General features: G+C 70.8%; 66 protein-coding genes and 1 riboswitch (2 of these 67 running past the window's edge). Of the genes, 31 read left to right on the plus strand and 35 right to left on the minus strand.

Going from position 1 to position 115,343, the window contains the following annotated elements:
* From VZQ01_RS42230 to VZQ01_RS42255, 6 genes are all read left to right on the plus strand, one after another.
* A protein-coding gene (locus tag VZQ01_RS42230) for a Hint domain-containing protein (RefSeq protein WP_426746483.1) crosses the window boundary here: on the plus strand, window positions 1-704 show its final stretch. 1,018 nt of this gene lie to the left of the window's left edge; 704 of the gene's 1,722 nt are visible here — the last part of the coding sequence; its start codon lies beyond the left edge, outside the window; its stop codon occupies window positions 702-704.
* A 118-nt stretch (window positions 705-822) separates the two neighbouring features.
* A complete protein-coding gene (locus VZQ01_RS42235) occupies window positions 823-1,272 on the plus strand; it encodes a GNAT family N-acetyltransferase (protein WP_223748784.1) in 450 nt (149 codons plus the stop codon).
* Window positions 1,273-1,509: 237 nt separating this feature from the next.
* A complete protein-coding gene (locus tag VZQ01_RS42240) occupies window positions 1,510-2,175 on the plus strand; it encodes a hypothetical protein (RefSeq protein WP_223748767.1) in 666 nt (221 codons plus the stop codon).
* A 121-nt stretch (window positions 2,176-2,296) separates the two neighbouring features.
* Window positions 2,297-2,788, plus strand: coding sequence for an NfeD family protein (locus tag VZQ01_RS42245; protein WP_426746484.1), 492 nt, complete (start codon window positions 2,297-2,299; stop codon window positions 2,786-2,788).
* On the plus strand, window positions 2,788-3,903 hold the full coding sequence (locus tag VZQ01_RS42250) for an SPFH domain-containing protein (RefSeq protein WP_223748769.1): 1,116 nt from the start codon (window positions 2,788-2,790) through the stop codon (window positions 3,901-3,903). The genes VZQ01_RS42245 and VZQ01_RS42250 overlap by 1 nt, the downstream gene beginning before the upstream one ends.
* 246 nt (window positions 3,904-4,149) lie before the next feature.
* Entirely contained in the window at window positions 4,150-5,652 is a 1,503-nt protein-coding gene (locus VZQ01_RS42255; protein WP_426746485.1) for an ATP-binding cassette domain-containing protein, read from the plus strand.
* A gap of 3 nt (window positions 5,653-5,655) precedes the next feature.
* On the opposite strand, the gene VZQ01_RS42260 is transcribed toward VZQ01_RS42255, so the two are convergent.
* The gene (locus VZQ01_RS42260; protein WP_426746486.1) at window positions 5,656-7,077 is read right to left on the minus strand and encodes a hypothetical protein; all 1,422 of its coding nucleotides are present in this window, start codon (window positions 7,075-7,077) and stop codon (window positions 5,656-5,658) included.
* A gap of 85 nt (window positions 7,078-7,162) precedes the next feature.
* Window positions 7,163-8,137, minus strand: a complete 975-nt coding sequence (locus VZQ01_RS42265) for an NAD-dependent epimerase/dehydratase family protein (protein ID WP_426749035.1) — start codon at window positions 8,135-8,137, stop codon at window positions 7,163-7,165.
* Window positions 8,138-8,258: 121 nt separating this feature from the next.
* Here VZQ01_RS42265 and VZQ01_RS42270 point away from each other — a divergent pair, with 121 nt between their 5' ends.
* Entirely contained in the window at window positions 8,259-8,792 is a 534-nt protein-coding gene (locus tag VZQ01_RS42270) for an FHA domain-containing protein (protein ID WP_046713622.1), read from the plus strand.
* A gap of 6 nt (window positions 8,793-8,798) precedes the next feature.
* On the opposite strand, the gene VZQ01_RS42275 is transcribed toward VZQ01_RS42270, so the two are convergent.
* Entirely contained in the window at window positions 8,799-9,323 is a 525-nt protein-coding gene (locus VZQ01_RS42275) for a hypothetical protein (RefSeq protein WP_141332672.1), read from the minus strand.
* A 106-nt stretch (window positions 9,324-9,429) separates the two neighbouring features.
* On the opposite strand from VZQ01_RS42275, the gene sitA6 reads away from it, so the two are divergent.
* Window positions 9,430-10,086: a SitA6 family polymorphic toxin lipoprotein gene (gene sitA6, locus VZQ01_RS42280; protein ID WP_141332673.1), complete on the plus strand. Its 657-nt coding sequence runs from the start codon at window positions 9,430-9,432 to the stop codon at window positions 10,084-10,086.
* Between the two features lie 6 nt (window positions 10,087-10,092).
* A complete protein-coding gene (sitI6, locus tag VZQ01_RS42285) occupies window positions 10,093-10,815 on the plus strand; it encodes a SitI6 family double-CXXCG motif immunity protein (RefSeq protein ID WP_426746488.1) in 723 nt (240 codons plus the stop codon).
* Between the two features lie 7 nt (window positions 10,816-10,822).
* Here sitI6 and VZQ01_RS42290 read toward each other — a convergent pair whose 3' ends face one another.
* The 3 genes from VZQ01_RS42290 to VZQ01_RS42300 all read right to left on the minus strand — a co-directional run bounded on the left by VZQ01_RS42290 (window position 10,823) and on the right by VZQ01_RS42300 (window position 14,594).
* Entirely contained in the window at window positions 10,823-12,322 is a 1,500-nt protein-coding gene (locus VZQ01_RS42290) for a Y-family DNA polymerase (RefSeq protein ID WP_223748772.1), read from the minus strand.
* Window positions 12,323-12,329: 7 nt separating this feature from the next.
* Complete coding sequence (locus tag VZQ01_RS42295) at window positions 12,330-13,193, minus strand: ImuA family protein (protein WP_223748773.1); 864 nt, start codon at window positions 13,191-13,193, stop codon at window positions 12,330-12,332.
* Window positions 13,194-13,379: 186 nt separating this feature from the next.
* Entirely contained in the window at window positions 13,380-14,594 is a 1,215-nt protein-coding gene (locus VZQ01_RS42300) for a vWA domain-containing protein (RefSeq protein WP_426746489.1), read from the minus strand.
* 262 nt (window positions 14,595-14,856) lie between these two features.
* Between VZQ01_RS42300 and lon the strand changes: the two genes are divergently transcribed.
* Window positions 14,857-17,349 carry an endopeptidase La gene (gene lon / locus VZQ01_RS42305; RefSeq protein ID WP_141332086.1) on the plus strand — a complete coding sequence of 831 codons (2,493 nt, stop codon included), beginning with the start codon at window positions 14,857-14,859 and terminating at the stop codon, window positions 17,347-17,349.
* Between the two features lie 91 nt (window positions 17,350-17,440).
* On the opposite strand, the gene VZQ01_RS42310 is transcribed toward lon, so the two are convergent.
* On the minus strand, window positions 17,441-21,010 hold the full coding sequence (locus VZQ01_RS42310; protein ID WP_426746490.1) for a DEAD/DEAH box helicase: 3,570 nt from the start codon (window positions 21,008-21,010) through the stop codon (window positions 17,441-17,443).
* A 149-nt stretch (window positions 21,011-21,159) separates the two neighbouring features.
* On the opposite strand from VZQ01_RS42310, the gene VZQ01_RS42315 reads away from it, so the two are divergent.
* From VZQ01_RS42315 to VZQ01_RS42325, 3 genes are all read left to right on the plus strand, one after another.
* A complete protein-coding gene (locus tag VZQ01_RS42315) occupies window positions 21,160-22,164 on the plus strand; it encodes an N-acetylmuramoyl-L-alanine amidase family protein (protein WP_426746491.1) in 1,005 nt (334 codons plus the stop codon).
* A gap of 82 nt (window positions 22,165-22,246) precedes the next feature.
* Window positions 22,247-22,636, plus strand: a complete 390-nt coding sequence (locus tag VZQ01_RS42320; RefSeq protein ID WP_223748777.1) for an ArsR/SmtB family transcription factor — start codon at window positions 22,247-22,249, stop codon at window positions 22,634-22,636.
* Complete coding sequence (locus VZQ01_RS42325; RefSeq protein ID WP_046713612.1) at window positions 22,633-23,100, plus strand: SRPBCC family protein; 468 nt, start codon at window positions 22,633-22,635, stop codon at window positions 23,098-23,100. Before VZQ01_RS42320 ends, VZQ01_RS42325 begins: the two co-directional genes overlap by 4 nt.
* A 47-nt stretch (window positions 23,101-23,147) precedes the next feature.
* Here the strand turns inward: VZQ01_RS42325 and VZQ01_RS42330 are convergent, their stop codons facing one another.
* From VZQ01_RS42330 to VZQ01_RS42340, 3 genes are read right to left on the minus strand one after another with little or no spacing between them, the layout of a single operon-like run.
* Entirely contained in the window at window positions 23,148-41,408 is an 18,261-nt protein-coding gene (locus VZQ01_RS42330) for a non-ribosomal peptide synthase/polyketide synthase (protein WP_426746492.1), read from the minus strand.
* On the minus strand, window positions 41,405-52,762 hold the full coding sequence (locus tag VZQ01_RS42335) for a type I polyketide synthase (protein WP_426746493.1): 11,358 nt from the start codon (window positions 52,760-52,762) through the stop codon (window positions 41,405-41,407). The genes VZQ01_RS42330 and VZQ01_RS42335 overlap by 4 nt, the downstream gene beginning before the upstream one ends.
* The gene (locus tag VZQ01_RS42340; protein WP_426746494.1) at window positions 52,755-58,103 is read right to left on the minus strand and encodes a non-ribosomal peptide synthetase; all 5,349 of its coding nucleotides are present in this window, start codon (window positions 58,101-58,103) and stop codon (window positions 52,755-52,757) included. Before VZQ01_RS42340 ends, VZQ01_RS42335 begins: the two co-directional genes overlap by 8 nt.
* Window positions 58,104-58,341: 238 nt before the next feature.
* Here VZQ01_RS42340 and VZQ01_RS42345 point away from each other — a divergent pair, with 238 nt between their 5' ends.
* Window positions 58,342-59,322, plus strand: a complete 981-nt coding sequence (locus VZQ01_RS42345) for an aldo/keto reductase (protein WP_426746495.1) — start codon at window positions 58,342-58,344, stop codon at window positions 59,320-59,322.
* Between the two features lie 16 nt (window positions 59,323-59,338).
* Here the strand turns inward: VZQ01_RS42345 and VZQ01_RS42350 are convergent, their stop codons facing one another.
* The 4 genes from VZQ01_RS42350 to VZQ01_RS42365 all read right to left on the minus strand — a co-directional run bounded on the left by VZQ01_RS42350 (window position 59,339) and on the right by VZQ01_RS42365 (window position 63,788).
* Window positions 59,339-60,145: a hypothetical protein gene (locus tag VZQ01_RS42350; RefSeq protein WP_426746496.1), complete on the minus strand. Its 807-nt coding sequence runs from the start codon at window positions 60,143-60,145 to the stop codon at window positions 59,339-59,341.
* Window positions 60,146-60,299: 154 nt separating this feature from the next.
* Entirely contained in the window at window positions 60,300-61,403 is a 1,104-nt protein-coding gene (locus tag VZQ01_RS42355; protein ID WP_223749895.1) for a DUF4130 domain-containing protein, read from the minus strand.
* An 88-nt stretch (window positions 61,404-61,491) separates the two neighbouring features.
* Window positions 61,492-62,460 (minus strand): FHA domain-containing protein, encoded by a 969-nt coding sequence (locus tag VZQ01_RS42360; protein ID WP_223784453.1) that lies wholly within the window; start codon window positions 62,458-62,460, stop codon window positions 61,492-61,494.
* Window positions 62,448-63,788: a S1C family serine protease gene (locus VZQ01_RS42365; protein ID WP_223784452.1), complete on the minus strand. Its 1,341-nt coding sequence runs from the start codon at window positions 63,786-63,788 to the stop codon at window positions 62,448-62,450. Before VZQ01_RS42365 ends, VZQ01_RS42360 begins: the two co-directional genes overlap by 13 nt.
* Before the next feature lie 118 nt (window positions 63,789-63,906).
* Window positions 63,907-64,144: riboswitch (cobalamin riboswitch) on the plus strand.
* Window positions 64,145-64,270: 126 nt separating this feature from the next.
* Between VZQ01_RS42365 and VZQ01_RS42370 the strand changes: the two genes are divergently transcribed.
* Window positions 64,271-64,690, plus strand: a complete 420-nt coding sequence (locus tag VZQ01_RS42370; protein WP_223749898.1) for an acyl-CoA thioesterase — start codon at window positions 64,271-64,273, stop codon at window positions 64,688-64,690.
* A gap of 165 nt (window positions 64,691-64,855) precedes the next feature.
* On the opposite strand, the gene VZQ01_RS42375 is transcribed toward VZQ01_RS42370, so the two are convergent.
* Window positions 64,856-65,539 carry a hypothetical protein gene (locus VZQ01_RS42375; RefSeq protein WP_255653529.1) on the minus strand — a complete coding sequence of 228 codons (684 nt, stop codon included), beginning with the start codon at window positions 65,537-65,539 and terminating at the stop codon, window positions 64,856-64,858.
* A 173-nt stretch (window positions 65,540-65,712) separates the two neighbouring features.
* On the opposite strand from VZQ01_RS42375, the gene VZQ01_RS42380 reads away from it, so the two are divergent.
* The 7 genes from VZQ01_RS42380 to VZQ01_RS42410 all read left to right on the plus strand — a co-directional run bounded on the left by VZQ01_RS42380 (window position 65,713) and on the right by VZQ01_RS42410 (window position 74,675).
* Window positions 65,713-66,195 carry a hypothetical protein gene (locus VZQ01_RS42380; protein WP_141330997.1) on the plus strand — a complete coding sequence of 161 codons (483 nt, stop codon included), beginning with the start codon at window positions 65,713-65,715 and terminating at the stop codon, window positions 66,193-66,195.
* A 141-nt stretch (window positions 66,196-66,336) separates the two neighbouring features.
* Window positions 66,337-67,434 (plus strand): 6-phosphofructokinase, encoded by a 1,098-nt coding sequence (locus tag VZQ01_RS42385; protein WP_223749899.1) that lies wholly within the window; start codon window positions 66,337-66,339, stop codon window positions 67,432-67,434.
* A 32-nt stretch (window positions 67,435-67,466) separates the two neighbouring features.
* Window positions 67,467-69,500 carry a serine/threonine-protein kinase gene (locus VZQ01_RS42390; RefSeq protein ID WP_223784451.1) on the plus strand — a complete coding sequence of 678 codons (2,034 nt, stop codon included), beginning with the start codon at window positions 67,467-67,469 and terminating at the stop codon, window positions 69,498-69,500.
* On the plus strand, window positions 69,497-70,510 hold the full coding sequence (locus VZQ01_RS42395; protein ID WP_408890516.1) for a tetratricopeptide repeat protein: 1,014 nt from the start codon (window positions 69,497-69,499) through the stop codon (window positions 70,508-70,510). Before VZQ01_RS42390 ends, VZQ01_RS42395 begins: the two co-directional genes overlap by 4 nt.
* Before the next feature lie 30 nt (window positions 70,511-70,540).
* Window positions 70,541-72,436: a sigma 54-interacting transcriptional regulator gene (locus VZQ01_RS42400; protein WP_223749902.1), complete on the plus strand. Its 1,896-nt coding sequence runs from the start codon at window positions 70,541-70,543 to the stop codon at window positions 72,434-72,436.
* 80 nt (window positions 72,437-72,516) lie between these two features.
* Entirely contained in the window at window positions 72,517-73,050 is a 534-nt protein-coding gene (locus VZQ01_RS42405; RefSeq protein WP_248545680.1) for a hypothetical protein, read from the plus strand.
* On the plus strand, window positions 73,047-74,675 hold the full coding sequence (locus VZQ01_RS42410) for a carboxypeptidase-like regulatory domain-containing protein (protein ID WP_223749903.1): 1,629 nt from the start codon (window positions 73,047-73,049) through the stop codon (window positions 74,673-74,675). The genes VZQ01_RS42405 and VZQ01_RS42410 overlap by 4 nt, the downstream gene beginning before the upstream one ends.
* 7 nt (window positions 74,676-74,682) lie before the next feature.
* On the opposite strand, the gene VZQ01_RS42415 is transcribed toward VZQ01_RS42410, so the two are convergent.
* From VZQ01_RS42415 to mutL, 5 genes are all read right to left on the minus strand, one after another.
* Complete coding sequence (locus tag VZQ01_RS42415) at window positions 74,683-75,198, minus strand: hypothetical protein (protein ID WP_408890517.1); 516 nt, start codon at window positions 75,196-75,198, stop codon at window positions 74,683-74,685.
* 88 nt (window positions 75,199-75,286) lie between these two features.
* Complete coding sequence (locus VZQ01_RS42420; RefSeq protein ID WP_408890519.1) at window positions 75,287-76,255, minus strand: tetratricopeptide repeat protein; 969 nt, start codon at window positions 76,253-76,255, stop codon at window positions 75,287-75,289.
* A 154-nt stretch (window positions 76,256-76,409) separates the two neighbouring features.
* Window positions 76,410-77,138, minus strand: a complete 729-nt coding sequence (locus VZQ01_RS42425; RefSeq protein ID WP_426746498.1) for an outer membrane protein — start codon at window positions 77,136-77,138, stop codon at window positions 76,410-76,412.
* An 18-nt stretch (window positions 77,139-77,156) separates the two neighbouring features.
* Window positions 77,157-77,315: a hypothetical protein gene (locus VZQ01_RS42430; protein ID WP_170300476.1), complete on the minus strand. Its 159-nt coding sequence runs from the start codon at window positions 77,313-77,315 to the stop codon at window positions 77,157-77,159.
* 128 nt (window positions 77,316-77,443) lie between these two features.
* Window positions 77,444-79,309 carry a DNA mismatch repair endonuclease MutL gene (mutL, locus tag VZQ01_RS42435; RefSeq protein WP_223784447.1) on the minus strand — a complete coding sequence of 622 codons (1,866 nt, stop codon included), beginning with the start codon at window positions 79,307-79,309 and terminating at the stop codon, window positions 77,444-77,446.
* Between the two features lie 101 nt (window positions 79,310-79,410).
* On the opposite strand from mutL, the gene VZQ01_RS42440 reads away from it, so the two are divergent.
* Together VZQ01_RS42440 and VZQ01_RS42445 are read left to right on the plus strand one after the other, a co-directional pair.
* On the plus strand, window positions 79,411-80,376 hold the full coding sequence (locus VZQ01_RS42440) for an SDR family oxidoreductase (protein ID WP_223749908.1): 966 nt from the start codon (window positions 79,411-79,413) through the stop codon (window positions 80,374-80,376).
* Between the two features lie 791 nt (window positions 80,377-81,167).
* The gene (locus tag VZQ01_RS42445) at window positions 81,168-82,826 is read left to right on the plus strand and encodes a lysophospholipid acyltransferase family protein (RefSeq protein WP_408890520.1); all 1,659 of its coding nucleotides are present in this window, start codon (window positions 81,168-81,170) and stop codon (window positions 82,824-82,826) included.
* Window positions 82,827-82,871: 45 nt separating this feature from the next.
* On the opposite strand, the gene VZQ01_RS42450 is transcribed toward VZQ01_RS42445, so the two are convergent.
* Both VZQ01_RS42450 and VZQ01_RS42455 read right to left on the minus strand, forming a co-directional pair.
* Complete coding sequence (locus VZQ01_RS42450) at window positions 82,872-83,747, minus strand: GGDEF domain-containing protein (RefSeq protein WP_046717966.1); 876 nt, start codon at window positions 83,745-83,747, stop codon at window positions 82,872-82,874.
* A 96-nt stretch (window positions 83,748-83,843) separates the two neighbouring features.
* Window positions 83,844-86,462, minus strand: a complete 2,619-nt coding sequence (locus VZQ01_RS42455) for a carboxypeptidase regulatory-like domain-containing protein (protein ID WP_426746501.1) — start codon at window positions 86,460-86,462, stop codon at window positions 83,844-83,846.
* A gap of 179 nt (window positions 86,463-86,641) precedes the next feature.
* On the opposite strand from VZQ01_RS42455, the gene VZQ01_RS42460 reads away from it, so the two are divergent.
* Together VZQ01_RS42460 and VZQ01_RS42465 are read left to right on the plus strand one after the other, a co-directional pair.
* Window positions 86,642-86,941: a DciA family protein gene (locus VZQ01_RS42460; protein WP_426746503.1), complete on the plus strand. Its 300-nt coding sequence runs from the start codon at window positions 86,642-86,644 to the stop codon at window positions 86,939-86,941.
* The gene (locus tag VZQ01_RS42465) at window positions 86,938-88,521 is read left to right on the plus strand and encodes a CAP domain-containing protein (RefSeq protein ID WP_223749912.1); all 1,584 of its coding nucleotides are present in this window, start codon (window positions 86,938-86,940) and stop codon (window positions 88,519-88,521) included. The genes VZQ01_RS42460 and VZQ01_RS42465 overlap by 4 nt, the downstream gene beginning before the upstream one ends.
* An 81-nt stretch (window positions 88,522-88,602) precedes the next feature.
* Here VZQ01_RS42465 and VZQ01_RS42470 read toward each other — a convergent pair whose 3' ends face one another.
* Window positions 88,603-88,836 carry a hypothetical protein gene (locus VZQ01_RS42470; RefSeq protein WP_046713590.1) on the minus strand — a complete coding sequence of 78 codons (234 nt, stop codon included), beginning with the start codon at window positions 88,834-88,836 and terminating at the stop codon, window positions 88,603-88,605.
* A gap of 352 nt (window positions 88,837-89,188) precedes the next feature.
* On the opposite strand from VZQ01_RS42470, the gene VZQ01_RS42475 reads away from it, so the two are divergent.
* Entirely contained in the window at window positions 89,189-91,327 is a 2,139-nt protein-coding gene (locus VZQ01_RS42475) for a lytic transglycosylase domain-containing protein (protein ID WP_426746504.1), read from the plus strand.
* 40 nt (window positions 91,328-91,367) lie between these two features.
* On the opposite strand, the gene cmk is transcribed toward VZQ01_RS42475, so the two are convergent.
* The 3 genes from cmk to VZQ01_RS42490 are packed head-to-tail and all read right to left on the minus strand — an operon-like array spanning window position 91,368 to window position 94,167.
* Window positions 91,368-92,063 (minus strand): (d)CMP kinase, encoded by a 696-nt coding sequence (cmk, locus tag VZQ01_RS42480; protein ID WP_223784443.1) that lies wholly within the window; start codon window positions 92,061-92,063, stop codon window positions 91,368-91,370.
* Window positions 92,060-93,151, minus strand: a complete 1,092-nt coding sequence (gene hisC / locus VZQ01_RS42485) for a histidinol-phosphate transaminase (protein WP_223749914.1) — start codon at window positions 93,149-93,151, stop codon at window positions 92,060-92,062. Before hisC ends, cmk begins: the two co-directional genes overlap by 4 nt.
* Before the next feature lie 47 nt (window positions 93,152-93,198).
* Window positions 93,199-94,167 carry an acetyl-CoA carboxylase carboxyltransferase subunit alpha gene (locus VZQ01_RS42490; protein WP_141323911.1) on the minus strand — a complete coding sequence of 323 codons (969 nt, stop codon included), beginning with the start codon at window positions 94,165-94,167 and terminating at the stop codon, window positions 93,199-93,201.
* Between the two features lie 100 nt (window positions 94,168-94,267).
* On the opposite strand from VZQ01_RS42490, the gene VZQ01_RS42495 reads away from it, so the two are divergent.
* Window positions 94,268-94,954, plus strand: a complete 687-nt coding sequence (locus tag VZQ01_RS42495; RefSeq protein WP_370640405.1) for a tetratricopeptide repeat protein — start codon at window positions 94,268-94,270, stop codon at window positions 94,952-94,954.
* A gap of 27 nt (window positions 94,955-94,981) precedes the next feature.
* Here the strand turns inward: VZQ01_RS42495 and VZQ01_RS42500 are convergent, their stop codons facing one another.
* The 6 genes from VZQ01_RS42500 to VZQ01_RS42525 form a co-directional block, all read right to left on the minus strand.
* Entirely contained in the window at window positions 94,982-96,949 is a 1,968-nt protein-coding gene (locus VZQ01_RS42500; protein ID WP_426746505.1) for an ArsA family ATPase, read from the minus strand.
* Between the two features lie 288 nt (window positions 96,950-97,237).
* Window positions 97,238-98,674, minus strand: a complete 1,437-nt coding sequence (gene nla6 / locus VZQ01_RS42505) for an enhancer binding protein Nla6 (RefSeq protein WP_267696325.1) — start codon at window positions 98,672-98,674, stop codon at window positions 97,238-97,240.
* Between the two features lie 78 nt (window positions 98,675-98,752).
* On the minus strand, window positions 98,753-99,403 hold the full coding sequence (locus VZQ01_RS42510; protein ID WP_083560397.1) for a sensor histidine kinase: 651 nt from the start codon (window positions 99,401-99,403) through the stop codon (window positions 98,753-98,755).
* A 246-nt stretch (window positions 99,404-99,649) separates the two neighbouring features.
* Complete coding sequence (locus VZQ01_RS42515; RefSeq protein ID WP_046713582.1) at window positions 99,650-100,102, minus strand: deoxycytidylate deaminase; 453 nt, start codon at window positions 100,100-100,102, stop codon at window positions 99,650-99,652.
* Between the two features lie 77 nt (window positions 100,103-100,179).
* A complete protein-coding gene (locus tag VZQ01_RS42520) occupies window positions 100,180-101,055 on the minus strand; it encodes a S1 family peptidase (protein WP_223749918.1) in 876 nt (291 codons plus the stop codon).
* A gap of 126 nt (window positions 101,056-101,181) precedes the next feature.
* Entirely contained in the window at window positions 101,182-103,431 is a 2,250-nt protein-coding gene (locus VZQ01_RS42525) for a PrkA family serine protein kinase (protein WP_223750033.1), read from the minus strand.
* A 316-nt stretch (window positions 103,432-103,747) separates the two neighbouring features.
* On the opposite strand from VZQ01_RS42525, the gene VZQ01_RS42530 reads away from it, so the two are divergent.
* Window positions 103,748-105,271 (plus strand): Hsp70 family protein, encoded by a 1,524-nt coding sequence (locus VZQ01_RS42530; RefSeq protein ID WP_141323915.1) that lies wholly within the window; start codon window positions 103,748-103,750, stop codon window positions 105,269-105,271.
* Between the two features lie 21 nt (window positions 105,272-105,292).
* On the opposite strand, the gene VZQ01_RS42535 is transcribed toward VZQ01_RS42530, so the two are convergent.
* Window positions 105,293-107,314: a protein kinase domain-containing protein gene (locus VZQ01_RS42535; RefSeq protein ID WP_223749919.1), complete on the minus strand. Its 2,022-nt coding sequence runs from the start codon at window positions 107,312-107,314 to the stop codon at window positions 105,293-105,295.
* Window positions 107,315-107,531: 217 nt separating this feature from the next.
* Here VZQ01_RS42535 and VZQ01_RS42540 point away from each other — a divergent pair, with 217 nt between their 5' ends.
* The gene (locus VZQ01_RS42540) at window positions 107,532-109,721 is read left to right on the plus strand and encodes a carotenoid oxygenase family protein (RefSeq protein ID WP_426746506.1); all 2,190 of its coding nucleotides are present in this window, start codon (window positions 107,532-107,534) and stop codon (window positions 109,719-109,721) included.
* Window positions 109,722-109,784: 63 nt separating this feature from the next.
* Here VZQ01_RS42540 and VZQ01_RS42545 read toward each other — a convergent pair whose 3' ends face one another.
* On the minus strand, window positions 109,785-110,591 hold the full coding sequence (locus VZQ01_RS42545; RefSeq protein ID WP_426746507.1) for a hypothetical protein: 807 nt from the start codon (window positions 110,589-110,591) through the stop codon (window positions 109,785-109,787).
* 148 nt (window positions 110,592-110,739) lie between these two features.
* Window positions 110,740-112,236, minus strand: a complete 1,497-nt coding sequence (gene crtI / locus VZQ01_RS42550) for a phytoene desaturase family protein (RefSeq protein WP_426746508.1) — start codon at window positions 112,234-112,236, stop codon at window positions 110,740-110,742.
* A gap of 180 nt (window positions 112,237-112,416) precedes the next feature.
* Here crtI and VZQ01_RS42555 point away from each other — a divergent pair, with 180 nt between their 5' ends.
* Window positions 112,417-115,343 carry the 5' portion of a trifunctional serine/threonine-protein kinase/ATP-binding protein/sensor histidine kinase gene (locus VZQ01_RS42555; protein ID WP_426746509.1) on the plus strand. Its footprint extends 2,389 nt past the window's final position, so 2,927 of the gene's 5,316 nt are visible here — the first part of the coding sequence; the start codon lies at window positions 112,417-112,419; its stop codon lies off the right edge, out of view.

A 115,343-nucleotide genomic window follows, 5' to 3' on the forward strand; every position in this document is an offset into this window, starting at 1 on the left:
TCCAGCCCTACGAGGACGTGGACCTGTTCATGAGCATCGACGTGACCATGAACCGCCTGGGGAGGCCCACGCAGGTCACCAAGCAGTTCTCCTCGTCGCCCACCTTCACGCCGAGCATGGTGTGCATGCCGAAGATCCAGATCTCCTACAGCTGTCTGGCGGCGGGCACCCAGGTGAAGCTCGCGGGAGGAAAGAGCGCCCCCATCGAGCGCATCGCCCAGGGAGCCCGCGTGGTGACGGACGGCTCGGGCCAGGCGCTGCGTGTGGCGGACACGACGGTGGGCACCGAGAGCATCGAGATGGTCCGCCTCCGCGACGACGTGGGCCATGACCTGCTCTTGACGGGCACCCACCCGGTGATGACGCCGGACCGCGGGGTGGTGTGGGCGGAGGAGCTGAAGGTCGGCAACCGCGTCCTCACCGACTCGGGCATCTCCACCCTGGTGAAGGCGGACCGCGAGATGTTCGCGGGTGCCGTGCACAACCTGAAGCTCGACCGGAGCTCGCTCCAGGAGAAGCGCGAGGCCAAGGGCAGCACGCTGTACGCCAACGGCTTCCTGGTCGGCGACGTCACCATGCAGCGCGCCTACGAGTTCAAGGACCGGGCGGCGCTGACGGCGGAGCTGCTCGCGCGGCTCCCCGCGCGGTGGCAGGTGGACTACCAGAGCAGCCTGAAGGCGGGGACGCTCCCCTCGGGCCGATGAGGACGTGAGGGCGGTCGCGATCGGGCCGCCCTCCCCCACCTTGCATTCCAGTCATCGCGAGCGGGGCCGCGAGCTACACTCGCCGCGACACCCGACTCGTGGAGGCTGGACCCTCTTGATGCACCTGCGCAACGTCACGGACGAAGACCTCCCCCTCTTCTTCGAGCACCAACGCGACCCGGTCGCGCTGCACATGGCCGCCTTCCCGTCCCGGGAGCGCGAGGCCTTCATGACGCACTGGCGCACGAAGGTCCTCCGCCCCGAGAACGTCACCCGCACCATCGTCGTCGACGGACAGGTCGCCGGGTACATCAGCAGCTGGGAGCAGAACGGCGAGCGGCTCATCGCCTATTGGATTGGCAGGGAGCACTGGGGCCGGGGCATCGCGACCCGCGCGCTCTCGGAGTTCCTGACGGTGGAGCCGACACGTCCGCTGCACGCGTGCGTCGCCGTCCACAACGTCGGCTCCGTCCGCGTCCTAAAGAAGTGTGGCTTCCGCGCGGAGCCCCAGGACCACCCGCAGGTCGTGGACGGCGTCGCCGAGCTCTTCATGACCCTGAGCCCGTAGCCACGACGTTTCCAGACAGCCCTTCGTCCGAGGTCCTCGTTCGACCTCGGACACGCGCGCGCCACACCCCGCGAGGCTGTCCGCGCAGCAACGCTCGACTCCTGAGAATCCCTGTCACGCCCGTGCGCGGTGCCTACCGTCGTCGTCCGCTCGGCTCTCGCCCCATTCCTGGCGCGAGTCGCTCCGGAGGGCGGCATCGGCCCATGTCGCCCCGTCATCTCCCGACGAGGAGGACCCATGTCGTCGCACGGCCTCAACCGCTTCGCCCTTCCCTTCCTGTTCATCCTCGCGTCCGCCCTGCTGTTCCCGTCGCCGGGCCAGGGCGCGGAAACGCGCTACGCCTCCCGCAAGCCCGCCCCCTGTGGCGTCAACCGCGAGCTGTACCTGGGCACCTACAAGGGGCGCGTGTTCAAGGAATGGCAGACACCCCTCACCGACGCGCAGCTCAAGGACCCGCTGGTCCGCATGGCCAATGACGCCCTGCTCAAGAACAACTACACGCTCACCGTGCGCTTCCACCGCGATGAGCGGGGCGCCTACTGGGCGGACACCCACGTGCAGTTCGACAGCCTGACCCCGGACACCGCGGGCCCCAGCCACAGGGACACCAGCGACTACGTGCTCGACCTGGAGCGCTCCCCCGCCAAGGTGGAGTTCATCGTCACCCGCCGCCCCGCCAAGTCCTACCCCGTCCGCCCCCAGGAGCCACCCCGCACCGTCGGAATCGAGAAGACCACCTCCCACTCCAAACCCCTCCAGCACACGCTCGTCTTCAAGGAGACACTCGCCCTGGAGGCCCTGGACTGCGACAGCACGGGCGTCCCCCAGCGACTGCTCTTCACCCGGACCGTCGGCGGCTATCAGCCCATCGTCGAGACGCGGGAGCTGTTCCGGGTGAAATAGCCTGGAAAGGTCCGGCGTTGAGGGGACGCGGCGCCTTTGGCCCTCTCAGTCCTGAAGGACGCTTTCGTCCCGGCCGACCCCCGTTTGACAGGGAGGGGAATCGACTGACAAAGAGACCTTCATGGACCTGTTCCCCTCCGCATGGCAGCTCTGGGTCGCCGCCGCCCTCGTCTTCGGGGTGCTGGAGCTGAAGCTGACCGGCTTCGGGCTCGTGTGGTTCTCGGCCGGGGCGCTCGTCGCCTCGCTCGCCGCGGGCCTGGGGCTGACCTTCATCGTCCAGTTCGGGCTCTTCAGCGCCGTGGCCATCGGGTTGATCACCGCCTCGCGCACCCTGTTCAAGAACGTTTTCATGCGGGATGCCTCGCACTTGAAGACGGGCATCGAGGCCATGGTCGGTCAGGAGGCCGTGGTGACGGAGGCCATCGACGCGCCCCACGGGGGCACGGTGCGCATCAACGGCGAGCTGTGGATGGCCCGCTCGCTGACGGGCGCCATCCTCGCGGGCGAGCTGGTCACCGTGGAGCAGGTCGAAGGACTCAAGCTTTGGGTGCGCCGCCCCTCGGCGACGCTGTCATCGGTTCCCCCCGGGGAACAGAACCAGGAGAAGCGCTGATGGACGCAGGGACGGTCGTACTTCTACTCGCCGTGGTGGGCGCGCTGGGCTTCCTGCTCTACACCTGCGTGCGCATCGTTCCCCAGGCCAAGGTCATGGTGGTGGAGCGTCTGGGCAAGTTCCACGACGTGGCCACCAGCGGGCTGAACATCCTCATCCCGTTCATCGACAGCCCCCGCCCCATCGAGATGCGCACGGGCAACCGCTACATGCGCAGCACCATGGTGGACCTGCGCGAGCAGGTCATGGGCTTCGAGACGGTGCAGGTCATCACCCACGACAACGTCAACATGGAGGTCGGCTCGGTCATCTACTACCAGATCGTCGACCCCGCGAAGGCGCTGTACCAGGTGGAGAACCTGGCGCTGGCGATCGAGCAGCTCACCATGACGAACCTGCGCAACGTCATGGGCGGCCTGACGCTGGACCAGACGCTGACCAGCCGCGAGACGGTGAACACGCGCCTGCGCATGGTGCTGGACGAGGCCACGGAGAAGTGGGGCGTGAAGGTGACGCGCGTGGAGCTGCGTGAGATCGAGCCGCCCCAGGCCATCAAGTCCGCCATGGCCAAGCAGATGACCGCCGAGCGCGAGCGCCGCGCCGAGGTGACCAAGGCCGAGGGCGACAAGGCCGCCGCCATCCTCCAGGCCGAGGGCGAGAAGATCTCCCGAATCCTGCGCGCGGAGGCCGAGCGCGACGCGGAGATCGCCCGCGCCGAGGGCCACAAGCGCGCCACCATGCTGGAGGCCGAGGGCAAGGCGGAGGCCACGCGCCTCACCTTCGAGGCCATCCACAACGGCCGCGCCACCCCCGAGGTGCTCGCGCTGCGCTACATGGAGACCCTCCAGGAGATGAGCAAGGGGGACAACAAGATGTTCATCCCCTACGAGGCCACCGCCACGCTCGGCGCCGTCTCCGCGCTCAAGGAGGTCTTCTTCAAGGACGAGGAGGCCGCCAAGGCGAAGGTCCCCGCGCAGCGGCAGGTGCCCACCGCCGCGGCCCTCAGCGCGCAGGCGATTGCCCGGGGCAACGTGCTCTCCGAGTCCGCCACGCTCGCCGGCGTCCCCGCCGTGCCGCCTCGGCGCCCTCGCCCGCCCACCGAGCAGGACGAGTAGCCGCCGCTGTCTGGAAGGCTTCACGCCCGCCGTCGGAGCTGGACGGCGGGCACGTCGGGGTTGCAATCCACCCCGGCGAGCGTCATAGATTGAAGGCACGCATCCACCGGAGGGCCTGACAACCCCTCCCTACGCGAGGTCGATTCACCCTTGAGGCAGAACCGCTGAGTCCCAGGTCGTTCGAGTCGTCATCGCGCTGAGCCGCCTCGTGCGTGCTCGCGCCCTGGATTCAGGAGTTCGCCTCATATGTCATCCCTCCGCGCGCATCGCGTGTCGTACGCCTATTCCGACGCTGTCACCGTCCTCGCCGAAGTCGACTTCCACCTGCCCGCGGGCTGGACGGGCCTGGTGGGCGCCAATGGCGCGGGCAAGTCCACGCTCCTCCGCCTGCTGGCCGGAGAGCTGACGCCCACCGAGGGGCATCTCCAGTTCGAGCCGCCCTCCCCCACCCTGCGGCTGTGCCGTCAGGAGGTCGAGGCGCTCACGCCCGACATCACCGAGTTCGCCGAGTCGTGGGACTCGCTCGCGCGGCGGCTGCATGGACAGCTGGGCCTGGACGTCTCCGCGCTGGAGCGCTGGTCCACGCTGTCACCGGGAGAGCGCAAGCGCTGGCAGGTGGGCGCGGCGCTCGCGGCCGAGCCGCACGTGCTGCTGCTCGACGAGCCCACCAACCACCTGGACGCCGAGGCCCGGGCCTGGCTCGTCTCCGCGCTCAAGCGCTTCAAGGGCGTGGGCGTGGTGGTGTCACATGACCGGCCGCTGCTCGAGTCACTCACCACGAACACCTTGCGCGTGCACGGCGGCGACGCGCGGCTGTGGCCCGGGGCCTACCTGGCGGCGAAGCAGCACTGGGAGGCCGAGCGTGAAGCCGAGCTGGGCGCCTATCAGCAGGCCAGAGCGGAGCAGAAGCGCACGGCCCGGATGCTGGACCAGGCCCGGCGCGAGCAGGCCTCCGCGGACGCGGCGCGCAGCACCCGCAAGCGGCTCAAGGACAAGAACGACAACGACGCGCGCTCCATGGGCGCGTCCGTCGTCGCGGGCTGGGCAGAGAACCATGCGGGCCGCCGCGTGGGCATCCTCCGCCGGGAGCTGGAGCGGGTCAGCGACGCGGTGGGCGAGTTCCACGCGGACAAGACGATGGGCCGCTCCGTCTTCGTCGACTACGTGCGCTCGCCCAACCCGTGGCTCATCACGCTGGACGTGCCGGAGCTGCGCGTGGGGGACGTGCCGCTGCTGGGTCCGGTGAAGCTGTCGGTGGGCCGCGAGGCGCGCGTGCGAATCGAGGGTCCCAATGGCGCGGGCAAGAGCACCCTGGTGCGCGCGCTGCTGGAGAACACCCGCGTGCCGCGCGAGCGCATCCTGTACCTGCCGCAGGACGTGGGCGCCGAGGAGGCCCGGGCCACCCTGGACGCGGTGCGCGCGCTGCCTCCCGAGGAGAAGGGCCGCGTGCTGTCCCTCGTCGCCGCGCTCGGCGTGGACCCGGAGCGGCTGCTCGGCTCGGAGCAGCCGTCCCCGGGTGAGGTGCGCAAGCTGCTCATCGCGCGGGGCCTGGGTCAGCACGCCTGGGCGCTGGTGCTCGACGAGCCCACCAACCACCTGGACCTGCCCTCCATCGAGCGACTGGAGGCGGCCCTGCGCGAGTACCCCGGCGCGCTGCTGCTGGTGAGCCACGACTCCACCTTCGCGCGCGCCTGCACCAGCGAGTGCTGGCGCGTGGAGCACGGACAGGTGGAGGTGACGAGCGGGTGAGCCTCAGGGCGGCGAGAGGATGCCGACCCACGTCTCGTTGGACTTCGCGCGGCTCCCGGGCCCCCCCGTGGTCCGGGAGCCGTCGATGCCGAACGCGAACACCACCGAGTCCCCCACGCCTTGTCTGGCGATGAGGACGTGCACGGCCTCTTCTCGCCGAAGCTGGAACAGGCCCTGCTGCTGGCCGCTCGCGTCCACCGTGAGCAGGAAGCCCTTGCTCTTGCGCTGCTCGGGGTCCGTGGAGTCCTGCGCGAAGCCCGTGTCGCCCGCGAAGCAGTAACGCGCCTGACCGCAGGCGACGAAGGACACGGGCATGTCGTCGCGCTCGACGTCGAGGGCGCGCACGAGGTCGTCCTCCGCGGCGCCGTCGAGGCGTCCGGAGGCGAAGTACAGGTCCGGGGAGAGGGTCCTGCCGCCCACCAGCGCCCGCTCGCTGGCGCCGAGCGCGAAGGTGCCGGCCCGCACCACCAGGCCGACGATCTCCTGGGGCTCGGGCGCGGACACGGCGCGCGCGGAGACGAACGCGCCCGTGGGCGAGAAGGAGGACAGGAGGAAGGCGCGTCCCGTCGCGCCCCTGGGCTCGCGCTCGAAGGACTCCTCGTAGGCGCGCCGCTGGAGGTCCATCAGCGGCGTGGCGACGTGGACCTGGTGCTGCTCGTCCACGTCCAGGCCCCAGCCGACCCAGGGGGCGCCCACGGCCTCCATCTGCTCCCAGGTGGAGAAGTCCTTCAGGGCCACCGAGGGCGCCACGGGGCTGAGCCACAGGGTCTCCAGGCGCGCGTCGAGCCGCCCCACACGGATGCCGTCGAGCGCCAGGAGGAGGACGGCCTCCTCTCCATCCGCCCGCGCCAGCATGATGGCGGCGTTGCGCTCGGAGTCCGGGAGCTGCGCCCGTCCCAGGGCGCCGTTCGGCAGGGCGATGAAGTCCATGCGCGCCTCCGGAGGAATCGCGTGGGTGAAGCGCCGCTGCGCGACGACGGTTCCATCCGGTCGGATGCGGCGCACCTGGATGGCGAGCGGGTCCTCCTCGCGCTCCCAGCCGAAGACGGTGAGCTCTCCGCTGGGATGAACCACATGGTGGTGGACGAAGTCCGGCAGCGACAGCTCGCTCCGCCACCCTCCCTCCGCGTCCACCTGCGACAGGCGCTTGACGGGCGGGAAGAAGAAGGTGTCCTCGCCCCGGTCCTCGTACTCGCCGCGGCGGAGCCAGGTGGTGCCATCCGCCCCCACGGCCAGATCGCTCACGCTGCTCTGGAAACCGCAGTCGACGCGCCGCGCCCGGAGGTGCTCATCGAGAAAGTCCACGGGGGCGAAGGCCGCCTGGGAGTCCCGGACGCAAGGCTCGCGGGAGTCCGAGCAGGCGCCGAGCAGAGGCAGCAGCGCGAAGAAGGTGAGACGCAAGCGCACGCGATGATTGCGGGACATGACGACACTCCTCCTGGAGGACCAGGAGCCTCGAGCGGGAAGCAGGCCACCTGCCGGCCCGGGTGACGAAGGCACGGACGCTAGCTCAGGGGACGGAGTGCTCGCGCGCCCAGGTCACGAGCGCCGCGAGCCCTTCGTCCACGGACACGCGGGGGCGAAAGCCCGTCTCGCGCTCCAGGGCCGCGGGGTCCGCCCAGGTCGAGTCCATCTCCCCGGCCTGCGCGGGCAGGAGCCGCAGCACGGCCCGGGTCTCCAGGAGCCGCTCCAGCACGGCGACGAAGTCCCGCACGGAGACGGGCTCCCCGCGTCCCACGTTGAGCAGTCGATACGGAGGGCTCCCCACGGGAGGACGGTCCAGGACGCGCAGCACCGCCTCCGCCACGTCCTCCACGAAGGTGAAGTCGCGCAGCATGCGTCCCTCGCCGTACAGGTCGATGGGGCGCCCTGCTCTCAAGGCGCGCAGGAAGCGCAGCGGCGCCATGTCCGGGCGTCCCCAGGGTCCGTACACGGTGAAGAAGCGCAGACCCGTGGTGGGCAGGCCGTGGAGGTGGCTGTACGTGTGGGCCAGCAGCTCTCCGGCGCGCTTGGTCGCGGAGTAGACATTGAGGGGATGGTCGGCGGAGGCGCTCTCGTGGAAGGGCGGCGGCGTGTCCGCGCCGTACACGGAGCTGGAGGACGCGTAGACCAGGTGCGAGACGCCCGCGGCGCGGCCCTGATCCAGGAGCTGGAGCCAGCCCACGATGTTCGCGTCCACGTAGGACGAAGCGGAGGCTCCGGCCTCTCGCACGCCGACCCGCGCGGCCAGATGGACGATTCGCTCGGGGTGCTCCCGTTGGAAGATTCTCGCGAGCGCGGGAGCGTCGGTGATGTCCGCCTCGTGACAGGTGAAGCGCTCCGCGCCGGGAAGCGAGCGGAGTCGGGCCAGTCGGGCGCGCTTGAGGGCGACGTCTCCGGACGGGTCCAGGTTGTCCACGCCGATGACGGTGTCACCTCGGGCGAGCAGCTTCGCGCTGACGTGGTGACCGATGAAGCCCGCTGCGCCCGTGACGAGGACCCGCATGAAGCGTGAGGGTTTCATGCCCTCGGGTCGGAAGCCATGCTGGTGATGTGGCGATGAGGGGGCCTGGCGGGCACTGTCACACGACTTCCCGTGGCCCCCGCTTGGACGTAGGGTGGGAGGCATGGTGTCCGTGAACCAGCTCCGTCCCTTCGCCTCGGCCTCGCTGGAGGCCTTCCGCGCCGCGTCCGGTCCGGTGGCGCTCATCCAGCAGCCCGTGGATCCCGTCTTCCGGAACGTCGCCCAGCAGCTGACGGGCGCTCGCACGGTGGGCATGGCGCACCGCTCGCGCATGACGGAGCGGCTGCTCGCGATGCTCCGCGACTTCGACAACCTGGAGGTGCACTTCCTGAACCCCAAGGTGGATGGGGAGGAGCTCACCGTGGGGCGCTCGGACTGCGACCTGGTGGTGCCGGACCCGTCCGTGTCGCAGCACCACGCGACGCTGCGCTGGAACGCGACCACGGGTGGCTTCCAGGTGCGGGACGCGCAGTCGATGAACGGCACGTGGATCAACGGCGCGCCGCTGGGCTTCCGCGCGCAGGTGACGCTCAACGACGGGGACACGCTGGCGTTCGGCGACGCGCAGTTCCTCTACCTCCGCGCGGAGACGGTGCACGAGCACCTTCGGCTGGCGAGCCCCCAGCCGAAGCCCTGAGGGGGCTCAGGGCACTTCCTTGACGGCGTCGATGACGGCCTTGCGCAGGTAGGAGCTGTAGTCCGTCTGCGACTGGTACATGCTGATGGACGAGACGGTGCGGGAGTCCTTGCGCCACAGCAGGTCGCCGTTCGGCGACACGAGGCCCGCCTCCAGGAAGACCTCGGCGCGGCCCATGGCGCGGATGGAGGACACGTCCACCCAGTTGAGCACGACGATGACGGCGGCCTCGGCCTTGTTCTCGCGGATGAGGGCGACGACCTCGCCGGTGGAGGGGGATGGTGCGTCGGAGATGCGCGAGCCGACCACCTCGAAGCCGCGCTCACGCAGCACCGCTTGCGTCTGGCCGATGAGGACGGATCGTGGATTGCCTTCCCCCAGCATGTCCTCGCGATAGGTCGCCACGGGCAGCGAGTCCACGCGCGTGCCGATCACGACGACCACCTTGCGGATGGCCCCCGGAGGCCGGACCTGCGGCGCGGAACACGCGGTGGCGAGCAGCGACAGCAGGAGGAGTGAGAGGGCGCGCATGGCGAGGCCTGGGAGGCAAGGAGGTGGTCTCCTTGCATAACTAGGAGGGGCCAGGCGGGGCAAACGGGGATGAAGTGGCCCACCAGGGTCGTGCTATCCACGGGGTATGCGCGCGTTCCTCGTTTTACAGCTCATACTGCTCGGTGTGGCGTGGCTCGGTTGTGCAACGACAGGGGCGGGCACATCACCTGCCTGGAGCGAAGCCGAGGAAGCATGCTCCGAGCACGAAGACGACGTCTGCCTCGCTCCGCGCTGTGATGACGACCGTTGCTATTTCTTTCGCTGCGACGACCTGCCCTCCGAGACGGAGCTGGCGCGATTTCCTCCTGCCCGTCCACCCGCGGCATCCGCGGCTCCAGGACGAGGCCCTCGAAGAAACTGGGGCGGAAGCACGGCCGCGACAGGGGGGCACGAGCCCGTCTTCGTCATCCCTTGGTATGGGAGCGAGCCTCCTCGCCTCCAACTTCCACCGGGCCGCTTCGAGAAGCATCACATCTTCCCGCAGGCCGAAGACCTGGCGTTATGGTTTCGAGGCAGGGGCCTCAACATCCACGACTACACGCTCTCCATTCCACGTGACCTCCATCAACGAATCCATCGAGGCGGCGATCGCGGTGGAGCCTGGAACAATGCATGGCGTGACTACCGGAGGCAGAATCCCGCTCCTTCGAAGGAAGAGATCTTCAAGCATGCGGGAGAGCTCATCTACCGCTTCCAGCTCCTCGGCGGTCCCATCCGGCCTTACTACTCCCATCGAGAGTGACCAGGGATGACCCGCTTCTTCGAGCTGCGCGAGGATCGAGCAGCGACGTCTCGCTACCGAGGCGACTTCAATGCCACGCACCCGTGGTCTCTTCCTGGCGTCGAGTGCACGGACTGTGGCGCGACCTGGAGCAGCTCCGGACACGACTACCCCTGCGTGGACCTCTCGTCGCTGGAGGAGCGCCAGCGTCTCCATGCCCCCTGGCCCACGTCCGTCTCCGAATATCGTCGACTGCGTGAGCGCATCCGCCCCTTGGCGCCCCAGGGGGCGGAGCTGCCTCCTGGCTCGAGCTTCGGACCCATGGTCGGTACAGCACGTGGAGAGCTGGGACCGCTGACCTGGCAGGGCGACTATCTGTTGATGTTGCGCCACGACACGTTGGAACAACTCCAGGCACGAGGCCTTCGTGGACTCCTCGGATGTCGGACAGCGCTGAGCTGGAGGCAGAAGTCCCCCCCTGAGTTCCTGGAGCTGCAAATCGAGCCCAGGGGACGGCTGCATCCTGACTGCCTCCCTCCAGATCTGCCTCCGCCCTGCCCTTCCTGTGGAAGACTTCCGCTTCATCTACCCGACGCGCCCATCCTCGACGCGAACTCACTCCCCACTGAGCAGGACCTGTTCCGAGTGGGAAACTTCGCCACGATGATCATCGGTACGGAGCGATTCGTAGAGGCCCTGCGACACCTGGGACTCCCGGGCATCATCGTCCGCGAGCTGCCTTCCCGCTGAGCACACTTCAGTCGAACAACCCCTGCAGGTAGAAGCGGCCGTCGCGCATGTCCTGGAACACCCAGGCGGGCCCCAGTCCCTCGAAGTGCACCCGGTAGTAATCGCGCTGGAAGGGCGTCTCGGCCCACCACTCGCCGCCCAGGCGCTCGGGGCCCGTCACCGCCGTCACCCGGTGACGCCGTCCGCCGACTCGCGCGGCGAGCAACCGACCGGTATCCCCCAGTTCCGCGTCCAGCCACGCGGGCTCCGCCAACAAACGTGACGGCCGCTCCCGCAGCCCACCGTCCCTCCGCTCCACCGGCGTCAGCGCCTCCCCCCACCCCTTGCGAGCCTCGGGGGGGCGGAACGCCCGTGTCCCCTGCGCGCCCTCCGGCCGATGCACCGGCTCCAACCCCGCCGAGCACAGCGACTCCTCTCCCAACGTCGTCGCCAGCCGCGACAACACCACCTCCAGCGCCGCGTCCCCCTCCGGCGCGTCCCCCAACGAGAGCTGCTGCCCCCGGTCCTCGGAGAACTCGTCCACCCGCGCGGACACCTCCGCCACCGGGTTCTCCAACCGCAGCTCCTCCAGCCGGTGCCGCGCCAGGTCCAACAACAACTTCGCCGCCGCCGTGGGCCTCGCCAGCGACAACGTCACCCGCTGCTGCCCCGTGGGGTCCAGCTTCAACGTGAAGGTGATGCGCACCGCCGCCCGCCCCCTCCCCACCAGCCGCGCCCCCAACCGGTCCAACAACGTCTTCAGCGCGAAGCCCAACGGCTCGAACGACTCCGCCGGCCACTCCAACACCCGCCGCTCCTCCAGCACCTCGTCCAGCACCTCCGCCACGAAGGGCGTCTCATCCCTCCCGCCACACCACGCATGCGCCCGAGCCCCCATCACCCCACCCCGCGCCGCCACCGCCCCCGGCGGCAGCTGGGCCACCTCTCCCAACGTGCTCAGCCCCAACGCGGAGAACGGCGCGGACTCCCGCCCCTCCAGCGCCGCCAACGGCAACGGCGCCAGCGCCTGGGCCGACGCCCCCGGCGCCACCACCTCCACCCGCCGCGCTCCGAAGCGCGCCAGCGCTCGCGAGGTGAACGCCTCCGACGCCACCACCACGTGCGCCCGGTACCCCAGCCCCTCGCACAACGCCAACGCCCGAGAGCACAGCCCCGCTTCACCTCCCGACAGGTGCGCGGCCCCCGCGTCGAGCCACAGTCCATCTGGGGCGGAGAGCTGGAAGCCCGGCCCCAGGCTCAGCAGCGCCTCCCCCAGCGCCACCAGTGCCCGCTTCTCCTCCTCCAACCGGTAGGGGAAGTGCCGCAGCCCCGGCTCCAGCGCCGTCGCCGCGGTGAGCGTCACCCCGGGCCGCACGCCCGCCTTCAGCGCGGACGTGGACGCCGCCACCACCCGTCGCTGGCCGCGAGCCTCCTCCACCAGCACGAAGGGCCGGCCTGCCAGCTCCGGACACTCGATGACCTTGCGCTGCACCGGGAAGCGCGTGAAATGCAGATAGGCCCTGCGCATGGCTCCCTCAGTTGTGCGCCGCCGAGGCCACGTCCGACGCCACCCGCAGCGAGGGCATCACCCCATCCCGCCCGGACCGCTGCCCCTGGTGCCCCAGCCCGTTGCGCGCCACCCACGGCGTCTCCCGCAGGAAGTCCGGCGTCGCGTCCGCGTCCACCGGCCCCACGTCCAGCACCCGCCCCCCCTCCTCGAGCCCCAGCTCCGGGTACAGCGCGCTCCACGGCAGCACCGCCCGCGTCCCCGTGCCGCCGCGCCTGCTGCGCACCACCTCCACCGCCCAGCCCTCCGCGCCCTGGGACTCCGTGCGCAGCCGCGTCACCCCATCCGCCGGAGCCTCCGGCGAGGTCAGCAGCAGCAGCAGCCCGCCGCCACGCTCCGCCGCGTCCGCCAGCTTGCGTGCCTCGGCCAGCCCCACCCGCGGCGGCCTCCCCGTCGCGCCCACCCCTCGCGTCAGGTCGAGCACCACGCACGCGAAGGCCCCACTCCGGGCCAGCTGAACCGCCGCCCACACCCGCTGCTCGGGCGCCTTGGGCCGCACGAGCAGCAGCCGCTCCAGGTCCACGCCCTGCGCCGCCGCCGCCGGGGCATACAGCTCGCGCGGTCCATCCACCCACGCGCACAGCCGCGCCTCCCTATGCGCGGACGCCACCGCGCTCAGCGCCAGGCTCGTCCTGCCGGTGGCCGCCTCACCACACAGCTCCACCGCCTGCCCCAGCGGGAAGCCGCCCGAGGGCAGCAGCGCGTCCACCGCCTCCATCCCCGTGCGCAACACCGCCAGGTAGCTGCGCGGCGCCGCCTGCAACTGGCGGATGCGCTCGCGAAGCTGCTCGACCACCGCACCGCCACTGCGCTGCTCCGCCACCGCGCTCATCTCGCCTCCTCGCCAGGACCCGACACACCGAACGCACGCCTGCACGACGGTTCAGTATGCTCAAGGGTCTGACGTGCGCCCGCACAGGACGCACGGCGACGGGCCCGGCGACACGACGTGATGGCTTGGATCCACCGGGGCGACGCCAGGGTTTTCGAGCCCCTGGGCGTCACCCCTCCGGCGGACCTAACCGGCGCAGATGACCTTCACCTCGACCTTCTGATCATCCGCGCGGCGCAGGCAGCTGCCGCCGAAGTAGATCCGCGCGGGGCGGTCCTCCCCGGACGGCTCGTAGCTCAGGTCCCCCGCCGCCACCGAGCAGCGCTCCACCGTGCCCCCGGCGCGGGTGATCTCCACCTGCGCCAGGCGCGGATCCGGCAGGTTCACCACGTCCAGGCTCTGCGCCACCGCCGCCAGCTCCGCGATGTGCAGCAGCGTGTCGCGGTAGCTCTCCCGACAGATGGAGTCCAGGTTGTCGAGCGCCGAGTCAAACTTCTCCGACATCGCCCGGTGCCGGTAGCCCGGCCCGTAGGACGTGGGGCAGTCCGCGTTGCGCACGAACGTGCCCTGCGGCGTCACGTCCTCGATCAGCTCCGCCCGCTTGTCGCTCAGCGCCACCGGGCCCACCGTGGCCCACAGCACCTCCCGACGTCCGCCCTTGGAGTCGCGCAGGCTCTTGAAGGCCTCGGCGTACTCCTCCACCGACGTCAGCAGCGCCGCGCCCTTATGGCAATTGTCCACCGACGTGTCGTCCGTGACGATGACCGGCGGCGGCCGCGCGGTGGAGCTGCAGTCCTCCTCGTCCGTCACCACCACGACGAGCAGCCGCGCCCCGTCCCGCAGGAAGCCTCCGTTCCCACCCTCGGCGATGGAGGTGGTGGTCAGGGGCTCGGAGACCGCCAGTCGGGCGGCCTCGAAGGGGGACTCCTGCCCGCTGCCACTTGTCCCCTGCTTCACCAGCAAGCGGAAGCGCTCCAGCAGGTCCGGATCCGAGCTCTCGACGAAGCGGTCCTCCGACGCGCTCCCGTTCGCCCTCGGCACCGGCTGCAGGAGGCCGGATTCCCTCGGATACTCCGAGTAGAACTCCCGGCCCTGGGTGAAGACGCGGCGGTACACGGAGGTGGTGATCACCCCCACGCGGAAGTCCTGGGTGACGCCGCCGCCCTCCCGCAGGCCCTGGATGAAGGCGGGCAGCTCGGTGGCGATTCCGGCCTGCTCCTCGGCCATGGAGCCGGAGTTGTCGATGACGAAGAGGATGTCCGTCTTCTGCGGGGCCACCACCGGGGATTCGCTCTGACACTTGCCCGGCAGGGTGGATCCGGCCTCGTCGACGGGCGACGTACAGGACGCCACCCAGAGGGCCGGCAACAGGAGCAGGGGGGCTCGGGTTCTGGATTTCATGGCGTCCTCCTGAGGGGGAAGGCGGCGCACCCGGGCGGTGCGTCGCAGCGAGGCTGGGGGGGCGAGCATGCCCCACCCCCGGCCCGGACGCGAGACAAGGACGCAGCGTCTGGCATCCGACTTGAGCGTGGAAAATCGCACACGGCGTTTGCCACGGGCGTTTTGGTTGTTACGTTGGTTCATCTGCCGCAGAAAACCGACAGATGTTCACCGGTCCGGTCGCAGGGAGGGCCGGGCTTGAAGAAGGAAGAGGCCGAACTTCATGTCCGATGAGAAGAAGAAGGGCACCGCCGCGAGCGCAATGCCCACCGCGATGGCCCCTCCGGGGCTCATCAACAAGGAAGACATTCCCCAGGTGCTGCCGATCCTGCCCCTGCGGAACAGCGTCTTCTTTCCCGGCGGCGTGCTCCCGCTGGCCGTCGGCCGTCAGAAGACCATTGCCCTGATCAAGGACGCGGTGCGCGACGACCAGGTCATCGGTGTCGTCACGCAGCGCCGCGCCGAGGAAGAGGATCCGGGCGCCGCCGACCTCTACACCATGGGGACGGTGGCCCGTATCGTGAAGCTTCTGAAGATGGGCGAGGACAACTACTCGCTCGTCGTCCAGGGACTCGCCCGCTTCCGTGTCGTGGAGCTGGTGCAGGAGGCCCCGTACCTCAAGGCCCGCGTCGACGCGGTGGAGGACAAGACCTCCGCGGAGAACGTCGAGGTGGAGGCCCTGGGCATCAACCTCAAGAAGCTGGCGCGCGAGGTCATCGAGCTGATGCCCGAGCTGCCGGCCGCCGCCACGGAGCTGGTGGAGAGCATCACCCACCCCGGTCACCTGGCCGACCTCATCGCCGCCAACGTGGACGTGCCGATCGAGGAGAAGCAGGCCGTCCTGGAGACGGTGGACCTCAAGGCGCGGATGAAGCTCGTGCTCGAGCTGCTCAACCGCAAGCGTGAGATCCTCAAGCTCTCCAACAAGATCGACTCCGCCGTGAAGGGCGAGATGTCGAAGACCCAGCGCGAGTACTACCTGCGCCAGCAGCTCAAGGCGATCAAGGAAGAGCTCGGCGAGATGGGCGAGGAGGAGGAGGAGCTCGACGAGCTCCAGGAGCGCCTGAAGAAGGCCGCCCTGCCTCCCGAGGTGGAGAAGGTCGCGAACAAGGAGCTCAACCGCCTGAAGACGATTCCGGCGGCGTCGAGCGAGTACACCGTCGCGCGCACCTACCTGGATTGGATCGCCGACCTGCCGTGGTCGAAGCTGTCCGAGGACAACCTCGACATCGAGAACGCGCGCCAGCAGCTCGACAAGGATCACTTCGGCATCAAGAAGGTGAAGAAGCGCATCCTGGAGTACCTGGCCGTCCGCAAGCTGAAGAACGACATGCGCGGGCCCATCCTGTGCCTCGTCGGTCCTCCGGGCGTCGGCAAGACGTCGCTGGGTCAGAGCGTGGCCAAGGCCACGGGCCGCAAGTTCGTGCGCCTGTCGCTGGGCGGCGTGCGTGACGAGGCGGAGATCCGCGGCCACCGGCGCACCTACGTCGGCGCGCTGCCCGGCCGCTTCATCCAGAGCATGAAGAAGGCCGGCACGAAGAACCCGGTCATGATGCTCGACGAGATCGACAAGCTCGGCGCCGACTTCCGTGGCGACCCGAGCGCGGCGCTCCTCGAGGTGCTGGACCCGGAGCAGAACAACACGTTCAGCGACCACTACCTCGACGTGCCGTTCGACCTGTCGAAGGTGATGTTCGTCGCCACGGCGAACCAGCTGGATCCCATCCCCGGGCCGCTCCGCGACCGCATGGAGATCATCGAGCTGTCGGGCTACACTTTCGAGGAGAAGCAGAGCATCGCGCGCATCCACCTGGTGCCCAAGCAGCTCAAGGAGCACGGGCTCAACCCGGACCACATCGAGATCACCGATGAGGCGCTGCTGACGCTGACCACCTCGTACACCCGCGAGGCGGGCGTGCGTAACCTGGAGCGGCGCATCGCGGACATCTGCCGCGCGGTGGCGGTGGAGGTCGCGGGTGGGAAGCTGGAGAAGCAGACCATCAACGCCGAGCGCGTGAAGGAGATCCTCGGGCCCGAGATGTTCTACTCGGAGGTCGCGGAGCGCACGGAGGTTCCGGGCGTGGCCACGGGTCTGGCCTGGACGGCGGCCGGCGGCGATCTGCTCTTCATCGAGGCGACGAAGATGGCAGGCAAGGGCGGCATGACGCTCACCGGCCAGCTCGGCGACGTGATGAAGGAGAGCGCGACGGCGGCGCTGAGCTACCTGCGCAGCAAGTCCGAGCAGTTGGGCATCAGCTCCAACTTCCTGGAGAAGACGGACATCCACCTGCACTTCCCGGCGGGCTCCATCCCCAAGGATGGTCCTTCCGCGGGCGTCACCATCCTGACGGCGCTCACCAGCCTGCTCACGGGCATCCGGGTGCGGCACGACACGGCGATGACGGGCGAGGCCACGCTGCGTGGCCTGGTGCTGCCGGTTGGCGGCATCAAGGAGAAGGTGCTGGCGGCCCACCGCGCGGGCATCAAGCGGGTCATCCTGCCCGAGCGTTGCCGCAAGGACCTGGTGGACGTGCCGGACCAGGCGAAGAACGAGCTGGAGTTCATCTTCGTCAGCCAGATGGACGAGGTCCTGAAGGCCGCGCTGGAGACGTCGCCGTTCAAGTCGTCGGCGGGGACTCCGGGTGGCGAGCCGGGCAAGGAGGCCTCGCTGCCTCCTGCGTCCACCGAGCCCGGGTCGCCCGAGGTCCGCGCGTAAAGCGCGGGCTTCAGCGACTCGAAGCCTGACGCGGGCAGGTTCCTCACCGAGGGACCTGCCCGTTGTCTTTGCGGGGCTCCCCTGCCCCGCTTCAGTGCCGCGTCCGGGGGACTTCCTCCTCGTCGGGGCCCCCAAGGCGCTGGGACAAGAGGCCAAGCAGCTCCTTCGTGGAGAGCCGCCCGGCGCCGTCCTTGCCCTCGAGCACGTCCGCGACGAGCGCGCGCTTGTGCTCGTGGAGCGACAGCATCTGCTCCTCGATGGTGCCTCGCGCCACCAGCCGGTAGACGGTGACGGGGCGCTCCTGGCCGATGCGATGCGCGCGGTCCGACGCCTGATCCTCCACGGCGGGGTTCCACCACGGGTCCAGGTGGATGACGGTGTTGGCGGCGGTGAGGTTGAGGCCGAAGCCGCCGGCCTTGAGCGAGATGAGGAACAGGGGCGCGCTGCCCTCCTGGAAGGAGCGCACGGCCTGCTCTCGGGCCTTGGGTGTGGAGGAGCCGTCCAGGTAGTCGTAGCGGATGCCCCGCGCGTCCAGCACCTCGCGCACCAGGGCCAGGTGCGAGGTGAACTGGCTGAAGACGAGCGCGCGGTGGCCCTCGGCGCGAAGCTCCTCGACCAGCTCCATGAAGCGCTCCAGCTTGGAGGACTCCACGCGGGACTCGGCGTCATAGAGGCGCGGGTGCGAGGCCAACAGGCGCAGCCGGGTGAGCGCTGCGAGCACCTCGAAGCGGCGCTCCAGCTCACGTGACTGCCGCTCGCGCATCACCTCCGGCGCGGACTCCAGCGCGGAGAGGGCCGCCAGCCGCGCGTCCTCGTACATGGTCCACTCCTGGGTGGAGAGGACGACGGGCACGCGGATGTCCATGCGCGGCGGCAGCTGCGCCTCCACCTGGGCCTTGGTGCGGCGCAGGAGGAAGGGTTGCAGCACCCTGGCCAGGGCGGGCGCCGCGGTGGGGTCCACCCTGCGCTCGATGGGAATCGCGAAGCGGGTGCGGAAGGCGTCGTGGCTGCCGAGCAGCCCGGGGAAGACGAGCGAGAAGACGCTCCACAGCTCTCCCAGGTGGTTCTCCAATGGAGTGCCGGAGAGGGCGAACTTGAAGTCCGCCTGCAGCGCCCGCGCGGCGCGGAAGCGGTGGGTGCCCGCGTTCTTCAGGGCCTGGGCCTCGTCGAAGACGAGCGTGGCGAAGCGCAGCTCGGACAGCCGGCCGATGTCGCGCGTCAAGAGGCCATAGCTCAGCACGAGCACGTCGCGGGGACCCAGCCGTTCGAGCAGCCCGCCCCGGTCCGCGGCCTCGGAGAACAGCCGCATCTTCAGCGACGGCGCGAAGCGCTTCGCCTCGTCCATCCAGTTGAAGGCCACGGAGGTGGGCGCGAGCACCAGCGCGGGCCCCAGCTTCGAGCGCTCCAGCAACACGGCCAGCGCCTGCACCGTCTTGCCCAGCCCCATGTCGTCCGCGAGCACCGCGCCCGCGCCCCACGAGGCCAGCCGGGTGAGCCAGCGGAAGCCCTCGACCTGGTAGTCACGCAGGTCCGTCTTCAGCGTGGCGGGGACCTTCGGCTTCAGCTCCCGTGCGGCGAAGATGCGCTCGACGAGCCCCCTCCACGTCGCGTCCGCGTCCAGCGTCGCGCCCGCGCTGCCCAGGGCGGACAGCGACTCCGCCGCGGCCGGACCCACCTCCAAGCCGTGGCGCGAAAGGTGGGCGTGGTCCGCCAGTCGCTCCAGGTGCTGGCGCAGCGCCTCCTCGACCTCCACGTAGGTCTGGTCCTTCACCTGGACGAAGCGCTCCTTGCGACGCGCGGCGTCCAACAGCCGCGCCATCTCCACGCGCTCGCCCTGCACCGCCAGCCCTCCGAGCACGCCGAACCAGTCGCGCTTGCGCTCCACCGTGATTCGCAGCGCGCTCGCCCCGCGAGAGCCCACGAGGCGAAGTGGAGAGCCACCCCACTCCAGCTCCGGCGGCGACTCCAGCGACTGACACGCGGACAAGAGCCCGAGCGCGCCCTGGACGTTGGGGAACGAGAAGCTGAACGGCAGCGCCTGCGCCTCCGCGGTGGCCAGGGGCAGGCTCGCCTGGAGCGCGTGGACCACGGCGAGCTCCTTCACGAAGTCGCGCACCGTGTGCACGGGCTCCAGGCCCCGGCGCAGGTACACGTCCCGAGGCCCCTCGCCCGGGATGAAGCTGATGCTGTCCGGGAGCGCCCGCACGCGCAGCTCCACGCGCACCGCGCTGCCGGGCTCCAGCTCGAAGCGCAGCACCGGCAGCTGGAGCGAAGGCAGCTTCTCGCCCATGACACCGCGAGGCATGGCCACGGGCAGCCGCACCGAGAGCTTCGCCAGCTTCTCCAGCAGCACGCCGTGGCTCTCGGGAGGGAAGACGTTGCCGTGGCGCTGGAGGACGGACACGAGCGCGCGGACCTCCGGGCCCGCGTCCAGCACGGTGAGCCTGCGCGAGCCCTCGTCCCAGAGGAAGAGGGCCTCCTCCGGCTTCGCGCGGCGCACGCGGTCCACCATGGACGCGGGCAGGCTCGCGCCGTCCACGCCCGCGGAGACGACGACAGCGCCGCCCCGCTCAGAGGCGACGATGCCCACCTTGGCGCGGTCCACCTGGACCAGCAGGTCCTGCGTCCCCTCCTGATAGAGCCGGGGATGGTCCACCAGCTCCAGCAGCAGCGCGCGCGAGGCGGGTGCGTCGCCATCCGGCAGCAGCGACGCGAGGCGCGCGTCGAGCGAGGAGAGCTGCGAGCCATGCTCCTGGAGCAGCTTGCGGCGACTCACCTTGGCTCCCGTGGAGCGCTGGCCCTTCTTGTTGCGCCGGTGCACGTACGGGTGGACCTCCACGCCGTAGCCCTCGATGACGTCGACGCGCCAGGAGACCTCCACCGCCGCGCCGCTGCCCGTGCCCTCATCGAGCGCGCGCTCCAGCGCCCTCAACGTGCGGTCCCACCCCGGTCGCACCAGCTCGTCGAGCGTCTCGCCGAAGCGCTCCGTCCACGGCTGGTTCAGCCACAACAGCACCGTGTCGATGGCGGCGACCAGGTGGACACACGGCGGCGCGCCACAGGTGCAGTCGCCCTGCACCACGGAGGGCGTGAAGGTCAGCCGGGCCTCGGGGAGGATGAAGCCCATCTGCGCGCCGTAGGGCAGCTCCGAGCAGCGCGTCTCGCGGAAGCGGAAGCCAGGGAGCTCGGCGTCGTGCTGGAGCGACTCCAGCTGCAGCGCGTGCAAGGGCCGCGTGGCCACGGTGGCGGGCGCGCGGGAGCGCAGGTCCAGCAACAGGCCATGGACACGGTGCGTGCGCGGGTCCTCGGGCGGCGCCAGTCGCGCGGCGAGCGAGGCGCGGGTCTCCTCCGCCTGCTTGCGCTCCTCCTCGACGAAGCGCCACGCGAGCCGGGGCAGGAGGTCCTTCATCTTCGGCGACGGCAGGGACTCCTGCGTCCAGCGCGTACGGCCCTCCTCGCTGAGCATCTCCACCAGCCTGCGGCGGGCCATCGCGGGGCGGGACTGAGGCAGCAGCGCGGGGTCCACGAAGGGCGACAACACCGTGAGGCTCAGGCGGGACAGGTGCTCGACGCCGTGCTCGCGCAGCCAGGAGCGCAGGGCTCCTTCCGTGGCGAAGTGTGGGACAGCGGAGGAATCGGGCTGCGGGCGCTCCACGGACATGGCTCCCCGCTTCTTCGCGATGCGCGACGGAAACGCAAGCGCGACGACAGGGCGTCCGGGCAGGCGGGCTCCCCGGGCCGGCTTCCGCTTCCCCGTCATTCCGGGCCACACTGCGGAACGACGCCCGCTCGCCAGGCGTCGAACCTGACATGCCGACATCCGCCGCTGGAGTGTGGGGACTGGGAGTCTTGCTGCTCACGGGCACCGCCTGCGTGCGCGCCTCGAGCGAGGTGTCTCCTGATGCCTCGACGCACCTGTCCCAGGCGGCGCGGCCGGGCTCGCTCCCCGTCGACCCGAGCGCCGTCCGTGGGTCCGTGGAAGGCACACGGGGCGCCCTTCCCCACAGGCCGATGCGCGCGGCGGAGACGGTCGTCGAGCCGCCTGTCGTGGCCAGGTGGCCCGCGCCGGGAGCCACGCTGACGCTCGTCCCCGCGAACGTGCCCGAGGGCTTCGCGCGACGTCGGGTGTACCTGGACGCGGGACACGGCGCCGAGGGGAACACGGGCAACCGCTCCGTCACGTGCGAGGACGAGGAGGTCTTCACGTTGCGCGTGGCGCAGGACCTGGCGCGGCGGTTGGTGGCCACGGGGCACTTCGAGGTGCGCATCAGCCGTGAGCCGGGACAGCGGGTGCCGTATACGAGTCGGCTCGCCGATGCGGAGCGCTGGGGCGCGCACGTGTTCGTGAGCCTGCACTCGGACTCGCGAGGCACGTCGCAGCCGTGGGCGCCCGCGGAGGGACAGTCGTGCAACCGCCAGGACACGACGCCCGGCTTCAGCGTGCTCTGGTCCGAGGATGCGCCCGCCCCCCTCCAGGGTCGCCGCGCGGAGCTGGCGCGAGCGCTGGCGCGGAACCTGTCGCGCGGCGGGTTCCTCCACTACGACGGCGTGGACTACGTGGGCCTCTACGCCACCGACACCGCGCAGCCCGGCGTCTTCGTGTCCCGCGAGCCGTCACACCGGCAGATCTTCGTCCTGCGCAAGCCGACGATGCCCTCGGTCATCGTGGAGACGCACCACGCGCTCGACTTCGAGGAGGCCGCGCGCTGGCGCGAGGAGCGCACGCTGGAGGTCTTCGCCACCGCGATGACCCAGGGACTCGTGGAGGCCTTCGCGCCGCCTCCGCCCCCGCGCGTTTCGACGCAGCAGCCCTGAACCGCACAGCGAACGCTCGACGCGATTCGCGCTTGCCTTTCATTTAACCAGTTGGTTATTTTAACAGAAGGTTAATCAAGCCATGCCGAGCGACCCACTCAGCGCCACCTTTGCCGCACTCGCCGACCCGACCCGGCGCGCGATCCTCGCGCGGCTCTCGAAGGGGGAGACCTCCGTCACGGAGCTCGCCCAACCCTTCGACATGAGCCTCCCCGCCGTGACGAAGCACCTCAAGGTGCTCGAGCGCGCGGGGCTGATCACGCGGAGCCGCGAAGCCCAGTGGCGCCCCTGCAGACTCGCGCCGGAGCCGCTGAAGGACGCGACCGACTGGCTCGAGGACTATCGCGAGTTCTGGGAGGCCAGCCTCGACCGGCTCGAGGACTATCTCGCCGACGTCCAGGGGCAGAAGCGCCCGGCGCGCGGCCGCAAGATTCCAACCCCGAAGAAGAAGGACCGAGGAGCCCCCCCATGAACGCAGCGCTCGACCTCAACGAACTCGCGAAGCGTCAGCTGGAACTGTCGCGGCTCATCAGCGCCCCACGCGCGCTGGTCTTCCAGGCGTTCACCGACGCGGAGATGATCTCCCACTGGTGGGGGCCGAACGGCTTCCGCACGACCACGGTGAGCAAGGACGTGCGGCCGGGGGGCGCGTGGAAGTTCACCATGCACGGGCCCGATGGCACCGACTACGCGAACCACATCGTCTACACGAAGGTCGTCCCCAACGAGCGGCTCGAGTGGGATCACGGCACGAAGGAAGGCGAGGTGCTGTTCAAGGCCGTCGTCACCTTCCAGGACGAGGCGGGAAAGACGCGCGTCACGATGCAGCACACGCTGCCCACCGTCGAAGCGCGCGAGCAGGCGGCGAAGTACGCCATCGAAGGTGGCCAGCAGACGCTCGCGCGGCTCGACCAGCACCTCGCGACGCGGCAGTAGGCACTCGTCGCGCGAGTGCCCACGTCGGGCGAGGCGCAGGGGAGTCCTCAGGCGCCCTCGTTCCGTTCGTCGTCCTGCCGCAGGAAGGGCTCGGAGACGTGCTTCACGATTCGCGCGGCCAGGGCTTGGACGTGCGGAGCGTGCAGCAGGGTGTAGTGGGTGCCCGGGACGTCCTCGACCTCGAGCTGCTCCGGGGCCACGTAGCGAGACCATCCGTGGGTCGGCTCCACGGAGCGCTCCCGCTTCGCGTCCTTCGCGCGCAGCAGCAACACGGGGCCTCCGTAGGCGCCTGGACGGAACGTGGACAGGACCCGCAGGTTCGCGCGGGTCACGTCACGCCAGGCCCGGAGGTCCGAGTCCTGGACCTCGGGGGGAAGCCACCCGGACTCCCGTGCATACGCGATGACCCGAGCGAGCTGCTCATCTTCGGAGAGCCCCGCGAGAGACTCGGGCCGGAGCGTCGACTCGACTCCCGCGGTCCGCGCGAGGTCCATCGCCATCCCCGCGAGGAGCAGCGCGTCGTCGGGTCCTTGCGTGAGCAGCTCGTCCGTGGACGCGAAGCTGTCGAGGAGGATGAGCTGTTCGACGCGCTGTCCCTGACGCTCCAGCTCGCGAGCCATCTCGAAGGCCACGACGCCGCCCATGGACCAGCCCCCGAGCACATACGGGCCTTCCGGACGCACGGTTCGCAGCGCGGCCACGTAACGCCGCACGAGCGCGTCCATGTGTTCGAGTGGAGGCTCCGCGCCGTCGAGCCCTGGCGACTGGAAGGCGTAGACCGGTCGGTCCGCTCCCATCCACCGTGAGAGCAGCCGATAGGGTCCCACCGCTCCGCCAACCGCGTGAACGAAGAACACCGGCGTGCCCATGCCCTCGGACTGCAACGTCACGCAGACTTGATCGGGACTGTCACCACGGGACACCTCGAGCCACGACGCGAGCTGTTCGACCGAGGGGGCCTCGAAGAGGGCGCGCAGCGGGAGGTCGATGCCAGTGAGTGCACGCACTCGCGCCACCACCTGCGTCGCCAGCAGCGAGTGCCCTCCCAACTCGAAGAAGTCGTCCTTCCTCCCGACTCGCTTCGCTCCCAGCACTTCGCTGAACACCTCCGCCAGCTTCGCTTCCAACCCCTCTCGCGGTGCTTCGTAGGCGTCTTCCGGTGACGTCACCGCCTCCGGCGCCGGCAGCGCCCTGCGGTCCACCTTCCCGTTCGCCGTCAGCGGCAGCGCCTCCAGCACCACCACCGTCGGCACCAGGTACTCCGGCAGCCTCCTCCTCATCCCCTCCTTCACCGCCGCCCCCTCCACCTCGCCCACCACGTACCCCACCAGCCTCTTGTCTCCTCTCTCCTCCCTCACTACCGCCACCGCTTCTCGCACCCCCGCCACCGCCTTCAGCCCCTCCTCCACCTCCCCCAGCTCAATCCGGTACCCCCTCACCTTCACCTGCCCGTCTCGCCTCCCCAAAAACTCCAGCGCTCCGTCGTCCCTCCAGCGGACCACGTCCCCTGTCCGGTACAGCCTCTCGCCCTCTCCAAACGGACTCGGCACGAAGCGCTCCGCCGTCAGCTCCGGCCTCCCCACGTACCCTCGCGCCAGCCCCTCGCCCCCCGCGTACAACTCTCCCGGCACTCCCACCGCCACAGGACGCAGTCCCTCGTCCAGCACGTACACTTCCGTGCCTTCCACCGGACGCCCAATCGGCGCTCCTCTCTCTCCGACGTCCGACTCCTTCTGCATCCTCCACGTCGTCGTGAACGTCGTGTTCTCCGTCGGGCCGTACCCGTTGATGAGCGTGCCTCCCGCGCGCAGCCGCTCCTTCACCCGCTGCACCGGCAGCACGTCTCCTCCCGCCAGCACCTGCTTCACTCCCGCCAGTGCCTCCGGCTGGTACGCCTGCATCTGCTCGAAGAGCGCCGCTGTCAGCCACAGCGACGTCACCTGGTGCGCCTTCAGCGTCGCAGCCACTTCCTCCAGCGCAAGCTCCTTCGCCGGGTACACCACCAGCTTCGCTCCGTTCAGCAGCGCGCCCCATACCTCCAGCGTCGACGCGTCGAAGCCCACCGGCGCCAACTGCAACCACACCTCCTCCGCGCTGAAGCTCGCGTACGTGGCTCCCTTCACCAGCCTCGCCACTGCCTTCTGCGGCACCCCCACGCCCTTCGGCGTCCCCGTGCTTCCCGACGTGTACATGACGTACGCCAGACTGCTTCCATCTCCTCGGAGCGGCGGGTTGCTCTTTGGCTGACGTCCAATCAACGCCGCGTCCGCGTCGAGGCTCACCACCACGTCCGTGCTCTCCGCCACCTCCTCCACCAACTCCTCGCGGCCCACCACCACCGCCACCCCCGCCTCCCTCTTCATCCACCTCATTCGCTCCGCCGGGTTGCTCCCCTCCAGCGGCACGTACGCTCCTCCCGCCTTCACCACCCCCAGCACCGCCACCACCCACTCCAACGAGCGCTCCACGCTCAGCCCCACCCGCACTTCGGGGCCCACTCCCACGCTCCTCAAGTGGTGCGCCAGCTGGTTCGCTCTCTCGTTGAGCTGCCCGTACGTCAGTGACTCCCCGGCACTGTCGACCACCGCGACCGCGTCAGGTCCAGCGGCCACCGTCGCTTCGAACAGCCCGGCCAGGGTCTGCTCATGCAACGACCGCAGGCTCTGTCCGTGCTGGCGTCGCGCCTCCTGCTGTTCATTCTCACCAGGCTCTGCGCCAAGCCTCTCCGCGCGCGATGAGCCTCGGCCGCTCCACGCCACCACCCGCCGCCGCTCCTCCTCCGTCTCCAGCGGCAACTCCCTCACACGCTTCCCCCAACCCTCCACGCCTCCTTCCAGCACTCGCCTCACGTGCCTCACCAACCGCTCCGCTGTCCCTTCCTCGAACAGGTCGCTGTTGTAGTTCAGCACCACCGCCACTCCGTCCGGCCCCTCTCCCACGAGCAACGAGAAGTCGAACTTCGACGTCTTCGTGTCCGTCTCCAGCCCCTTCAGCACCAGCCCCTTCCCCAGCTTCACCTCCACCCCGGGCGTGTTCTGCAACGTCAGGCTCACCTGGAACAGCGGGCTGCGGCTCAGGTCCCTCTGCGGCAGCAGCTCCTCCACCAACTTCTCGAACGGCACGTCCTGGTGCGCGTACGCACCCAACGTCACCTCCTTCGCCCTCCCCACCAACTCTCCGAACGTCTCCCCCTCCTCCACTCGCCCCCTCAGCACCAGCGTGTTCGCGAAGTACCCGATCAGCCCTTCCGTCTCCGCGTGCGTTCGCCCTGCAATCGGGAAACCCACCACCACTTCCCGCTGCCCCGCGTGCCTCGACAGCACCACCTGGTACGCGCTCAGCAACACCATGAAGGGTGTCACCCCTTCACGACGACTCACCTCCTCCACCTTCCTCCACAGCTCCTTCGGCCACTGCGTCTGGACGAAGCCACCCCGGAAGCTCTGCGCCGCCGGCCTCGGCCTGTCCGTCACCAGCTCCAACGCCCTCGGCGCCCCTTCCAACTGCTTGCGCCAGTACTCCACCTGCTGCTCCAGCACTTCCCCCTGCAACCACCCTCGCTGCCACTCCGCATAGTCCCCGTACTGCACCGGCAGCTCGCCCAGCGGCGACGGCTTCCCCTCCGCATACGCCCCATAGAGCGCCGCCACTTCCCTCACCAACAGCCCCGTCGACCAGCCGTCCGACACGATGTGGTGCAGCACCACCACCAACACGTGCTCCTCTTCAGACAGCCTCACCAACGTCGCCCGCAGCAGCGGTCCGCGCGACAGATTGAACGGCCGCGCGACCTCCTCGCCGACGAGACGCAGCAACGTCGACTCTCGCTCCGTCTCCTCGTGCAGATCGACTCGACGGAACTGGAACGGCGATGGTGGGGAGATCACCTGCACGGGCACACCGCCCTCATCAGGGAAGCTGGTGCGCAGGTTCTCGTGACGACGAATCACCTCGGAGAACGCTCGCTCCAGCGCCTCCACATCGAGAGCCCCCTCCAACCGGAGCGCCGACGGGACGTTGTACGTGACACTCCCAGGTTCGAGCTTGTCGAGGAACCACAGGCGCTGCTGCGCGAAGGACAACGGCAGTGCCCCCTGCCGCGCGGAGGGCCGCAACGCCGGTACCGAAACGGCTCGCGCGACCTGCTCCACCTTGCGCGCAAGTCCCTCCAGCGTGGGCGCCTCGAAGAGCGCCCTCAGCGGCACCTCCACGCTCAGCGAGCCACGCAGCCGCGCCACCACCTGCGTCGCGATGAGCGAATGCCCACCCAGCGCGAAGAAGTCATCGTGACGACTCACGCGCTCGACTCGCAGGACCTCCTTCCAGATGGAGGCCAGCGACTCCTCCATCGGCGTCGCGGGCGGCACATGCACCGCGCCTGAAGCCAGAGCCCCCGCCTCCGGTTCGGGCAACGCCCGGCGATCCAGCTTGCCATTCGGCGTCAGCGGCAACGCCTCCAGCACCATGAAGCCCGAGGGCACCATGTGCGCCGGCAAGCGCTCCTGGAGGAAGCCTCGCAACATCCCCAGGTCCACGACTCCCGAGGCGCTCGCGATGACATACGCGACCAGCCGCTTGTCACCAGCCGCGTCCTCGCGAGCCACCACCACCGCGTCACCCACCGGGGGATGCTCGCGCAGGACCGCCGCCACCTCTCCAGGCTCCACGCGGAAGCCTCGCACCTTCACCTGGAAGTCCGCGCGGCCCAGGAACTCCACCCTGCCATCCTCGAGCCACCGCACCCTGTCCCCCGTGCGGTACATCCGAGCTCCCGACACTGGGCTGAACGGGTCCGGACCGAAACGCTCCGCCGTCAGGTCAGGGCGCCCCAGATACCCACGCGCCACCTGCTCGCCGCCGATGAACAGCTCGCCGGGCACTCCGGTCGGCACCGAACGCAGCTCGGCATCCAGCACGTACACGCGCGCCTTCGCCAACGGCCGCCCCAGCGGCACGGTCGCCGCCCGGACCACCGCATCCACCGGTCCCGCGAGCACACCCACGGTCGTCTCCGTGGGGCCATAGTGGTTGAACACCTCCAGCGTCGGGGCCAGGGCACGCACCTGCTCCACCAGCGCCCACGTCGAGGATTCGCCACCCAGGACCAGTCGCTTGCGAGGCAGCACTCGCGCCGGCTCCGGCGCCGTCAACCAGGCGGAGAGGTGCGCGGGCACCATCTTCACGCAGTCCACCGGGTGACGCTGGAAGTACTCCGCCACGCCCATGGGATTCCCCATGCGCTCGGACGAGAGGACATGCAGCACGCCTCCCGTGCACAGCGACGGGAACAGCACCGTGTTGCCCAGGTCCGCGCCGAAGGTGGACACCAACGCGAAGCTCGCGCACTCACGCAGCCCGAGCCGCTCGGTCGCGGCCTGGACGTAGTTGACCAGCGCCCCGTGTGACACGGCCACGCCCTTGGGACGCCCCGTGCTGCCCGAGGTGAACAACACGTATGCGGTGTTCTCCGGCGCGACCAGCACGGCCGGCGCGGCTGCTGAACGCCCCGCTAGCAGCGCGGCGTCCCGGTCCATCAACACCCGATGCGCGGCGCAGGTCTCGAACGAAGCAGCGTGACGAGACTCCGTCACCACGACGGGCGCGGCGACCTCCTCCACGAGCACGCGCAGACGCGTCGCGGGCTGGGCTGGCTCCAGCGGCACGTAGGCGCCTCCGGCCTTCAGGACACCCAGCAGCGCCACCACCAACTCCACGCTCCGCTCCAGGCACAGCGCCACCGGGACGTCGGGCCCGACGCCGAGCTCCCGCAGATGCCTCGCGAGCTGATTGGCTCGTGCGTCGAGCTGCGCGTACGACAGCAGCACGTCCTCGTAGCGCACGGCGGGCGCCATGGGGGTTCGGGCCGCCTGTTGCTCGATGAGCACATGCAACGGCGCCGCGTTCGAGAAGTCCGCAGGGGTCGTGGACCACGAGCCCAGGACCTGTTGCCGCTCGGCTGGCGTCATCAGCGGCAGCGCGGAGAGGCGCTGGCCAGGGTTCGCGGTGATCGCCTCCAGCAGCACCTGAAGGTGCGCCACCATGCGCGCCGCCGTGGACTCGGAGAACAGGTCCGAGTTGAACAGCAGTGTTCCCGTGATTCCCTCCGAGGTCTCGCTCAGGTTCAGGGACAGCTCGAAGCGCGCGGCCTCCGTGCCCTCCGTCTCCAACGGCACGAGGGACAACGCGGGGAGCTCGAGCGCCTCCACCGGAGCGTTCTGCAGGACGAACAGGACCTGGAACAGCGCGGTGCGGCTCAAGTCGCGGGCGGGACGCAGCGCCTCCACCAGCTTCTCGAAGGGGAGGTCCTGGTGCTCGTAGGCCCCGAGCGTGGTCTCACGGACCTGGGCCAGCAGTTGGAGGAACGTCTCCGCGGGCTGCACCCGCGCGCGCAGGACCAACGTGTTGACGAAGAAGCCGATGAGACCCTCCGTCTCCGCATACCGGCGGCCCGCGATGGGCGAGCCTACGCTGATGTCGTCCTGCCCCGAGTAGCGGGACAGCAACACCTGGAACGCCGAGAGCAACACCATGAATGGGGTGGTTCCCGTCTCGCGGGCCAGCGCGCCCACCGCGTCTCGCAGCGCGCCCGGGAGCCGTACGGGGACGGTGGCGCCTCGCTGCGATTGGACCGCGGGGCGAGGCCCCTTGATGGGCAACTCCAGATGCGGGGGCGATCCGGCGAGCCGCTCCCTCCACCAGTCGAGCTGCGTCTCCAGTCGCGTTCCGCTCAGCCACTCGCGTTGCCAGAGCGCGTAGTCCGCGTACTGCACAGGGAGCGCGGGCAGCGGTGCCTGTTGTCCCTCGGAGAAGGCCACGTAGAGCGCGCCGAGTTCTCGCACCAGCACGCCCAGGGACCAGCCGTCCGAGACGATGTGGTGCATCACCAGCGACAGCACATGTTGCTCGGGAGCGAGTCGGAGCAGCGTGGCGCGCAGGAGCCTGGGCTGTCCGAGGTCGAACGGGCGCAGCGACTCCTCGACGGCACGGCGCCGCACCGCGCTCCGGCGGCCCACTTCGGACAACGCGCTCAGGTCCTCGAAGGCGAGCTGGAAGTCGTCGGGGGCGTGGATGACCTGGACTGGCTCCCCCTCGTGCAGGGCGAAGCTGGTGCGCAGGGATTCGTGACGCGCCACCAATGCGGAGAACGCGCGCTCGAGCGCGTCGATTCGCAGCGCCCCATTCACCTGGAGGTGGATCGGTACGTTGTAGGCGGCGCTGCCAGGAGAGAGCTGTTCGAAGAACCACAGGCGCTGCTGCGCGAACGACAGCGGCGGCGGGCCAGAGCGAGGCCGAGGGACCAGTGGGAAGACGTCGGGCGTCGTGCTGTCCCCACGCGAGGAATCGAGACGTCTCGCGAGCGCTTCGAGGGTCGGTGCTTCGAAGAGAGTCCGCAGCGGGAGGTCAATGCCAGTGAGTGCGCGCACTCGCGCCACCACCTGCGTCGCCAGCAGCGAGTGCCCTCCCAACTCGAAGAAGTCGTCCTTCCTCCCGACTCGCTTCGCTCCCAGCACTTCGCTGAACACCTCCGCCAGCTTCGCTTCCAACCCCTCTCGCGGTGCTTCGTAGGCGTCTTCCGGTGACGTCACCGCCTCCGGCGCCGGCAGCGCCCTGCGGTCCACCTTCCCGTTCGCCGTCAGCGGCAGCGCCTCCAGCACCACCACCGTCGGCACCAGGTACTCCGGCAGCCTCCTCCTCATCCCCTCCTTCACCGCCGCCCCCTCCACCTCGCCCACCACGTACCCCACCAGCCTCTTGTCTCCTCTCTCCTCCCTCACTACCGCCACCGCTTCTCGCACCCCCGCCACCGCCTTCAGCCCCTCCTCCACCTCCCCCAGCTCAATCCGGTACCCCCTCACCTTCACCTGCCCGTCTCGCCTCCCCAAAAACTCCAGCGCTCCGTCGTCCCTCCAGCGGACCACGTCCCCTGTCCGGTACAGCCTCTCGCCCTCTCCAAACGGACTCGGCACGAAGCGCTCCGCCGTCAGCTCCGGCCTCCCCACGTACCCTCGCGCCAGCCCCTCGCCCCCCGCGTACAACTCTCCCGGCACTCCCACCGCCACAGGACGCAGTCCCTCGTCCAGCACGTACACTTCCGTGCCTTCCACCGGACGCCCAATCGGCGCTCCTCTCTCTCCGACGTCCGACTCCTTCTGCATCCTCCACGTCGTCGTGAACGTCGTGTTCTCCGTCGGGCCGTACCCGTTGATGAGCGTGCCTCCCGCGCGCAGCCGCTCCTTCACCCGCTGCACCGGCAGCACGTCTCCTCCCGCCAGCACCTGCTTCACTCCCGCCAGTGCCTCCGGCTGGTACGCCTGCATCTGCTCGAAGAGCGCCGCTGTCAGCCACAGCGACGTCACCTGGTGCGCCTTCAGCGTCGCAGCCACTTCCTCCAGCGCAAGCTCCTTCGCCGGGTACACCACCAGCTTCGCTCCGTTCAGCAGCGCGCCCCATACCTCCAGCGTCGACGCGTCGAAGCCCACCGGCGCCAACTGCAGCCACACCTCCTCCGCGCTGAAGCTCGCGTACGTGGCTCCCTTCACCAGTCTCGCCACTGCCTTCTGCGGCACCCCCACGCCCTTCGGCGTCCCCGTGCTTCCCGACGTGTACATGACGTACGCCAGGCTTCTTCCATCTCCTCGGAGCGGCGGGTTGCTCTTTGGCTGACGTCCAATCAACGCCGCGTCCGCGTCGAGGCTCACCACCACGTCCGTGCTCTCCGCCACCTCCTCCACCAACTCCTCGCGGCCCACCACCACCGCCACCCCCGCCTCCCTCTTCATCCACCTCATTCGCTCCGCCGGGTTGCTCCCCTCCAGCGGCACGTACGCTCCTCCCGCCTTCACCACCCCCAGCACCGCCACCACCCACTCCAACGAGCGCTCCACTCTCAGCCCCACCCGCACTTCGGGGCCCACTCCCACTCCCCTCAAGTGGTGCGCCAGCTGGTTCGCTCTCTCGTTGAGCTGCCCGTACGTCAGCGAAGCACCAGCGGCGTCGACTACCGCGACCGCGTCAGGTCCAGCGGCCACCGTCGCTTCGAACAGCCCGGCCATGGTCTGTTCACCTGGTGAAGGAGGACTTCCTCCTCGGTCGTTCCACGCCGCCATCGATTGGACATCAGACAGCGCAGCGCTCGTCACCGAGTGCGGAAGCTGGCCGTGCTCGCGGGACTTCGTCCCGGACACATGCTTACGCCCGCTCCACTCCACCACCACTCGCTGCCGCTCTGCCGCTGTCTCTAGCGACAGCTCCCGCACCTTCTTCCCCCACCCCTCCACGCCTCCCTCCAGCACTCGCCTCACGTGCCTCACCAACCGCTCCGCTGTCCCTTCCTCGAACAGGTCGCTGTTGTAGTTCAGCGCCACCACCACCCCGTCCGCGTCCTCGCCCACGGACAGCGAGAGGTCGAACTTCGACGTCTTCGTGTCCGTCTCCAGCCCCTTCAGCACCAGCCCCTTCCCCAGCTTCACCTCCACCCCGGGCGTGTTCTGCAACGTCAGGCTCACCTGAAACAGCGGACTTCGGCTCAAATCCCGTTCCGGCAGCAGCTCCTCCACCAGCTTCTCGAACGGCACGTCCTGGTGCGCGTACGCACCCAACGTCACCTCCTTCGCCCTCCCCACCAACTCCCCGAACGTCTCCCCCTCCTCCACTCGCCCTCTCAGCACCAGCGTGTTCGCGAAGTACCCGATCAGCCCTTCGGTCTCCGCGTGCGTGCGTCCTGCAATCGGGAAACCCACCACCACTTCCCGCTGCCCCGCGTGCCTCGACAGCACCACCTGGTATGCGCTCAGCAGCACCATGAAGGGTGTCACCCCTTCACGACGACTCACCTCCTCCACCTTCCTCCACAGTCCCTTCTCCCACCGCCGCTCCAACACCGCCCCACGGAAGCTCTGCGCCGCGGGCCTCGGCTTGTCCGTCACCAACTCCAGAGCCTTTGGCGCTCCCTCCAACTGCTTGCGCCAGTATTCCACCTGCTGCTCCAGCACTTCCCCCTGCAGCCACCCTCGCTGCCACTCCGCGTAGTCTCCGTACTGCACCGGCAGCTCGCCCAACGGCGACGGCTTCCCCTCCGCATACGCCCCATAGAGCGCCGCCACCTCCCTCACCAACAGCCCCGTCGACCAGCCGTCCGACACGATGTGGTGCAGCACCACCACCAACACGTGCTCCTCCTCGGAGAGCCTCAGCAACGTCACCCTCAGCAGCGGCCCTCGCGACAGATCGAACGGGAGCAACACCTCCTGCTCCACATGACGACGCGCCTCCGCCTCACGCGCGGCCTCCGGGAGTCCCTCCAACTGGACCACGCGCAGGGGCACCTCGACTTCGGACAAAACACTCTGCACGGCCACGCCGTTCTCACTCCGGAACGTGGTGCGCAGGGCCTCATGACGGCGGACGAGATCCTGGAACGTCCTCGCCAAGGCCTCGGTGTCCAGCGGACCACGCATCCGCACGGCACCCGGCATGTTGTACGAAGCGCTGCCGGGCTCCAGTTGGTCCAGGAACCACAGTCGCTGCTGCGCGAAGGAGAGCCGCGCCGGCTGCCCCTTGTCCTCACGAGGCTTCAACGGCGGCACCGCCAACGACGCCCCCGCTCGAATCAACCGGTCCACGCGCACCGCGAGCGACGCCACGGCGGGCGACACGAACAGCTCCCGCAGCGGGACCTCCAGACTGAACGCGCTCCGAATCCGCGAGATGGCTCGCGTCGCCAGCAGCGAGTGTCCGCCCAGCTCGAAGAAGTGGCTGTGAATCCCCACCCTGTCGAGCCCCAGCACCTCCGCGAAGATCCCCGCCAGCAACTGCTCCGTCGCGGTCCCCGGCGCGACGAAGTCGACTCCCGCCGTCGCCCCCAGCTCCACCGCGGGCAGCGCCTTGCGATTCACCTTGCCACTCGGAGTCAGTGGCAATGACTCCAACACCGTCAGCGCGGAGGGAACCATGTACTCAGGCAGCCGGCCCACCAGATGCGCACGAAGCTCCGTAGGGTCGGGCCGCTCGGGATGCTCACGCGAGGGCACCACGTACGCCACCAGCTTCGCGCCCGCGGAGCCCTCGTCACGCACCACCGCCACCGCATCCCCCACCGAGGGATGCGCGCGCAGCACGGACTCGATTTCCCCCAGCTCGATGCGGAAGCCACGCAGCTTCACCTGGAAGTCGAGGCGGCCGAGGAACGCGAGCTCACCGTCGGGGAGCCAGCGCGCCTTGTCTCCCGTGCGGTACATGCGCGCACCCGGGACGGTGCTGAAGGGATTGGGAACGAACCGCTCCGCTGTCAGCGCTGGACGTTCCAGATAGCCACGCCCCACACCCTCGCCTGCCAGGAACAGCTCCCCGGGCACACCCACGGCGACAGGTTGGAGGTTCGCGTCCAGGACGTACGCCCGGACATTCGCCAGCGGGGCTCCAAGCGAAGGCCGCGCTGATCCACGCACGGCACGCACCGTGGAGTCCACCGTGCACTCGGTGGGCCCATAGACGTTGAACGCGGTGATGCGCGGGTGGAGGGAGAGCTGCTCCCAGAGCGCCTCGTCCACCGCTTCGCCGCCCACGAGGACTCGCAGCTCGCGACGTGACGCCAGCCCCTCACCGAGCAGCAGGCGCAGGTGGGACGGCGCACAGTCGAGCACGTCGACGCCGTGTCGCTCGACCCACGCCACCAACAGGGCCGCATCCTGGCGAGCGGCCTGCGGCACCACGCACAAGGTGTGTCCATCCGAGATTTGAACGAGCTGCTGGACGGACGCGTCGAAGGCCAGCGGCGCGCTGACACTGAAGCGCAGCGGACCGTTCAAACCCACGAGGGCCGTGGACGCGAGCGCCGCGCGCAGGTTCATCACCGACGCGTGCTGAATCATCACGCCCTTCGGTTGGCCCGTGCTCCCCGACGTGTAGATGACGTAGGCCAGGTGCTCCGGAAGCGAGACACGCGGCGGCGCGCCTTCCGACTCCGAGGCGAGCGCCTCCACCATGCCTGGATCATCCAGAGGGATGACCTCGACGCCCTGTGCCTCCACTCGCTCGGCCAGGGCACGCTGCGTGAGGACGAACGCGGCGCGCGCGTCCTGGAGCACGAAGGCCAGTCGCTCGCGAGGATGCGCCGGGTCCAGGGGGACGTACGCACCGCCCGACTTGAGGACACCCAGCACGGCGACGACCATGTCGACGCCGCGCTCCAGGCAGAGGGCCACGCGGGACTCGGGCCCGACGCCGCGAGCGCGCAGCCACCGGGCGAGCCTGTTCGCCCGATGGTCGAGCTGGCTGAACGTGAGCGACGTCTCGTCATCCAGGACCGCCAACGCCTCGGGCGTGCGCGCGACCTGCGCCTCGAAGCGCTCGTGCAGCGTCTGGCCGGGTGACGAGAGCCCGCTCCGCCCGCTCCACTCCTCCAGCAACCGCCGCCGCTCGTCCGCGCCCATCAGGTCGAGCGTCGACAAGGACTGTTCGACCTTGCCGCGCAGCTCGGACAACAGGTGGCGCACCTGCTCGAGCATCCGCCGCACCGCGAGCGCGTCGAAGCGCGCGGCGTCATGGTTCAGCTTGAGCACCCACTCGTTCCCCGGCATGACCACCAGGGAGATGGGGTGGTGGTCCGCCTCCACCGCCATGGGGTTGCGCACCACGAGGTCCTCCGACGGCGTGGAGAGCCCTGCCTCCATCGGATAGTTCTCATAGGTGAACAGCGTCTCGAACAACGGCTCGCCCGAGGGCACCTCGCTCCAGCGACGCACGTCGACCAGCGGCGTCGACTCGTACTGACGGGCCTCCTGCATCCATCCCTGGAGCTCCCGCAGCCACGTGCCCACCCTCGCCTCGGAGGGCATCCGCACGCGCACGGGGATGGAGTTGATGAACAAGCCCACCATGCTCTCGAAGTCCGTCAGCTCCGCGGGACGTCCGGCGACGGTGGCGCCGAAGACCACGTCATCCCGACCGCTGTAGCGCCCCAGCACCACGGCCCACGCGCCCTGGACCAGGGTGCTCTGGGTGATGCCCTGCTGCCTCGCGAAGGCCACGAGGGCCGCGGTCTCCTCCGCTCCGAGCCGCAGCTCCTGTCCGCCTCGACCCGACAGGCCCCGCGCCGCCGCCGCGACGTCCACGCGCGTGGGCTCCGAGTACCCCACGAGCGCCTTGATCCAGAACTCCTTCGCGGCGCGCGGGTCCTGTCGCTCCAGCCAGGCGATGAAGTCTCGATACGGCCGGACCTCTCCTCGCGGCGGCGTCACACCGCGCCGAAGCGCCTCGTACCGGGTGAACACATCTTGCGTCACCAGCTGCGTGGACCAGCCATCCAGCAAGAGGTGCGAAAAGCTGAACACCACGCGCCAGACCCGCTCGTCCGTCCGCAGCAGCCCCAGCCGGAACAGCGGCGCGACGGAGAGCTCCACGCCGCGGCGACGGTCCTCCTCCAGGAACGCCGACACCCGCGCCTCCACCTCGCCCCGAGGCACCGCGCGCCAGTCCTCGACCTGGACCGGGGGCTCCACGTCACGCATCACCGCTTGCAGCGGCGCGTCCAGCCCGTCCCAGTAGAACGCCGTCCGGAGGATGGAGAAGCGACGTGCCGCCTGTCGCCACGCCTCGGTCAGCGCCTTCACGTCGAGCGCGCCCTCCAGCTCGAACGCCATCTGGTTGAAGTAGGGCTGGGACGCTTCGTCCTGGAGGATGTGGAACAGGATGCCCTGCTGCAACGGAGACAGCGGATACAGGTCCTCCACGTCGCGCAGGCGCAGGCCCTTCGAGGCCATCCGGTCCGCGAGCCCCTCCAGCGCGCCCTGGCCCAGCTTCGCCAAGGGGAAGTCCGAAGGTGACAGTCCGCGCGGATCCTCCGACGTCGCATGCGCGATGAGCTCACGCAGCGCCGAGCTCAACCCGCGAGCCAGCGTCTCCACCGTCCCGGTCCGATGAATCCCCGGGCCGTGGGTGAACATCAGCCGCATCCGGCCGCCGCTGACGATGCAGTCCACGTCGAGCAGGTGCTCGCGCATGCCCTCGGGCGCACGCGTGGGCCCCACCGAGCCTTCGGACATCCGCAGCGGCGCCGTGGCCGGCAGCACGTTGTCGAACTGTCCCAGGTAGTTGAACCCCACCTCCGGCGCGGGCAGCGCACGCAGGCGCTCACGCAGCGCCGGGTCCGGTGACAGGTAGCGCAGCACGCCGAAGCCCACGCCCTTGGACGGGATGCGCCGCATCGCCTCCTTCGCGGCGCGCACCCACGCTCCGGGCCCCTCCCCCGTCGCCTCCACCAACACCGGGAACATGCTGGTGAACCACCCCACCGTGCGCGAGAGGTCCACCTCGCCGAAGACGTTCTCGCGCCCGTGGCCCTCCATGTCCACCCGCACGCACGACGCCCCCGTCCACCGACGCAGCACGTGGGCGAGCGCCGCCAGCAGCAGCTCGTCCGGCTTCGCGCGCAACGCCTTCGCCACGTCCTGGAGGAGCAACTGCGTCTCCGCGGGCTCCAGCGCCACCTCCACCACCTTCGACGCGCCCTCCGTGTTCGCGGGGCCGCCCTCCACCTCACGCGGCAACGCGCCCACCCGCTCCCATGGCAGCCCGAGCCAGAAGGTCGCCTCCGCCTGTGCGGCGGGGGTCCGCGCGTGCTCCACCAGACGTGACGCCCAGGACTGATAGGACACCGTCTTCGCGGGGAGCTTCACGGGCTCGTCCGCGCGGAGCCGCTGGTAGCTCGACAGCAGGTCCTCCACCAACACGCGCCAGGAGACGGCATCCACCGCGAGGTGATGGATGACGATCAACAATTCCTGCGGCACGTCCGGTCCCGACTCGAACAGCACCGCTCGCGCGACCTCTCCCGTGGAGAGCGTCAGGCTCGCCTGGACCCGCGCGGCGTGGGCCACCAACTCGGCCTCGCGCGCCTGGGATTTGCTGAGGTCCACCGTCTCCAGGGGCAGGACGCCTTCCAGGCCCAACAGCTCCTGCTGCCAGCGTCCCTCCGCGTCCTTCGTGAAGCGCAGCCGCAGGGCATCGTGGTGCTCGCGTACGAGCTGGAGGGCGCGGCCCAGGTGCTCCGGCACCATCCGCTCGCGCAGCGTGAGGCGCAGGGCCTGATTGAAGTGGTGCACTCCCGACCGCTCGTGCTCGAAGAACCCGTGCTGGATGGGCGTCAGCGCCACCGGTCCCGTCACGGGGCCCTGGGCGATGACCTCCCGGGGCGCCTCGGAGACCACCGCCGCGAGCCGCGCCACGGTCGGATTCTCGAAGAGCTGCTTCGCGCGCAGGTGCAACCCCGCCTGCGCGGCACGGGAGATGACCTGGATGCCGAGGATGGAGTCTCCTCCCAGCTCGAAGAAGTCATCGTGCACGCTCACCCGGGGGCGTCCGAGCACCTGGGCCCAGATGGCGGCGAGCGTCTCCTCCTTCGCGTCGCGCGGCGCGACCTCGTCGGTGCGCTCCACCACCGATATCTCGGGCGCCGGCAGGTTGCGGCGATCCACCTTGCCGCTGCTCGTCCTGGGGAGCTCATCCATCGCGACGAAGGCCGCGGGCACCATGTACTCGGGCAACTGCTCCAGCAGGAACTCGCGCAGCACGGCGGGCTCGCGTCCCCGCTCGCCGGAGGACACCACGTACGCCACGAGCCTCGGCGCCGCCCCCGCGTCCTCGCGCAGGAGGACCAGGGCGTCGCGAACCTCGGGGTGTCGGCAGAGCGTGGCTTCGATCTCCCCCAGTTCGATGCGGAAGCCACGCAGCTTCACCTGGAAGTCGATGCGCCCGAGGAACCGGAGCTCGCCATTCGGGAGCCAGTGCACCTTGTCTCCCGTGCGGTACATGCGGTCGCCCGGGAGGGTGCTGAAGGGATTGGGGAGGAAGCGCTCCGCGGTCAGCGCGGGGCGGCCCAGATAGCCACGCCCCACGCCCTCGCCCGCGAGGAACAGCTCGCCCGCGACACCCACGGGCGCGAGCTGGAGGTTCGCGTCCAGGACATACGCCCGCACGTTCGCCAGCGGTGGGCCGAGCGAGGGTCCCGACGTGCCGCGCACGAAGCGCACCGTCGCCTCCACCGTGCACTCGGTGGGCCCGTAGACGTTGACGGCGGTGATGTGCGGGTGCGCGGCGATGCGAGCCCAGAGCGTCTCGTCCGTCGCCTCGCCTCCGAAGAGGATGCGCAGCGGGCGATGCGCGCCCAGCCCCTCATCGAGCAGCACGCGCAGATGGGACGGCGTGCCGTCGAACACGTCGACGCGGTGTCGCTCCACCCACTCCACCAGGAGGGCCGCGTCCTGGCGGACGGTCTGCGACACCACGCACAAGGCATGGCCATCCGAGATGTGGACGAGCTGCTGGACGGACATGTCGAACGCCAGCGGCGAGTTGAGGCTGAAGCGCAGCGGGCCGCTCAGTCCGGCGAAGACCTTGGACGCGAGCGCCGCGCGCAGGTTCATCACCGACGCGTGCTGAATCATCACGCCCTTCGGCTGGCCCGTGCTGCCCGACGTGTAGATGATGTAGGCCAGGTGCGCCGGGAGCGAGACCCGCGGCGGCGCGGTGTCCGGCTCCGCGGCGAGCGCCTCCACCATGCCCGGGTCATCCAGGCAGATGACCTCGGTGCCCTGGCTCCGAGGTCGCTCGGCCAGCGAGCGCTGCGAGAGGACGAACGTGGCGCCCGCGTCCTGGACCACGAAGCCCAGTCGCTCCGGTGGATGGGCCGGGTCCAGGGGGACGTACGCGCCGCCCGACTTGAGGACGCCGAAGAGGGCCACCACCATGTCGACGCCGCGCTCCAGGCAGAGCGCGACGCGGGACTCGGGCCCGACGCCGCGAGCACGCAGCCAATGGGCGAGCCTGTTGGCCCGACGGTCCAGCTGCCTGAACGTGAGCGACGTCTCGTCGTCGAGGACGGCCAGGGCCTCGGGCGTGCGCGCGGCCTGAGCCTCGAAGCGCTCGTGCAGCGCGCCTTCCCACGGAAGCTCCCGGTCCGTGTCGTTCCAGCGCACCAGGAGCAGCTCCCGCTCCGCGGCGGACACCAGGGACAGCTCGCCCAGGCGACTCTCCGGCCGCGTCGCGAGGGTCTCCATCACGAGGACCATGCGGTCCAGCTGCGCCTGCGCGAACTCCCGCGTGAAGCGGCTCCGGTCGTAGCGGAAGTGCAGCGGGAGCCGCGCCTCCGGGGACGACGTCAGCGTGAGGCCGAAGTGGTCCTCCTCCTTCGACTGGACGCGGTGGACCTCCAGCGCTCGCGAGGCCGACGTGAGCGCGGAGTCCAGGGGGTAGTTCTCGAAGACGACCAGCGTGTCGAACAGCGCCGTCCCCGCGGGGACTTCGCTCCAGCGCTGCACCTTCACCAGGGGCGCGTGCTCGTGCTGGCGCGCGTCCACCTGCTGCTCCTGGATGCGGCGGAGCCAGGTGGCCCACGTGAGGTCCCCCGACCAGCGCACGCGCACCGGCTGGGTGTTGATGAACAGGCCGACCATCTCCTCCACGCCCGCCAGGTCCGGAGGACGACCGGAGACGGTGGTTCCGAACACGACGTCCTCGGAGCCCGACAGGCGCCCGAGCACCAGGGCCCATGCGGCCTGCACCACGGTGCTCAGGGTGACGCCGTGGCGACGCGTGAAGGCGTTGAGCGCGGCCGTGGTCTGCTCGGACAGGTGGCCGATGAGCGTGGCCCGGCCCTCGCCTTCGCCAACGCCCGCGCCCGTCGGAGTGGGCTCGTGGAACCCCGCCAGCTCCCGGCGCCAGAAGTCCTCCGAGGTCTTCAGGTCATGCTCGGCCAGCCACCCCAGGTAGTCACCGAAGGGACGCGGAGGCGCGAGCCTAGGAGCCCGGCCCGCGACCGTCCCCTCGTACAGCGTGAAGAAGTCCTTCACCACCAACGGCACGGACCAGCCATCCAGCACCAGGTGCGAGTGGCTGAAGACGAAGCGATACACCCGGTCCGCGGCGCGCAGGAGCGTCAGGCGGATCAGCGGCGCCTGCGACAAATCGAAGCCCTCCTGACGGTCCTTCGCCAGGAAGGTCTCCAGCCGCGCCTCGAAGCCCTCCGGGGACAGGTCCCGCCAGTCCTCCTCGCGCAGGGGCAGGTCCACCTCGCGCAGCACGACCTGGACCGGCTCGTCCACGTCGTCCCAGACGAGCGCGGTGCGCAGCACGGGATGCGCCGCCACCACGCCACGCCACGCGGCGGCGAAGGCCTCCACGTCCAGCGCGCCTCGCAGCTCACAGACGAGCTGGTTGAAGTAGAGGCCCTTGCCGGGCTCGGAGATGGCGTGGAAGAGCATGCCGCCCTGGAGGGGCGACAGCGGGTACAGGTCCTCGATGTTGTCGCTCATCGCGTCTTCTTTCCGAACCGGGCCGCCAGCTTGTCGAGTTGCGACTGCTTCACCTTCGCGAGGGGGAAGTCGGACGGAGAATGCCCGCCCGCGTCCGGAGCGCTCGAGGCCTGGATCAAGGCCAGCAGCCGCGCCACGAAGTCCTCCGCCACTCGCACCACCGTCTCACGACGGTGCACCGCCTCACTGAAGGTCCACGTCACCTCCAGCCGGCCCTCTCGCACCACGCTCGTCACATCCAACAGGTACGGCCGACGCGAGCTCGCCGCGCGCTGCCGCAAGCCCTCGCTCTCCGGCGCGAGCGTGAAGGGCCCCTCCGCTCCGACCAGGCCGTCCACCTGTCCCAGGTGATTGAAGCCGACCTCCGCCCGGGGCAACTCCGCCAGCGCGGCGTCCCGCGCCACGTAGCGAAGGAGGCCCCAGCCCATGCCCTGCGTCGGCACCGCGCGCAGCGACTCCTTCACGCCGCGCAGCGCCTCACCGGGCCCTCGTGCCTCACGCACGTCCAGCAGCGCCGGGAAGACGCGCGTGAACCAGCCCACCGTGCGCGACACGTCCACTCCCGGGAGCACCTCCTCGCGACCATGGCCCTCCACGTCGACCAGCGCGATGCCCCGCTCCGTCCACGCGGACAGCGCCTGCGCCAGGGCCGTCAGCAACGGGTCCTGGGGCTGCGTGTGCCAGGCCTTCGGCACGTCGTGCAGCAGCGCCTTCGTCTGCTCCAAATCCAGCGCCACTTGCACCGTGCGCGCCGTGGACTCGGTGTTGCCGCACTCCTGGAAGTCCCGCGGCAGCCGCGGCACCTCGGACCACGGACGCTCGCGCCACCACGTGCGCTCGGCGCCCAGCTTCTCCGAGCCCGCCAGCGTCTCCAGTCCCCGCGCCCAGGCCTGGTACGAGGTCGTCTTCGGCGGCAACCGCACCGGCGCGCCCTCGGCGAGTCGCGCATACGCGGTGGACAGGTCCTCCACCAGGATGCGCCACGACACCGCGTCCACCGCGAGGTGGTGGACCGCCAGCACCAGTCGCACGGGCTCGCCATCCCCGGGCTCCAGCAGCGCGGCCCGAATCATGGCGCCGTCCAACGACAGCGACTGCTGCAGCGCCATCGCTCGCTGCTCCAGCGTGCTCGCCAGGGCCTCGCGCGGCACGTCGGACAGGTCCACGCGCTCCAGCGGGATGGGCGCCCCGGGAGCCTCGGACGTCTGATGCCAGCCGTCCGCCGTCCTGGCGTAGCGCAGGCGGAGCGAGTCGTGGTGCTCCACCACGTGCGCCAGGGCGCGCTCCAGCAGCGCCGCGTCCAACGGCGTGCGGGACTGGAACATCAGCGACATGTTCCAGTGGTCGGGGTCCTCCAGCTCCAGCTCGAAGAACCAGCGCTGGATGGGCGTGAGGGCCACGGGGCCCACCACGGGCCCCTGCTCGGCCTGCACCGTGAGCCGCGTCCCCGCCACCGCGGCGAGCCTGGCCACCGTGGGGTTCTGGAAGAGCTGCTTCGGTGACAGCTCCAGTCCGGCGGCGCGCGCCCGCGTGACGATCTGCAAGCCGAGGATGGAGTCGCCTCCCAGCTCGAAGAAGTCATCGTGGATGCCGACGCGGTCCACGTTGAGCACCTCCTTCCACAGCGCCGCGAGCCGCTCCTCCACCTCGGTGCGCGGCCCCGTGCTCGACGCGCTCGTCGACTTCGTCACCTGGGACTCGGGCACGGGCAGCGCGCGCGTGTCCACCTTGCCGTGCCGCGTACGAGGCAGCGACGCGAGCGTCACGTACGTCGACGGCACCATGTAGGGCGGCAGCCGCGAGAGCAGCCAGGACTTCAGCGCGCCCGAGGACACGGCCTCCCCCGGCTCGACGGCCGAGGCCACCACGTAGGCCACCAGTCGCTTGGGCCCACCGTCCGCTCGCGCGACCACCGAGGCCTCGCGGACCTCCGGATTCGCGAGCAGCGCCGCTTCGACCTCACCGGGCTCGATGCGGAAGCCACGCACCTTCACCTGCGAGTCCGCGCGCCCCAGGAACTCCAGCGTCCCGTCCCGACGCCAGCGCGCCACGTCGCCGGTGCGGTACATGCGCGCTCCGGGACGCGCGTCGAACGGGTCCACGCCGAAGCGCTCGGCGGTGAGCTCGGGCTGACCGAGGTAGCCTCGCGCGACACCGCCGCCGCCGACGTACACCTCGCCCGGTGCGCCGGGCAGCGCGAGCCCTCGCCGCGAGTCGAGCAGGTACACCCTCGCGCCCGGCACCGCGCGGCCGATGGGCACACTGCCCTGCTCGTCCTTCTGGACACGGTGCACCGTGCTCCAGATGGTCGCCTCGGTGGGACCATACTCATTGAACAGCGGAACCGTGGGCAGGGCCTCATGGTGCGCCTGCGCCAGCTCCACCGCGCACGCCTCGCCGCCCACGCTCACCGCGCGCAGGCCCGACAGTCCACCCGCGGGCGCCGCCGCGAGCACCTGCGCATAGAGCGCCGGCACGGAGATGAGGTGCGTGACGCGCGCCCTCGCCACCAGCTCCGCCAGCCGCCTCGGGTCCTCGCGCTCCTCCACGTCGGGATAGCGCAGCGTTCCGCCCTCGAAGAGCGACCAGAACAGGCCCGCCAGGGAGGCATCGAAGGTGAACGGCGCCAGGGACAACACGACGCCCGGAGCCCCGTAGACCGCCTGTCGGGCCCGCGTGGCGGACACCAGCTGGCGATGCTCGATGACCACGCCGCGCGGACGTCCCGTCGAACCCGACGTGTAGACGACGCACGCCGCGTGATGCGGCTCGGGCATCGGCGGCAGCGCTCCGACAGTCGTCGGCAGCGACTCCACCGTCACCACCGACAGGCCCTCACGCTCGGGCACCCGTGCACGCCAGGCGCCCGACGTCACCACCACGGAGGCCTTCGTGTCCTCGAGGATGCGCGCGAGCCGCTCCGCCGGGTGCTCCAGGTCCAGCACCACCACCGCCGCTCCGGCGCGCAGCACGCCGAGCATCGCGGCCACGACGTCCGTGGGCTGGGCCAACGCGAGCGCCACCACCGCGCCCTGCCCCGCCCCCAGCGCGCTCACCGCCGAGGCCAGTCGCGAGGAGAGCGACTCCACCTCCCGGTACGTGAGGCGGCGCGAGTCGTCCTCCACCGCCACGGCGTCCGGCACACTCGCGGCCCGCGCCGCGAAGCGCGACGACACCGTCTCCGCCGCCGTGGGCTCCGGCAGGGGCGTCGGTCCCCACTCCACGAGGAGCTGATGACGCTCCGCCTCGGACAGAAGGCTGAGCTGGGAGACCCGCTGTTCGGGACGCGCGGCCAGCTGCTCCAGCAGTCCCACCAGATGACCGGAGAGGCGGCGGATGGTCTCGGCGTCGAAGAGGTCGGTGTTGTACTCGATGCCTCCGGAGAGGCCGTCCTTGGACTCCACCAGCTCCAGCGTGAGGTCCAGCTTGGTGAAGCCGGTGTGGACCACCTGGCTCCCCAGACGCAGGCCCGCCATGGACAGCTCGATGGGCGGCGTGTTGTGCAGCACCAGCATCGTCTGGAAGATGGGCGTGTGGCTCAGGTCGCGCGCCACGTGCAGCGCGTCCACCAGCTTCTCGAACGGCACCTCCTGGTGCCCGAAGCCACCGAGCGCCGCGCGGCGCACCCGCCCGATGACCTCCGTCAGCGTGGGGTCCCCCGACAGGTCGGCGCGCAGGGCGATGGAGTTGATGAAGCAGCCGATGAGCGGCTCCACCTCCGGCCGGTTGCGGCCCGCCACCGGCGTGCCCACCGCGAAGTCGTCCTGCCCCGAGTACGCATGGAGCAGCGTCTGCCACGCGGCCATCAACACCATGAACGGCGTGGCGCCCTCACGTCGGCCCATGGACGTCAGGGACTCGGTGAGCGCGCGCGGGATGCGGATGGCGTGACGCGCCCCCGGGTACGTCTGCACGGGAGGACGGGGACGGTCCGTCGGCAGTCGCAGCACGGGCACGTCCGCGAGGACGTCACGCCACCAGGCCTGCTCGGCCGCGAGCTCGGGGCCCCGCATCCATTCGAGCTGCCAGGCCGCGTAGTCCGCGTACTGCACCGGCAGCGTGGGCAACGTGGCCTGCCGGCCCTCGATGTTCGCCGCGTACAGCGTGGCCAGCTCGTGGAACAACACGCCCGAGGACCAGCCGTCCGAGACGATGTGGTGCATCACGATGAGCAGCACGTGCTCCTGCTCGTGGACGCGCAGCAGCGACGTGCGGAACAGCGGTCCCTGCTCCAGGTCGAACGGCTTGCGCGCCTCGGCCCTGGCCCAGGCCTCCACCGACACATCCTCCTCGAGGGTGGAGAGCGGGAGTGGCAGCGGGCCCGGCGCGGTGATGTGCTGCACCGCGCCCGAGTCGGACATGGAGAAGGTGGTCCGGAGCGCCTCGTGGCGCCGCACGACCTCCTCCAGGGCCCGCTGGAGCGCGGCCGCGTCGACCGGGCCGCTCAGCGACAGCATCACCGAGTTGTTGTACGCGACGTTCCCCGGCTCCAGCCGGTCCAGGTACCAGAGGCGCTGCTGCGCGAACGAGAGCGCCAACGGCTGCTCGCGCGAGATGCGCGGGATGGGCGGAGGGCCCTCGCGCTTCGTCGGTGCCGAGGACTGCGGGGCGACGCGGGGTGGCTTCGGTCGACGTGAAGGCCCCCGGACGGGTGCCAACAATTCCACCGTTCCATCCAGGCGACGGCGCGCCCTGCGTCCCAGGGAGAAGCCCGTGACGGCGCCGGAGAGCGCGCGCAGCGCGGAGGTCGCGGGTGCATTCCAGAGCCCCCGAGGCGCGCGCTCCCCCGTGACGGCCAGCTCACCCACGACGCCCACCGGCACCGGGCGGCCCTGCGCATCGACCACCTCCCAGCCGGAGTCCTCCATCGCGCCCGCGCGAATCCAGGCGCCCACGCCGAGCAGCGGGTCACGCCGGGACACCTGGGCGGAGAGCACGTGCGCCAGCGCGGCGGTGACGTCCTCCTTCGCCTCCTCGACCAGGACATGACGGACCGGGCTCAGGGCCTCGGAGGCGTCCGGCAGCTCCGCCAGCGCTCGCGCCAGCGACGCCGTCACATGCAGGTGCGTCGCCTGCGTCTGCCGCACCAGCGACAGCAGCGACGCCGCGGCCCCAGGCCCCTCCTGGATGGCCATGCCCGGAATCGCGGCGGAGGGCCTCGGTGAATACCGACGCCGCAGCGTGTTCAGGTGCACGAGTCCTTCGAGCGTCGCCTCCACCTCGACGCCGAAGTCCACGAGGCACGCGACCTCGTCCACGTCGAGCTTCCGCACCCGCTCCACCACCGGCCCGCACGTGTCCGGCGTACCGAACAGGCCGCCCTCCTCCACGTAGCGCGTGAGCCCGTGCTCCAGCAGGGCATCCACGTCCGCGTTCGTCAGCGTGCGCAGGTCCCCCTTCAAACCGAGGCTGGACGCGAAGGCCTGGAGGATGTCCACCGAGCTGCGGAAGTAATCGAGCAACGGCTTGCGCACGCGCCGACGGACCTCGGCCTCGTCCGTCCCCAGGTACGCATGCATCATGAGGCTCACATGGCCCCGGCCCGGGTGGCCGTGCTGCCGCCACGCCTCGCGGTAGAGCGCGACCTTCGAGGCCAGGTCCTCCAGGTTCTGCCCCATCAGGTTCGTGAGGACGTAGGCCCCCAGCTCGCCCGCCATGCGGAACGTGTCCGGGCTCCCCGCCGCCGTGAGCCAGAAGGGCAGCTCCTTCTGCACCGGCCGCGGGCGCAGGAACACCTCCACCTCGTCCCCCGCGCCGTTGCGTCGGAGCACCGAGCCGCCACGCCACAGCGTGCGCACCTCCTCGATGCCCTTGAACATGACCTCCTTGCGCTTCGCGTAGCGGTCCGGCGCGAAGACGAAGTCGTTCGCGTGCCAGCCCGAGGCGAAGGACACACCCACGCGGCCGTTGGACAGGTTGTCCAGGACGGACCACTCCTCGGCGACGAGGACGGGGTCATGCAGCGGCAACACCACGCTGCCCGCGCGGATGCCCAGCCGCTCCGTCACCGTGGCCACACCCGCGCCCACCACCGCGGGTCTCGGGTACAGGCCGCCGAAGGAGTGGAAGTGCCGCTCCGGCGTCCACATCGCGGAGAAGCCGTGCGTGTCCGCGTACTTCGCGCCCTCCAGCAGCAGCCGGTACTTGCGCCCCCCCAGCGAGTCCTCGTCGTTCGCGAAGAAGGACAGGCTGAAGTCCGGACCGGGCCGCTCTCCCGCGGAGCGCGCCGAGGAGAACACCAGGCGCGCCCGCTCCGATGGCAGCACCACGCGCAGGCCCCGCGTCAGCGCCCACAACAACTCCAGGCCCGTCCCCGGTGAGCCCGTCTCCTCCGCGGCCAGCCATGTCCCCTCCCCGGCCACGCCGTCCCCATCGAGACGTCGGAACAGCGCGTCCACCGTCCGCACCGTGTGCACGGCGCGCAGCCGCTCACCCGAGGGCGCGACGAGCGTCTCCAGGCAGACCATCGTCTCCGGCGGCATCCGCGACGGCAGCACCGGGAAGAGCTTGAAGGCTCGCGGCATGTCGAGCTGCGAGGACAGCCGGACCCGGATGACGCGGTCCGGGTCCAACGGGACGCTCGTCTGCAACCGCTCGTGCGTCAGCAACACCGGCGGCAGGCGCCCCTCGGGCGCCAGCGCGGACAGCTCCTTGAGCTGCGGCGCGCCGAGGAGCACGTACGCGCCTCCCGCCTCCATCACCGCCCAGAGCGCCACCACGCGCTCCACCGACGGCTCCAGACAGAGGGCCACCAGCACCTCGGGCTTCACGCCCTTCGCACGCAGCTCCGACGCCAGTCGCTTCGCCTCCGAGCGCAGCTCCCGCCACGTGACGTCCGCGCCACCTTCCACCGACAGGGCCACGCGGTCGAGCGCCTCCGAGGACCGGGCATCCAAGAGCGCCGCGAGCGTGCGCGGCACCTCCCGCGCGGGCACGAGGGGCTTCGGGGCCACGTGCTCCAGCGGGAGCGAGGAGAGCCGCTGCTCGGGGTCCTCCACCGCCGCCGTCAGCAGCGACGTCCAGTGCGCGACGAGCCGCGCCATCGTCTCCGGCGCGAAGCGCTCCGACGCGTAGTCGAGCGTGCCGGTGAAGCCGCCCGCGTCCTCGCCCATCGACACCGACAGCGGCGACAGCACGTTGCCGAACTGCGCCGGCCCGTCCTCCACCTCGACGATGCGCATTCGCAGCCCGGGCAGCTCCAGGTTCGCATCGAAGCGGGGATGCAGGATGAAGAGCGTGTCGAAGACGCGCTCGCGTCCCGGGTTTCGCGTGGGCTCCACCTCGCGGATGAGGTGCTCGTAGGGCACGTCCGGCTGGGAGTACGCCTCCACCACCACGTCCCGCACCCGGCCGATGAGCTCGCGGAACGTCGGGTCCCCCGACAGGTCCGTGCGCAGCGGCACCGCGTGCGCCACGTAGCCGATGAGCGGCTCGAGCTCCGGGCGGCTCCGGTTGCCGATGGGTGTCCCCACCACGATGTCGTCACGCCCCGCCCAGCGGGCCAGCAACACCTTCCACGAGGCGAGCAGCACCATGAACGAGGTGACGCCCTCACGCTTCGCCAGCGCATGCACCGCGCCCGTCAGCGCCTCGGGAAAGCCGACGTTCCTGCGCCGACCACTCAGCGCGGGCCCGTCGGTGGGAGGCAGGTCCACGGGCAGCTCCAGCGGCCCGGGCAGTTCCACCAGTCGCTCGCGCCACGCCTGCGTCTGCTCCGCGAACGCGCCCGACAGCAGCGCCTTCTGCTGCCAGGCCGCGTAGTCGATGTACTGGATGGACAGCGCGGGAAGCGGCGCGGGCTCACCGCGCTGGAAGGCACCGTAGAAGGCCCCCAGCTCGCCGCCAATCACCACCAGGGACCACGTGTCACACACCACGTGGTGGACCGAGACGACCAGGACGTACTCGCGCTCCTCCAGCTCGAGCAACAGGGCGCGCACCACCGGCCCCTGGGCCAGGTCGAACGGCCGGGCCATCTCCTCGTACACCCGCTCACGCCACTGCGTCTCGCGCGCCTCCGGGGAGAGCGCCTTCAACGAGTCCACGACGAGGGGGACGCGAGGCTCGGCGGAGACGCGCTGCACGGTGCGACCACCGATGAGGGGATACGTCGTGCGCAGGGCCTCGTGCCGCTGCGCGATGGCCTCCAGGGAGCGCTTCAACAGCGCCACGTCGAGCACCCCGGACAGTCGCAACGTCGCCGACATGTTCAGCGCGGGGTTGCCGGGGAGCGCCTGCTCCAGCGCGCAGACGCGCTCCTGCACCACCGACAGCGGCAGCTCGCCATCGCGAGGAATGGGGACGAGCGGAGGGAGCACGCCCGCCTTCCCCGCGACGCTCTGCGTCCCCATCCGCGCCTGGATGCGCGCGGCCACGCCCGCGACGGTGGGCGCCTCGAACAAGTCACTCAGCGGGAGCTGGACCGGGAACGCCTCGCGCAGCCGCGTGAGCATCTGCGCCGCCATCAGCGAGTTGCCACCCAGCTCCAGGAAGTCGTCGTGGATGCCGAAGTCGGCGCGGCCCAGCCGCTCGCGCCAGATGGCGAGCACGCCTCGCTCCACCTCGGTGCGCGGCGCGGCCTTGTCGCCTGGCACCGCGACGTCCTCCCGAGGGGGCTCGACACGGACGGGCTCGGCGACGGGAACGGGCGCGACGGGCTGCGTGGCGACAGCGGCCACGGGCAGCCTGGGAGCCTCCAGGGCGAAGCGCTGCCGCTGGAAGGGGTACGTCGGCAGGGACACGCGGCGTCGCCGCTCGTGCGCGTAGAACTGCTTCCAGTCCAGCGCCAGCCCGGACTCCCACAGCGCGCCCACGGCCGCCATGAGCACGCCGTGCTCGGACACCTTCATGTTCAAGCGCGGCAACGAAGACACCACGCGTCCCGAGGGGCCCGTGAGCGCCAGTCTCGCCAGCGCGGTGAGCGCCTGGTCCGGTCCCACTTCGAGGAACACGGCCACGCCGTCCTGCTTCAGCGTCTCCATGCCATCGGCGAAGCGCACCGGCGCGCGCATCTGGCGGGCCCAGTAGGCAGGGTCCGTCGCCTCCTCCGGACGAATCCACGTGCCGGTCACGCTGGACACGTACGGCACCCGAGGCGCCGAGAGCCGCAGGCCCGACACGACCTTCTTCAGCTCGTCCATCAGCGGCTCGACGGCCACGGAGTGGAACGCGTGGCCCGCGGGCAGCCGCATCACGGCGATGCCGCGCACGAGCAACTCCTGCTCCAGGGCCTCCACCTCCGACGTCGGGCCCGAGACGACGCAGCGCTCCGCCGCGTTCACGGCCGCCAGGGACAGCGTCCCCGTGATGAGCGGACGGATGACCTCCTCCGCGCACCCCACCGCCGTCATGCTGCCCGGAGGCATGCGGGCCATCAGCGTCCCGCGCGTCACCACCAGCGTCAGCGCGTCCTCCAGCGGAAGGACACCCGCGAGGCACGCCGCCGTGTACTCACCGAAGCTGTGTCCCAACAGCGCGTGCGCCTGGACGCCCCACGACTCCCAGAGCTTCGCCAGCGCGTACTCCACGCAGAACAACGCGGGCAGCGACAGGCGGGGGTCCTTCAAGGCCTCACGCGCGGCGGCCTCCTCGCCCGCGACTGGCAGCAGGACGCCCCGCAGCTCCTTCTCGAGCACGGGTCCCAGCTGCGTCAGGCACGCATCCACCGTCTCGCGGAAGCGCGGCTCCGCGCCGTACAGCTCCCGCCCCATGCCGAGCGACTGCGCGCCCTGCCCCGGCAACAGGAAGGCCACGCGACGCTCGCGGGCCGCGGCCACGTCCTCCAGGACCCGCGGGGTGTTCTTGCCGCGCAGCTTCTTGATGAGCTCCGCGCGGTCCGTCGCCGTCACCGAGAGCCGGTGCTCGAAGGCGCCGCGCCCCCGGTTGCGCGTGAAGGCCACGTCCGCGAGGGACACGTCCGGCGACGCGGTCTCCAACCAGTCCGCCAGCTCGCGCAGGGACGCGGAGAGCGCCTGCTCGCTCCGGGCGGACAGGGTGACGACCTGTGAGGGCCGGGTGCTCGCGGCCGAGGGCTCGCGTCGAGGCGCCTCCTCCAGCACCGCGTGCGCGTTGGTGCCGCCGATGCCGAACGAGCTCACGCCCGCGCGCCGAGGCACCTCGCCCCGGGGCCAGGGCTTGCGCTCGGCGACGACGGTGAACGGGCTGTTCGCGAAGTCGATGGAGGGGTTGGGCGTCGTGAAGTGGAGCGTGGGCGGCAGCTCCTCCTCCGACAACACGAGGGCCGTCTTGATGAGGCCCACGAGCCCGGCCGCCGTGTCCAGGTGACCGACGTTCGTCTTCACCGAGCCCAGGCCACAGTAGCCCTTTCGGTCCGTGTCGCGACGGAACGCGCGGGTGAGCGCCGCCACCTCGATGGGGTCACCCAGCGCCGTGCCGGTGCCGTGCGCCTCGACGTAGCCGATGTCGTCCGCGGTGAGCCCCGCGTAGGCGAGCGCCTCGCCAATCGCATCCGCCTGGCCCTCGACGCTGGGCGCCGTGTAGCCGACCTTCAGGCCACCGTCGTTGTTCAGCGCGGAGCCTCGGATGACGGCATAGACGTGGTCCCCATCCCGGAGCGCGTCTTCCAGCGGCTTGAGCACCACCGCCGCCGCGCCATTGCCCGGAACCGTGCCGGCGGCCTTCGCGTCGAACGCGCGGCAGTGCCCGTCCGGGGAGAGGATCATCCCCTCCTGGAAGAGGTAGCCCGTGCGCTGCGGAAGCGAGACCCGCACCGCGCCCGCGAGCGCGATGTCGGACTGGCGCAGGAGCAGGCTCTGGCAGGCCATGTGGACGGCCACGAGGCCCGTGGAGCACGCCGTGTAGACCGCGAGGCTCTCGCCGCGCAGCCGCAGCTTGAACGAGGCCTTGGTGGCCAGGTTCTCGCCCGAGGTGCCCATCACCTCGTAGAGCGAGGCCGGGTCCAGCTGCCCCTGCCCCAACATGCCCATCGTGTGCAGCGACGGCCCCGCGCCCGCGTACAGGGAGATCTTCCCGGTGTAGCGCGCGGGGTCATAGGCCGCGTCCTCCAGGGCCGCGTGGGCGCACTCGAGGAACACGCGCTGCTGGGGATCCATCCACAGCGCCTCGCGAGGAGGCACATCGAAGAAGCCCGCGTCGAACGCGTCCGCGTCCTCCAGCACGCTGGCCATCGGCACGAAGTCCGGGTGACGCCGCAGGGACTCCGGCACCAACGGCGAGACCTCCAGCTCCTCGGGTTTCAGCAGGGAGATGGACTCCACGCCGTCGAGGAGGTTGCGCCAGAAGTCCCGCACGTTCGCGGCGCCGGGGAAGCGGCCCGCCATGCCGATGATCGCGATGTCGTTGCCGCTACCGCCCGTCTGGTCCTGGTCAGCCATGATCTCGGTTGTTCCTTCCGCCGCGACGCTGGAGGGCCTGACGACGGGCCTCCGCGCGCTCCTGGTGCTTCACGGCCTGCGTCCCGGGCTCCGACTCGGAGGACAGCCTCCGAGCCAGGGCCTGGACCGTGGGGTGTTCGAAGAAGTGGGTGATGGGGACATCACGACCGAGCGCCTCGCGCAGGCGGGCGCACGCGCGCACCGCCGACAGCGAGCTGCCGCCCAGGTCGTCGAAGAAGTGCGCGTGGATGCTGACCGCCGGAAAGCCGAGCGTCTCCGCCCAGGCCTTGGCCAGCGTCTCCTCCAGCGGCGTGCGCGGCGCGCCCTCCTGCGGCGTCGCGCGCGTCGGCGGTGGCAGGGCCCGCGTGTCCACCTTGCCGCTGGACAACACGGGCAGCGCCTCCAGGACGACGAAGTCCGCGGGGACCAGGTACTCCGGCAGGCGCGCCCTCAAGCTCGCGCGCACCTCGCCCGGCGGCGGCATCCCCGCGTCCGGAGGGACCACGTACGCCACCAGTCGAGGCTCACCACCCGACGGCGGGCTCCACACGCGCACGTGTGACTGGCGCATGCCAGCGAGCTCACGCAGGGCGGACTCCACTTCGCCCGGCTCGATGCGGAACCCACGCAGCTTCACCTGCGCGTCCACGCGGCCGAGCAGCTCCAGGTGACCGGAGGCGCGCCAGCGCGCCACGTCTCCCGTGCGATACAGCCGCGCCCCCGGCTCGTCGGCATAGGGGTCCGGAACGAAGCGCTCGGCCGTCAGCTCCGGGCGCCCCAGGTAGCCGCGGGCCACCAGGGGACCTCCTACGTACAGCTCACCCGCGACACCCGGGGGAACCGGCCGCAGGGCTTCATCGAGGACATACGCGTCGACCTGGGGCAGCGGCCGACCGATGTCCGGCGCCCCCTCCCCGACCCGGCACGTGGCCCAGGTCGAGCACACCGTGGCCTCGGTGGGGCCGTACGCGTTGATCATCTCCCGACCCGGCGCGAAGCGCGTCACCAGGTCCTCGGGACAAGGCTCTCCCGCGGAGATGAGCCATCGCAAATCAGGCAACGGCGCGTCCGGCAACAGCGCGCAGGCCGACGGTGGCAGCGTCGCATGGGTGATTCGTTGCTCACGGAGGATGCGGTGCAGGGCTTCGCCCGCGAGCACCTCGCCCGACGGCGGCAAGTGCAGCGTCGAGCCCGTCGTGAGCGCCTGGAGGTACTCCGACACGGAGGCGTCGAAGACCGGCGAGGCGAACTGGAGCACCCGCGCGCCAGGCCCCAGGTTGAAGCGCTGGCCCATCGCCTCCGCGAGGTGCAGGGCCCCGCGATGCGGCACCAGCACCCCCTTGGGACGCCCCGTGCTCCCGGAGGTGTAGATGAGGTACGCCGCGCCCTCCAGCGTCGGCACGGAGGGGGTCCGCTCGGCGGAGGGTTCGGCCTGCGCGTCACGAGCGCCGTACTCCTCCCAACGCAGCGACATCACCCCCGCGGGGACCTCGAGCCTCCGCGCGAGTCGGTCCTGCGAGAGCAGCCAACGTGCCCCCGAGTCCTGCAACAACCAGGAGATGCGCTCGGGAGGATGCGAGGGCTCGCACGGCATCACCACGCCGCCCGCCTTGAGCACCGCGAGGAACGCGATGACCGCCTCGGGTCCACCGCGCTCGAACAACGTCGCGACGCGCCCCTCCGGCCCGACACCCTGATGACGCAACCTACTCGCGATCCGGTCCGCCCATTCGTTGACCTCGCGGTACGTCCAGCTCGTGGCGCCCGCGACCAGCGCCACGGCGTCGGGCGTCTTCACCGCCCAGGCCTCGAAGGCCTCGTGCAGCCCTCGCGGCTCGGGGGGCCGGGGCGCCGCGGGCCTCCGCCCCAGCGCGAGCGTGGCGCGTCGCTCCTCCTCACCGAGCAACGACAGGTCCAGCACCGGCGTCTCCGGCGCTCGCGACACCGCGTCCAACAGCCCGCGAAGGTGCCGGGCCATGCGCTCCGCGAGCTCGGTGTCGAAGAGGTCCGAGCAGTACTCCAGGCTGGCCTCGAAGCCGCCAGACGACTCGGCCATCGACAGCGTGAGGTCGAAGGCCGAGGCCTGGTTGCGCAGCGGCACCGACTCGAGCTCCAGCTCGCCGAGCCTCACGCGGGCCCCCGCGCCGCCGAGCGCGAACGGCGCGAGCGCCTCGCGCCCCGGACGTCCCGAGTGCAGCACGAACATCGTCTGGAAGACGGGTGGACGGGACGCATCACGTCTCGGCTGGAGCCGCTCGACGAGGCGCGCGAAGGGCAGCTCCTGGTGCTCCAGTGCCTCCAGCACCGTGCCTCGCACCTCCGCGAGCAAGCCGGAGAAGGACACCCCGCGGGCCACCCGCGCGCGCAGGGGCACCGGGTTGACGAAGTACCCCGCCTGTCGCGCCAGGTCCGCGCGCGACCTGCCCGCCGTGGGCGTGCCCACCACCAGGTCCTCCTGTCCCGTGTAGCGACGCAGGAACGCGAGGTAGCCCGCGAGCAGCACCATGAATGGCGTGGCGCCTTTCGCCTGTCCCAATGACACGAGCCGCGACGCCGTCTCCGCCTCCACACGGAAGGACACCGTCCCGCCACGGAACGACTGGAGCCGGGGCCGGGGACGCGAGGTGGGCAGCTCCAACACGGGCAGCTCGCCGCTCAGCCGCTCACGCCACCAGGACTGGAGCGCCTCGCCCCGGGCCCCCGTGTATCGGGCCTCCTCCGCCCGGAGGATGGGCCCCACCGCGGGAGCAGGCGCGGGGAGCAGCGGGGGCACCCCGCGTCTCCCCGCCGTGTAGAGCACGCCCAGCTCCTCGGCCAACACCTCCAGCGACCAGAAGTCGGTGACCAGGTGGTGGAGGACCATCAACAACACCGGCCCCCCTTCCACGTCCGTGAAGACACGCAGCCGCAGCAGCGGCCCACGCTCCAGGTCGAACGGCCGATGTGACTCCGACACCAGTCGCTCGTGGAGCACCTGCTCCGTCCAGCCTCGCGCGGACTCCTGCTCCAACACCGGCGCCGTCGCGGCGCGCCACACGGGCTCGCCCTTCTCCTCGGGGAACGCGCACGCGAGCACCGGGTGACGGGCGACGAGCGCGTTGAACGAACGCTCCAGGACGGCCAGGTCCACCCGCGGCGAGAGCCGCACGGCCCTCGTGATGTGGTACGCGGTGGCACCGGGCGCGAGTCGCTGGAGGAACCACAGCGCTCGCTGCCCGTCCGAGACGTGGGGCGTCGAGTCCTCGGCACCCGCGGTCGCGGACGACGCCTCCGCCGTGCCCCGCATGCGCTCCACCCACGCGGACACCTCGCGCAGGCTGGGCCCCTGCAGCAACAACGTGGGCGGCAGCGACACCTTCCACGCCTGCTGCACGGCGTGCATCACATCCAGCCCGCGCAACGAGTCGAGGCCGTAGCGTGTGAGCGGCTCGTCGGCATCCAGCCCACCCGGCGCGACACCGAGGCTGCGCGACAGCTCCTCCCGGAGCCACGCGAGCACGTCTCCATCCTGCGTCGTCGACACGGGCTCGCGCGGACCGGCGTCCGGCGCGTGCGCATCCACCCTCCCCTCCCGCCAGGCGTGCACCACCTCCAGCCCGTCCTCCAGGAACGTCTGCCGGGTGACGCGCCGCTGCACCTTGCCGCTCGAGGTCTTCGGCAGGCTGCCCGCGGCGATGAGCACCACCGCGAGCGCCGCCACGCCATGCTCCTCCGCCACCGAGGCCTGGATGCGCGCCACCGCCTCCTCGACGGCCCCGGCCTCCACCGCCTTGCCGGAGACCTCCTGGACGACGACGAGCCGCTCCTCGCCCTTCACGTCCACCGAGAACGCGACGCCACAGCCCGGGCGCAGGCCCGGGTGGCTGCGCTCCACCGTCAGCTCCACGTCCTGCGGGTAGAGGTTGCGGCCGCGCAGGATGAGCACGTCCTTCAGGCGCCCCGTGACGAAGACCTCGCCACCGTCGACGACGCCCAGGTCTCCGGTGCGCAGGAAGGGTCCTTCACCCGTGCCCGCGATGCGCGCGTGGAAGGTCCGCTCCGTCTCCTCGGGGCGCTGCCAGTAGCCCTCCGCCACGCTCGGCCCCTGCAACCACAGCTCGCCCACCTGCCCCGGGGCCTTCTGCTCCCCCGTCACCGGGTCCACCACGCGCAGCACCTGCGTGCCCAGCACCTCGCCGCTGCCCACCAGCGTCACACCCTCGGCGCCCGGCTCCGGACGGCGCGCCTCGCCGCGCTCCAGCGCCTCGCGCGAGAAGTCTCGCACCACCAGGTCCACGGGACGGGCCGCGACGCGCTTGCGCCCCGTGACGATGAGCGTCCCCTCCGCCAGGCCATAGCAGGCATAGAGCGCCTCACGCCGGAAGCCCGAGGGCGCGAAGGCCTGGACGAAGCGCTCCATCGTCTCCGCGCGCACCGGCTCCGCGCCGCAGAACGCCACCTCCCAACGGCTCAGGTCCAGGGCGGCCCGCTCCTCGGGTGTGCTCTTGCGCACGCAGAGGTCGAACGCGAAGTTGGGCCCGCCGCTCACCGTCCCTCCATGGCGGGAGAGGGTCTCCAGCCAGCGCATGGGGCGCTGGAGGAAGAACATCGGCGACATCAGCGACACATGCATGTCCCGGTACAGCGGCTGGAGGATGCCGCCGATGAGCCCCATGTCGTGATACGGCGGCAGCCACGAGACGACTCGCGGGTACGGGCTCGCGTCGAAGCCGTGCGCGATGAGCTCGCTGTTGTGCATCAGCTGGCGATGCGCCAGCACCACGCCCTTCGGCGTGCCCGTGGAGCCGGACGTGTACTGGAGGAAGGCCACCGTCGCGTCGCTCAGCGCCGGCGCGCGCCAGCCGTCCGCCTCCGACAGCGGCACCGCGTCCGTCGACAACCAGCGCAGCGCGCGCAGGTCGTCCAGGCCCTCGGTGAGCGGCCCCACCAGCTCCGAGATGCCGGAGGTGGTGAGCGCCAGCTTCGCGCCGCAATCCGCCACCAGCGCCTGCAAGCGCGGCAGCGTGCGGCCCAGCCGCATCACGTCCGGCGGATACGCGGGCACCGCCACCACGCCCGCATACAGGCACGCGAGGAACCCCACCACGTACTCACGCCCCGGCGGATACATGAGGAGAGCGCGCTCTCCCGGAGCCAGCTCCCGTTGGAGCCGGGCCGCCACGGCCCGCACCTGCGCATCCAGCTGCGCGTAGGTGACGGTGTGCTCCCCCTCCTCATCGACGAATGTGTAGATGGGGTCCGTGGGCTGATCGAACGCTCGCATGCGACAGACATCCACGAGCGTGGCGGAACCTGGACGGACGAACGCGGAGGCGGGGGCAGCGCGAGTCGGCAGATACATGTCGATGTCCCGAGGGGGGATTTTTTCAGCAGGACACCAGCCGTTTCAGCTCGGCACACACGCGTCCCAGCGACCCGGGGGCGTTGTCTTGGCTGCACCGACTGGCGTCCCCTGGATGCGCCTATCTTTTAATGGATTCGGGGCATCCAGAAAAGGCGTGTCATCACGAATGACCCAGCACAGCGGCGCTCGCAGGCTGCATATTCACGGCCCGCGTCACCGACGAGAGGAGCACTTCATGAAGTTCACACAGCTGGGCCGCACCGGCCTGCGTGTCTCCCGCCTCTGCCTGGGCTGCATGAGCTACGGCACGCCTTCCTGGCGACCCTGGGTCCTGAACGAGGAAGCCTCCCAGCCCTTCTTCCGCCGCGCGGTGGAGCTGGGCATCAACTTCTTCGACACCGCGGACATGTACTCGCTGGGAGTCAGTGAGGAAGTGACGGGTCGTGCGCTGCGACGGTATGCGCGCATGGAGGAGGTGGTGCTCGCCACCAAGGTGTACTTCCCCATGGGGGACGGGCCCAACATGCGGGGCCTGTCTCGCAAGCACATCGTCCAGGCGTGCGAGGCGAGCCTCAAGCGCCTGGGGGTGGAGACCATCGACCTGTATCAAATCCACCGGATGGACCCGCACACGCCGCTGGAGGAGACGCTGGCGGCGTTGGATCAGCTCGTGAAGCAGGGCAAGGTGCGCTACCTGGGCGCGTCGTCCACGTTCGCGTGGCAGTTCGCCCGCGCGCTGGGCGTGGCGGACCTGCACGGCTGGTCGCGCTTCGTGTCCATGCAGGACCACTACAACCTGGTCTACCGCGAGGAGGAGCGGGAGATGCTGCCCCTGTGCGAGGCGGAGGGCATCGGCGTCATCCCGTGGTCTCCCCTGGCGCGCGGGCTGCTCGCGGGCTCCCGCAAGTCGCTCACGGACCGCAGCTCCACGACGCGCGCGAAGACGGATGCGTACGCGCCCGTGCTGTATGACCAGCCGGGTGACTGGGAGGTGGCGGAGGCCAACCGGAAGGTGGCCGAGGCGCGCAACGTGCCGCCCGCGCAGGTGGCCCTGGCGTGGCTCTTGTCACGGCCGGTGGTGACGGCGCCCATCATCGGCGCCACGAAGCCGGAGCACCTGGAGGACGCCGTGCGCGCCGTGGACCTCAAGCTCACGGCGGAGGAGCTTCAGCAGCTCGAGGCGCCCTACCAGCCCCACGCGCTGCGCGGCATGTGAGCCGCGCGCGGGCACCTCAGAGGTCCATCTGAGGTGCGGACCTGGGCGCCTCCATCGGGGTCATGGGGCCGTCCAGGAACGCGGCGCGCGGTCCGGCGCCGCCATAGGCCATCGCCTCGATGCGGTTGACGCCGGGAGAGGCCGGGTCCCTCGGGTAGCACTCCGCCTCCGTCTCCTGGAGCTTCAGCTCCGGGCGGTGCTCGCCCATCCGCTCGATGCGCGGGGGCACGTAGCCGACGGCGTCCTCGAAGGCGTAGCGCGTGAGCAGGCGCAGGGTGGCCACCGGCCCGCAGCGCACCTCTGGACGGCGCACCATGTTGCCGCCGATGGTGAGCTCTCCCGGGTGCGCGCCACCCGCGTTGGACACGCGGACGGCCTGGGGAACCATGGTGACGGCCCACGTCTCCTGGCAGCTCACCACCACGTCCGGCACGGGACGGCTGACGAGCTTCAGCGGCGCGTACTCGCCCGCGGCCATCGCGGTGCGGATCAGCGGCTTCCACGGGGGGATGGTGCCCTCCGGCATCAGGTTCGTCCGGCACTCCATGGACGTGCCCGCGTCGTCCGCGACGAACACCACCTGCACGTTGCTGAGGTAGCGCGCGCCGGACGCCTCGGCCCGCTCCAGGAAGCGCAGCACCAGCGCGCTGCCATCCTGCGCGAGGCCGAAGGGCATGGAGATGGCCCAGGGCGAGTCACCGGACTCGAGCGCCAGCTCCGGTGGGACGACGGTGACGGGGGGGCCGCGGCGCGGCACCACCGACGAGGTCCGCGCGCACGCGGCGCACAACAGCAACAACAGGGTCAGGGCTGAACGACGCATGGCGTCCCCTCCGAGAAGCGCACCTGGGCCAGGTCGAGGCTAGCACCGCGCTCACGCGCCCGGCTGCAGTGCCCTCCGGAAGGCAATCATCCAGGAGCCCTGTCGATATGGAGGGCGGCTTCGCGCGTTGTCGAGGCCGCCCGCGTGCGCCCGCTCAGGAGCCCAGGGCCTCCGGGCTCTTCAGCCACTGCGCCGCGGCGCGCACGTCCGCCTCGAAGTGGATGCGGGCCTCCGCGCGCTCGCGAGGGTCCTGCCGACGCAGCACGTCCCACGGCGCGAAGGTGGCCAGCGCGCCGGGAGCCCATTCGGAGGGCACCAGCCGCCCCCGCCCCACGTCCAGCCGGAAGCCCGGTCCCAGCAGCACCTGCCCCGCGGCGCCGCCCAACGCGAGCAGCAGCCGGGGACGCACCCGCGCCGCCTCCGAGGCCAGCTCCTCCCGCAGGGCCCGGGTCTCCGGCCAGCTGAGCGCGCCCGAGCGACGCCCCGGCCAGCGGGCCCGGGACACCCGCAGGTCCGAGCTCCGCAGCCCCGCGCGCGAGAGGACCAGCTCCAGCAGCCGGCCCGAGGGCCCCACGAAGCACGCCGCGTCTCCCTCCTCCCGGGTGCCGGGCACGTCCCCCAGCAGCAACACCCGCGGCCGCGCGTGGACCGGGTCCGGCGACGCGGCGCGGGCCGGAAAGGGCCCAGGCTCCGGGAACACGAGCCCCGCGCCGAAGGACAGCCTCGCCCGATCCCAATGCGCGCTGGCGTCCGGCGTGAAGAGGCTCCAGTGGAGCGAGGGGAAGCGCCCCACGAGGAAGGGCGCGGCCAGCCGGACGACGAGGTGCTCCGGCCGGTACCACGCGACATGGCGCGCCTCTCCATCCGAGGCGGCGCGATGGAACCGGACGCGAATCACCAGCTCCCGCAGGTCCCGCCGCACCGCGCGCTCCATGCGCCGCAGCCGCTGGACGTCCCGGTCCGCGTCCTTCTCCAGGAGGCGCCGCTCACCGTGCGTCAGCCGCCACAGCACGCGGTACAGCAGCGCGAAGCGCTCCGGATCCCGGTGACACACCACCTTCTCCGCCAGGGACAGGAAGTCCGCGGGCAGCGCCGGGACGGCCCGGGCGCCACCACCGGACAGGAGCGGGTCCACCCACTGCGTCCACGCCCCCTGCCCCTGTTCGAACTCCACCCGGTCCGGAGGCATGCCGCGCACCAACAACCCACGCGCCACCTCCCGGAACGACGACAGCTCCGGCGCCACGCTCACTCGCACCTGGACCTCCTGGTCGCTCGACCACCCGAGCGACGCAGGCTACCTTCCAGGTCTGACACCGCCAGCCCACCCAGGGCGTCGTCGCGCGCTACTCCTCCTTGGCGAGCGCGTCCACCTGCTCCTGGAGCCCGTCCAGGTCCTCGAAGAAGGACTCCACGGGCTGGGCGCGGGCCACCCGGAAGACGGGCGGCAGCAGCGTGCGGGAGAAGTCGAGCGACGTGCTGAAGGGCTCGTTGCCCAGCAAATCGTTCGCCCGCGACACGGCGCCGAAGGCCAGCGTCACCACGACGAGCACCCGCACCAGCCGCGCCGGCTCCCACCGCGCCACGTAGCGCAGGTGCCAGAAGAGCCCCCAGCCCATGAGGAGCAGGAACGTCGCGTGGTACACCCAGGAGAGGCTCGCGCCCAGGCCCAGGCTGAAGCCCAGCGCGGCCACCAGCAGCGGCAGCGCGACGGCGCCCAGCAGCACCAGCGCGCCGATGGTCGCGTGCGCGCGGTAGTGGAAGTGGCGACGGGAGATGCGGCTGGCCACCGCCCAGCCTCCGGCCCACAGGAGCGTGAGCGTCAGGGGCATCACCAGGGCCACCGTGAGCTCGCCCCAGTCCGTGCGCGCGTAGTTGCCCAGGTAGGACGCCAGCGCGCTGAACAGCAGCAGGGACAGCATCGCCACGGGGAAGGCGCGCGGGTGCTCGAACACGCGCTCGCGGGGCTCGCCGGACACGGTGCTCACCACCGTGGGCGGCACCGCGTGGTTGCGGGCCCGGAAGCGCAGCACCGTGTCCCCCACCGCCACGCGGGTGTCGGGCGCCAGCTCCAGCTCCGCCAGCTGCGTCCAGGGCTGCACGCGCCAGGTGCCGTTGTCGCTGCCGACGTCGCGCAGCACGAGCGCGCCGTCCTCGCGGCGGTCGATGCGCAGGTGCTCGGCGGAGACCTTCGGGTCATCCAGGATGACGTCGTTCGAGTACGCGCGGCCCACCGTGGCCGGGAAGCGCTCCAGCCGGTGACGCGTGTGGACGGAGTCACCCTCCAACACCTCCAGGAAGATCACTTCGTCCACGACAGCCCCTCCAGGTAGCGGCGCGCCAGCTTGCGCGCGTTGTCCGCCGTGAAGCCGCCCAGCGTGAGGCTGGTGTCCACCCCGCTGGTGCTGGCGTTGAGCGCGGCGGCGCGCAGCACCAGGTCATAGAGCCCCGGGAAGCGCTTGTACGCGCGCAGGCACATGGCCGCGCGCACGGGCAGCCCGCCCACGTCCACGAACTCGGAGGTGCACCGGAAGTTGGTGACGTCCTCGCGCGAGGCCTCCACCGTGTCCGGGTCCTGCGAGAACAGCGCGGTGTAGAGCGCGGAGAAGCGCAGCGCGCCCAGCTCCTGGCTGGAGGCCTGCTGATGCAGGAAGGCCACCACGCCGGTGCGGTGCCGCGAGGACAGGTAGATGTCCTCCTCGGACGAGCACTGGTAGTTCGTCACGGTGTACGGCACCTCCGGGTCATGCGGCGTGTCGCCCCAGCACTTGAGGAAGGGAATCCACCGCCCCGGGACGTGGTAGCTGCCCAGGGCCTGCTTCGGCAGCGAGGCCGCGAGCATCTGCTCGGTGAGCCGCTGCTGGTTCTCGATGAGCTGCGCGCGCACCGTCTCCAGCAGCGCGGGCGTCGCGTCCGGCGCCATCTTCAGCGCCCGGCCGAGCAGCGTCCTCGCGCGGTGCACCGGCACCAGGAAGCCCAGCTGGTTGCCCATGGTGGCCACGTTGACGCCCACCACGGTGCCCTGCCCCGTCAGCGTCGGGCCGCCGCTCATGCCCGGGTTGATGGCGCCGCTGAAGTGCAGGCGCTCGTAGAGCGAGTCCTGGATGAAGCCGTTGTACGTGCCCTCGACGATGGTGGTGCCCAGGTCATGGGGGTTGCCCATGGCGAACAGGCGCGCGCCCTGGGGCGGCTCGCGGTCCTCCAGGACGAAGTAGTCCTTCACCGATTCATCCATGCGGATGACGGCCAGGTCGTGCACCACGTCCACGTCCACCAGGCGCGCGGGCACGGGCTCCCCGCCGGTGCGCAGCACGAGCTGCGCGGTGTAGTCCTCCGGGTGGAGCACCACGTCGGAGACCACGTGGTAGTTGGTGATGGCGTACCCGTCGCCCGAGACGAAGAAGGCGGAGCCGATGGAGGAGCGCGTGCCCGAGCGGCGCTCGATGATGCGCACCTGGGCGACGCGGTTCTGGATGCGCTGGAAGAGTTCGTGGGTGGCCGGGGGCAACACGGCCGGAGGCGGCTCGGGCGCGGGAGCGGGCACGACGTCGGGTTGGCTTCGGACGGCGGAGGGCGCGCCCGGTTCGGATGGGGCGACGGCCGGCGCCTGCCCCAGCACGGCGACGAGGAGGAAGACGAACATGGATGCGGCGCACGCTATCCCAGCGCCGCGCGCGCGGGGGTACCGAGTGGCGGGGCATGAGGCCTCCGGTGCGCTCGTCGACCCACCTGCCCTGTTGGCGACGCGCCGGGCAGCGGGTAGGGTCCGCCCCGCCCGAGGTGCCTCGTGGGGGTCCACGAGGTTTAGCAAGGGAATCCGGTGTGAATCCGGAGCTGCCCCGCAGCGGTCAGTGGGAACGAACGCCGTCGAACGCACTGGTCCTCGGCAGACGAGGGCTGGGAAGGGGCGGCGCCTAGGACGCCAGCACGCGCCGCGATGAGGGGCGGGTGGTGGGAGGCCCACGGAGCCCGAAAACCTGCCTCGAGCCCATCTGGGACGCGGACAGCGCCCCGGGTGGCGCTTCGCCCCCGGCCTTCGCGGGAAGGTCAGGCCATCCCTCGCGGCCCACCGCCGCCCTCGGAGGTCTTCATGTCCGGGGAGGCCCGTGGGCCAGGAGTCCGTCCATGAGTCACATGCAGCCGTCCCTCCCCTCCTCCGCCACCGAGACGCGGATGGTGGACATGGTGTTCCCGGATCAGACCAACCACTACGGCACCCTCTTCGGAGGTCAGGCCCTGAGGTGGATGGACATGTCCGCGTTCATCACCGCCAGCCGCTACACGCGCCGCACCGTGGTCACCGCGTCCAGCGAGCGCGTGGACTTCCACATGCCCGTGCAGCAGGGGCAGCTCGTGGAGCTGGTCAGCCGCGTGACGGCGACGGGCCGCACCTCCGTCACCGTGGACGTGGAGATGTTCGCCGAGGACCTGCTCACGGGCGCGCGGGAGCTGTGCACGCGCGGGCGCTTCGTGCTCGTGGCGCTGGATGAGCACCGCAAGCCCACCGCCGTGCCCCCGCTCTTGCCCGAGCCGGGTGCGCAGTGACGTGAAGCCCTGAAACGCAATCCGCGCCGGGGCCGGCTCCTCGGGCTCCGGCGCGCACTCCAGCAGATGGCATCACGCGGGGACCCGCCCGCCTCCGAGGCGGCCCGCTCGCGGCGCCGCCCAGGGCGCCACCGGGGATTCATTCGTGCGCGAGCCGCGCGGTCGTCACGACTCGGAGGCCATCCGCCCCGCGCGCCCCCGGCGCCACGCCGCGTATGACGCCACCAGCGCACCGGCCAGCGCCCCCGCGAGCGCGCCCAACAAGCGCCGGGGAACCACGCCAGGCGTCGTCGTCGGCTCCAGGCGGAACGTCTCCAGCGAGGCTCGGACGCTCGGCGCCAGCACCTCCCAGCGCACCGCGGGCGCGCTGACGACGACCACCGCGTGCCGCCCCTCGGACGCGAGCCCCGCCACCAGCACCGTGCGCGTCTGCCCCGCGTCCCGCAGCGTCCCCAGCACCTCCACGCGCGGCGCATCGCCTCCAATCCGGTCCACGCGCTCCGGCGACAGCACCACCCCCAGCTCCCGCTGGAAGTGCTGCATCACCGCCGACGCGAAGTCGTCACGCTCGGACGGGCTCGCGGAGAAGCCGCGCTCCACCACCGACACCAACATCGTCGCCGCCTCCGGGCCCTCGCCATCCGCGAGCGCCGCGGACAAGGACCTCGGCGTCTCCGCGTCCAACGTCACCGCCCCCGCCACCGAGCCCGTGTACGGCTCCCACCGCACCATGTGGAAGCCCTCGGGCGGACGCAGCACGTAGCCGTCGCGCCGCAGCTCGGTCCCGAGCGCGCCCGACAGCAACAACCACCCGCCTGCCACCCACGAGAGGCTCACACCGCGCAGCATAGGCCCCCCGAGCCCCGGACGCGGCCACTCACGCGCCAGGCCGCATGAACCCATGGATACCCAGAAGACACGGCTTCACGGGCATGAGGCCCACCGGCCCGGCTCACCGTGAAGTCAGGCCCGCGCGCCTTCGTTGTGACATCCCCGTCGGGCACGGGTAACCTCGCGCCGAGATGAATCCTGCAGCCCGGGTGGAGATGGAGGCTCGCGCCGACCGAGCGCTGCGCCGTGGAGAGCTGGTCGAGGCGCTCGACCTCTATGAGGCGCTCCTCCTGGCCTTCCCGGACGACGGCGCGCTCGCCGACAAGCTCGCCAACCTCCGCGAGTCCCTCCAGCCCCTGGAGCTCCAGAAGCTGGAGGCCTCCCGACCGCCCGAGGAGCCTGAGCTCCCGCTCGGCCCCTCCTCACCCGCCCAGGAGGGTGAGCGCCTGTTCGCCCTCGGGGACTACGTGGGAGCGGCCGCCGCCTACCGCCGCGCCGTCCAGGAGCGCCCCGACAACGAGCTCTTCAAGGAGCGGTTGATCGAGGTCTACCGGATGGCGAAGGAGATGCCCCTACAATCTCCGACAGACAAGGCGCTGCCCAAGGCGCCCCAGCCCCGTCTGCAGGCCCTGCTGGACCGCGTCGCCTCTCGTCGCCGCCTCAAGCGGGACTGATGGAAGCTCGCGTTTCCACTCGGAAATCCGATCCGTGAGGTGATTCGCGCGTTGCACCCCAGCGCGGGGGCCTCCTATCATCAGGTCCGACGTCGCTGTCATGGTGGGCACTCCTGCCTCTGACACCCGCGTCCGACCCCTATGGCCCGTTCACTGAGACTCGGAGTCCTCACCGGTGGCGGAGACTGCCCCGGGCTCAACGCGCTCATCCGCGGCCTCGTCAAGCGGGGCACGCACGAGTTCGGCCACGAGTTCGTCGGCATCGAGAACGGCTACATGGGCCTGGTGGAGCCCGACCTCACGCGTCCCCTCACCGAGGAGGACACGCGCGGCATCCTCCCCAAGGGCGGCACCATCCTGGGCACGTCCAACCGCGCCAACCCGTTCATCTACGCCTTCAGGGAGGGGGAACGTTGGGTGGAGCGCGATGTGTCCGACGCCGTGCTGCGGCGCTGCGAGGCGCTGAAGCTCGACGGCGTCATCGCGGTGGGCGGCGACGGCACGCTGTCCATCGGCCACCGGCTCAGTGAGAAGGGCCTCAAGGTGGTGGGCTGTCCGAAGACCATCGACAACGACTTGAGCGGGACGGACCAGACGTTCGGCTTCGACACCGCGCGGCTCATCGTGACGGAGGCGTTGGATCGGCTGCACTCCACGGCGGAGGCGCACGACCGGGTGATGCTGGTGGAGATCATGGGCCGGCACGCGGGCTTCCTCACGCTCGAGAGCGGGCTTGCTGGCGGAGCGGACGTCATCCTCATCCCGGAGATTCCCTACCGGGTGGAGTCCATCGTGGAGAAGCTGCGCCGCAGGGCCACGCGCCGCCGCAGCTTCTCCATCATCGCCATCTCCGAGGGCGCCTTCCCCGTGGGCGGCACGCTGGCCGTGCTGGACAAGGCCGAGGACGTGCCCGGACGCGGCGTGGTGCGGCTGGGCGGCTCCGGCAAGGTGTGCGCGGACCTCTTGGCGCAGCACGTGGAAGCGGAGATCCGCGTCAACGTGCTGGGCCACCTGCAGCGTGGCGGGAGCCCGAGCGCGGCGGACCGCGTGCTCGCCACGCGCTATGGTTGCAAGGTGCTGGACCTGGTGCGCGATGGACAGTGGGACCACATGGTGGCCCTGCGCGCCGGAGAGATTGTCGCGGTACCGCTGAGCGAGTCGCGCAAGGAGCGCCGGGTGGACCCTTCCGGCGAGCTGGTGCGCTTCGCGAAGAGCATGGGCATCAGCTTCGGGGACTGAGGGAGGGGGAAGGCACTTTCGCCGCACACGTCATGACGCTCGTCGGCCGCCATATCGGTCGCTATCGCATCCTCGAGCAGCTCGGCTCGGGGGGCATGAGCGTCGTGTACAAGGGGCTCGACACCGCCCTGGACCGTGAAGTGGCCGTGAAGGTGCTGCACCCCCACCTGGCGGGCAAGGACGAGTCGCGGCGGAGGCTCGCGCGCGAGGCCCGCGCGGTGGCCAAGCTGCACCACCCCAACATCCTCGAGGTGTTCGACTTCTCCGCCGCGGACGCGCAGGACGCGTTCATCGTCACCGAGTACATCCGCGGCCAGACGCTCAAGACGGTGCTCGACGAGGGGCCCATGGATCCGCCGGAGCTGGCGGCCATGGTCATCCACGAGCTGGCCGCGGCGCTCGCGCATGCGCACGAGGCGGGCGTCATCCATCGCGACCTGAAGCCCGAGAACGTCATGGTGCGCGAGGACGGCATCCTCAAGCTCATGGACTTCGGCATCGCGCGGCTGCTCGACATCGAGGAGCGGATGACGGTGACGGGCACGCTCGTGGGCTCGCCCGCGCACATGTCCCCCGAGATCATCGAGGGCCTGGAGGCCGGCCCCGAGGCGGACGTCTTCAGCGTGGGCATCATGTTCTACGCGGCCATGACGGGCCGGCTGCCCTTCTCCGCGCCCAACACCACGGCCACGCTCAAGCGCATCCTCGACGGCGACTACGAGGACCCGCGCCGCCGCGTCCCGTGTCTGTCGGATGAGCTGGCGGACATCTGCGCGCGCTGTCTCCAGAGGGACCCGAACCAGCGCTACCCTGACGCCGGCAAGCTGCGCGACGCGCTCGCGGACTACCTGGCGGGCCTGGGCTTCGCCCGCGTGGGCGAGGAGCTGGTGTCGTTCTTCGCCGACCCGCCGTCGTACCGGAAGCTCGCGCGCCAGCGCATCGTCGCGTCGCTGCTGGAGCGCGGTGAGCGGCTGCTCGCGGAGAAGCGCACGCCGCGCGCGCTCGGCTGCCTCAACCAGGTGCTGGCGCTGGACGCGCAGAACGCGCGGGCGCTGGGGCTGCTCAAAGGCATCCAGCGGGCGCAGCGCGCGCGGAAGTGGCGACGGCGCGGCATCCGGCTCGCGGTGGGGCTCGCGTCCCTCACGGCCGTGAGCCTCGGCGGCTACAAGCTGTACCACGCGCCCGCAGACGCCGCGTTCCATCCGCCCGAGGCGAGCACGCCCTCCACGCCCCCGTCCATGACGTCCGGAGGCCGCGAGCCGAGCGGCCCCGAGGCGACGGCGCCCTCCTCCACCGACCCGACCGGGGCTGGGCCCGCCGCGCCCACGGGCACCGGCGTGGCCCCCGGCGCGCTGCCGCGAGCCCCCGAGGGTCCAGGCACTCGCACGCCGTCGCCCCGGAGCGAGGGCTCGCGCGGCATGGCGTCGAAGAGCCCTCCCACCGAGGCGCCGGGCACCCGCGCCGACGCGCTGTCCCTGGTCCCCGGCGGGCCCTCCCCGCGCACGGGCGGTCCGCGCGCGGTGGGCGGCGCACCTCGCGCCGCGGACGATGCGCGCGCGGTGGGCGGCCCTGGTGAGGAGCGCGTCGCCGGACGGCAGCCCGGGGCGAAGAAGGTCTTCGCCACCATCCTCGTGCGGCCCTTCGGGGTCATCCGCGTGGGCGACGGCGCGCCGAGCGCCCAGGCCCTGTCGAAGCACGACGTGGAGCTGTCCCCGGGGCGCCACACCGTCACCATCTCCTGCGACTACTGCCTGGACGTGAAGGAGGACATCGAGGTCCAGTCCGACGGCGAGAACCGCTTCCACCTGGGGGCCCAGCCCAAGCCGTCACCGCTCTCGCTCGAGTACACGCCCGCCGAGGCCACCGTGCGCGTGGGCGACCAGGTGCGCACCGCGCGCGACAGCGTCCAGCACCCGTTCGAGATTCGCGCGCCGCGCGGCCCCGCGGGCTTCCTCCACACCGTCGCGGTGGAGATCTCCCACCCCGGCTACAAGACGGAGCGCCGCGTGGTGCAGCTGCGCCCGGGAGAGCCGACGCTCGTGGCCGGGAGCCTGTCCCCCGAATGAACCGTGGGCTCGCGCTCATCTCGCTCTGGCTCGTGCTGTGGACGCCAGCCGCCTCGCTCGCGCAGGAGGACACCGGGGACCCGGAGGTGACGGCCCTGCGCGCCAGCTTCGAGTACGGCAAGTACGCCGAGGTCCTGGACCGCGCCGGCGCGCGCATCGACCGGGGCGGGCTGGGCGAGGACGAGCTGGTGGAGCTGCACAAGCTGGCGGGCCTGGCCGCGTTCAACCTGGGCCGCACCGAGGAGGCCTCGCGCCACCTGCGCGCCCTGCTCCGGTTGGACCCCGACTTCAGCCTGGACCCGTTCGTCGTCCCGCCCCCCGCGGTGGCCTTCCTGGAGGGCATCAAGGACGACATGACCAACGAGCTGGAGTTCCTGCGTCAGGAGCGCCGGCTGCGCCAGGAGCGCGAGAAGGCGGAGACCGAGCGCCGCGAGCGCGAGCGCGTGGAGGCGGAGGTGCTGCGCCGCCGCGCCGAGGAGCTGGCCAGCCAGGTCAACGTGCGCACCGTGGAGAAGCGCAACTTCCTGGTCAACTTCGTCCCCTTCGGCGCGGGCCAGTTCCAGCAGGGCCGCAACAGCCTGGGCATCGTCTTCGCCGCCACCGAGGGTGTGCTCGCGGTGACAAGCGTCATCTCCTACTTCGCCTACGAGTCGCTCTTCGAGGAGCGCACACTCGAGCTGGACAACGTGCTCGATGACGACGGCAAGGCCTCCATCACCATCCGCTTCATCCCCACCAGCCGCGAGCGCCAGCGAGACACCTGGCAGCTGCTCAAGCTGGCCTCGGCCGCGGGCTTCTACACCATCTACGCCCTGGGCGTGGTGGACGCGCTGTACCACCATGAGGACCAGGTGGTGCGCACCACCGTGGAGACGCGCGAGCCTCCGGCGCGAACCACGCCGCGCTCCGAGGTCCTGACTCCCCGCGCCACCCCGCCGCGCACCACCGCGCGCGTGGGCGTGTACCCCACCTCCGGCGGCGGCGGCGTCGCCCTGTCCCTCACCTTCTGAGCCCCTCAACCTCCAGGTATGTGAAGCCCTATGGCCAGCCTCACCGTCCGCAGTCCTGATGGCAAGGTCCGCGAGATCGCCCTGCACAAGCGCATCACCAGCATCGGCCGCAGCGCGGACAACGACATCGCGCTCGACGACCCCGGTGTCCCCGACAGCGCCCTGCACGTCACCTTCGACGGCACGCGCTACGAGGTGGGCACCCTGGGCGCCACCGTGCAGGTCAACGGCAAGAAGCGCGACACCCACGCGCTCGCCACCGGCGACGTGCTGCGCGTGGGCAACACGGAGCTGAAGTTCTCCCGCGAGGACGCCCCGCGCGCGCCCCCGCCCTCCACGCTCGCCCCGGCGCAGCGCGAGGCGCCGGCGACCAGGGACACGTCGGACTCGCACACCACGGAGCTGCCCGGGGTGCCCGGCCGCGAGCTGGCCATGCTGCGCCGGCTCACCGCCTTCAGCGAGCGGCTGCTGGCGCTCTACGACGTGGAGCGCATCCTCGAGAGCCTGATGGACGAGGCCATCGAGGTGACGCGCGCCGACAAGGGCTTCCTCATCCTGATGGAGAGCGGAGACCCGCGCGTGAAGGTGGCGCGCAACGTGGCGCGCGAGAACATCGAGGACGCGGTGGAGAAGCTGTCCGACTCCATCATCGCCAAGGTGGTCAAGGAGCAGCGGCCCCTCATCGTCGCGGACGCGGTGGACGCCCCCGAGTTCAAGGCCAGCGAGTCCGTGGTCAACCTGCGCGTGCACTCGGTCATGTGCGTTCCGCTGATGCACAAGGGCGACCTGTTCGGCGTCATCTACGTGGGCAACGACCGGCTGGTGAACCGGTTCGAGCCCAAGAGCGCGGACATGCTCACCATCTTCGCGGCGCAGGCGTCGCTCGTCCTGCAGAACGCGATGCTGGTCAACGACCTCAAGCTGGACAACACGGAGCTGCGCCGCAAGCTGGAGGACCAGCGCTACGGCGACATCGTGGGCGCCTGTCAGGGCATGCGCGACGTCTACAAGCGCATCGACAAGATCGCGCCCACGGACATCTCCGTGCTCATCACCGGCGAGACGGGCACGGGCAAGGAGCTCATCGCCCGGGAGATCCACCGCCGCTCGCCGCGCCTGAAGGGCCCGTTCATCACCATCAACTGCGGCGCCATCCCGGAGAACCTCCTGGAGAGCGAGCTGTTCGGCCACGTGAAGGGCGCCTTCACCGGCGCGGTGGCCACCAAGGCGGGCAAGTTCCAGGCGGCCATCGGCGGCACGCTCTTCCTGGACGAGATTGGCGAGATGCCGCTGCAGCTCCAGGTGAAGCTCTTGCGCGCGCTCCAGGAGAAGATCGTCTACAAGGTCGGCGACAACCGGGGCGAGCCGGTGGACATCCGCGTCGTCGCCGCGACCAATAAAGTCCTCGAGGACGAGGTGAAGCGGAACACCTTCCGCGAGGACCTCTACTACCGCCTCAACGTCGTCACGCTGAAGCTGCCCCCGCTGCGCGAGCGCGGCGAGGACGTGGTGGTGCTGGGCCGGTTCTTCCTCCAGAAGTACTCGCGTGAGTTCAGCTCCCGGGCCAAGGGCTTCACCCCGTCCGCCGCGGTGGCCATGAAGAAGTACGGCTGGCCGGGCAACATCCGGGAGCTGGAGAACCGCATCAAGAAGGCCGTCGTGCTGTCCGACAAGCCGCTGCTGGGCCCGGACGACCTGGACCTCAAGCCGGAGAACCTGGACCCCATCATGCCGCTGCTCCAGGCCAAGGAAGAGTTCCAGAAGCGTTACATCAACGAAGTGCTGGCGCGGAACAACGGCAACCGGACCAAGACGGCCAAGGACCTGGGCGTGGACCCTCGCACCATCTTCCGGCACCTGGAGAAGCTGGAGGCGGAGAAGACCGGCCGGCCGCTGCCCCCCGAGGAGGGCGAGGAGCTGCTCTGACGGCGGCGCCCGACACACCGCGGATGGATTCGACGACGGCGCGAGCCCCCAGGGACAGGCCGCCCGGCCAGGGACGGGCGATGTGTGCCCTGGCCTCGGCCCTGGGCCTGCTGCTCGTCGGCTGTCTGTTGCCCCAGGACGACACCCTGCTCGACGACGTGCCCCGGTTCATGAACCGCTCGCCGCGCATCATCGAGTCGCTGGTGCTGCCCGAGGAGCGCATCATCCGGGACTTCGGCGCCACGCGGTGCGAGCTGACGTTCGAGGTCGCCGTGGAGGACCCGGACGTCGATGACCGCATCAAGGTGCACTGGTTCATCGACTACAACCCGCAGGACCCGCGCGGGCCCTACCGGGAGATCGCCCTCACCAACAACGGCGAGGCGCGCCGGCCGGACCGGGGCACGCTGCGCATCAACCTGGCCTCCGCGAACTCGGAGCTGAGCGCGCCGGGCCAGCATCTGGTGGAGGCCCTGGTGAGCGACGCGGAGCTGACGGACCGGCAGCCCGAGTCGCGCGTGGTGAACCTGCCCGACGGAGGCACCATCATCGACCCGGGCTTCGTCATCAGCTACACCTGGGTGGTGAACACGGTGCAGGGAGACTGCCGATGACCCGCGCTCCCGCCCGGCTCCTGGCCGCGCTGGTGCTGCTGTCCGGCAACACCCGCTGCGCCCTGTTGGACGAGCCCCCGGCGGACTCGCTCCTCGTCTGCACCTCCGACGCGGACTGCTCGGCCAACGAGACCTGCTTCGTCGACGGCTGCGGAGACCCGGGCCAGGACATCGTGGTGGAGGTGACGCCCAACCCGGCGCTGGGCCTGTACGCCCAGGACTTCCCGGTGGGGCGCCTGCGCGCCGAGCAGAACCTGCAGCTCTTCGGCGAGGCGTCCGTGCGGGGCCTGGTGACGCGCGCCACGGTGACGCCGCCCACGCCGTCGAGCAGCGCCACCCGCCCCTATTCGGATCCGCTCTTCGTGCGCGCCGTCGGCACCAGCGCCCTCATCCCGGGCGTGGCCCGCTACCACCAGGCGTTGCTCGTGCCCGACAACGGGCAGTGGACGCTCCCCGTCGCCAGCGGCCAGTACGCGGTGACGCTGCTGGCCGAGGACCCGGACGTGCCGCCCGTGACGAACACCGGCACCGTGTCCCCGGGCGAGACGCTCGCGATGCAGTGGCTGCTGCCCGCCTCCAACGCCGTCGTGCGGGTGCAGGGCCAGGTGGCGCTCCATGATGGCGCCCCCGTCCCCGCGGGGCTCGCGGTGGAGGCCCTGGACGCCCAGCTGCGTCCGCTGTCCCAGCGCATCCCGGTGACGGCCTCCACCGGGGCCTTCTCGCTGGCGCTGGCCCCGGAGGCCGCCAGCGCCAGCACCGTGCTCCTCCGGGTGACGGCGCTGCACGACGACGCGCTCATCCCCCAGCAGACCTTCCCCGTGGACCTCACGGCTCCGGTGGAGCTGGAGCTGGGAGACTTCGGCGCGCCGGTGCGCGTGACGGGCCGCGTGGTGGCGCAGGATGGCCGCCCCGTCGCCTCCGCCACCGTGTCGCTCCAGGGGCGCGTGAGCGGAGGCGGCACCTTCGCGAGCCCCCTGGCCACCACGGACCTGGAGGGCCGCTTCGAGCTGCGCTCACTGCCCAGCCCCGCCGAGGCGCCCCTGGAGCTGGTGGTGGTGCCGCCGCCCGGCGCCGCCTCCGGGCTCACCATCACCAACGCGGTGGTGCCGCGCACGGACACGGTGCTGCCGGACGTGGTCTGCGCCGAGCGACGCCTGGTGCGCGGCCTGCTGCGGCTGCCGGATGACACGACGCCCGCGGCCGGCGTGCGCCTGGTGGTGGAGCCCGTGGACACCGTCTCGGGGCGACGGCTGCCGCCCGACCTGGCCACCGAGACGATCACGGACGGCAACGGCGAATACACGCTGCGGTTGGACCCGGCGCTGTACCGGCTGGACGCCGTGCCCGGGGAGAACCTGCCGCGCATCGCCCGCTTCGTCTCGGTGGTGCCCGGCAGCGACGGCGTCGAGCAGGCGGTGTCCACCTTCTCCCTCCAGCGCGGGCGCACGCTGCGCGGACGCGCGCTGTCCTTCGCTCGCGAGCCGGGCGTGCCCCCGGGCCTGGCCTTCGCGTCCATCCGCTTCTACCGGGTGGTGAACGTGGAGGGCCGTCCCACCTCGGTGCTGCTGGCCCAGTCCGTGACGGACACGCTGGGCCGCTACACGGCGCTGCTGCCCATCCGCTGAAGGCCGCTCAGGGCAGCGAGGACCTCGCCGCGGGGCTCGCGCTCGCCGCCTTGAAGGCCGCGTGGAACGAGTCCACCGTGCCGCCCACCTCGTCCGCGTACTGCACCGCGTGCGTGGTGTAGAGGTCCAGCACCGCCTCCAGCCGGCGGTACACGGTGCGCAGCGGGGCGCGCTCGCGCGTCTGCAGGTCACACTGGGACTCGCGCTCACGCAGCCGCGTCAGCCACTCGGTGCGAAAGCGCATCCATTCCTGGTCCACGTCGCGCGCGGGCGACACGCGCACCAGCTTCTCGCGGCCCAGCTCCAGCTCGTCCCACAGCGCGCGGGCGCCGGCCAGACACTCCGGGAAGCCGAGCGTCACGGAGGCGGGCGGCAGCTTCTCCGGCGTCATGGCCGCCACCGAGCGGCTCACGTTCACGATGATCCACACCGAGAACAGCGAGGTGAGCGCGATGTAGAGCCCATACGCGGCACCACGGTAGCGGCGGAAGCGAGGGTCTTTGCGGGGGTCGGGAGCGGACACGGGGTCCAGGTCTTACGACCGTGGACCCCGCGTGGCAACGCTTCCGTGGTCTCCCCACCCGGCTGAGCGGGCGGGGGTGCGGCCGGGACTACTGACCGGCGGGGCTCGCCACCTGCTGGGCGGGCGCCGCGGCGGGGGCCACCGGGGCGGGCCCCGCGACCTCCGTGTTGCCGCTCATGGCGCGCTTCACCATGGCGATGCGGCTGCGGAACTGCTGCTGGTACTGGCTGTTGAGGTAGCTGCCCGCGGCGTCACGCGCCGTCTCCAGCGCCTTCTCCATCTGCCCGACCTCCTGGTACGACTGGGCCAGCAGCAGCATGGCGTAATCGCGCGTCTTGGAGGTGCGGTCGCCCTCGACGAAGCGCGCCAGCAGCGGCACGGCCTTGTCGTGCTTGCGCAGCTGGTTGTAGGCGGTGCCCAGGAAGAAGGACGCGTCCAGCGCCTGCTCGTTCGGGGGGTTCATGGCCAGGAAGCGCTCCATCTCCGCGACGACCTGGTCCATCTCGTTCTTGCGGAAGGCGATCTTCCCGCGCTCGAAGGCGACGTCGCCCGTCTCACGACGCAGGGACGAGGCCCGGTCGTTGAGCGCCTGACGCTCCAGCGAGCTGAGCCGGGAGGTGTCCAGCTTCATCAGCGCGTCGATGCCCTTGAGCCGCTCGTCGCCGGGCAGCGAGGTCATCATCTTGTAGACCTCCGCGGCGCCCCGCTGGGCCGTCTGGTGCGCGGACGTGTCCGCGCGCTGCTTCTCCAGCTGGCCCGTCAGGTCCGCCACCATCTTCTCCAGCCGCTCGCGCTCGTTCGTGGCACTGGAGGAGCGGGCGCTGGTGATCATCACCGCCGCGCCCACCGCGATGACGGCGAACAGCACATACGCCGCCGCGGAAGAAATCCACTGACGCTTCTGGAAGTCCTCGTGACGCTTGCCTACCGCCTTGACCTCCGCGTGGAGGTTCTTCAGCAGGTTGTCACTCTTGATGACGAGGTTGCGGGCCTCGACGACTTCGCGGCGGAGGTCCGCCAGTTCCTTATCAATCTCGGTCTTCGCCTGCTCTGGCATGGACATCTTCCTGGGCCCGGTAACGATCTCGGCCGACTCACGCATCGTAAGGAGTTCTCCCGGTCATACGGCGACAATTTCCGCAGCGGAACACCGCAATCGTTCCACCGCATTTCCGGAAGCGTTCAACCTGCTCGGCGCATGCCTGCTCGGGCTACAGGCCGCCCGTCAACGAGCGGGATGGCTCGGGCGGAAAAGTGTACGTCACACCCAGGGACATCCAGCTGCCTCCGAGGCTGAACGAGGCGATGCGCTTGTCCTGGTCGTTCAGCGCCGGGCCCACGGGTCCGCGAAGGAACATGAACCGGTACTCGGCGGAAAGGCCCCAGCGGGGGGACAGCCGCCAGGTGGCCCCCAGCGAGCCCGCCCAGGCCTGGGTGGTCTTGTCCTCCAGCTTCTCTCCGGACAGCTTGGAGCTGGCGATGGCCGGCCCCGTGGCGAGCCCCGCGAAGGGCACCAGGCCATACGGGCCGATCTCCGGGAGCACCGTCTGGAAGCGCACGCCCACCAGCGCGCCGTAGCCCAGCGTCTCCAGGCTGCGCTCGACGGGCGCGGCGCCCTCCAGGCCGGGGCTGTTGAGGTACAGCTTGGAGCCGGTGAAGAAGAGGTCGATGCCCAGCTCCACCAGGTCGGAGATGGAGTAGGCGAAGGTCGCCACGCCGAGCGGACCACCGTCCGTCTCGCGCGCCCGTGGCAGGCCCCTGTTCGCCTCGACGTCGTACCAGGTCTTGTAGAGCGTCTCGTTGGAGGTGACGCGCCAGCCCCCCTCCACGGTGATGCGCCCCACTCCCGCCAGCGACGTGGGGATGGGCTCCTCCTCGTCCTGGGCGACGGCGGGAGTGGCGAAGAGCAGGACGAGGGGCGGCAGGAGGCGACGGAGCATCGGACTCGGAGGCGAAGGTCAGGTGCGCTTGGAGCAGCGCACGGCGATTTCCAGGAAGGTCGTCCGCTGACGACACAGCGACGCGACCACGCAGCGGACGACACACAAGGCCCCGAACTCGCGGAGCACCACGCCCAGGTTGGACACCACGTCTCGCAGGGTGATGACACCGCGCATGTGGCCGCTCCCGTGTGCGTTGCCGTGAGGGGTGCTCGTCCTGGACGTCCGTGCCGGGGAACGCCCGGTGCTACAGGCGTGTGGCCCACCGTAGCAGTGACCTCCCACGGGTCAACTTTCCGGCCAGGTCAACGGGCGCGGCGCTCCAGCTCCAGCAGCGGCATCTCCAGCACCACCACCGTGCCGTGGCTGCACGGGGGATGGAAGTCGGCCCGGTCCAGCTCGCCCAGCAGCGCGCGCAGCTGCGCGTCCGTGAGCGGCACGGTGTTCGCCTTGCGCGCGGCGTGACAGGCCAGCACCCGCACCGCCTCCGCCAGCGTGACGGCGTCCAGCGTGGCGCCCCGAGGCGGCAGCGCGCGCGCCAGGGCCTCCAGCAGCGAGCGCGCATCGGCGCCCTCGAGCCCCGGCGGCACCGTCTTGAGCGCCACGGTGGTGCCACCGAAGGGCTCCACGTCGACGCCCAGCCGGCAGAGCGCCTCGCGGCCCTCGACGAGCGACTTGGCCACCGCGACGGGGAACTCCAGCGTGGTGCCGAACAGCGACGGCGCCGGAGGGCCCTTCTCGTCCTCGAGCGCGCGCAGGTAGGTCGTCAGCCGGGCCCGCTCCAGCGCCGCGTGCGGGTCCAGGACCACCAGCGTGCCGCCCGGTCCCTCGCAGATGTGGAAGCGGCCGCCCAGCAGGCCCATGGGCCTGAGCGCGGCGAAGTAGCCCGGCGGAGGGGCCTCGTTGAGCTGGGGCTGGGCCTCGCCGAACGCGGGCGGGCGCATGCCGGTGTGGGCGAAGGGCAGCGGCGCGGGAATCCCGGCCATGGGGCCGGGGGCGCCGGACAGGGGCGCGGGGCCCGGACCGGGCGAGGCGGCGTCCAGCGTGGTGGGCAGCGGGCCGCCCCACGACGCCTCCTGCGCGCGGGTGAGGAAGCGCTCCACGGCGTGCGCGTAGTGCGCGGCGTCTCGCGGCGTGTTGCCCAGGGCGGCCTGGGCGTCGGCGCCGGTGCCCAGCCAGGGGGCCGCGCGCAGCATGCGGTTGAGCGCGGCGCTGATGGCCTCGTACACGCCGCGCGCATCGGAGAAGCGGACCTCCAGCTTCTGCGGGTGGACGTTGACGTCCACGGCGACGGGGTCCACGTCGATGTTCAGCACCACCACCGGCTGACGTCCGGCGGCGAGGAAGTCCTGGTACGCGCGCTGGATGGTGCCGATGAGGCCGCGGTCCCTCACGAAGCGGCGGTTGACGAAGGTGTAGAGGCCGCGCGCGTTGGGGAAGGTGAACTCGGGCGAGGCCGCGTACCCGGTGACGCTGACGCCCAGCCGGCGCTCCTCGACGGGGAACAGGTGCGGGTGACAGGCGGGCCCCAGGGCCGCCGCGATGCGCTCGCGCGGGTCCTCGGGACAGGCCGCGCTGGAGAACAGCTCGTTGCCCTCGTGGGTGGCGAAGAAGCCCACGTCCGGGTTGGCCAGGGCCAGCCGGACGACGGCCTCCTCGGCGTGCTTGAGCTCGGTGTCGCCCCGGCGCAGGAACTTGCGGCGCGCGGGCACGTTGAAGAACAGGTCCTCCACGGTGATGATCGTGCCGGTGCGCGGCGGGGCGTCCTCCACCACCACGTCCACCCCACCCTCCAGCGTCACCCGCGTGCCCACGTCCGCGCCGACCTCCGCGGTGTGCAGGCTGAAGCGGGACACGGAGGCGATGGCGGGCACCGCCTCACCGCGAAACCCCATGGAGTCGATGTGGAACAGGTCGTCCAGCTCGCGCAGCTTGCTGGTGGCGTGGCGGTCCAGACAGAGCGTGGCGTCCTGGCGGCCCATGCCGTGTCCATCGTCGGACACGATGATGCGGTCCACGCCCCCACCCGACAGGTCCACGCGCACGGTGCTCGCCCCGGCATCGAGCGAGTTCTCCACCAGCTCCTTCACGACGGACGCGGGCCGCTCCACCACCTCGCCGGCGGCGATCTTGTTGATGAGGACGTCACTGAGACGGGCGATGCGTGCCATGGCAATCGTCCACCCTCCGCCACCCGGACGACGTTGTCCAGCAAGACAGAGCCGTGCAGGCTGACATTCGAGAGCGGCTGGGCTAACAGGAGACCTCGCGTATGGACGAGTCACGACCAGGCAAGGGACGGCTGCGTGTCGCGGTGACGGGAGCCAGCGGCGAGTACGGGAAGCTGTTGCTGCCCCGGCTCGAGCGCGATCCGGAGGTGGAGAGCATCGTCGTGCTGGACGTGAACCGTCCCGAGGGCGCCAAGGTGGAGTTCCACCGGGTGGACCTCACGCGGCACGACGCCGAGAGCGAGCTCACCGACGCGCTGACCGAGCGCCCCGTGGATGCGCTCTACCACCTGGCGTTCCTGTTCGGCCCCATCCGCAACGGCTCGCTGGCGCACGAGCTGGAGGTCATCGGCACGATGAACGTGCTGACCGCGGCGGGCCGCGCGCGCATCCCCCGGCTGGTGGTGCCGTCGATGACGGCCGTCTATGGAGCGCGGGGGAACAACCCGGCGCTCCTGCGCGAGGACTCGCCGCTGCAGGGCTGTCCGCACAGCCGCTTCGTCACCGACAAGGTGGAGGTGGAGGGACAGGTCCGCGCGTTCCGTGAGCGGCACCCCGAGATGAAGGTGCTCGTGCTGCGCTTCGCGCCGGTGCTGGGGGCCGCGTTCGAGAGCCCCGTCACGCGGCTGCTGACGCGCACCTCCGTGGTTCCCACCCTGCTGGGGTTCGACCCGCTGTGGCAGGGGCTGCACGAGGAGGACGCGGGGCGGGCGCTGCACCTGGCGCTGCGGGCGGAGGCGTCCGGGGAGTTCAACATCGTTGGCCAAGGCGTACTCCCGCTGTCCGGCCTCATCCGACAGGCGGGTGCCCGGCCGCTCCCCCTGCCCGGCCCATTGTTCCGTGGCGCACTCCATGCGCTGGATGTGGTTGGAGCGGACACGTTGCCCGTAGCCCTTCTCGACTACATCCATTACTCGTGGGTGGCCGACGGCGAGCGCGCGGAGACTGCCCTCGGCTTCATCCCCTTCCACCACGTCAGGGACGCCGCGGCGGCGCTCAAGAGGAGCTAGAGATGGCCAAGGGTGTCCTCGGGAACGATCCTTTCCAGCGCGGAGCCGCCTCCCGCGAGGGTGAGCGCACGAAACCCGGCACCCCTCCGCGGGACCGCCCGCCCTCCGAGCGCGAGGGCACGGCGACGCAGAAGGCCCACTCGAAGAACGGGGCCGAGGCGAAGAAGCAGCCCGCTCGTGGAAAGCCCGCATCCGGGAAGGCGAAGTCCCGTGGTCCCGAGGCCCGGGGCTCGGAGCAGAACGGGCGCGTCCAGCCGAAGGACGCGAAGAAGTCCGCGCCTTCTTCCGCGCGCGACGCCGACAACCGGAACAGCACGGCCGCGCGGAGTGCGGCTCGGAACAACAAGGGCGCGAAAGGTGAGTCGAATGGAGAGCAGCGCCCCGCCAACACGAGGCCTGCCTCGACGTCGCGAAACAACAAGGCCGCGCGCGGCGCCCCGGCCGGGGGGAAGCCGCCGTCCACCTCCACGCAGGGCTCGCCTTCACGAGGCTCCGCTGGCGAAAGGGATGGCCTGAAGCGGCCCCTCACCACCACAGCACGTGGCACGCCCTCTGAAACCAACAAGGGCGACTCCGATACGAGCGAGCGCGCGCTCCACGCGGGCGCCACAACGGGTGCGAGCAGGCCCCGTGGAGAAGCCACCACCGCTGCGGGCGACTCCCGTGGAACATCGACGCCTCCGCTCGACCCATCTCACGCGGCCAGCGCTCAGGCTCCGGTCGCCGCCAGCCACTCCTCGCGTGGTACCGGCACGTCCGCCAGCAGCCCGCTCGCCGCGACGGAGAACGAAGTGGAGCCGCTGCGCGAGCCCGCGGCGCCGGTGACTCCGCGAGCAGCCCCACCGTCTCGGCCCCCCGCGGTGCTCGAGGAGCGCGCCGCGGAGCGGACGCCCCAGCAGCGCAACGTGGACCACGCGCTCGCGGAGGCCCTGGCCGCCGAGGTGGCCGAGGTCACCGCGAAGCACGCCGTGGACGAAGCCATGGACCGACGCGCCGGCCGCGAGGAGGCCACGGACCGGCTGCTCGCCACGGAGATGGCCACCGGACTGGCGGAGGCCGCAGTGGAGGAGGTCCTCGACCACAGCCCCGTCACTCGCAAGCCGGAGCACGAGCGCGAGCTCGCCGCCACCGTCGCCGCGCAGGTCGCCGAGAGCGCCGCCGAGCTCGCCGTCGCCGAGGTGATGGTCCACCGCTCCGCCGAGCCGCCCTTCACCGACTCCTTCGAGGAGCGCGCCACGGTGGGCTTCCTCGACGAGCTGGCCGAGGACGAAGAGGTCTCCACGCTGGAGCTGCGCGAGGACCTGGCCATGGCCGGCGCCGTGCTGGAGCTCGAGGACCTCGACGAGACCCCCGAGGAGGTCGAGGACGGCTGGGAGCGGACCATCTCCAGGCCCGCGGTGGACAGCACCTTCCAGGCGCCCGAGGTGGAAATGCCAGACACGACGCGCGACGAGTTCCCCCCGGGTCGCCGAGGCCCGCTGTCCCTGGTGCCCCCCTCGCGAGACGACGCCTTTCACGGCGCCTCCTCCGAGCCCGCTCACGACGCCGGGTCCCCCCGTCCCCTCGCCCAGCGCGCCAGCGGCATGTTCGCCCTGGCCCGGGAGATCGCCGGACAGGCGCTGGCCAGCGAGGGACTGGGACGCGCGTGGGGCGCGATGAACGGCATGCTGGACGCGGTGCGCGCGGGCCTGGGAACGGGCGGCGGCGCGCACCTGGACGAGTACGGCAAGGACCCGTCCCTCGTCGAACGGCTGGAGCCGGTGCTCGAGTTCCTCTACGGCCAGTACTGGCGGGTCTCCGCGCAGGGGACGGACCACATCCCCGGCGGCGCCGTCATCCTGGTGGCGAACCACTCGGGTGCCCTGCCCTACGACGGCCTCGTGATGTCGCTCACGCTCGGTCGTGAGCGGCCGGACCTGCGCGAGTCACGCTGGCTCGTGGAGGACCAGGTCTTCCACGCGCCCATGCTGGGCACGCTCTTCAACCGCCTGGGCGCGGTGCGCGCGTGCCCGGAGAACGCGCTGCGGCTGCTCGACGAGCAGCGCCCCCTCGTCGTCTTCCCCGAGGGCTACCAGGGCCTCAGCAAGCCCTTCGGTGAGCGCTATCGCCTCAAGCGCTTCGGGCGCGGCGGCTTCGTGAAGCTCGCGCTGCGCACGGGCGCGCCCATCGTCCCGGTGGCCATCGTCGGCGCGGAGGAGACATCGCCGATGCTCGGCCGCATCCCCGCGAGCTTCCTCGGCCTGCCCTACCTGCCGCTGATGCCAGGTCCCCTGCCCCTGCCCGCCAAGTGGAGCATCCGCTTCGGCGAGCCCATCGCCATGGACGGGCTGCCCCCCGAGGCCGCGGACGATCTGGGCGAGGTGGGACGACTCACCGAGCGCACCCGCGAGGCCATCCAGGGCATGCTCCACTCCCTGCTGCGCGAGCGGCGCTCCGTCTTCGCGGGCTGAAGCGGGGGACCCCACCGGTTCGCGCGAATCCTCCGCGCGGAGCCCTCAGCCGACGACGCGGTTGCGGCCCGTCGTCTTCGCCTCGAAGAGCTTCTCGTCCGCCGCGCGCACCAGGTCTCCGGGCTCGCGGTGGCGAGGCTCCAGCACCGCCACGCCCAGGGAGATGGTGACGGGGATGGCCTGACGGTCGAACTCGAAGCGCTGCTTCTCCACCAGCCGGCGCACCTTCTCGGCGAGCTGACGCGCGCCCGTCAGAGCGACCTCGGGCAACAGGACGGCGAACTCCTCACCGCCGTAGCGGGCGAAGACGTCCTCGCGGCGGATGCGCGTGCGCACCGTGGACGCCAGCTGCTTGAGCACCGAGTCCCCCGCGAGGTGGCCGAACTTGTCGTTCACCTTCTTGAAGTGGTCGATGTCGATCAACACCAGCGACAGCCCGCGCTCGTACCGGCGGCTGCGGGACAGCTCCCGGTCCAGCTGCTCGTCGAAATAGCGCCGGTTGTAGATCTGCGTCAGGCCGTCCATCGTGGTCAGCCGGTAGATCTCATCGTGGTACGCCGCCTCGATGTTGCCGCCGGCGATGTACTTGAAGATGGTGCGGCCGATCTTCACCAGGTCGCCGTTGCGCAGCTCGCGAACCCCCTCCACCAGCTCGTCGTTGATGAACGTGCCGTTGGTGGAGCCCGCGTCGCGGATCCGCACGCCCTCCCGGGTATTGGAGATGGCCGCGTGGTTGCGACTCACCGACTCCTGGTCGATCTGGATGTCCGACTTCGACGAGCGACCAATCAGGGTCTCCTCGCGCGTCAAATCGTGCTTCCGACCCAGGTCCAGTCCGTAGATCACGACCAGCGCCGCGTCGAGGTTGACCGGCCGGTCGGAGATCTTGGAGATGACCGTGACGACCGTCTCGTTCTGCACCACTCCTCCAGCAAACGACCCTCGGGACGCTACCACCCTGCAAAACAAGAAAGCGAGTCAGAGCACGCGACTCCGGGTAGGGAATCCGCGCCTGACCTAGGGAATATCCACGCCTCGCAGGGCCGAGACCGCGGGCCGGAGCAGGCGACCTTCGGGGTCCTCCAGTGACGCGATGAGTGACACCCCCAGGCCGGAGCAGCTCGCCGGCAGCCGGAGCTCCACCTCGCCCGAGGTGGGAGATGAGGCCGTGTCACTCACGAGGACCTCCTCGCACCCCTTGGCGCCGCCCCTTACCACGATGCGCACGCGGCCGTCCGCCTCCGCGCTGGTCCCCAGGCGGAAACCGGTGACCCGCACCCGCACGGCGCTCCCCCGGGTGAGCCGCTGTCCCTCCAGCTCCGGATAGAGCCAGGCCACCTCGGGACGTCCCACGTCCAGGGACGACGCGGCCTGGGTCAGGTCCCCCACATGGTCGAGCCCGGGCCCATCGGCCGCGGCCAGTCGCGAGGGCCCCAGCTCATCCCGCGAGTCCCGCCCCGTCACCTGCAACACCTCCGTGCGCAAGAGCGAGCGCGAGCCCTGGTGGTCCCCGAAGAAGGTCCGGTCCTCGATGCCCATGGGCGCCCGGGGAACCCGGACCCCGTCCTCCAGGTCATCGGGAGAGACGAGCACCGTCCACCTGCGCCCGAGGCGGTTGGTGAAGACGACGCGGATCAACGTCGCGGGCCCGTCCACCTCGCCGCGCAGCTCACGCGGCCCCAGCCCCCGGGCCTCCGCCGCGCCATCGAAGTTGTAGCGGACGTCCTCGGGGATGGGCAGGAAGCCCGACCAGGTCTGCACCGGGTGCTCCCCCAACGGGTCGAACAGCGGCCCCGCCAGGTCCGCCACCACCAGGCTCGTCGCCACGCCGGCCGAGGCATCATCCCGCGCCGCCCGGGACGAGGCGCCCATGAGCAGGCGGTAGGGCTGCCCCTCCAGCCCGTGGTGCGCGGGGGCCATGCGCACGAACATCACGCCGGGCTGTCCCAGCCGCGAGTCCGCGTCCGTGTTCGGATCCGCCGGCGCGACATTGGCGGCGGCGCCCAGGCCCAGCGGCACGAGCCCTCGACCCGGCGCGGCCACGGTGCTCAGCACATAGGCCCGGTCCAGATACGCACCCCGGTAGCGAGGCAGCGCCGGGACGCGCACGGCGAACGGGAACGCCAGCCGCACGCCCTCGAAGTCGAGCGACACCCCCTCCGGATATGTCACCGCGTCCGGTCGGGGCCCGCCCTCGACGAGGCCCGGCGTGGGGACCAGGCGGAAGGACGCGTCGCGCACCACCGACGAGTGGAAGTCGGGCGACAGCACCAGCAGCCGACCCAGCATCAGCAGCGGATCCATGCCCAGGTCGAACGCGTTGAGGGGCAGCTCCGCCACCGGCAGGCCTCCCGTCACGGCCCACGCCGAGCGCGTGCCGCACGTGCCCATCGCGATGGACAGCTCCGGCTCCAACACGCCCGACAGCGACAAGTCACACACCCCCGCCACGCCCGGCGCGGACACCCGCGGCGCGACCCCTCCTTCCACCCACAACGCCGTGCCCGACGGCAGCGACAGCCTGCGCGTGCCGCCCGCCTCCACCTCCACCTCGCGATCGAACCCCAGCAACGTCTCCGTCGAGACCTCGGAGAAGAGTCCCGGCACCGACAGGCCCGTCAATCCCAGCCGCAGCCGCGACCGCGTCGTCAACGGAGGCGGCGTGACGACGCGCGGCTCGACGAAGTCGACCTGGAGTCCACCCGAGAGGTCCAACGGATTGCGCCGCAGCGCGAGTCGCAGGTCGCGCCCCTCCTCGACCTCATGGCGGGCCAGGGTGAGGTAGCCGAAGTCCGGGTGGAAGGCCGTCACGCCCACCGTCCCCGACGCGGGCACCCAGGTGGCGCCGTCCAGCCCCGTCAGCGCCGTATCGAGCACCTCGCCCTTCTCGTTGGAGATGGCGATGGTGGTGAGCGGCAGGGAGCGTCCCGTCAGCTCATCCACCACCAGCACGCGGAGCCCGCCGTCGGGGACCTCGGGGCTCAGCACGGTGACATTCGCGGAGCAGACCGCCGAGCCGACGCGGACGGTGACGGCCTCGCGATCCACACCGGGTTCGCCCAGCACGAGCGCGACCCGGGGCCCGGAGCCGCCCCCCTTCACCCTCGGCGCGCGCGCCTCCCACGCGATTCCGTCAAGGGGGACCACGGGCCTGCCCGCGGCGTCACGCACCCACACGTTGAAGACGACGGAGGTGCCTGGGCGCCCGATGACGACGTCCGGCGTCACCTGACACGAGGCCGCGAGCACGGGCGCTGGCGGCGCCACGCAGGCGCCATCGCGACAGACCTCGTCCACCTCGCAGTCCGCGTCCGCCGCGCACAGCGCCGCCATGCACCGGTTCATGTCGCACTCGCACCCCATTGGAGCGTCGCACATGGGCAGCGCGTACTCCTGACGCCGGGCCGAGCCACAGTCCGCGCGCGTGCGACACGCGGGCTCACAGCGGGACTGCGCGGTGTTGCAGAAGAAGAGCGCGGGGTCCGGGCAGTCCTGGTCCACCGCGCACGCCGTCGGCTTGGGCTTGGGCTCCGCGGGGATGCCAGGGGTCGAGTCGAACGCGTCACCACAGCCCGCCAGCATCCCCAGCACACACACGAGGGCCGACAGCAGGTAGGGACGAAGCGAGCGACTCATGCGATGCGGCTCCCGGGGGGCGGAACACCCTCGACCTTACAGGGACGACGACCGACGCGCGACGTCGTGGAGGCTCGACTTGCCTCCACTGGACATCGTCGGACCCGGCCGCCCGCTCGCCCTTCCACCACGCAATGGAAGGTTGGCTTTCAGGGTCTCACGAATCATCATCGCGCGCGATGGCCCGCGGCGAGCCGAAGTCACTTGAAAGCCTTCTCCCCCGAGTCCTGGGTCGCCTCGCCGGTGAGTCCGGGCGCGGACATCCCCTGGCGCCGGTGTGGGCCTCGGTGGTGGGTGCGCACATTGCCCGCCATGCGACCCCACGTGCCCTCGAGGGTGGCACCCTGCTCGTGTCGGTGACGAGCCCCGAGTGGGCGCGCACGCTGGAGCCCGAGGCCGCGTCGCTCTGCGCCCGCTTGAACGAGCGGCTGGGCGCGGACACGGTGAGGGCGCTCGCCTTCCGTTGGGAGGGGCGATGATCGCCGCGCTCGCCCTCTCCCTGTTGCTCACCGCCGCGCCCGCGCCACGTGGCCCGGCCGCGCCGCCCGCACAACAACAGGCGCCCCCGCCCAAGCCGAAGGTGCCGCTGACACCCACCGAGGCCATGGAGCAGCAAGCCGCGCAGCACGTGGTGCGCGAGTTCGAGCGCGTGGGCCGCCGCGCCCCCGCCGAGGACGCCTCGCTCGTCGAAGCGGCCCGACGGCTGGCGCGCGAGGCGCTCAGCGGGGCCTTCACCGGCGCGCCGGACCTCTTCACGCTCACCGAGGCCATCAGCGACGCGGGCGCCGCGGACCCCGCGCCCCGGGCGCTCGTCATCCGAGCGTGGGCCCACCAGCACGCGCTCGAGTCCCTGCGCGCCCGGCCGGACCTGAACACGGAGCGGGCCACCCACTTCGGCGTGGGCGTCGCGTTCGTCGACAAGCGCGCCGCGCTGGTGACGCTGCTGTCGGACCGCAAGGCGGAGCTGCGCCCCTTCCCGCGCGTCATGCCCGGTGAGCGCGCGGTCCAGACGCTCTGCGGACGGCTGGGCCCCTCGCTGAGCCAGCCGGAGATCTACGTCACCCGTCCCGATGGCGAGGTCATCATCGTCCCGCTCACGCGGCGAGGCACCCAGGGCTCCGACTTCTGCTCGCGCCTGGACTTCCTCACCCCCGGCACCTACACGGTGGAGGTGGTGGCGCGAGGCGAAGCGGGACCGGAGGTCACCTCGCTGTTCCTCACGCAGATTGGCGAGGTGCGCCGACGCGGCCTGCGCGAGAGCAACGTGGAGCCCACCACCGTGGAGACCGCGCGCGTGGCGCTCCATGAGCGCATCAACGCCCTGCGCCGCGCGCATGGCCTGGTGGAGCTGACGCCGGACCCGCTGCTCGAGCGCGTGGCCCAGGCGTACAGCCAGCGCATGTCCGCCGAGGGCTTCTTCGCGCACGTGGCCCCGGATGGCAGCACCCTCACCCGTCGACTCCCGCCAGGGACCCGCTACGTGCGGGCGGGTGAGAACCTGGGTCAGGCCGCCGGGCCGCTCGCGGCGCACTTCGGCATCGAGCACAGCCCCGGCCACCGCCGCAACCTGCTGGACCCGGGCTTCCGGTTCATGGGCGTGGGCGTCACCTTCCAGAAGGTCGGCGGACGCAACGAGGCCATCGTCACCGAGGTCTTCACCGCCGCGTCTCCCGCGTCCGCGGACCCGGAGAATCCCAGGCAGGACGCCTACGACGCGCTGGCCCGCCACCGCACGGCGAAGAAGCTGCCGCCCATGGCGCGCAGCGAGGTGCTGGAGTCGCTCGCGCAGGCGCACGCCCGGCACGCGCTGGAGATGGACCAACCGGCCGCGCAGCCGGGCGAGGCCCCGCTGCACGAGCGCGTGTTCCAGGTGCTGCCCGACGCGGGCACGGCGTCGGTGGACTTCTTCGTGGTGTCGGACCCGGCCTCGCTCCCCGAGTCCCGCAGCGTCGCCGAGGCCACCAACAACCGGGTGGGCGTCGGGGTGGTGCGCGGGGATTCGAAGCGCTTCGGCGCGAAGCAATACTGGGTCGCCGTCATCTACGCCGCCGTGCAGTGACGACGGGCGGAACCTCCGTGTGGGGCGCCCCTCTCCATAACGGGGCATCCCCTCACACGGTGAAGCGACTCCGGTGCGGCATCAGACGGGGCGACGCTGGGTGGCGTACGCCTCGAGCCCCATCTGCGGGGGCGCGACGTGCTGGTACATCGGGCACTTCATGCAGGTGAAGGACTGCCACCCACGACGCACCGCCTCATCCAGGCAGTTGTCGTACTGATGGCAATTCAGATTGCGATGCGTCTCGACGCCGGCACGCTTCGGCCCGGCCTCGGGATTGATGGTTTGCGGCAGATCGGCTGGACACGGCTTCATGGAGCCCTCCCTCTGTGCTGTTTCCCCCCCGAGCGCTGTGAACGAGCAGTGTTACCGGACGACAGGTCCCGCCAGGCTTCGACGGACCGGGGTAGCGCGCAACGGCCGCGCAACGTAGTGATGCACCCCGGGTGACGCAATGGGTCCACTCGGCGGACCCAAGAGCACGTAATCGCCTGAACGCTTTCAGCGAATGCTGCGGATGAAGAACAGTTCGGACCGGCCCGATGGCGCGCGGATTTAGGACTTGTCGGGCCGGCTGTCAAACCACCCCCCTGGTGTGAGAGGGGAATGCCTGACGGATGCATCTCGTTGGCTGGTCGCAAAGCCGCGTCGTGAAAGGAAGAACCACATGAGCTGGATGGGGATGGTCGCGGGGTGTGCACTGGGGGTTTCCCTCGGACAATCCCCGACAACCCTGGAGGCCGTACGGCTTCACCAGGCGGACGCGACCTCCCTGGCCGAGCGGGAGTGGACCGAGTGCGCGGCGAAGCGCTGCGCGGATGCGGGACGGCTGGGCCTCCTGGCGGGCACGCTGGCCCTCTCCGAGGGACGCGCGGCCGAGGCCCGGGACATGCTGGCGGCCAACCCCGCCCCCGCCCTGCTGGAGCCCTACCGCGCCTTCTACCTGGGCCAGGCCCGCTTCTACGCCGGGGACGCACCGGGCGCCGCGCTCGACTTCGCGCGCGTGCTGGAGTTCCCGGGGGCGCCGCTGGACCTGGTGACCCGCGCGCGGGCCCGGCTGGGGGAAGCCCTGCTCAAGGCGGGCAAGGCGAAGCAGGCGGTGGGGGTGCTCGAGTCGGCGGTGAAGGCCACGCCCACGCCGGAGCTGCTGTTCCAGCGGGCGCAGGCGCGGGGCGAGTCGGGCAACCGCGCGGGCCAGCAGGCGGACCTGCTGGAGGTCGCGCTGCGCTTTCCCACACACCCGTATGCCGATGACGCGTTGAAGGCGCTCTCCGAGCGTCGCCCGGCGGTGCGCCTGGGTTTCGCCGAGCGCTCGCGACGGGCCGAGGGCTTCCTGTCCGGAGGTGCCTCGCAGCGGGCGCTGGCGGAGCTGGACGCGCTCGCGGGTGAGAAGCTCAGCAAGGAACAGTCGGCGAAGGTGTCGCTCCTGAGGGCCAAGGGTCTGTTCGCGCAGAAGCGGGATGTGGAGGCGCACAAGGCGCTGGCGCTGGCGCGCAAGGGCTCTGCGGAGACGGCCGCGGAGGCGGAGCTGGTCGTCGCGCGGCGGGCCCTGCGGGCGGATGACAACGACAGGGCCCGGGAGCTGATGGCGGGCCTGGCCAAGAAGTACGCGGCGCAGTCGGCGGGTGAGGAAGGCGCCTTCTTCGCGGGCTGGTTGGATCTACAGGCGGGCCGCTTCGAGGAGGCCGCGAAGTCCTTCACCTCGCACGCGGACCGCTACACGCGCTCGCGCCGTCGGGACGAGGGCATGTGGTTCCGCGCGCTCGCGTATCTGCGGCTCGCGGACTACGCCAAGGCGCGCGAGGCGCTGGACGCGCTGGTGACGGCCTATCCCCGAGGAAGCCTCGCGCCCCAGGCCCGCTACTGGATGGCGCGCAGTCAGGAACTGGGCGGCGCCACGGCGGACGTGGTGGGGCCGGAGTACGAGCGGCTCATCGCCTCGTCTCCGGCGTCGTTCTACGCGCTGCTCGCCTCGGAGCGGCTCCAGGAGTTGGGACGGCCGGCTCCGGCGCGCTTCCCCAAGCCGCCCCTGGCGCTGGAGCTGCCACGGCCTCCCGAGCTGGCGCTCGCGGTGGAGCTGACGCGCGCGGGGCTCTTCCGGGACGCGACGGACGAGGTGGAGACCCACGTGGCGAGGCTGCGCTCGGCGGACCAGGCGCTGCCGTTCGCGCACGCGCTCTTGAGCCTGGGCGAGTTCGGCCACGCGCACACCGTGGCGGCGCGACACCTGTGGGGCCGGGCCTTCGGCTCGCGCGAGCCGGACGCGCTGGCGGCATTCTACCCCCGCGCGTTCTCCAACGCCGTGGAGCAGGCAGCGACCGCGCACAAGGTCGACCCGTTCCTCGTCTGGGCCATCATGCGCCGCGAGAGCGCGTTCAAGCCCGAGGTGATGAGCGCGGCGGACGCGCGCGGGCTGATGCAGATCATTCCGAAGACGGCGACGGAGATCGCGCAGAAGCTCGCCGAGCCGGCTCCCGCGCCGGCGGACCTCTTCTCGCCCGAGCGCAACATCCGCTACGGGGCCTGGTATCTGTCACGGCTGATGGAGCGCTTCGCGCATCCGGTGCTCGCGGCCGCCGCCTACAACGCGGGCCCCACCGCCGCGGCGAAGTGGGCCCAGGAGCGCGGTGACCTGCCGTTGGACCTCTTCGTGGAGTCCATCCCGTTCCGCGAGACGCGCGGCTACGTGAAGCAGGTGGTGGCGGACCTGTTCCTCTACCACGGCTTCTACGGCGCCCAGGGAACCCAGCAGCCCCGGCTGTCGCTCGTGGTGCCCGCCCCCTCGAAGGAGGGCGTCACCTTCTAGAAGTCGAGCGGCGGCGGGCCCGTCGCTCCGGGCCCGTCCCCTACCCTCGCGCGGCCATGCGGCGGAGGATCTCCGCCTCCATGTTGTGGACGACCTCCGACAGCGGGAGGCTGCTGGAGTCCACGCGGACGGCGTCATCCGCGGCCTTCAGCGGGGCCACCGCGCGCGCGGAGTCGTCCTTGTCGCGCTTGGTCTGGTCCGCGAGCACGTCGCCCAGGCTGCTCTCCACGCCCTTCTGGAACAGCTCCTCGAAGCGACGACGCGCGCGCACCTCGGGGCTGGCCTCCAGGAAGAACTTGGCGTCCGCGTCCGGGAACACCACCGTGCCGATGTCGCGCCCCTCCAGGATGGAGCCCTTGCTCGACTCGAGCGCGAGCCGCCGCTGCAGTTGAAGCAGCCCCGCGCGCACCACCGGGCGGCCCGACACCTGCGAGGCGGCCATGGAGATCTCCGGCGAGCGGATCTCCCCGGACACGTCCTCGTCGCCGAGGAACACGCGGTTCTCCTCACCCACCACCTGGAAGTGGATGTGCACGCGGCCGAGCAGTTCGCCCAGGCGGGCGTCGTCGTCGTAGGCGATGCGCTCACGCCGCGCGAGCAGCGCCACGCAGCGATAGATGGCGCCCGTGTCCACCAGGCTGAACCCGAGCCGGCGCGCCAGCAGCTTGGACACCGTGGACTTGCCCGCGCCCGCGGGACCGTCGATGGCGACGATGAAGCAGCGAGCGCCCGTCACGCGAGCACCTCCTTCAGCGCGCGCACACAGCGCTCGTTCTCCGACGCGGTGCCCACCGAGATGCGCAGGCAGGTCGGGAAGCCGCCGCCCGCGAACGGCCGGACGATGACCCCCTTGCGCAACAGCAGCTCATACAGCTCCGTGGACGAGCGGCGGAAGTCGGCGAACACGAAGTTGGCGTGGCTCTTCGTGAGCGTGATTCCCAGCCTGGGCAGCTCCGCCTCGAAGTAGCGCAACCCTTCCCGGTTGTTCTCGCGCGTGCGCTTCACGTGCTCGGTGTCCTCGAGCGCCGCGAGCCCCGCCGCCTGCGCCACCACCGTGAGGTTGAAGGGCATGCGCGTGCGCTGCACGTACGTCGCCAGCTTCGCGTCCATCACCCCGTAGCCCAGCCGGATGCCGGCGAGCCCGTGGATCTTGCTGAACGTGCGCAGCGCGACCAGGTTCGGGTGGCGCCGGAACAGCTCCACCCCGCTGACGTACTCGGGCCAGTCGACGAACTCGAAGTAGGCCTCGTCGTAGACCACCAGCACCTCGGACGGCACCGCCGCCAGGAACTTCTCCAGCGCCTCGCGGCCGAACGCCGTGCCCGTGGGGTTGTCCGGGTTGGCCAGGAAGATGAGCCGCGTGCGCGGCGTCACCGCGCGCGCCATGGCCTCCAAGTCGTACTGGTAGCCCTCGCGCATCGGCACCTCCACGAAGGGCCGCCCGTGGGCCTGCGCGGAGATGCGGTACGCGGCGAACGAGTTCTTGCACAGGAGGATCTCATCCTCCGGCGTGGTGAAGGTGCGGATGAGCAGCTCGATGAGCTCGTTGGAGCCGCTGCCCAGCACCACTTCCTGAGGCTGCACGCCCAGGGACGCGGCCAGCCGGCGCACCAGGTGGAACGACGTGGCATCCGGATACAGGTGCACCTGGGCGGACGCGTGCCGCATCGCCTCGAGCGCCCGCGGGGAGGGCCCCAGCGGGTTCTCGTTGGAGGCCAGCTTGATGACGCCGGAGAGCCCGAACTCGCGCTCGGTCTCCTCGATGGGCTTGCCCGGGACGTACGGCTTGAGCGTCTCGACGTAGGAAGGAACGAGAGGTCGCATGGGAGACGGGGCCCTGGAAGTGGTGGCTCGAATGAGCGGTGGCTGGCTCAGCGCCCGGAGAACACACCGAGCGCGCGGAACTTCGCGTAGCGGTCCTTGACCAGGCCGTCGGGCGTCAGCTCGGCCAGCTGGGTCAGGTGCTTGCGCAGCGTCTTGCCCAAGGCCTCCGCCATCTTCGCCGGATCGCGGTGGGCGCCACCCGCGGGCTCCTGCACGACCTCGTCGACGATCTTCATCTGGAGCAGGTCGCTCGCCGTCAGCTTCATCGCGTCCGCCGCCTTGTCCGCCTTGCTGGCGTCGCGGAAGAGGATGGAGGCGCAGCCCTCCGGCGAGATGACCGAGTAGACGCTGTTCTGGAGCATCAGCACGCGGTTGCCCACGCCGACCGCCAGCGCACCACCCGAGCCGCCCTCACCCACCACCGTGGAGATGATGGGCACGCGCAGCCGGCTCATCACCTCCAGGTTGACGGCGATGGCCTCGGCCTGTCCGCGCTCCTCCGCGCCGATGCCCGGGTACGCGCCCGGCGTGTCCACGAAGGTGAGGATGGGCTTCTCGAAGCGCTCCGCCAGCTCCATCAGCCGGCGCGCCTTGCGGTAGCCCTCCGGGCGCGGCATGCCGAAGTTGCGCGCCATGTTCTCCTTGGTGTTGCGGCCCTTCTGGTGCCCCATCACCATCACCGGCTTGCCGTCGAAGCGCGCGAAACCGCCGACGATGGACGGGTCCTCGCCGAAGTGCCGGTCTCCGCACAGCTCCACGAAGTCCGTGAAGAGGAAGCGGACGTAATCCAGGAAGTAGGGCCGCGCGGGGTGGCGGGACATCTGCACCACCTGCCACCGCGTCAGGTCGCTGAAGATCTCCGTCTGGAGCTTCTTCGCCTTCTTCTCGAGCTTCGAAATCTCCGAGGTGAAGTCCGCGGATCCACCCGTGGACAACGCCTTGAGCTCATCGATCTTCTTCTCCAGTTCGATGAGCGGGCGCTCGAAGTCGAGCGCGTAACTGATGCCGGTTGCCATGGCGCGGAACTAGCACCAGGGTATGGCACCTTTCAACGCGCAAGCACTTACGCACCGCACCGTGTCACGGTGCCGGACACCCCACGCCCCTCCGGACGCCATGCTTCATGCCCTGCCGCTGCTCGTCCTCGCGCTGAGCGCCGCCCCCGTCCCGGCCCCCGCAAGGGCCCTCAACACCGAGGGCTTCCGCCTGTACCAGGCCGGCCGCTATCCAGAGGCCCTGGAGAAGTTCCAGGCCGCCGTCCGAGCGGCCCCGGACTACGCCCTGCCCCGCTACAACACCGCCGCCACCCTGGGCGTGCTCCGCAAGCAGGGCCAGGTCTGCGAGTACGGTGCCCACCGGGACGTCATCGTCGAGCACCTCACCCAGGCCGTGAAGCGGGACGCCCGCCGGCTGACGCGCGCCCGCCAGGACGCGGACTTCGACGGCATCCGGGACACCCTCGGCTGGCAGCGCCTGCAGGGCCGCGTCCCGGAGAAGGAGGCCGACGTCCCCTTCCTTCTGCGCAACGTGAGCTGGTACGGCCCGGGCGTGGGTGTCCACGGCACCACCCGGGGCCTGCGCTTCCGCACCCAGGGCCGCGTGACGCTCTGGAATCGCGACGTGGACGCGGAGGGAAAGCCCCACCGCTCGGAGCTCTCCGGCACGTACTCCGTGAAGGGGCGCCAGGTGGAGCTGAGGCTGCGCGGAGAGGCGCCCGTGACGGGCACGCTGACCGAGACCGGCGCGCTGACGTTCCCCCAGTGGGGAACCTTCACCGACGCGCCGTCCGAGTGTGACGCCTGAGGCCGCCAGAGCCGCCCCAGTGGGCCCTCAGGCGGCCTTGATCTTCGCGGCCGGCGGCGACAGCGCGTACCACGCCGTGCGGAACGCCTTCAGCTCGCGCAGGCCGGCCGGGTGACGACCGAGCGCCGGGGCCATGGTGACGGGCAGGCCCAGCTTCTTCTCGATGGCCTTCGCCGCGTTGAGCTCCAGCTTGCGGCGGTTCTCGCACTTCTCACACGTGGACTTGGGGCCCACGCGGTTGACGAGGATGCGCTCCACCGGGAGCTTCTTCTCCTTCAGGTACTCCACCACGCGCTCGGTGCGCGCCGCGGCCAGGTCCTCGCCGCGCGTCACCACCACGAAGCGCGCCTCCGACGGGGACGCCAGGGCCTCCTCGAAGCGCTTGGCGTGCTTGATCATCCCGGCGATGTCGTCCGCCAGCTCGCCCAGGCCCTTGGCGCGGTGCTTGTTGAGCACGGTGTGCAGCGCGCCCAGCCACGTCTTGGCCGTCTCCGCCAGCTCCACCACCCGCACCGAGTTCACCACCGGCGACGAGTCCACCACGATGCGCTTGAACCGCTCCTGCACCAGCGCGTCCGTCAGCACGCTCATCGCCGCCAGCTCGTCGATGCCCGGGGGCGCGCACTCCAGGAGATTGCGCAGGTACAGCAGATCCACCGGGACCTCGCTGCCCGCCTTGGGCGCGCCCTCGAAGGCCTTCTCCGCCTTCTCCTTGAGCCGCTTGCGCAGGGCGTTGAACCAGCCCGCCATGTCCAGCTCGCGCGCGTACAGGCCCTTGGTGCCCTTCACCTGCGTCTCGGTGTCCGTCAGCCGGCTCTGCAGCACGTCCGACAGCGAGTGCGCGGGGTCCGTGGAGATGAGGAGCACCGGCCCCTCCTTCTCCGTCAGCGTCACGGCGGCCGCGGCCGCGCAGGAGCTCTTGCCCACGCCGCCCTGGCCCACGAAGAAGATGAGCCGCGTGGGAGGCAGCGGCGGCGCGGCGATGGGCGGCATGGACGGCGCGCGCACCAGGGCCGGAGGGCCCTCCGCGGCGGCGAACTCCAGCGCCTTCGTCTCCTTGCCACCCGCCCACGCCTTGGCGAACAGACCCACGCCGTCCAGCCCGCGCGGCGCCACCTCGCGGCGACCCAGCAGGTGGACCGGCACCGTCTTGTCCAGCGCCTGGAACTTGCGCACGTGCGGCGCCTGCAGTCCCCGGCGGCCCTGACACGCGGGGCAACCCTCGCGGTCCTCCACCTGGTTGACGACGATCTCCGTCACCGGCAGCCCGCGCTCGCGCAGCTGCGTGAAGAGCATGCGCGTCTGCGCCTCGGGGACCGGCTCCGCCAGCGCCGTCAGGTGGAAGGCCGTGCGCGCGGGGTCCTTCAAGAGCGCCAGCAGCTTCTCCGCCTTCTGGCCCAGCGCCTCCAGGTAGCCCGGCTCCGCGGCCGCGGCCTCCTGCGCCTTCTTGCCCTTGCCCGTCGCCGCGGCCGGCTTCTCACCGGCGCGCACCAGGCCCAGGAACTTGCGCAGCCCCACCGGCAGATCGAACAGCCGCAGGGTGTGCGACGTGGGCGAGGCGTCCACGATGATCCGGTCGAAATCCTTGTCGTCGATCAGCGCCACGACATGGAAGAGCGCCACCAGTTCCTCCAGCCCGGGGATGGCCTGCTGGTACAGCGAGCCCAGCTCCTCCTCGGTGAAGTGCGTGCCCTTGACCGCGGCCTTCTTCAGCGCGGGCAGGTACTCCGCGAGGAAGGGCTTGAGCAGCGCGGCGGGCTCCAGCTCCAGGCCCCAGACGCCGCCCTCGCCCTTGCCGGCGACGAGCTTCGTCGGCTTCGCGCCGAGCTTCTTCTTGAGCAGATCCGACAGGGAGCGCACGGGGTCCAGCGAGACGAGCAACACCCGTTCCTTCGGGGCCTCCTCCGACAATCGCAACGCGTACGCCGCCGCGAGCGTGGTCTTGCCGACCCCGCCCTTGCCGCCGAAGAAGTGAAGAACTCGCGCGTCGCTCATTGCGTTGTGGCCTTCCTTGTGCCCCCCCGGCGGCACCCTGATGCACACTCCTGATTTGCCGAGTTGAAGGCTTCGGAGTCGCCCGGAGCGTCGACCTGTACGGCCGGGCCCTCCCTGTGGGTGGGAGGCGACCGCAGAATCCCTTGTCCAGAGGTCAAAAGTCAAGAATTGACGCGGGGTTTCGCGGAGGGTCGGCCCCTGCCGACCCCTCCTGCCGAGGCCCCCGTCGCACCGTCTCCGAGCCGCTCCAACAGCGCGGAATCCGGAGCGGATTTCCTACCCGTCAGGTCAGCGCGCCAGCAGGTTGCTGGCGCTCAGCGGACCATCGCTCCCCTGCCCGCCCAACGGCCCTCCAGGACCGGACTGCTGGGTGCGAGCCTCCGCCGCGTAGCGGTTGAGCTTGTTGTAGAGCGTCTTCTCGCTCACCCCGAGCACCTCCGCCGTGCGCGCCTTGTTGTTGCCATTGCGCTGGAGGCTGCCGAGGATGTACTCACGCTCCACCGCGTCCAGGCTCAACCCGAATGGCAACCGGAAGGTATGCCGCTCCGGGCCCTTGCCAGCCATGTCCGGCGGCAGGTGCTCGCGGGTGATGAGCTCCCCGTCGCACAGGATCACCGCGCGCTCCACCGCGTTGCGCAGCTCGCGGATGTTGCCCGGCCACTCGTAGTTCTTCAGGACCTCCATGGCCTCCGGGTGCACGCCGGACACGCGCTTGGCCGAGTCCCCCCGGAACTTGTCCACGAAGTGCTGGACCAGGATGGGCACGTCCTCGCGCCGCTCGCGCAGGGGCGGCAGGTGGATCTGGAACACGTTGAGGCGGAAGTAGAGGTCCTCGCGGAAGCGCTGGTTCTTGATCTCCTGCTTCAGGTCGCGGTTCGTGGCGCACAAGACGCGCACGTCCACCTCGATCTCCACCTTGCCGCCCAGCCGGCGCAGGCGCCCCTCCTCCAGGACGCGCAAGAGCTTCGCCTGCAGGTCGATGGGGATCTCACCCAGCTCGTCCAGGAACAGCGTGCCGCCGTGGGCCAGCTCGAACACACCCGGGCGGCGCTGATCCGCGCCGGTGAAGGCGCCGCGCTCGTGGCCGAAGATCTCCGACTCGATCAGCGTGGCGGGGATCGACGCGCAGTTGATGGCGATGAAGGGCTTGTCGCGGCGCAGGGACAGGTTGTGGACGGCGCGCGCCACCACCTCCTTGCCCGTGCCGGACTCACCGCTGATGGACACGCTGGCCTTGGACGGGGCCACCTTCTCCACCAGCTCGATGACCTTGCGCATGCCCGCCGACTGGGCGATGAGGTCCGAGGAGCCCAGCTGCTTGAGCCGCCGGCGCAGCGTCTGCACCTCGCGCAGGGTCTCCTTCTTCTCCAGCGCCCGGTCGATGCAGACCTTCAGGCGGGCGGTGTCGAGCGGCTTGACGATGAAGTCATACGCGCCCTCGCGGATGGCCTCCACCGCCGCGTCGATGGTGCCGCGCCCCGTGAGGAACACCACCGGGCAGTCCGGCAGCTCCTCCTTGAGGTTGCGCAGCAACCACAGTCCATCCGTCTCGGGCATCGCCAGGTCCGACAGGACGACGTCCGGGCGGAACTCGCCGGCCTTGCGCAGGGCATCGTGCCCGTCGAAGGCCGTCTCGACCTTGTGCCCCCAGGTGCCGAGCATTTCTGCCAGCGCCTCGCACGTGTCGCGTTCGTCGTCCACGGCCAGGATTCGTGCGCTACCCAAGATGAAGACCTCCGGTACTGCGTCGTGACGCGGATTGGGGATGACTCTGAATGAGAAGCCCGCTGCTCGGTACAGCCCTCAAGCGCGAGGAAAGATGAGACGGCAGGAGCCGCCGCGGACATGGAGGTCCACACCCAGCTGCGAACAGCGCAGCCCCAGCGCGGCCACGGCGTCCGCCAGCTCCGGCGCGCCATCCCCTCCCGTGTCCTCGACCTCCAGCACCGCCACCGGGCCGTCCGCGCGCACCGTCACGCGCACCGAACCCCCACCTTCCGCCCGCCGGACTCCCCGCAGCAGCGCCTGGATGACGAAGAAACCGAGCTCCGAGGTGTCCGAGAGGCGCACCCGCACCCCTGCCTCCACGGCCACCTGCATCGTGGCGCGACGCTTGCGGCCCTCGTGCGCCACCACGCTCATCGCCCGCGTCGTCGCGTCCGACAGGTCCACCTCGCCCGCCGCGCCGCCCTTGGACACGATGAAGTCGGAGAACTGCCGCAGGATGCCGTCCACGCGCTGGATCTGCTCGCGCAGCGCCTTGAGGTTCTTCTCCTGCGACGGGGGCACCTGCCCCGTCTCCGCCTTCAGCTTCTCCGACAGCACCTCCAGATGGATGGCCATCGCGTTGAGCGGGTTGCGGACGTCGTGCAGCAGGCTGTCCATCAGCGTCTGCACGGCGCCGTAGCGGGCAGCGCCCACCACCGGATCCGTCGACTCCTGGACACGCACCATGCTGCTGGACACAGCCGTCGAGCTAACCAACGGAAACTCCTCGGGTTTTTCGTCTCCCTCCCCCGCCGCCACCCCACCGCGGCCAAGAGTTAGGGAGCGTGTTCCACAACGTCAACCCTGGGTCGGTAATTCTTGCCGGAACCGGCAAATTCCCGTGTAGCGACGCCTACTTGCGCAGGCTCCCGAGTGTTCTCCGGGCGACGTTTCCCGTGGCGCTTCCGTCCGCGTGAGTCGGGGGTTTCCCGCTCAGGTCGACGACGCGGGCGGGCGCGAGGCCTCGCCCAGGCCCACCAGCTCCAGGTTGAGCCGGGTGGCGACCTCGAAGATGCGGGGGTCCCGGTAGAACTCCCCGAAGACGATGCGCACCAGCCCCGCGTTGGCGATCAGCTTGAAGCACGGCCAGCAGGGGCTGGCGGTGGTGTAGATGGTCGCCCCGTCGATGCCCACGCCGTTGGTGGCCGCCTGGATGATGGCGTTGGCCTCCGCGTGCACCGTGGCCACGCAGTGTCCGTTCTCCATCATGTGCCCCACGTCGTCGCAGTGGGGCAGCCCGCGGATGGAGCCGTTGTAGCCGGTGGACAGGATGGTGCGGCCCCGGACGATGACGGCGCCCACGTGCTTGCGATCACACGTGGCCCGGGTGGCCACCTGCTTCGCGATGTCCATGAAGTACTGATCCCACGAAACCCGTCCGGACATGCGCTCGCCTCCTGGTGACGCGAAAAAGAGCGGGACGGATGTAGCGCGGACGGGGCGCCTGTCGACAAAAAGGCGGGTCAGCGACCCGCGGCGTGAGCGACGCCTCCCTCACCAGGCAGGCTGCGCTCGAGCAGCCGGCCAAAGCCCTGGGCCTTGAGGAACTGGCGCACCTTGGTGCTCGGCGCGGCGAACGTCTCGCCGGGCATGGGCACATCGAAGCTGAAGCTCTCCTGCTGCACCTCGAAGCCCACCTGCGCGGTGCGGTAGCCCTCCACGATGGCGAGCAGCCGGCCCGTCTCCAGGCTGAAGATGCCGCCACCCGACGCCCCGTAGCCGATGGGCGCGTCGGTCTTCACCAGCTTCGGCCGCCGCGACTCCCGGTCCCACTCCACCTGGGACAACATGCCGCCGGACAACGACAGCGCGCGGCCGAACGGAGACGCCGCCACGACGACGTCCTCGCCCAGCTCCAGCTCGGCCTCCTCCGCCAGCTCCACCGCGGGCAGCCCCAGCCCCGGCACGCGAAGCAGCGCCAGGTCCATCTCCGGCACCTTGCCGCGCGCCACCACCTGCCCCACGTGCGTCTCCACGTCCCCGCGCCGGTCCACCAGCACGCGCAGCTCCGGGGCCTTCAGGTCCTCCATCACCACCGCGTGCGCGTTGGTCACCACCCACGCCACCACGCCGTCCTCGCTCCGCTCCGAGCCCACGACCACGCCGGACGCGGTGCGACGCACGTTGTCCCCCTCGGCGATCTGCAGCCGCACGTTGTGCGGGAGGATGCGGCGCACCATCTCCTTGCGCGTCGGCCGCGCGGGCTCGGGCATCGCCACCACGCGCACGACCTCGGCAGGGGCCTTGGGCGCGGGGGCGCTCGCGTGGGGCGACGAGGCGCCGGCACACGACGCGAGGGCGAGCAGGGCGACGGGGGCGCCCAGGAGGAAGCGGGTCATCGACTCTCCGGGATGAAGGATGGCGCGTGGGACTGCGAACTCGCTCGACGCCCCCATCTTCCCGAGCCCGCTTACCAATGGAAAGCAGGCGCCCGAGCAGGCCCCGTCAGCCCGCTCGCCCGCTCCTCATGCGTAGCGCTTCTTCATCAGGAACAGGATGGCGTCCTTCGCGCAGTGCTCGCAGTAGCCGTAGCGCTCCGCCATCGTCTTGAGCGTGCTCTGCACCTGCGTCTGCTCGCGCGACGTCAGCTGCGCCCGGTCCTCGGAGAGGTACTTGAGGACGTTCTCCTTGTTCTTGCGCAAGACGCGCTTGCGCTCCTCGAAGTAGTGGTCCCTCAGGCGCTTGAACATGTCCGGGAACACGCGCGCGTAGTCCATCACCACGTCCGGGTTGTCCAGCCGGTGGGCGCCGATGGAGGCGATGAGCCCCCGACGGAAGTCCGCCACCTCCTCGCCCCGGGGCATGACGATGGCCTCCACCTCCTGCATGCGCTGCTCGTCCGGCTTCTCCATCTCGCCCGTGACGCGGTTGCGCATCTTCTCGCCACGCACCCAGTGGCTCACGCTCTGGATGTAGCGCTCCACCAGCTCCCGGTATTGGCCCTCGGACACCAGGCCCATGGACTCGCGCACCTCGGTGTCCACGCGGTCCAGGTACTCGGCCTCCGCCACGCGCACGAAGGCCTCGTGGTCGTGGTAGCCGTCCACCACCTCCTGGAGCAGGAACTCGTAGACACTCTTGTCCTTGCAGATGGCCTCCAGCTCCTCCAGCACCGCGAGCGCGTTGAGGCACTTGTAGTCGGGGTTCTGCGCGGCGTTGAACAGCGCCGTCTTGATCTCCCGCGCGCTGGCGCCCATGCGCCCCTCGTAGTTGGGGTACGCGTCCGACTCGGTGAAGAGCTCCTCGCGCAGCTTGCGCAGCTCCTTGGTGTTGGCCAGGCTGAGCCGGTCCGGCGGCGCGCCCTCCTCGTACAGGTGCAGCTTCTCCACCGGCGTGACGTGGTCGATGAGCTCCTTCACGTCGCCGGGGTAGCGGTCCGGGATCGGCTTCTTGAGCCGCGTGAGCACCGCCCACATCGCGGCCACCGCCGTCGCGTGCGGCGCCACGTGCTTGCCCACCGTCGTCGCGGACACCTGCGCGTCGTAGATCTGCTGCTCGGTGCGGTAGCGGCGCAGGTACGGCACGCGCACCAGCTCGATGCGGCCCTTGAACGACGCGAAGTCCGGCAGCTCCTTGAACGCGCCCAGGTGCTTCTCGTTCGAGGACGCGATGAGCACCTCGTCCAACTGGAGGACGAACGGCTCGAGCGGCACCTCGCTCGTCTCGCTGAAGCCCAGGAGGTACTTGAAGGCCTCCAGCGGCCGCTTGAGCAGGTCCGCGTACTCGATGAGCCCGCGGTTGGCGTGCACCAGCGGGCCGTGCGGCTCGAAGAGCACCGTGCTGTGCAGGGGCGCGGGCACGTTGAGCTGGGTGCGGTCCGCGGTGAGCTGCTGCACCACCGCGTCCACGCTCATCTGCGGCTCCACCGTCACCGTGGCCACCTGGTAGCGCCGCGACACGTAGAAGCGCTCCACCTGGACGTGGCGCATCACCTTCAGCCAGTCGCCGTTGTACGAGTTGAGCAGCGCCGTGTAGATGCGCCGGCACTTGGAGCACAGCTCGCCGTCGCGCACGTAGTCGGAGAGGATGAAGTCCCCCGTCTCCCCGTCCCCGTTGCCCAGCCCCTTCTTCTTGAGCGCCGTCTCCAGCACCTTGCGCCGGTCCACCGCGGGCATGGCGAAGAGCGGATGGTCCCTGAGCTCGCAGGGCATGCGCAGGTCGATGGACTCCGCGTCCAGGTGCGCGAAGGTCGTCAGCTCCCCGTCCCCGGTGCTCGCCCGCTCCCCGAAGCCGATGGAGCCCTTGATGAGCTTCTCCGAGGGGAACACCCAGGCGATGCGGTACAGCGCCCCCTGCGGCAGGCGCGAGTACGTCTCCATGCCCGACTTGAGCGCGTTGACCAGCGAGGACTTGGCGCTGCCGTTGGGGCCGTGCAGGAAGATGAGCTTGTTGATGCGGCCGGCGCGCACGAAGTTGCCGAGCACCCGGTAGATGGCGTTCTGCACCTCCTCCTGCCCCGCCACCCGCCCGTCGCGCTCGTTGTGCTGCGCATCGAACACCTTGAAGCGCCGGATGCTCCCCGTCGGGTGCGGCACCGTCTCCGTCCCGAAGTGGTCCATCACGTCCCGCAGGTACTGCGCCGCGTTGCGCGCCTGGGCCTTGGGGTCGTTCAGGAAGAGCGACAGGTACTCCTCGAAGGACAGGATCGAACGGTTCTTGACGAAGTCGGCGTTCACCTGCGAGCCCACTTCCTGCAGATACCCCTTCGCGTCCACGTGGCTCTCCTCGTCGTCGTCCAGGTCCGTTGATCTAGCCACGGCGCCGGCGGGCCGCAGGCCGTCCTCTGCTCCTCGACCTTTCCCGCCCGCCCTCCGGAAAGTCCAGGGCCCTTTGGCGCCGTGTCGTCCACCCCACGTGCTCGGGCCGTCGGCTGTCCTCCAGGGGGGAGAGTAGCCCAGGTGGACTTTTCGCCCGACATGGTGCGGGGTTGCAGGGCTTTGTCGCAGGTGGGTGTCAGCTTACTCGCGTGGTGGGCCGGGGTGCGCTACGGTCCAGCCTTTCTCTTCGGTGGCCACCCGGAGCCCAGACACGATGCACAAGGAGCCCATCATCGGCATCGACCTCGGCACGACCAACTCGTGCGCGGCGATTGTCGAGGACAGCGGGAACGTCAAGCTCATCCCCTACAAGGGCGGTGAGTACACCATCCCCTCCATCTTCGCGATTGATGACAAGGGGAACGAGCTCATCGGCTACGAGGCCAAGCGCCAGTGGCAGCTCAACCCGCGCAACACCGTCTACGGCGCCAAGCGTCTGGTGGGCCGTCCTTTCGGCAGCGACGTCGTCGAGACGATGAAGAAGGTCGTGGCGTACAACATGCGCCCCGGCAAGAAGAACGACGTCACGCTGGACGTCGGCAAGCGTGAGTTCACGCTCCAGGAAGTGAGCGCGAAGATCCTCGGCAAGATTCGCGAGGTCGCGTCCAACTACCTGAAGATGCCCATCAAGCGGGCGGTGGTGACGGTGCCCGCCTACTTCAACGACCGGCAGCGCCAGTCGGTGAAGGACGCGGGCAAGCTCATCGACCTGGAGGTCGTGCGCATCATCAACGAGCCCACCGCGGCGGCGCTCGCGTACGGCGTGGGCAAGGGCCTCAAGGAGAAGGTCGTCATCTACGACCTGGGCGGCGGCACCTTCGACGTCTCCATCATCGAGATCCGCGAGCGCGTCTTCGAGGTGAAGTCCACCGGCGGCGACGTGTTCCTGGGCGGCATCGACTTCGACAACGCCATCATCCACCACGTCCTCAAGGACTTCGCGGCCAAGACGGGCATCGACCTGGCCACGGACCCGGTGGCCATGCAGCGCATCAAGGACCTGGCCGAGCGCACGAAGATTGATTTGTCCGCGCGCGACGAGGTGCCCTTCAACATCCCCTTCATCACGATGACGTCGCAGGGCCAGCCCCTGAACATCGAGATGAAGTTCACGCGCAAGATGCTGGAGCAGCTCACCAACCACCTCGTCGACCGCACCCTGCAGATGGTGGCGCGCGTGCTGGTGGACTCGGGGCTGTCCACCAAGGACGTGGACCAGGTGATGCTGGTCGGCGGCCAGACGCGCATGCCCATCGTGCAGGACCGGCTGACCAAGTTCTTCGGCAAGGCGCCCAGCAAGGCCGTGCATCCGGACGAGGCGGTCGCCATCGGCGCGGCGCTCTACGCGCACTCGCTCCAGGACGACACCAACCTGCGCATCCAGCTGCTCGACGTGATTCCCATGGCCATCGGCCTGGAGAAGGCCGGCGGCGCGTTCCACGTCGTCTTCCCGCGCAACGCGCCCATCCCCAACGCCAAGCAGCTGCTCGCCACCACCAGCATGGACAACCAGACCGAGCTGGCCATGCGCATCTTCCAGGGCGACCACGAGATGGTGGCGCGCAACGACATGCTCGGTGAGTTCACCTTCTCCGGCATCCAGCAGGCCCGCGCCGGCGGAGTGCAGGTGGAGATCACCTTCGACGTGAACATCGAAGGCATCCTCACCATGCGCGCCCGGGATCCGGCCACCGGCCGGGAGATGAACACCACGGTGCGCGTCACCCAGAGCAGCTGAAGCGCCGCGCGCCGTCCCCGCTCATCGGGACGGCTGCGCCACCAGCCCCGCCGCCTCGTGCGAGCCCTCCCCGGGCTCCTCGTGGCCCCCCGAAGAGGGCATGTACGGCGTCGAGTCCTCCGACACCGGCGTGCGTGCCCCCTCCGCCCGGAGCAGCTCGTACACCAGCAGCTCCACCGAGGCCCCTGGAGGCACCTGGGGTCCCAGCGCCGCGTAGTCGAAGGGCTCCTGCGCGCGCTCCTTGGTCCGCTCGCTGAGCAGCACCTGCCCGCGCCGCGCCAGGGTGGACAGCCGGGCCGCGGTGTTCACCACGTCCCCCAGCACCGTGTAGTCGAGCCGCCCGGACGCCTTCGCGCCGATGCTGCCGGACACCACGTCCCCGGAGTCCAGCCCCATGCAGACCCCATGGGCATACGGGGCGCCCTCGCCTCCCCTCGTGGCCAGCACCTCGAGCTGCTGTCGGATGGACAGACACGCCTCCAGCGCATGGTCCACGTGGCCGGGGCCGCGGAAGACGGCCATCACCGCGTCGCCCACGAACTTGTCCACCGTGCCGCCGCGCGAGAGCACCTCCGGGACGATGGCCTCGAAGATGGCGTTGAGCCGCCGCAGCGACTCCGGGGGCGCCTCGTCCTTGAGCACCGGGGTGAAGCCGTGCACGTCGACGAAGACGACGGTGCCCTCCACCCACTCGCCCGCCATGGCCTCCGTGCCTTGCATCATCGGCGGCAGCCGCTCCAGCACGCCGCCCGGGACGAACATGCGCAAGAGGCCGTTCTCCTCGGTGTAGCGCACCGTGCGCCGCAGCTCGCGCACGTGCTTGAGCGTCTTGACGAGCGTGGCCTCCAGGTCCGGGAAGTCGATGGGCTTGGTGATGAAGTCGAACGCGCCGCGGTTCATCGCCGTGCGCAGGTTGCTCATGTCCCCGTACGCCGAGACGATGACCACGCGCGTGAGCGTCGTCACCTCGCCGATGCGCGACAGGAACGTGAGCCCGTCCATCCTCGGCATGTTGATGTCGCAGAGGACCACCTCGGTGTCCGGGTGCTGGCGCAGCTCCTCCAGCGCCTCCTCGCCATCCGCCGCGAACAGGAACTGGTAGACGTTGCGGCGGACCTGCTTGCGGAACACCTGCTCCATCAGCACCGCGACATCCGGCTCGTCGTCCACCACCAGCACCTTGGCCGGACGCGCGGGCCGCCCCGCCTCCACCCTCGCGCTGAAGGCCGAGGACAGCTCGTGCGCGGACTGGAAGCGCTTCGAGGGGTCCACGTCCAGCGCCCGCGCGAAGAACGCGTCCACCTCCGTGCCCAGCTCGGGCGCCAGCGAGGACGGCGCCACCGGCGGCGGCGGCACGTTGCCCAGGCGGAACTGGCGCAGCGACTCCAACGGGAACGGGTGCTGTCCGGTGAGCGCCCGGTACGCCACCACCGACAGCGCCCACAGGTCGCAGCGGTGGTCCAACCTGGGCGACAGCCCGCGGAGCTGCTCGGGGCTCATGTAGCGCGGCGTCCCCGCCATCTCCTCCTCGGGGTGCGGATGCGCCGTGCCACCCTGGGTCAACAGGGCAAGCCCGAAGTCCAGCACCTTCACGACCTCTCCGGACGCGCTCCGGGAAAGGAAGATGTTCGCGGGCTTCAGGTCTCTATGGATGACACCGGCGGCGTGGGCGGCCGTGAGGGCGCGGGAGGTCTGCGTGAGCAGCCGCTCCACCATGGCGAGCGACAGGCGGCCTCGGCGGTTGAGCAGGGCCTCCAGGTCCTCGCCCTCGAGCAGCTCCATGACGATGTAGGGGGTGTCGCCTTCGAGATGGCAGTCGTGGATCTGGATGACGTGCGGGCTCTGGAAGCGGGCGATGGCCTGGGCTTCCCACTCGAACTGGCGCAAGGCGTGCGGGGTGGGCGCGCAGTGGGTGGCCATGAGCTTGAGGGCCACGCGGCGTTGGAGCTTGGGATCCGTCGCCACCCACACCGTGCCCATCCCACCGCCCGCGAGCACCCGCTCGAGGACGTATCGCCCGCCGATGATGCGCGGCTCAGACATGTCGTGTTGGTTCATGGTTGGTCGCACCGGGCGTCGCGATGATGGCACATCGGGTCCACACGCCGGAACACCATCCCGCCCCCTCCCTCCCCTGGCGGACGTGCCACCTCGTGCGAGTCGCGGACGTCGCACGTGTTACCGTGCTGGCCCCGTTCCCCGACCTGTTCCGCAGCTCCCTACCCGTGGAGGAGTCATGCCTGATGTGACTCGAAGCGCCGTGTCTCCCCTTCCTTCCCCCTCGGCGGAGGATGTGCCGCCGCCCGCGCCGCCCCATCTGCCGGATGGGACGACGTACCCGGGTGTCGCCGTCCCGCCGGGTCTCCGACCCGGAATGCCGCGCAACGCGATGACGTCCAACCGGGAGCGCTTCACGCGCGAGCCGCTGCACGTGCTCGCCGGCAAGCTGCCCCCGGACCTGCACGGCCATGTCTTCGTCGCGGGCCCCAGCGTGTCGGAGGGCTCACCCGCGCTGGCGTCGGATGGGCTCGTGCTGCGGCTCGACTTCGACGGGGCCCACGCGACGTTCAGCTCGTCCATCATGGAGACGCCGTCGTACGTGGCGCGCGAGCCGGTCAACGAGGGCAAGACGTCGCGCGGGCCGCTCACGCGCTACCTCAACCAGTTCCGGGAGACCACGCTGTCGGACGTGTCCATCGCCCTGGGCGCGCAGGAGGCCCCCAACACCGCGCCCTTCCTGGTGCAGGGCGAGAACATGATGCTGGTGACGACGGATGCGGGGCGTCCGTGGGCCATCCATCCGATGACGCTGGAGGCGTACACGCCGCTGGGCTACCTGCGCGAGTGGAAGCCGGCCATCGGCACACCGTGGACCTTCCCGTTGTTGCAGAGCACCGCGCACCCCGCCTTCGCGTCCGAGCACCCGGTGGCCATCTCCGAGGCGCCGGGCGCCGGGCAGAAGCCGCGCCTGTTCCTGACGAATCACGCGCCCAAGTGGCCGCTCGGGGAGGGCTGGACGCACCTGGTGAGCTGGGACACGTGGGAGAACCGGCTGCACCACTGGTCGCTCATCGATGCGGCCACGGGCAAGCCGGTGGTGACGCAGTCGCTGCATCAGATCGCCGTCACGCGCGACTACGTCGTCCTGCTGGACAGCAACTTCCCGGTCAACTTCTGGAACATCGCGGTGCAGTCGGCGCTGCCGGGGATGACTCGGCTGCAGCGACTGGTGAGCCGGCTGACCTCCGAGCCCTCCTATCCCCAGGCGGTGTTCTGGGTCGTGAAGCGCTCGGACCTGCGGCCCTCGCCCGGCACGCTGTTGCCCGATGACCCGCCGAGGATCCCCGCGTACCGCTTCCAGTCCGGCGGTGGCGGTCTGCACTTCGCGGCGCGCTACGAGAACCCGGACGACGTCATCACGATTGTCGTGGGGCACTCGCCCACCGAGGACCTCTCCCACACCATCCGGGAGGGGGACCTGCTCATCAACGGCAACCGGGCCCAGGCGTACCAGGAGGGCATGCCCACGGCGGTGCCGGTGACGCGCAGCTCGCTGGGCGTGCACCACATCGACATGCGCCGGCGGACCATCGAGTCGAAGCTGCACTCGCATGACGACTACACGTGGGGGCTCACCGTCTTCTCCAACACGGGCCTCATCAACGGAGAGCTCGAGACCAATCTGAAGTTGTACCTGGACGAGGTCCCCCGCGAGCCGCCCCCCGGAGGTGAGCCTCCTGGTGGCATCCAGTGGGGGATTCCCGAGGACGAGCTCGCCATCTACTTCAACTCGGATGGCTTCACGGCGGACATGGTCCCCGAGTTCATCTACCAGATGTACAAGCCCATCGTCGGGGACCGGGAGGGCCTGCCCATCCGCGAGGGCCGGGCCGCGAGCTTCTTCAAGTTCTTCGTCAACTCCGGCCGCTTCGACGGCTACGTGCTGCCCACCGGCTGGTTCGGCTTCGCGCCGCAGTTCGTGCCGAGCATCAAGCTGCCGATGGTGCCGTACTGGAAGGGCTACGTCGTGGCGCTGGTGGTGTCGGACCCCACGCCGAACCTACCGCCGGACTCGACGGGGGACGAGGTGTGGATCTTCGACTCGGAGGACATCGCCAAGGGCCCCATCTGCCGGCTGGGCAGCAAGAACTTCGACATCGGGATGACGCTGCACACGACGTATCTGCCGCCGGGCCTGGGGGACATCCTCGATGGCCACGTGCCGAACGACCCGCCCTACTGCGTGGACGTTCGCGAGGACTACGACGTGAGCGCGATGCAGAAGGCCTACGAGAACTGGCTGCCGGGCCTGTTCCCCCGCGTGCCGCGCGCGCTCTTCGCCCCGTGGCGGATGGGCGTGCGCTGGGTGCTCAACTTCCCCAAGCTGCGCGAGGTGTTTGAGAACGACGTGTACCCGCGCTTCACGATGAGAGCGCCTCGGAAGAAGTAGCGGCATGACGGCGGTGGTGCCTCGGAGGATGCATGGGTTCTCCGAGGCACGGGCTCGCGCGACTCAGTCACCCGCCATGACCGCGCGGGTCGCCTCCTCGAAGCAGGCATCCGGCACGGAGGCGAGGACCTCGTCCTTCCCTCCTTGAATCCAGGTCCACCTCGCGCCCAGCTTCGTCACCAGTCCGAGCTTCCCGCCGCGAAGCCTCGCGATGAAGTGCCTCGCGGTCCCCTTGCCGCCGTCAGCGCGCCACAGGACAGCCTCGAGGTCCGGAGGCGCGCTCCCCGCGAGCAGCGGTGCGATGGCTGCGTGGCACTCCAGTCGGAGGATGCGCGCATCCAGCTCCGTGAGGAGCCCTTGCACGCTCAGCCCCGCGCGGCCGGGCTCCTCGTCGAGGTACTTCACGACACGGGCCACCGCGGCGGTGAGGTGCACGAAGGTGTCCTTGCCGCGACACAGCGCCGCCGCAGCACCTGCCGTCCGCCGGACCACCGCGAGCGCCTCCGACTCGTCAGCCTCGGAGCGCGAGTCCGCGATGAGCGCGTGATAGGCGCGGCCCGCCTTGCTCGTCAGCTTCTTGTCGTGCCCCAGCGAGAGTGACTCCTGGGGCGTGAGGCGCAGGGGCTTCGACAGGAAGTCCCGCACGCGCTCGACGATGCGGCTCGCCACGGCCTCCTCGAACCGATCCGCGAGGAACGGCGACACGAGGGAGGAGAACCACAACCCCAGCTCCACCTGCCCCGCCGCCGGGCACACGGGACGCGGGCCGCCCAGCGCCCAACGAATCGCGGGCCGGTCTTCGGGCTTCGCCGCGAGTATCGCGGCCTTGAGGATGACGTGACAGCGCTCGAGTCCCGCGACTTCCGCCATGTCCCTTCACCTCCGCACGGCATGGGCAATGTCACACCTCGCCCCGGCGCTCATGCAGCCCACGCTCGCCATGCACGACAGAGCGTGACACCTCCGGCGTTCTGGCGCGCGCCGTTCTTCGTCGCGAGCCCGCGCCCGAGGCCCCCCTTCACGCCCCCGCCATCACCGTGTCGACGATCTTCGCCGAGCACAGCACCGCGGGCAGGCCCGCGCCGGGATGGGTCCCCGCGCCCACCAGATACAACCGGTCCACGTCCTCGCTCTTCGCCTGCGCCCTCAAGAACGTCGTCTGCAACAGCGTGGGCGCGAAGCTGAACGCCGCGCCCCGGAACGAGCGCAGGTCATCGCGGAAGTCCTCGGGCGTGAACACCCTCGACGTCATCAACTCCGACTCCAGCCCGGGCAACACCGTGCGCGACAGTCGCTCCGCCAGCATGCGACGGAACGTCTCCGCCCTCGCCTTCCAGTTCGAGCCCTCGCCCAGATGCGGCACCGGCGCGAGGACATAGAACGCGTCATGTCCCGGCGGCGCCAGGCCCGAGTCCGTCGCGGTGGGACGGTGCAGGTACAGCAGCGGGTCCTGCGACGGCTGACCCGAGCCCGACAGGCCCGAGAACATGCCTCGGAAATCCCGACCGAACAGCAGCGTGTGGTGTGCGACCTCGGGGTACTGGCGCCGTGTGCCGAAGTACCAGAGGAACACGCTCATCGAGTATCGCGCCTGCTGGATGCGGTCATCCGTCCAGTGGCTGCGCACGTGACGCGGCAGCAGGTACCGGTACGTCCACGCCGCGTCCGCGTTGGACACCACCGCCTCCGCGGGGAGCCACTCCCCCGAGCCCAAACGGACCCCCGTGGCCTTGCGCCCCTCCACGGTGATCTCCGACACCTCGCTGTCGTAGCGGACCTGACCGCCCAGCGACTCCAGCAGCGACACGAGGCCCCGCACCAGCGCGCCCGTCCCTCCCACGGGGAAGAACCCACCCCAGCGCCGCTCGACGAACTGGATGGACGTGTACACCGCGCTCGCGGCTGAGAACGGACTGCCGCCGATGAGCAGCGGATGGAAGCTCAGCGCCTGCCGGAGCCGCTCGTCCTTCACGTGACGCGACACCAGGCCATACATCGTCCGGAAGGCCTCGTCGCGAACCAGCGCCGCCGTGAAGGGCGCCAGGCTCAGCACGTGCGGCACGGGCGCGCTCATCAAGGGGCCGATGCCCGCCTCGTACATCCGCTCCACCCGGGCGGACAGCGCCAGGTAGCCCGCCTCGTCCCCGGGGGAGACGCGGCGCACGGCCTCGAGCATCCGCTCCCGGTCCGTGTGGTAGTCGAACGTGAAGCCATCCGGGAAACGCATCCGGTAGAGCGGCGTCACCGGCCGCAGCTCGACGTGCTCCGAGAGCTTCCGCCCCGCCAGGGCCCAGAGCTCCTCGAGCAGGTGCGGACAGGTGATGACCGTGGGTCCCGCGTCGAAGGTGAAGCCGTCCTGCTGGAAGGCGTGGGCGCGGCCACCCGGGACGGCGCGACGCTCCAGGACGGTGACTCGCCAGCCACGCGCGGCCAGTCGCACCGCCGCCGCGAGCCCTCCGAAACCACTGCCGATGACGAGGACGCGCCTGCCGTCCCGCCGTGTGTCCTGTTCCACCCTGGCCGTCGCTCTCATCACCGTGGAGGTTGCATGGCACACCCGGCCCCAGACCACCACTCCGGTGAGCAGGCAGCCGCCCCGTGAAGCGGGCCCGGTTCGGTTGCGAGTCGCGGGCAGGCACAGCTAGCCTGCCGGCCCCAAGGGGGGTGCCGCGCCCCTGCGCGCACGGGTCGAGCAATGATTGATGTCCCTGGCTACCGAAGCGACAGAGCGCTCTGCAGCTCCGGCTCCTTCCAACTCGTTCGCGCCACCCGCGCCAACGATGGAGCCACCGTCAACCTCAAGCTCGCGGAGCCCTCGCGCACCGGAGCCCTCACGCAGCGGCTCCGTCACGAATTCGAGCTGACCCATCCCCTACGCCTCGACGGCGTCCTCCACCCGCTGGCCCTGGAGGAGTCCCGTCCCGGCATGTCAGTGCTCGTGCTCGAGGGCTTCGGCGAGACGACGCTCGCCCAGCGACTGGCCGTGGGGCGGATGGAGGTCCTCGCCGGCTGCCGGCTCGCCGTCGCCCTCGCGCGCGCCGTGGGCCAGCTCCACGCCGCCGGCATCCTGCACCGGGACCTGCAGCCCGCGTCCGTGCTCGTGGGCGCGGACGGCGTGTCCGTGAAGCTGACCGGGCTCACCCTCGCCACGCGGCGCGCCCGCGCGGAGGTGGCCCCCGTCGCTCCGGACCGGCTCGAGGGCACGCTCGAATACCTGTCCCCCGAGGCCACCGGCCGCACGCATCGCAGCGTCGACTCCCGCAGCGACTTCTATTCGCTGGGCGTCATGCTGTTCGAGCTGTTCACCGGCCGCCGTCCCTTCGCGGACACCGATGCGCTGGGGCTCGTCCACGCGCACGTCGCGCTGCCGCCGCCGCCGCCCCAGTCGCTGGTGCCCGAGCTGCCGCGCACGCTGTCGGCCCTCATCCTCAAGCTGCTCGCCAAGTCCCCCGAGGACCGCTACCAGAGCGCCTACGGGCTGGTGGCCGACCTGCAGCGCTGCCTCGATGGCCTGGAGACGGGCAATGGCGTGCCCGACTTCGAGCTGGGCACCAAGGACGTCCCCGAGCGCTTCGCCGTCCCCGAGCGGCTCTATGGTCGGGCCCCCCAGCAGGCCGCGCTGCGCGAGGCCTTCGAGCGGGCCGCCACCGGTCGCTCGGGCTTCGTGCTCGTCACCGGCGCGGCCGGCATGGGCAAGTCCGCGCTCACCGGCACGCTCAAGCGTCCCGTGTCGGAGAAGCACGGCCTGTTCGTGCGCGGCAAGTACGACCAGCTCCTGCGCGACACGCCCTACTCCGGCATCTTCGAGGCGTTCCGCGAGGTCGCCCGAAGCCTGCTCGGCGAAGAGCGCCTGGACCTGTGGCGGCAGCGCCTGCTGGAGGCGCTGGGCGGGATGGGCCAGCTCGTCGTGGACGCGGTGCCGCGCCTGGGGCTGGTGCTGGGAGAGCAGCCGCCCGTGGCCGAGCTGGACCCGGCGGAGTCGGAGCTGCGCTTCCAGTTGGTGCTGCGCAAGCTGGTGGGCGTCCTCGCCACGCCCGAGCATCCGCTCGTCATCGTGCTGGATGACCTGCAGTGGGCGGACAGCGCGAGCCTCCAGCTCCTGCGCCAGCTCCTGACGGACCGGGAGCTGGGCAACCTGCTCGTGGTCGCCGCGTGCCGCACCGAAGTCCTCGACGCCGAGCACCCCGTCGAGGGGCTCACCCAGGCCCTGCGCGAGGCGGGCACACCCGTGCAGCGCATCGACCTGGAGCCCCTGTCCCCCGAGCAGCTGTCACGCCTGGTCGCGGATGTCTTCCCCGCGGCGGCGGGACAGCCCGACACGCAGCTCGACGCGGTGGTCCTGTCGCTGACGGAGGGCAACCCCTTCTTCGCGGTGCAGTTGCTGCGCGCATTCTATGAACGCGGGCTCGTGCGCTTCGACGCGGAGGGTGGAGGCTTCCGCTGGGACGGCGGCGCCCTGCGAGGTCAGGACTTCAGCGACGGCGTGGTGGCGCTGCTCACCGCGCGAATCCGGGAGCTGAGCCCGGGCGCCCAGGCGCTGCTGCCCGTGGCCGCCGCGCTCGGTCATGCCTTCACCCTGCGCAACCTCTCCACGGTGCTGGAGCAGACGCCCGAGCAGACGGCGGAGGTGCTGGACGAGGTGCTCCACGCGGCCCTGGTCGCGCCCGTGGGCGAGCGGCTCACGGACACCGAGCCCTCCGACAGCTTCCAGTTCGCGCATGACCGCGTCCAGCAGGCCGCGTTGGAGCTGACGCCCCCGGAGCAACGCCCGGAGGTCCATGCGCGCATCGGCCGCCTGCTGCTGCGGCACACGCCGCCCGAGCTGATGGACGAGCAGCTCGCGGACATCGTCAGCCACTTCCACCTGGCCCTTCCCGTGCTGAAGGACGCGCAGGAGCGGCACCGGGTGGCGGCCCTGGACCTGCGCGCGGGTCGCGGCGCCAAGTCACGCGGCGCGTGGTCCGCGGCGCTGCGCCTGTTGACGACAGGCCGTCAGCTGCTCGGGGACGACGGCTGGAGCGCCAACCGCGCGCTCGCGTTCGACCTGCACGTCGAGGCCGCCGAGGCCGCGTATCTCGCGGCGGACTTCGAGCAGATGGAGCGGCTGGCCACCGCGGCCCTGGACCACGCCCAGGACCGGCTGGAGCAGGTGCGCGTGCACCTGGTGCGCATCCAGTGCCACTCCCACCGCGGCGAGCACGAGCGCGCCGTGGACCTGGGCCTGGAGGTGCTCGGAATGCTGGGCCAGCACCTGCCCGCGCGCCCCATCCAGGCGCACGTGCTGGCGGGCGTCGCGAAGACGAAGGTCCTGCTGGGCCTGCGCAAGCCGGAGGACCTGGAGTCGCTCCCCGAGCTGAGGGACCCGCTGCTCGTCGCGACGCTGCGGGTGATGATGAAGCTGGCCACGGCCGCGTTCATGGCCCGCCCCCTGCTCTTCCCGCTCGTGGTGCTGCGCAACCTCCAGCTCACCATCCGCCACGGCGCCACGGGCACGGCCGCCTTCGGCTACGTGGGCTACGGGTTGATGCTCAGCGTCCACCTGGGCAACCCCGAGGAGGGCTATCGCTACGGGCGGCTCGCGCTGAAGACGCTGGACCGCTTCGGCGCGGAGAGCCTGCGCTC

The sequence above is a fragment of the Myxococcus faecalis genome (assembly GCF_050039385.1).
GTDB lineage: Bacteria > Myxococcota > Myxococcia > Myxococcales > Myxococcaceae > Myxococcus > Myxococcus fulvus.

What these genes read in the sequence shown, in the direction of transcription:
- VZQ01_RS42235 (WP_223748784.1), top strand. Translation starts at nt 823, where the DNA reads ATGCACCTGCGCAACGTCACGGACGAAGACCTCCCCCTCTTCTTCGAG.
- VZQ01_RS42240 (WP_223748767.1), top strand. Translation starts at nt 1,510, where the DNA reads ATGTCGTCGCACGGCCTCAACCGCTTCGCCCTTCCCTTCCTGTTCATC.
- VZQ01_RS42245 (WP_426746484.1), top strand. Translation starts at nt 2,297, where the DNA reads ATGGACCTGTTCCCCTCCGCATGGCAGCTCTGGGTCGCCGCCGCCCTC.
- VZQ01_RS42250 (WP_223748769.1), top strand. Translation starts at nt 2,788, where the DNA reads ATGGACGCAGGGACGGTCGTACTTCTACTCGCCGTGGTGGGCGCGCTG.
- VZQ01_RS42255 (WP_426746485.1), top strand. Translation starts at nt 4,150, where the DNA reads ATGTCATCCCTCCGCGCGCATCGCGTGTCGTACGCCTATTCCGACGCT.
- VZQ01_RS42260 (WP_426746486.1), bottom strand. Translation starts at nt 7,077, where the DNA reads ATGTCCCGCAATCATCGCGTGCGCTTGCGTCTCACCTTCTTCGCGCTG.
- VZQ01_RS42265 (WP_426749035.1), bottom strand. Translation starts at nt 8,137, where the DNA reads ATGCGGGTCCTCGTCACGGGCGCAGCGGGCTTCATCGGTCACCACGTC.
- VZQ01_RS42270 (WP_046713622.1), top strand. Translation starts at nt 8,259, where the DNA reads ATGGTGTCCGTGAACCAGCTCCGTCCCTTCGCCTCGGCCTCGCTGGAG.
- VZQ01_RS42275 (WP_141332672.1), bottom strand. Translation starts at nt 9,323, where the DNA reads ATGCGCGCCCTCTCACTCCTCCTGCTGTCGCTGCTCGCCACCGCGTGT.
- sitA6 (WP_141332673.1), top strand. Translation starts at nt 9,430, where the DNA reads ATGCGCGCGTTCCTCGTTTTACAGCTCATACTGCTCGGTGTGGCGTGG.
- sitI6 (WP_426746488.1), top strand. Translation starts at nt 10,093, where the DNA reads ATGACCCGCTTCTTCGAGCTGCGCGAGGATCGAGCAGCGACGTCTCGC.
- VZQ01_RS42290 (WP_223748772.1), bottom strand. Translation starts at nt 12,322, where the DNA reads ATGCGCAGGGCCTATCTGCATTTCACGCGCTTCCCGGTGCAGCGCAAG.
- VZQ01_RS42295 (WP_223748773.1), bottom strand. Translation starts at nt 13,193, where the DNA reads ATGAGCGCGGTGGCGGAGCAGCGCAGTGGCGGTGCGGTGGTCGAGCAG.
- VZQ01_RS42300 (WP_426746489.1), bottom strand. Translation starts at nt 14,594, where the DNA reads ATGAAATCCAGAACCCGAGCCCCCCTGCTCCTGTTGCCGGCCCTCTGG.
- lon (WP_141332086.1), top strand. Translation starts at nt 14,857, where the DNA reads ATGTCCGATGAGAAGAAGAAGGGCACCGCCGCGAGCGCAATGCCCACC.
- VZQ01_RS42310 (WP_426746490.1), bottom strand. Translation starts at nt 21,010, where the DNA reads ATGTCCGTGGAGCGCCCGCAGCCCGATTCCTCCGCTGTCCCACACTTC.
- VZQ01_RS42315 (WP_426746491.1), top strand. Translation starts at nt 21,160, where the DNA reads ATGCCGACATCCGCCGCTGGAGTGTGGGGACTGGGAGTCTTGCTGCTC.
- VZQ01_RS42320 (WP_223748777.1), top strand. Translation starts at nt 22,247, where the DNA reads ATGCCGAGCGACCCACTCAGCGCCACCTTTGCCGCACTCGCCGACCCG.
- VZQ01_RS42325 (WP_046713612.1), top strand. Translation starts at nt 22,633, where the DNA reads ATGAACGCAGCGCTCGACCTCAACGAACTCGCGAAGCGTCAGCTGGAA.
- VZQ01_RS42330 (WP_426746492.1), bottom strand. Translation starts at nt 41,408, where the DNA reads ATGAGCGACAACATCGAGGACCTGTACCCGCTGTCGCCCCTCCAGGGC.
- VZQ01_RS42335 (WP_426746493.1), bottom strand. Translation starts at nt 52,762, where the DNA reads ATGGCTGACCAGGACCAGACGGGCGGTAGCGGCAACGACATCGCGATC.
- VZQ01_RS42340 (WP_426746494.1), bottom strand. Translation starts at nt 58,103, where the DNA reads ATGTATCTGCCGACTCGCGCTGCCCCCGCCTCCGCGTTCGTCCGTCCA.
- VZQ01_RS42345 (WP_426746495.1), top strand. Translation starts at nt 58,342, where the DNA reads ATGAAGTTCACACAGCTGGGCCGCACCGGCCTGCGTGTCTCCCGCCTC.
- VZQ01_RS42350 (WP_426746496.1), bottom strand. Translation starts at nt 60,145, where the DNA reads ATGCGTCGTTCAGCCCTGACCCTGTTGTTGCTGTTGTGCGCCGCGTGC.
- VZQ01_RS42365 (WP_223784452.1), bottom strand. Translation starts at nt 63,788, where the DNA reads ATGTTCGTCTTCCTCCTCGTCGCCGTGCTGGGGCAGGCGCCGGCCGTC.
- VZQ01_RS42370 (WP_223749898.1), top strand. Translation starts at nt 64,271, where the DNA reads ATGAGTCACATGCAGCCGTCCCTCCCCTCCTCCGCCACCGAGACGCGG.
- VZQ01_RS42375 (WP_255653529.1), bottom strand. Translation starts at nt 65,539, where the DNA reads ATGCTGCGCGGTGTGAGCCTCTCGTGGGTGGCAGGCGGGTGGTTGTTG.
- VZQ01_RS42380 (WP_141330997.1), top strand. Translation starts at nt 65,713, where the DNA reads ATGAATCCTGCAGCCCGGGTGGAGATGGAGGCTCGCGCCGACCGAGCG.
- VZQ01_RS42385 (WP_223749899.1), top strand. Translation starts at nt 66,337, where the DNA reads ATGGCCCGTTCACTGAGACTCGGAGTCCTCACCGGTGGCGGAGACTGC.
- VZQ01_RS42390 (WP_223784451.1), top strand. Translation starts at nt 67,467, where the DNA reads ATGACGCTCGTCGGCCGCCATATCGGTCGCTATCGCATCCTCGAGCAG.
- VZQ01_RS42395 (WP_408890516.1), top strand. Translation starts at nt 69,497, where the DNA reads ATGAACCGTGGGCTCGCGCTCATCTCGCTCTGGCTCGTGCTGTGGACG.
- VZQ01_RS42400 (WP_223749902.1), top strand. Translation starts at nt 70,541, where the DNA reads ATGGCCAGCCTCACCGTCCGCAGTCCTGATGGCAAGGTCCGCGAGATC.
- VZQ01_RS42405 (WP_248545680.1), top strand. Translation starts at nt 72,517, where the DNA reads ATGTGTGCCCTGGCCTCGGCCCTGGGCCTGCTGCTCGTCGGCTGTCTG.
- VZQ01_RS42410 (WP_223749903.1), top strand. Translation starts at nt 73,047, where the DNA reads ATGACCCGCGCTCCCGCCCGGCTCCTGGCCGCGCTGGTGCTGCTGTCC.
- VZQ01_RS42420 (WP_408890519.1), bottom strand. Translation starts at nt 76,255, where the DNA reads ATGCCAGAGCAGGCGAAGACCGAGATTGATAAGGAACTGGCGGACCTC.
- VZQ01_RS42425 (WP_426746498.1), bottom strand. Translation starts at nt 77,138, where the DNA reads ATGCTCCGTCGCCTCCTGCCGCCCCTCGTCCTGCTCTTCGCCACTCCC.
- VZQ01_RS42430 (WP_170300476.1), bottom strand. Translation starts at nt 77,315, where the DNA reads ATGCGCGGTGTCATCACCCTGCGAGACGTGGTGTCCAACCTGGGCGTG.
- mutL (WP_223784447.1), bottom strand. Translation starts at nt 79,309, where the DNA reads ATGGCACGCATCGCCCGTCTCAGTGACGTCCTCATCAACAAGATCGCC.
- VZQ01_RS42440 (WP_223749908.1), top strand. Translation starts at nt 79,411, where the DNA reads ATGGACGAGTCACGACCAGGCAAGGGACGGCTGCGTGTCGCGGTGACG.
- VZQ01_RS42455 (WP_426746501.1), bottom strand. Translation starts at nt 86,462, where the DNA reads ATGAGTCGCTCGCTTCGTCCCTACCTGCTGTCGGCCCTCGTGTGTGTG.
- VZQ01_RS42460 (WP_426746503.1), top strand. Translation starts at nt 86,642, where the DNA reads ATGGCCCGCGGCGAGCCGAAGTCACTTGAAAGCCTTCTCCCCCGAGTC.
- VZQ01_RS42465 (WP_223749912.1), top strand. Translation starts at nt 86,938, where the DNA reads ATGATCGCCGCGCTCGCCCTCTCCCTGTTGCTCACCGCCGCGCCCGCG.
- VZQ01_RS42470 (WP_046713590.1), bottom strand. Translation starts at nt 88,836, where the DNA reads ATGAAGCCGTGTCCAGCCGATCTGCCGCAAACCATCAATCCCGAGGCC.
- VZQ01_RS42475 (WP_426746504.1), top strand. Translation starts at nt 89,189, where the DNA reads ATGAGCTGGATGGGGATGGTCGCGGGGTGTGCACTGGGGGTTTCCCTC.
- hisC (WP_223749914.1), bottom strand. Translation starts at nt 93,151, where the DNA reads ATGCGACCTCTCGTTCCTTCCTACGTCGAGACGCTCAAGCCGTACGTC.
- VZQ01_RS42490 (WP_141323911.1), bottom strand. Translation starts at nt 94,167, where the DNA reads ATGGCAACCGGCATCAGTTACGCGCTCGACTTCGAGCGCCCGCTCATC.
- VZQ01_RS42495 (WP_370640405.1), top strand. Translation starts at nt 94,268, where the DNA reads ATGCTTCATGCCCTGCCGCTGCTCGTCCTCGCGCTGAGCGCCGCCCCC.
- VZQ01_RS42500 (WP_426746505.1), bottom strand. Translation starts at nt 96,949, where the DNA reads ATGAGCGACGCGCGAGTTCTTCACTTCTTCGGCGGCAAGGGCGGGGTC.
- VZQ01_RS42510 (WP_083560397.1), bottom strand. Translation starts at nt 99,403, where the DNA reads ATGGTGCGTGTCCAGGAGTCGACGGATCCGGTGGTGGGCGCTGCCCGC.
- VZQ01_RS42515 (WP_046713582.1), bottom strand. Translation starts at nt 100,102, where the DNA reads ATGTCCGGACGGGTTTCGTGGGATCAGTACTTCATGGACATCGCGAAG.
- VZQ01_RS42520 (WP_223749918.1), bottom strand. Translation starts at nt 101,055, where the DNA reads ATGACCCGCTTCCTCCTGGGCGCCCCCGTCGCCCTGCTCGCCCTCGCG.
- VZQ01_RS42530 (WP_141323915.1), top strand. Translation starts at nt 103,748, where the DNA reads ATGCACAAGGAGCCCATCATCGGCATCGACCTCGGCACGACCAACTCG.
- VZQ01_RS42535 (WP_223749919.1), bottom strand. Translation starts at nt 107,314, where the DNA reads ATGTCTGAGCCGCGCATCATCGGCGGGCGATACGTCCTCGAGCGGGTG.
- VZQ01_RS42545 (WP_426746507.1), bottom strand. Translation starts at nt 110,591, where the DNA reads ATGGCGGAAGTCGCGGGACTCGAGCGCTGTCACGTCATCCTCAAGGCC.